Here is a 115,343-nt window from a genome sequence, read left to right as displayed (position 1 = left end):
GAGACCCACTGGCCGTCGCGCATGACGGTGATCCGGTCGCAGAGGTCGAACACCTCGTCGAACCGGTGGGAGATGAACAGCACCGCCGCACCGGAGTCGCGCAGCGACCGGGCGACGGCGAACAGCCGCTCCACCTCCACGCCCGACAGCGCCGCGGTCGGCTCGTCCATGACGAGCACCCGCGCGTCGAAGGACAGCGCCTTGGCGATCTCGACCATCTGCTGGTCGGCGATGGACAGGCCGCGCGCCGGGCGGTCGGGGTCGAGCGCGACGCCGAGGCGGTCGAACAGCTCGCGGCAGCGGCGGGCCAGCGTCCGCCGGTCGATCCGGCGCCCGGGGAGCAGCGGCTGGCGGCCCATGAAGATGTTCTCCGCGACCGAGAGGTCGGGGAACAGCGTGGGCTCCTGGTAGATGACCGCGATGCCGGCGGCTCGGGCGGCGGCCGGGTCGGCGAGGGCCACCGGCTGCCCGTCGAGCAGCACGCGCCCGGTGTCGGGGCCGTGCACCCCGGCCAGGATCTTCACCAGGGTCGACTTGCCGGCGCCGTTCTCGCCCACCAGCGCGTGGGTTTCCCCCGCGCGCAGCTCCAGCTGCGCGCCGCGCAGGGCGGCGACCGCCCCGAAGCTCTTGCCGACGTCCTCCAGGGCCAGCACGACCCGGCCGGGCGCCGACGACGACGCGTGGTCCACGGTGACCACCTCCTCTGCTGAAACGATTCACAGGCGTTGTGGCGCAGACCATAGGGCTCGTGCCGAGAAGGTGTCAACGACCACGACCGGGACGGCATCGTCCGGGTCGGCGGCGCTCCCCCGGCGGTTGACACGTTTCAGGCCGTAGGCTCACCATCGCCGCACGGCGTCCGTCCCGGGCGCCGCCCCCGGCCTGCGCGAGGAGGCGCCGTGCCCGCGAGCATCCGCGACGTCGCCGAGTCCGCCGGCGTCTCGGTCGGCACGGTCAGCAACGTGCTCAACCGGCCCGAGGTGGTCAGCGCGGCCACCCGCGAGCGGGTGCTCGGCGCCATCGCCGCGCTGGGGTTCGTGCGCAACGAGTCGGCCCGCCAGCTGCGCGCCGGCTCCAGCCGCACGGTGGGGCTGGTCGTCCTCGACATCGCCAACCCGTTCTTCACCGACGTGGCCCGGGGCGTGGAGGACGTCGTCAACCCGGCCGGGCTCGCGCTGATCCTGTGCAACTCCGACGACCGGCCCGAGAAGGAGTCCGCGCACCTCGACGTGCTGGCCGAGCAGCGGGTGCAGGGGGTGCTCATCACCCCGACCGCCGAGCTCACCCCACACCTGCGGTCGCTGCGCCGGCGCGGGGTCCCGGTGGTGCTGGTCGACCGCCGCGCGCCCGCGGCCGACCAGTGCGCGGTCGCCGTCGACGACGTGCTCGGCGGGCGGCTGGCCGCCGAGCACCTGCTCGAGCGCGGGCACCGGCGGATCGCCTTCATCGGCGGCGCCTCGGGCCTGCCGCAGGTGCAGGAGCGGCACGACGGCGTCGAGGCGGCGGTGCGCGAGGCCACCGGCGCCGTCGACGAGTTGCTCACCCTCTCCCCCGAGGCGCTCACCGTCGCGGGCGGGCGCGAGGCCGCCGCCCGCATCGTGGGCATGCCCGCGTCCCGCCGGCCCACCGCCGCCGTCTGCGCCAACGACCTGATGGCGCTGGGCGTGCTGCAGGAGATGGTGCGGCAGGGTGTGCGGGTGCCCGACGAGTTCGCCATCGTCGGCTACGACGACATCGACTTCGCCGCGGCCGCCGCGGTCCCGCTCACCTCGGTGCGCAAGCCGCGCCAGGAGCTCGGGTCCCGCGCGGCGCGACTGCTCCTCGACGAGGCCCGCGGCGAGGGGCACGTGCACGTCCAGGAGGTCTTCGAGCCGGTGCTCGTCGTCCGTGAGTCGAGCCGCGTCCGCCGCACCGGCGGACGCTGAGGAGGGGTTCCATGAGGGTCGCGCTCTTCGCCACCTGCCTGGTGGACACGGTGGTGCCGCAGGTCGCCCGGGCGACGGCGGCGCTGCTCGAGCGGCTGGGCCACGAGGTGGTCGTGCCGGCCGGGCAGGCCTGCTGCGGGCAGATGCACGTCAACACCGGGTACCGGCGCGAGGCGGTGCCGATCGTGGCCAACCACGTGCGGGCCTTCGCCGGCGCCGAGGCCGTCGTCGCGCCGTCGGGCTCGTGCGTGGCCTCGATCCACCACCAGCAGGCGATGGTGGCCCGCCGCGCCGGTGAGCACGGGCTGGCCGACGAGGCCGAGGCGCTGGCCTCGCGCACCTACGAGCTGTCGCAGTTCCTCGTCGACGTCCTCGGTGTCACCGACGTCGGCGCCTACTACCCGCACCGGGTCACCTACCACCCGACCTGCCACTCGCTGCGGCTGCTCCAGGTGGGCGACCGGCCGCTGCGGCTGCTGCGCGCGGTGCGCGGTCTGGAGCTGGTGGAGCTGCCGGGCGCGGAGTCCTGCTGCGGGTTCGGCGGCACCTTCTCGGTGAAGAACAGCGACACCTCGACCGCGATGCTCACCGACAAGATGGCCAACGTGCTCGCCACGCACGCCGAGGTGTGCACCGCCGGCGACTCCTCCTGCCTGATGCACATCGGCGGCGGGCTGTCCCGACTGCGCTCGGGCACCCGGACGGTGCACCTGGCCGAGATCCTGGCCTCGACGGAGGACGCCGTGAGCCCCCACCAGACGACCCGACCGGCGGTGACCGCGTGACGACGACCCCGCAGGACCTGCGCACCGACCAGACCCCGCTCGCCCCGGGCGCCCCCCGGTCGGGGACGACGTTCCTCGGCCTGCCCACCGCGCCGCGGGGCGTCGGCCACCTGCGCGGCGACCGGCCCTTCCCCGACGCCGCCCGCGACGCCCTGCGCGACGGCCAGCTGCGCGCCAACCTCGGCCACGCGACGCAGACGATCCGCGGCAAGCGCGCCAAGGTGGTCGCCGAGCTGCCCGACTGGCAGCAGCTGCGCGCCGCCGGCAGCGCGCTGAAGGCCGCCACGATGGCCCGCCTCGACGAGCACCTCGAGGAGCTCGAGCGGCAGGTGACCGCCCGCGGCGGCACGGTGCACTGGGCGCGCGACGCCGCGGAGGCCAACCGCATCGTCACCGACCTGGTCCGGGCCACCGGCACCGACGAGGTGGTCAAGGTCAAGTCGATGGCCACCCAGGAGATCGGCCTCAACGAGGCGCTCGAGGCCGCGGGCATCGCCGCGCACGAGACCGACCTCGCCGAGCTGATCGTGCAGCTCGGGGACGACAAGCCCAGCCACATCCTGGTGCCGGCGATCCACAAGAACCGCGCCGAGATCCGCGAGATCTTCCTGCGCACGATGCCGCGGGTCGACGCCGACCTCACCGACGAGCCGCGCCGGCTGGCGATGGCCGCCCGGTCGCACCTGCGCGAGCGGTTCCTGCGGGCCCGGGTGGCGATCAGCGGGGCGAACTTCGCCGTCGCCGAGACCGGCACGCTCGCCGTCGTCGAGAGCGAGGGCAACGGGCGGATGTGCCTGACCCTGCCCGAGACGCTGATCACCGTCATGGGCATCGAGAAGCTGGTGCCCACCTGGCGCGACCTGGAGGTGTTCCTCCAGCTGCTGCCCCGCTCCTCCACCGGCGAGCGGATGAACCCCTACACCTCGATGTGGGCCGGCGTGACGCCCGGCGACGGGCCGCAGGACTTCCACCTGGTGCTCGTCGACAACGGCCGGACGGCGGTCCTGGCCGACGAGGTGGGCCGCCAGGCGCTGCACTGCATCCGCTGCTCGGCCTGCCTCAACGTGTGCCCGGTCTACGAGCGCACCGGCGGCCACGCCTACGGCTCGGTCTACCCGGGACCGATCGGCGCGGTGCTCTCGCCGCAGCTGACCGGCGTCGAGGACAACGCCTCGCTGCCCTACGCCTCCTCGCTGTGCGGCGCCTGCTACGACGTCTGCCCGGTGGCCATCGACATCCCGTCGATCCTGGTGCACCTGCGCGCCGAGCACGTCGAGGCGCAGGAGAAGCCGACCGCCGAGTCGGTGGCGTTCAAGGCGCTCGGGCGGGCGATGAGCAACCCGCGGCTGTGGCGGCTGGCGCAGCGGGCGGCCGGCCTGGGCCGGCTCGTGGCCCGGGGCCGGCCCACCATGCCGGCCGCGCTGCCCTTCCCCGCCTCGGCGTGGACCCGCAGCCGCGACCTGCCCACCCCGCCGGCGGAGAGCTTCACCGCCCAGTGGGCGCGTGAGCACGGGGGCCGGTCGTGAGCGCCCGGGAGGAGGTGCTCGGCCGCGTCCGCACCGCGCTCGGCGAGACCCGCGCGCCGGTCCCGGAGGTGGTGCGCGACTACCGCACCACCGACGACCGCCCGGCCGCCGAGCTGCTCGACGTCCTCGTCGACCGGCTCGAGGACTACAAGGCCTCGGTGCTGCGCTGCGGACCCGACGACGTCGCGGCCACCGTGACCGCCGCGCTGGACGCCGGGCTCGGCACCGGGTGGGCGCCGGGGTCGGTGGTGGCCGCGCCGGGGCTGCCCGCCGCGTGGCGCCCCGAGGGCCTCGACACCGACGACGATCGGCCGCCGGTGCAGCTCGCCGAGCGCGCCGCCTCGGTCACCGCCGTCGCCGTGGCGATCGCCGAGACCGGCACGCTGGTGCTCGACGGGACGCCGCCGTGCGGCCGGCGGGCGCTGTCGCTGCTGCCCGACTGCCTGGTCTGCGTGGTCACCGCCGAGCAGGTGGTCGGGAGCGTGCCCGAGAGCCTGGGCCGGCTGGACCCGCTGCGCCCGCTGACGATGATCAGCGGGCCGTCGGCCACCAGCGACATCGAGCTGCAGCGGGTGGAGGGCGTGCACGGCCCCCGCACGCTGGTCGTCGTCCTGGTGGCCTGAGGCGCAGCGACGACCAGGTGGCCTGATCGTGGCGCGTCCTCCCCGACGGTGCACGGTCGGGGAGGACGGCTGCGGTGCGGGAGGACGGACGCGGGGGCGCCCGGTCAGCGCGGGTCGACGGGCTCGGGGAAGAGCGCGCGCACGGCGGGCATGTCCAGCGCTCGGACCGTGGCGACGAGCAGGTCGAGGGAGTCGCCGGGCAGGTAGCCGGGCTCGGCGTACACCGGCACGCCGTCGCGGAACACCATGAGCGTGGGCGCCGAGCGCACGCCCACGCGGGCGGCCAGCACGGTCTCGGCCTCGGTGTCGACCGAGGCGAACACCAGCCCCGGGTGCCGCTGCGCCGCGGCGTCGAACTCGCGGGTGAACGCCCGGCTCGACCCCGAGCCGGCCGCGCGGAAGTCGACCAGCACGATCCCCGGCGCGGACACCGCGGCCGCGTAGTCGGCCCCGGTCAGCACGACGGTCACCCGACCAGTGTGCTCCGGGATGCACGCACGCGGACCCCGGCCGCTCCCGGCCGGGGCCCGCTGCGCGACGCTGCTCGTCTCAGGCGCGCGTGAGGCTCTTCTCACGCGCCCCGGCCCGCGCGTGCGCGTCACCGAGCTGCGCCAGCGGCACGTGCGCGGTCTCCCGGGCGGTCAGCGCGCAGAGCCCGGCGACGGCAGCGCGCCGGCGGTCAGCAGCGCGACCGGCACCCAGCCGCCGGAGCCCTCGCCCACGATGGCGGTGGCGATGACCGGCGAGAAGCCGCCGAGCGCGAAGCCGATCTGCGTGCCGATCGCCATGCCCGAGTAGCGCACCTGGGTGGAGGACATCTCGCCGTAGAAGGACGGCCGGATGCCGTTCGCCGCGGAGTACACGACGCCGAACAGCGCGATGCCGGAGACGACGACCAGCGGGCCGTCGCCCTGCTGCAGCGCCCGGAGGAACGGGAAGGCCAGCGCGGCCGAGCCGAGCGCGCCGAGGGCGAAGACCGGACGGCGGCCGATCCGGTCGGACAGCCGGGCCCACAGCGGGGAGGGGGTGACCTGCGTGCACGCCGCGAACCGCCTGGCGGTCCACCAGTCCCTGGTCCACCCGCGCGACGCCCTCGAGCTGACCCGGGCGCTGCCGGGCACCGGGTGGCACTCCGTCGGCCTGCACGTCGGCGGCACCGCGGAGGTCGAGCCGTGGTGGCACGGCGGCGCCGGCGAGCGCAACCTCGCCCGGCTGGTGGCCCTGCTGCTGGAGACGCGGGTGACCGTGCTCGACGTCGGGCGGGTGCAGCTGGGCGCCGACCTCCCGCGCGACGACGTGCACGCCGCGCACGGGCGGGTGCTCGACCTGGGTGCCCGCTTCGGCGCCCGGTGCGTCACCGCCCGCCTCCTCACCCCGGATCCCGCCCGGCGCGCCGACGTCTTCGCCCGGCTGGCCGAGGGCCCGTCCCTACCGGCTGGTGCCGCTGCTGGCGCCGGTGCCGGCCGACCGGCCCGACCTGGTCGACGCCGCCGTCGCGGTGGTCGCGCCCAGCGGGGGCGGCGTCGTCCTCGACGTGCCGGCCGGGTCGTGCACGGCCGGGGAGGTCGAGGCGGTGGTCGACGCGCTCGGAGACCGCCTCGGCTGCGTCCGGCTCGGTGCCCGGCAGGTGGCCGCCGCCGGGGAGGACGCCGCCGGCCTGCTGGCCACGCTCCCGCCGCACGTGCCCGTCGCCCTGGGCGGGGACGACTCGGCGGGCTCCCTGGACGGCGACCTGCGGGCCCGGCTCACCGGGCTGCACGGGCGGGTCGACGCGCTGCTGGGGCACCCGCGGGCGCGCGCCCGCCGGCTGGCCGGGCGCCCGGAGGCCCGGGACGGGGAGTAGACAGGGGCGCATGGACCCGCGCGCGCCCTCGGACGGGACGGCGGCGGACGGCCGCGTGCGGCCCGGGGTGCTGCGGTGGATCGGCTACGCCATGGGCGCGGGCCTGCCACCCCGCCACCGCACGTGGGTGCTGCACGACACGACGACGCGCACCTGGGTGCTCCGGCACGTCGCCCGCAGTCTCGTGCAGCTCGCCGTCCCCGTCGCCGTGGTGCTGCTGCTGGTACCCGGACCGTTCTGGATCCGCGGGCTGGCCGCACTGGGCGGGCTGCTCCTGGGCCTGGCGTTCTCCATCGCCTACATGCCCGAGGCCACCGAGAACCGGGTGAAGAAGGCCGGCTACCCGACGGGCACCGCCCAGGCCGTCCGGGACCGCAGCTCCACCGAGCGGGAGGCCCGCGACGCCGACCGGCGGCGCGCCGCGGCCGCCCGCCGGGCGGCCCGCTACCGCGACCGCCGGTCCGGCTGACCGCGCCGGGAGGCCGGCGACCGGCCGCAGCTCCCGTAGGCTCCCCGCCCAGCGCCGGTCGCCCGACCGGCGACCGACCTGGAGCCGAGGTGACCGGACCCACCCCCGAGCAGGCCGAGCACGAGCGCGTCCGCTTCCTCGCCGGGGTGACCGAGTCGCTGGCCGAGCTGCTCGACACCGGCGAGGCCGCCGACCGGCTCGCCCGCCTGCTGGTGCCGCGGCTGGCCGACTGGGCCACGGTCACCGTCATGGCCGGCGACGGCGCCCCGGGCCGCACGTCCCGCGCGCACCGCGACCCCGAGCGGCTCGCCGACGCCGACACCTACCTCGCCGGGCGGGTCGCCGCGCCCCGCGACCAGGCCGCGCTGACCGCCGTCCTGCGGTCGGGCGAGCCGGTGCAGGTCGGCCCGGTCGACCTCGACCTCGGCCCCGAGGCGCTGCCGGAGGGCCCGGTGCGCGACGCCTGGCGGCGGCTGGACCCGAGGTCGGCCCTCCTGGTGCCGCTGCAGGCGCGCGGCTCGGCGTTCGGGGTCCTGTCGCTGGTGTGCACCGGCGACCGGCCGCCGCACACGCCCGCGGAGGTCGACCTCGCGCGGGAGGCCGGCCGCCGCGGTGCGCTGGCGCTGCACAACACCCGCCTCTACTCCCGGCAGCTGCGGGTGGCCGAGACGCTGCAGCACAGCCTGCTCACCCCGCCGCCGGAGAGCGAGGGCCTGCAGATCGCCGTCCGCTACCGCCCCGCGGGCTCGCAGGCCCTGGTCGGCGGGGACTGGTACGACGCCGTCGCCCAGCCCGACGGCGCGACGCTGCTGGTGATCGGCGACGTCACCGGGCACGGCGTCGAGGCGGCCGCGGCGATGGCCCAGCTGCGCAGCGCCGTCCGCACGCTGGCCTACGACTCCCCCGACAGCCCGGCGCGCACCCTCGACCGCGTCGACCGGGTGCTCTCCGGGCTGCACACCGGCACGCTGGCGACCGCGCTGGTCGCCCGGCTGGAGCTGCCCGAGGCCGACGGCACCCGCACGCTGCGCTGGTCGTCGGCCGGGCACCTGCCGCCGCTGCTCGTCGCGCCGGACGCCGCCGTGCGGGTGCTGTCCTCCCGCGCCGAGCGGCTGCTGGGCACCCGGGAACCCGCCCGCCGCAGCGACCAGGAGACCGTGCTCCGGCCCGGGGAGACGGTGCTGCTGGTCACCGACGGGCTGGTGGAGGTCGGCCGGCAGGACGTCGACACCGGGATGGCCCGCCTGGTCGACGCGCTGCGCGGGCTCGGCGGGCTGTCGGCCGACGCGCTGTGCGACCGGCTGCTGACCCGGGTGGTCCCCGACGGCACCGACGACGACGTCGCCGTGCTCGCCGTCCGCCTGCTGCCGGCCTGAGCGGGGCCCGACCGCCCGCGGGCAGGGCACGCGGGGAGCGGGCCGCACCGCGGTCCTAAGGTGCAGCCGTGGCAGGCGGGGACACCGACGGGACGGCGACCACGACGGGGACGACGGCGGGGACGGCGGGCGACACCGGCACGGCGGGCGGCCCTCGGGACGGCGCGACCCGCGTGTGGTCGGCGCTGCGGCGGCGGCTGTCCGACGAGGCCACCGCGGCGCTGGGGGAGGACGAGGCCGACGCCTTCCTCACCCGCGTCGACCTGGCGCTGGTCGACGTCCACGGGCCGCTGGCCGAGCTCTACGGCGACCGGGCCGACGACCTGTTCGCGCGGGTCCTGCGCACCGCGCTGGCCGCGGCGGCGGACCGGCCCCGGGCGCTGCGCCGCCTCGACCGCCGGCGGGAGCTCGACCCCGGCTGGTTCCAGCGCACCCGGGTGCAGGGCTACGTCTGCTACGTCGACCGCTTCTGCGGCACCCTCGACCGGCTGGCCGGGCAGCTCGACCACCTCGCCGAGCTGGGCACCACCTACCTGCACCTCATGCCGCTGCTCGCCCCCCGCGAGGGCGAGAACGACGGCGGCTACGCGGTGGCCGACTACCGCGCCGTGGACCCGCGGCTGGGCACGATGGCCGACCTGGAGGCGGTGGCCGGGGCGCTGCACGAGCGCGACATGGCGCTGTGCATCGACCTGGTGCTCAACCACACCGCCCGCGAGCACCCGTGGGCGCAGGGGTGGCTGGCCGGCGACCCCGCGTACGAGGGCTTCTACACCGCCTTCCCCGACCGGACGCTGCCCGACGCCTACGACGCGACCATCCCCGAGGTCTTCCCCGACCGCGCCCCCGGCTCCTTCAGCTGGGTGCCCGAGGCCCGCGGCGGCGCCGGCGGCTGGGTGTGGACGACCTTCTGGCCCTACCAGTGGGACCTCGACTACACCAACCCCGAGGTCACGCTGGCGATGCTCGGCGAGATCACCTGGCTGGCCAACCGCGGCGTCGACGTCTTCCGCATGGACGCCGTCCCGTTCATGTGGAAGCGGATGGGCACCACCTGCCAGAACCAGCCCGAGGGGCACACGCTGCTGCAGCTGCTGCACGCGGTGACCCGGCTGGCCGCGCCCGGCGTCGTGTTCAAGGCCGAGGCGATCGTCGCCCCGGACGACCTCGTGCAGTACCTCGGCGCGCACGAGCGCTTCCGCCCGGAGTGCGAGCTGGCCTACCACAACCAGCTCATGGTGCTGCTGTGGAGCAGCCTGGCCACCGGCGAGGTGCGGCTGGCCCGCCAGGCGCTGGGCCGGATGCGGGCGATCCCCCCGTCGACGTCGTGGGTCACCTACGTGCGCGGCCACGACGACATCGGCTGGGCGATCACCGACGCCGACGCCGCCGCGGTCGGCCTCGACGCCTTCGCCCACCGGCGCTTCCTCAACGACTTCTACTCCGGCCGCTTCCCCGGCTCCTTCGCCCGCGGCGCGCTGTTCCAGGAGAACGAGGTCACCGGCGACGCCCGCGTCTCCGGCTCGGCGGCGTCGCTGTGCGGCATCGAGGACGCCCTGGAGCGCGACGACGCGGCCGCGCTCGAGGCCGGCGTCCGCCGGCTGCTGCTGCTCTACTCGGTCGCCTACGCCTTCGGCGGCATCCCGCTGCTCTACATGGGTGACGAGCTGGCCCTGCGCAACGACGCCGGCTACCTCGCCGACCCCGCGCGGGCACCGGACAACCGCTGGGTGCACCGCCCGCCGATGGACTGGGCGGCCGCGGCCCGGCGCGGCGAGCCCGGCACGCTGGAGGGCCGCGTGTTCGCCGGCATCCGGGACCTCGGGCGGGTGCGCCGCTCCCTGCTGGCGCTGCGCGGCGGCACCGAGCCGGAACTGCTCGACGCCGGCAGCGACGCGGTGCTGGCCTGGCGGCGACGGCACCCGCGCAGCGGCGCCTTCGTCGGCGTCGCCAACTTCTCGCCGCGCCCGCGGGAGGTCGACGCCGACACCGTCACCGGCTTCGGCAGCTTCGTGCAGGTGCACGGCAGCGACGGCCGACTCGGCGTGCGCAGCGGCCGGCTGACCGTCCCCGGGCTCGGCTTCGCCTGGTTCGCCGAGCCCTGACCCGACCCCCGACCACCTGCACGACCCCGAGGAGGACGCGTGGCACGGATGGACCTGCGGGTGCGGTTGCTCGGCCGGGCCCTGTCCCGGCTGTCGGTCGCGACGATGGACGACGAGCGGCTGCGCCGCGTACAGAGCCAGCGCATCGGCCACAACCCGGTGACCGACCACCTCCTGGGCGGCGTGGCCCGCGGGGTCACCCTGACCGACGGGACCGCGCGCGGCGAGGTGGCCGCGCTGCCCGTCCGCACCTACCGGCCCGCGGACGCGGCCGGCACGCTCCCGCTCGTCGTCCACTTCCACGGCGGCGGCTGGACCCTGGGCAACCTCGACTCCGGCGACTGGCTGTGCAGCAACGTCGCGGCGACGGTCGGCGCCGTCGTCGTCTCGGTGGACTACCGGCTCGCGCCGGGGCACCGCTGGCCGGCCGCGGCCGAGGACTGCTACGCGGCCCTGGTCGACGTCGTCGGGCGGGCGGCGGAGTTCGGCGCCGACCCCGCGCGGGTGGCGGTCATGGGCGACAGCGCCGGCGGCAACCTGGCCGCCGTCGTCAGCCTGATGGCGCGCGAGCGGTCCGGCCCGCGCATCGCCCACCAGGGGCTGGTCTACCCGTCGGTCGACCTCACGATGAGCAGCCCGTCGATGGACGAGAACGCCTCCGCGCCGATCCTCACCAGGGCCGACTGCCTGGCCTTCCGCGACCACTACCTGGGTGGGCAGGACCCGCGGGCGCCGCACGCCTCGCCGCTGTTCGCCGCCGACCACACCGGGCTGCCGCCGGCGCTCATCCAGGTCGCCGAGCACGACCCCATCCGCGACGACGGGTACCGCTACGCCGAGGTGCTGCGCGCGGCCGGCGTGCCGGTCCGCCTGACGCAGTACGTCGGCATGCCGCACGGCTTCCTCGCCTTCCCGCGGCTGTGCCGCTCGGCACCCCAGGCACTGGCCGAGCTGTGCGCCGAGCAGGCGGCTGCGCTGGCCTGAGCCGGACGCGCCGGGGTGGCGTCGGCGGGTCGACGGCGCGACTGACAGGGTGGGGGCGTGGCAGACGTCGAGCAGGCCAGCGGATCCCGGACCCCCGCCGTGTCCAGCTACAAGGGGCACGGCATCCACGCCGCACCCGGCGTGCACGAGTACGCGCTGGAGCAGGTGCGGGCCGCGCTGCCCGACGGCGGCCGGGTGCTCGAGGTGGGCTCGGGCTGCGGCGCGCTGGCGCTGCGGCTGCGCGACGCCGGCCTCGACGTCGTCCCCACCGACCTCGACCCGCCGCACGACTGGATCGCCCGGCTCGACCTCGACCACCCCGACTGGACCGACGAGACGCGCGGGCCCTTCGACCTGGTGGTCTGCGTCGAGACCCTGGAGCACGTGGAGAACCCGCGGCAGGTGCTGCGCTCCATCCGGGCGCTGCTGCGGCCGGGGGACCAGGTGGTGCTCAGCACGCCGAACGTGACGCACCCCCACTCGCGCCTGCTCACCCTGCTGCGCGGCGCGCCCTACGTCTTCGGGCCGCGCTTCTACCACGCACCGGGGCACATCACGCTGCTGCCGGACTGGGCGCTGACCGAGCACGTCCGGCTGGCCGGCTTCGGCGACCTGCGGGTCAGCACCGGCGGTGACCACTTCTACCGGGGCCCGATGCGGCTGGCCTTCCGGCTGGAGATGGCGGTGCTGGCGCTGCTGGGCATCCGCACCCGCCGTCCCCGCTCCGGCGACGGCGTCTGCACGTTCGTCACCGCCACCGCGGTGTGAGGCGGGCCCGGCGGTCCCGCGGGACCGCCGGGCCCGCCGGGCTCAGGCGGGCTGGACGCCGAACGTCTCGGCCAGCCGGGTGATCTTGCGGGCGCGGGCCAGCCGGGGCAGGTCGCTGCCGTCGCGGACGACCTGGCCGCGGGCGTCGAAGTCGGCCAGGAAGTCCTGCGCCCAGGCGACGTCGGAGGGGGCGGGGCTGATGATCTCGTTGAGCACCGGCGCCTGGTCGGGGTCGAGACAGAGCTTGCCGGTGAGGCCCAGCGAGACCGTCACGGCGCTCTGCTCGCGCAGCACCGGGAGGCTGTGGGTGACCGTGGGCCCGTCGATGGGGCCGGGCAGCTCGCCGATGCGGCTGGCCACGACCAGCCGGGAGCGCGGGTAGGCCATCGCCAGGTCGTCGGCGCTGGTGCCGGTGTCGCGGCGGTAGTCGCCGCTGCCGAAGGCCAGCCGGAAGGTGCCACGGGCGCGGGCGGTGCTCACCGCCTCCTCGATGCCCAGCGCCGACTCCACCAGCGCGAGCACGGGCGTGGCGCCGCCGAGGCGGTCGTAGGTCTCGGTGACGTGCTCGGCGGCCTCGGTCTTGGCCAGCACCACGCCGAGCAGCCCGGGGACGCCGGCCAGGGTGGCGACGTCGTCCTCCCAGTACGGGGTGGAGTGGTCGTTGATCCGCACCCACGCCGACCGCTCGCCGTCGGACAGCCACTGCGCCACCCCGGCGCGCGCCTCGTCCTTGCGCGCGGGGTCGACGGCGTCCTCGATGTCGAGCACGACCTGGTCGGCGCGCGACCCGTGCGCGGGGTCGAACAGCTCGGGGCGGGCGCCGTTGACCAGCAGCCACGAACGGGCGTCCTCGGGACCGACTCTCCTGCGTGCCATCACGCCGACCATCCTCGCTGTGTGCGTCAGCGCACACGGGGTCAGGGGCCCGGCGTCCCCGTCCCGAGCGTCGAGGCGCGCGCCATCAGTTCCGGTCGCAGCCGCTCCGACTCCACGGCCCGCCCGGCCAGCCGGTCCATGAGCAGCTCGACGGCCCGCACGCCCATCCGGTGCATCGGCGACCGGACCGTGGTGAGGGCGACCGGCAGGGCGGCGGCCAGCGGGACGTCGTTGAAACCGACGACGGCGACGTCGCTGCCCACGCGCAGGCCGGCGTCGCGTGCCGCGCCCATGGCCCCGATCGCCGCGAAGTCGTTGACCACGAACACCGCGGTCGGCGGCTCGTCGAGCGCCAGCAGCCGCTCCATGCCCGACCGGCCCCCCTCGGTGTCGAAGCGGGTGTGCACCACGGCCGCGGCCGGGACGTCCACGCCGGCCTCGCGGCAGGCCGCGACGAAGCCCGCGGTGCGGTCGATGCCGGTGCTGGCGTAGGGCTCGCCGGCGACGACGCCGAGCCGGGTGTGCCCCAGGCCGAGCAGGTGCTCGGCGGCCAGCCGCCCGCCGAGCAGGTCGTCGCAGGTCACCGAGGGGTGCCTGCCGGCCCGGCGGGACACGAGCACGAAGGGCACGCCGCGCCGGGCGACCTCGTCGAGGAACCGGCCGTCCTCGTAGGCGTCGCCGAAGACCATGCCGTCGACCCGCCGGGACAGCACCATCTCGGTGCGCGACCGCTGCACGGCCGGGTCGTCGCCGGTGTTGGCCACGAAGGTCGAGTAGCCGAAGGACGCCGAGGCCTCCTCGACGCCCTCGTAGATGGTGGCCAGGACGATGTCCACCAGGCGCGGCACGAGCACCCCGACCAGGTGGCTGCGCTGGGTCCGCAGGCCCGTCGCGTGCGGGTTCGGGCGGTAGCCGACCTCCTCGGCGATCCGCCGGATCCGGTCGCTGGTCTGCTCCCCGGCGGTGCGCACGCCGGTGCCCTGGCTGCCGTTGAGCACCCGCGAGGCGGTCGACACGTGGACGCCGGCCAGCGCGGCGACCGTCCGCAGCGTCGGTCGTCCGCTCGCGTCCCTGTGCGGGTGCGTCGGCTGCTCGCGCACGTCGCGTTCCATGGCCTCCCCCATCGCCGTCCGTGACCCATCCTGCCCGGACGTCCCGACGGCGGTGACCGGCCGGGCGGGTCAGGCCTCGGCGGGGGACGCCGTCACCAGCGCGTGCTCGGGCAGCACGCCGGTGCGGTGCCGCTGGCGCAGCAGGTAGTACGCCAGGCCCACGGCCGCGATGGCGCCGATGAACACGAACGCGCCCCACTGCAGGTACCAGCGGTGGGGCTCCGTGGCGTTGTAGACCTCGCGCCGGGGCCAGGCGAGGTTGAGCGCCATGCCCGCCCCCCAGAGCACGGCCAGGGCGTTGACCGGCAGGCCCCAGCGGCCGAGGGAGAACCACCGCCGGTCGCCGGCCGCCTCCGGCCCCGGCCAGCGCCCCCGCAGCCGGGCCAGCAGCATCGGCACGGTGACCAGCAGGTAGGCCAGGTACACCATGATGATCGCGATGCTGGTGAGCACCGTGAAGATCTGCGGCTGCCGGATGTTGACCAGCAGGATCGACACCGCGAGCACCCCGGTGACCACGGCGGGCACCACCGGCGTCTTGCGCTTCGGGTCCACCCGCGCCAGCCGGCTGCTGAAGGGCAGGTTGTTGTCGCGGGCCATGGCGAAGGCCATGCGGATCGTGGCGGTGTGCACCGCCAGGCAGCACACGGTGATGGCGACGACGATGCAGGCGAGTGCCGCCTTGCCCAGGGCCGGGCCCGCCGCCTGCAGCAGCACGTACTGCAGGCCGCCGGTGCTCGAGGACAGCGCCGGGTCGCCCAGGTCGCGCACCGCCATGAGGCCGAAGAGCAGGATCAGGCCGCCCAGGACGAACGACGCGGTGACCGCGCGGAGGATCGCCCGCGGCGCGGTGCGGCGCGGCTCGATCGTCTCCTCGCCCAGCGAGCTGGCGGTGTCGAAGCCGTACATGACGTAGGCCGAGGCCAGCGCCGCGACGAGGAAGGCGCCGAGGTAGCCGCCGTCCTCCCCTGCCCCGCGGCCGCCGGTGTCGGTGAGCACGTCGAGCGGGCTCCGGGTCACCGCGAGCGCGAGGATGACGACGATCAGCACCGCGGCGACCAGCTCGATGAACACCCCGGCGCTGTTGATCCGCGCCATGAGCCGCACGCCGAAGGCGTTGACCAGCGTGGTGAACAGGATGAGGGCGCTGCCCAGGATCACCGCGTTGACCGCGAAGTCGTAGGTGCCGGTGCCGTCGCCGACGACCTGGAAGCCCGACCACAGCTGCGGCAGCGTGATCTGGTAGGCGAGCACCGTCGCCGACAGGGTGACGACGGACGCGGTGAGCATCATCCAGCCGGTCATCCACGCCGTCGTCCGGCTGCCCAGCCGCTTGGTCCAGTTGTAGAGCGAGCCGGCCACCGGGTAGCGGGCGGCCAGCTCGGCGAAGCACAGCGCGACCGTGAGCTGGCCGACGAAGACCATGGGCCAGGACCAGACGTAGGCCGCGCCACCGGCACCGAAGCCGAAGTAGAACAGCTGGAAGGTGCCGGTCAGGATGGAGATGTAGCTGACGCCGGCGGCGAAGCTGGAGAAGCCGCCGATGCTGCGGTCGAGGCGCTGCTGGTAGCCCAGCTGGGCGAGGTGGGAGTCGGCGTCCTGCGGGGGCTGCGCGCTCATGGCCGTCCGTCCGGTCGTGCGGTGCGGACGCCGTCGCCGGACGGGCCCCTGGTCGGCGGGACGGTAACCCAGACGCCGACGGACGGCAGCCGGCTCAGCCCGGCTCGGCGAGCAGATCGGCGGCGATCACCATCGTCGTCGCGCCGAGGTGCTCGGCGACGGCCCCGGCCATCATCCGCTCCCCCTCGGCCTCCCCGTGCCGGCAGCGGTCGCGGGTGGCGGCGTCCGGCCAGCGGGCGTAGGCGACCCAGGTCCCGTCGTCCGCGCGGTGCAGCCGGGAGCCGTAGCTGCCGCAGGTGGCGTGGATGGCGCGGGTGACCCGCTGCCAGCCCTCGACGAAGGAGTCCTCGGCGCCGGGGTGCAGGCGCCAGCGGTAGACGACGGCGAACACGCCTCTCCTCCTGGGGACACGCGAGGACCGGGTGGCCCGACCCGCGGGGCGGGCCACCCGGTCCTCGCACTGCCCGTCAGCTCACTCGTCGAACACCAGCGACGGCGTGTCCACCCGCAGCGTCCGCCCGCGGAAGAAGTCCGGGTGCCGCGCCCGCCAGGCGAACATCAGCACCACGCCGAGCAGCAGCAGCCCGATGCCGATGACGAACACGCTGCCGATCCCGAACACCGACGAGCCGCTGCCGTAGGCGGGGTCGAGGGTGTCGACGGCGGTCTGCACGAACACCGCGGTGAGCATCAGCGCGCCCAGCAGCGGCAGCACGCCCTTGAACACCAGGTCGCGGGGGCTGCGGAACAGTTCGCGGCGGAAGTACCAGACGCAGGCGTAGGCGGTCAGGCCGTAGTAGAAGCAGATCATCAGGCCGAGCGCGTAGATCGTGTCGATGAGGACGTTCTCGCTGATGATCGTCATCCCCACGTAGAACGCGGCGGTCGCGGCGCCGGCGACCAGGGTCGCGGTCGAGGGCACCCGGTGGCGGGGGTGCACCTCGGCCAGCCGCTGCGGCAGCGCGCCGTAGGTGCCCATGGCCAGCATGGTCCGGGTGGTCGGCAGGAACGTGGTCTGCAGCGACGAGGCGGAGCTCGCGACGACGGCGAGGAAGAGCAGGAACGCCAGCCCCGGGCCGAGGACCGGTCCGGCCAGCGCGGCGAAGACGTTGTCGCTGGTGTCGGGGTTGCCCAGGCCCGTGCCCTCGGTACCGACGCCGGCGTACATCTGCACGACGATCGCGACGCCGACGTAGGTCACGATGATCACCAGCATGGTGAGCAGGGCGGCGCGGCCCGGGGTGCGGGCGCTGCCGGCGGTCTCCTCGTTGACCGTCAGGCAGGTGTCCCAGCCCCAGTAGATGAACAGCGACAGCGACAGGCCTGCGGTGAACGCGCTGAACGAGGTGATCGCGGTCGGGTCGAGCCAGGAGAACTCGAAGGCGATCCCGCGCGGGGCCGAGCCGGCCTTGGCCAGCGCCAGGACGGCGAAGACCAGCAGCACGGCCATCTGGAAGCCGACCAGCACGTACTGCACGCGCTTGGTGGCCTCCACCCCGCGGTAGGTGACCCAGGTGGCGAGGGCGACGAACGCCACGCACGTGAGCGCGTTGACGACCGCGTCGTCACCCAGCGTCGCCAGCGACTCCGACCCGGTGATCTCCCCGAGCAGGAGGTAGAAGAAGGAGACGGCGACGCCGGCCAGGTTGGACAGCACGATGACCGTGGCCAGCAGCGCGCCCCAGCCGCACAGCCAGCCGACGTAGGGGTTGAACGCCTTGGTCGTCCAGGTGAACGACGTGCCGCAGTCCGGCGCCACCCGGTTGAGCTCCCGGTAGGCGTAGGCCACCAGCAGCATCGGCAGGAAGCCGGCCAGGAAGACCGCGGGCATCTGCAGGCCCACCTCGGTCACCGTCGGGCCGAGCGTGGCCGTGAGCGCGTAGACCGGCGCGATGCTCGAGATCCCCAGGACCACGCTCGCCAGCAGCCCCACCGAGCCGCCCGCCAGCCCCTTGGTCCGCAGATCGGTCTGTCGCCCGGTCCCCCGGTCCTGTCCCACCGCCATGCGGCCCTCCTCTCGTCGCACCGCCGTCAGCGGCGGGTTCCCGGCGCGGCGGGTGTGCCGCGCCTCACACGGGACAGGAGGCCACTCCCCCGCCCGGCGGGGAAGAGGCCACGATGTACACCGTGCCCGGGCCACGTCGACAGTCCGGCATGGACGTCGGCACGGATCCGAGCGCCGGGAGCATGCACCACCACTGTTTCGTGCGCGTGTCGACGCACCGCTGACTCATTCCGTCGAGGTAGCCGACCCCTGGGGGTGACCGGTCCCGTCGACACCGGCGACGACACTTGGCAACACGGAAACCGTCGCCTAACGTGTCCTGCGACACGGATTCCGTCGTCCCGACGGCTCGGGAGTGCCTCGACCCGCCGTCCTCCACCGCACATCGATCGGACCTCGACGTCATGACCCGCTACGGCGCCCAGTTCGGGCCCGACATCACCTACCTGGGTGTCGACCGCTGCGACCTCGACGACCCGGCCTCCTTCGCCGGCGCCGACGTCGTCGTCCTCGGCGCCCCCTTCGACGGCGGCACCTCGCACCGCCCGGGCACCCGCTTCGGCCCGCAGGCCATCCGGATGACCGACTACCTGCCGCACGACGGGTCGCGCCCCAGCCTGGCGCTGCGCACCGACGGGCTGCGCGACCTGCGCGTGCTCGACGCCGGCGACGTCGAGATGTACTCCGGCGACATCGAGACCGCGCTGCCCGCGCTCGAGGCCGCGGTGGAGACCGTCACCCGGTCCGGCGCGATCCCGGTCGTGCTGGGCGGGGACCACTCGATCGCCTTCGCCGACGCCAAGGGCGTGGCCAACGTGCTCGGCCACGGGCGGGTGTCGATGATCCACTTCGACGCGCACGCCGACACCGGCGACATCGAGTTCGGTTCGCTGTGGGGCCACGGCCAGCCGATGCGCCGGCTCATCGAGTCCGGCGCGCTGCGCGGCGACCGCTTCCTGCAGGTGGGCCTGCGCGGCTACTGGCCACCGCCGGAGACGCTGGACTGGATGGCCGCGCAGCGCATGCGGTCCTACGAGATGACCGAGATCGGCCACCGCGGGCTCGACGCCTGCCTCACCGAGGCCTCGGCGATCGCCACCGACGAGTGCGAGGGCGTCTTCCTGTCCGTCGACATCGACGTCTGCGACCCCGGGCACGCGCCGGGCACCGGGACGCCGGAGCCGGGCGGGCTGACGGCCCGCCAGCTGCTCGACGCCGTCCGCCGGCTGTGCCTGGAGCTGCCGGTGGTCGGCATCGACGTCGTCGAGGTCAGCCCGCCCTACGACCACGCCGACATCACCGCGGCGCTGGCCAACCGCGTCGTCCTCGAGGCGCTCTCGGCGCTGGCCCGCCGCCGCCGTGACGCCCGCGACGGCACCCGCTGGGACCCCTCGGTCCCCCTGCTCGCGAACCGCCCCGACACCACCCCCCGGGAGAACCCCTCATGACCGAGCTCGCGACGTCCTGCCACGCCTCCGGCTCGGCCGGCGCCCGCGCGGCCGCCGGCACCCCGCACCCGCTCGACCCGCTGACGCCCGAGGAGTTCCGCGCCGCGGCGGCGGTCCTGCGGCGGGACAGGGGGGTCGACGAGCGCTGGCGGTTCGCCTCCATCGAGCTGCGCGAGCCGGCCAAGGACGTCGTCCGCGCCTTCTCCCCCGGCGACCCGATCCGCCGCGAGGCCCGGGTGACGGTGTGGAGCCGCGACGAGGGCACGCCGTACAAGGCGGTCGTCTCGCTCACCGACGACGCCGTCCTCTCCTGGGAGGCGGTGCCCGGCCAGCAGGCCAACATGACCCTCGACGAGTGGCACGAGGCCCACGAGGTGCTCATCGCGCACCCCGACGTCGTCGCGGCGCTGGCGAAGCGCGGGATCACCGACCTCGACCTCGTGCTCATCGACACCTGGGCCTACGGCCACTCGCTCGTCCCGCAGGGCCTGCAGGACCGCCGGGTCGGCTGGACCGACGTGTGGCGGCGCTCGGTCCCCCACGGCAACCCCTACGCCAACCCGGTGATGGGCCTGCACTTCGTCGTCGACCTCAACACGATGGAGCTGCTGCACACCGAGGACACCGCCCCGCCCCAGCAGCCCGCCGTCATGGGCGAGTACCTGCCCGCGCTGGTGCCCGGCCTGCAGCAGCGCACCGACGTCAGGCCGCTGGAGATCACCCAGCCCGAGGGCGTCTCCTTCGAGCTCGACGGCCACGAACTGCGCTGGCAGAACTGGTCGATGCGGCTGGGCTTCAACCACCGCGAGGGCCTGGTGATCCACCGGGTGTCCTACGACGGCCGCCCCGTGGCGCACCGGATGTCGTTCGCCGAGATGGTCGTGCCCTACCGCGACCCGAGCCCCGACCACCACCGGCGCACCGCCTTCGACATCGGCGAGTGGGGCCTGGGGTTCATGACCACCTCGCTCAAGCTCGGCTGCGACTGCCTCGGCGACATCACCTACGTCGACGCCGTCCTGCACGACACCCGCGGCGAGCCGTACACCATCGAGAACGCCATCTGCCTGCACGAGGAGGACGACGGCGTGCTGTGGAAGCACGTCGACGAGAAGGCCGGCTCGGAGGTGCGCCGGTCGCGGCGGATGGTCGTCTCGTTCCACGCCACGGTGGCCAACTACGAGTACCTGACCTACTGGCGCTTCTACCAGGACGGCACGATCCAGTGCGAGGTCCGCGCCACCGGGATCATGGTGACCAGCGCCTTCGAGGACACCCCGCCGGCCTACGGCACCGTCGTCGACGAGCGCACCTACGCGCCGATCCACCAGCACTTCGTCGTCGCGCGGCTCGACATGGAGGTCGACGGCCCGGAGAACACCGTCGTCGTCACCGAGAGCGAGGCGCTGCCGGTGTCCGACGACAACCCCTACGGGCTGGCCGTCGTCACGAGGAGCCGGCCGGTGGAGCGCGAGTCCGAGGGGCGCCTCGACCTCGACTTCGCCACGCAGCGGTCGTTCAAGGTGGTCAACCGGACCAGGCCCAACCGGCTGGGGACCGCACCGGGCTACAAGCTGTACCCGAACTCGGCGCTGCCCTCGATGGCGCACGCGGACGCGCCGTTCCGGCAGCGGGCGCAGGTCATCGACCACCCGGTGTGGGTGAGCCGCTTCGACGAGGAGCAGCGCTGGCCCGCGGGCGAGTTCTGCAACCAGAGCCGCCGCGACGCGGGCCTGCCGGTGTGGCAGGAGGCCGACCGCCCGCTGGTGGACACCGAGCTGGTGCTCTGGCACGTGTTCGGCATCCACCACGTGCCGCGGCCGGAGGACTGGCCGGTCATGCCGGTCGACGTCGTGAGCTTCGAGCTCAAGCCGGTGGGCTTCTTCGACCGCAACCCCGCGCTCGACGTCCCGCCGGCCCCGGGCACGTGTCACTGAGAGAGGACCCCCCTGCCCCCCGCCACTCGCGAGCTCGCGGCGGGACCCTGCACGGGGGCCGAGGATGATGCCGCTCGGCGCGGCGGCCCTGCCGCGGTTCCTCGCGCACAGCGCGGCGGGGGCCGCGGCGGGCTGCGCCGCCGTGCACGGCCTGGCGCTGCTCGCCGTACCGCACGCCCCGATGGCACTGCTGTCGGCGGCCTGCCTGCTGTGCGCGGTGCACCTGTGGCGGCGGCCGGGCCGGGCGGCGTGGGTGGCGCACGTCGTGCTGACGACGGCGATGCTGCTCGCCCACCCGCCGGTCGCCGGCGGTCACGTGCACTCCGCCGCGACCGGACTGGCTGCGTGGGCCGCGCCGGTCGCGGGCCTGCTCGCGGTCGTCGCGCTGCTGCTGGCCGCCGTCCGCGGCTTGGGTGTCGTGGGCTCGCACCTCTGCCGGATCTAGCGGAGCAGGTGGACGCGGATCGGCAGGTCGAGGTCGGACCAGGCCCGGTCGGCGGTGGGGACCTCGGGTGGGTCGCTCCGCACCGTCAGGGCCAGGCAGCACCGGTCGCCCAGGGACAGCGAACGTCCACTCGGCAGCGCGCGCAGCGCACCGGCCAGCTCGGCGTCGGCCTCGGTCACCGGCTCGACGCGTACGCCCGCGGCTGCCAGCAACTGGCGCAGGCGCGTGCTGCCGGCGCCGGCGTCGACGAGCTCCCCGACCACCTCGGCGAGGTTGGCCGTCCCGAGCACGGATCCGGCCAGTGCGGGAACGACCAGGTCGGCGCCGGGTTCGTCGTGGAGCAAGGCGAGGACCGCCGAGGCGTCGAGGACGGTCACTCGCCGGACGCGGCGGCCGCCCGGCGCTCGGCCAGCAGCTCGTCGACCAGGGACCGCGACGCGGACACGGCCGCCTGCACCGCTGTCTGCTCAGGTCACCCCGCCGGTCGGTTCCGCGCCCTCCCGGCTGGCCGGACCTGGAGGGTGCGGAACGAGCCGGCGAGGTGGGCGGTCGCCCGCACCGCGGGGGCGGACGCCACGCCGCCGGTGCGCCGACCGCTTCCCTGCGAGACGGCCACGCGGGACCCTCACCGCGTCCCTGCCCTCGCGAGGGAGTGCGGCATGGCCGATCGGCGCCCCGGCCGGTACCTCATGGCGGTCATCGACGGCGGCGGCACGCTCCCGCCGGCGCTCGGGCTCGCCCGCGAGCTGGTCCGGCGGGGGCACACCGTCGACGTCGTCGCGGACCCGACCGCGGAGGGGTCCGCCCGGGCCGCCGGGTGCGGGTTCCGCCCCTGGCAGCGGGCACCGCACCTCGACACGGTGGCCGACCAGACCGCGCTCATCGCCGAGCTGGAGACCGGCGGTCCCCTCCACCAGCTGGCCGTCGCGCGGGACCGGCTGCTGGTCGGGCCCGCCGCCGCCTACGCCGACGACGTGGTCGCCGCCGTCGCCGACCGCTCCCCCGACGCCGTGCTCGCGGAGGGCGCCGTCCCGGGCATCCTCGTCGGGGCGATCGCGAGCGGCCTGCCCACCGCCGCCCTGATGCCCAACGTGTACCTGCGGCCGACCCGGGGGCTGCCGCTGCCGCTGTCGGGGTGGCTGCCCGGGACCGGACCGCTGGGCCGGGCCAGGGACGTGCTGGCGCCCGCCGCCCTGCGGCTGGCCACTCGCCGGATGGCGCGGGGGCTGGGCGCGGCGCTGGCCGCGCACGGGCAGCCGCCGGTCCCCGACCTCTTCGCGCTGCTGGACCGCTGCGCGGAGGTGCTGGTGATGACCAGCCCGAGCTTCGACTTCCGGTCGCCGCACGTCCCGGCGAACGTGCACCACGTCGGCCCCCAGCTCGACGACCCCGACTGGGCCGCCGGCGACGACTGGCGGCCTCCCGGGAACGACCCGCTCGTCCTGGTCGCGACCAGCTCGGTGTTCCAGGACCAGGTCGACGTGCTGCGCCGGGTGTCCGCCGCGCTGGGCCAGTTGCCGGTGCGCGGGCTGGTCACGACCGGGCGGGCGGTGTCCCCCGACGACGTCCCGGCACCGCCGAACGTGCGGGTCGTCCGCGCGGCGCCGCACCGCGCCGTGCTCGCGGAGGCCGCCGCCGTCGTCACCCACGCCGGGCACGGCACCGTGCTCAAGACGCTCGCCGCCGGGGTGCCGCTGGTCTGCCTGCCGATGGGCCGCGACCAGAGGGCCAACACCGTCCGCGTGCTGCGCCTCGGCGCGGGGGTGCGGGAGTCCCCTGCCGCACCCCCGGAGCGCATCGCCGCAGCGGTGCGGCTGCTCCTCGAGGACCCCTCCTGCGCCGAGGCGGCCCGCCGGTTCGCCGGCACGCTGGCCGAGGAGGCGCGGACCCGCCCGAGTGCCGCCGACCGCGCCGAGGGCCTGCTCCCCGGCTGAGCGGCGGTCCCGGACGGCGGGGGTCAGTCCTCGGGCAGCCGCACGGGTGCGAGCTCGTCGAACACGTCGCCGGGGCCCGGGTTGTCCGGGTGGCTGCGCCCGCCGAGGTGGTGCACCACGCCCCACACCGCGTTGAGCGCCGTCTGCACCGCGCCCTCGGCCCAGCCGGCGGTCCAGGAGATGTCGTCACCGGCGAGGAACAGGCCGCGGTACCGCTCGGGCAGCTCGTCCTGCTTGAAGTGGGTGAACAGCCGCCGCTGGTAGCGGTAGTGGCCGGGCAGGTTGGCCTTGAACGCGCCCATGAAGTCGCGCTCGGACTCCCACGACACCGTCACCGGCGAGGCGATGACGTGCCGGCGCAGGTCGACGTCGGGGTAGATCTCGCGCAGCGACGCGAGCATGACCTCCATGCGCTCGGTCGCCGACAGCGGCAGCCACTTCAGCGAGTCGTCGGCCCAGGTGTAGCTCAGGCAGATCAGCCCGGGCTCCCCCTCGCCCTGGTCGAGCAGGTACGTGCCGCGGGTCATCCGGTCCGACAGCGTCATGCTCATCCGGTGCCGGCCCGTCCGCGGGTCGACGTCCTTCCAGAACGGCCGGTCGACCAGGCAGAACAGCTTCGTCGACCCCATGTAGTGCGTGCGTTCGATCGCCGTCCAGTGGTCGATCGGGAACAGGCTCTCGTCGCAGACGATCCGGGAGAGCAGGTTCCAGCTCTGCGCGGTGAACACCGCCGCCCGGAACGTGCGGATCCCGCCGGCGGAGTCGGTGACGGTGAGGCAGTTGGGCGCGGTCCGGTGCAGCCGGGTCACCCCGGGCAGCGGCCGCCCGCCGGCGTGCAGCGAGGCCAGGCTGGTGCCGGCCGGCCAGTGCACCGGCGCCTCGACCGCGCGCCGCCACAGCCCCACCGGGATCTGCTGGCTGCCGCCCACGATCGAGAGGTGGTCGTCGTCGGCGGCGGTGTAGACCACCCGCAGGATCTCCAGCATCGAGTTCGGGTAGTCGGTGTCCCACCCGCCGGTGCCGAAGCCGACCTGGCCGAACACCTCGCGGTGCCGGAAGGAGCGGAAGGCCGGCGCGGCGGACAGGAAGCCGTAGAAGGTGGTGTCGTCGAGCTGCTCGACCAGTTCGTCCCAGATCGCCTTGATCGTCTTGACGTCGCGGTCGCGGATCGCGGCCTGCATCTCCGCCAGCCGCGCCCCGTGCGCCAGCGTGTCGTGCCAGGCGTCGGCGACCTCGCGGTAGAGCGGCGGCAGGTCGTCGAGGGACTGCGCGTAGTGCGTCTCGCCCTTGAGGTCGACCACCGTGCTCGGGGTGGACACGTCGAGCGGGTTGGGGAAGCGCGTCGTCCGCAGGCCAAGCTGCCGCACGTAGGAGAACAGGGACGTCGACGACGGCGGGAAGCGCATCGCGCCCATCTCGGCGACCACGCCGGGGTGGCCCTCGAACGGCGTGGAGCGCAGCCGGCCGCCGATCTCGTGGGCCTCGTACACGACCGGCCGCAGGCCCAGCCGCATCAGCTCGTAGGCCGTCACGATGCCCGAGAGGCCACCGCCGATGACGGCGACCTCGGTGCCGTGCTCGCCCGCGGGCACCTCGCCGAGCCCGGCCGGGTGGGCCAGCCAGTCGTCGTAGGCGAAGGGGAAGTCCGGGCCGAACATCGTCAGCGGCCGGGCGGGGCGCTCCTCGCCCGGCTCGTGGGCGTTGACGGGGATGGCGGAGGTCATGCGCGGGTCTCCGTGGGGTAGAGCTCGGGACGGCGGTCGGTCAGGTGGGTGTTGAGCCGGCGGGACCCCGCGAGGACGGCGGGGTCGACGTCGGCCAGCAGCAGCTCCTCGCCGCGGCCGGCGCGGGCGAGCTCGGTGCCCTCGGGCGAGATCACGCAGCTGGCGCCGCAGTACACGAACTCGCCCTCGGTGCCGGTGCGGTTGGCGTAGGCGACGTACACCTGGCTCTCGTAGGCGCGCGCGGGCACCAGCACCGTGCCGACGTGGCCGTAGGGGTCCATCAGCCCGGTGGGGACGACGAGCAGCTCGGTGCCGGCCAGCGCGTGGGCGCGCACCGCCTCGGGGAACTCGACGTCGTAGCAGACCAGCAGGCCGACGGTGAGGTCGTCGAGCCGGACCTGCACCACGCCGACGTCGCCGGGCACGAACGCGTCGCGGTCGACGTCGCCGTAGAGGTGCGCCTTGGCGTAGGTGGCCAGCAGGCTGCCGTCCCGCTCGAGGACGGCGACGGTGTTGGCCACCCCGCCCGCGGTGCGCGCCGGGAGCCCGACGGCGATCGCCAGCCCGTGCTCGGCGGCGATCGCGGCCACCCGGTCGGTGAGCGGGCCGGGCACCGGCTCGGCCAGCTCGGCCACCCGGTCGGCGCCGATGGCGTAACCGGTCAGCGACATCTCCGGGGTGACCAGCAGCCGGGCACCGGCCGCGGCCGCGCGGGCCGCGGCGTCGGCGACCGCCGCCAGCCCGGCCCCGGTGTCCGGCGTCCGCGCCGGGCCCTGCAGCAGCGCGATCCGCACGGTCAGACGCCCGTCCGCAGGGCCGAGCGGCGGTACCCGTAGCCGAGGTAGACGGCCAGGCCCAGCAGCATCCAGCCGACGAACACCACCCAGGTCGAGGTGCCCAGGCCGAACACGAGCAGGACGCAGCACAGCACGCCCAGCACCGGGGTGACCGGGTAGAGCGGCGTGCGGAAGGAGCGCGGCAGGTCGGGGCGGGTGCGGCGCAGGATGACGACACCGACGTTGACCAGCGCGAAGGCGAACAGCGTGCCGATGCTGGTGGCGTTGGCCAGCTCGCCCAGCGGGACCAGGCCGGCCAGCAGCGCGATGAGCACGCTGACGATGACGGTGTTGGCCACCGGGATCCGCCGGCGCGCGCTCACCCGGGAGAACACCGGGGGCACCAGGCCGTCGCGCGACATCGCGTAGAGGATGCGGGTCTGCCCGTAGAGCACGGTGAGCACCACGCTGGCGATGGCGATCACCGCGCCGATCGAGAGCAGCACCGCCGTCCAGGTCTGGCCGGTGGCGAGGCTCAGCACGTCGGCGAGCGCGGCCTCCGAGCCGCTGATCTGCTGCCACGGCACCGCGCCGACGGCCGACAGCGCGACCAGGCAGTAGACGACGGTGACCACCAGCAGCGACAGGATGATGGCGCGCGGCAGGTCGCGGCGGGCGTCGCGGGCCTCGTCGCCGGCGGTGGAGGCGGCGTCGAAGCCGATGTAGGAGAAGAAGGCCTGCGAGGCCGCGGCGGTCACGCCGGCGATGCCCATCGGCACGAACGGCGCGAGGTTGCCGGCGCGGAAGGCGGTGAAGGCGACCACGCAGAAGAACAGCAGGACGCCGACCTTGAGCACGACCATCGCGGCGTTGACGCGGGCGCTCTCGCTGGTGCCGCGCAGCAGCAGCGCCATCGCGAGCAGGACGACCACGATCGCCGGGACGTTGACCACCCCGCCGTCACCGGGCGGCGCCGACAGCGCGGCGGGCAGGACCGCGCCGACCGTGTTCGAGGCGAGGTCGTCGATGTAGGCGCCCCAGCCGACGGCGACCGCGGCCACCGAGACGCCGTACTCGAGCATCAGACACCAGCCGCAGACCCAGGCGACGAGCTCGCCCATGGTGGCGTAGGTGTAGGAGTACGAGGAGCCCGAGACCGGGATGCTGCCGGCGAGCTCGGCGTAGGACAGCGCGGAGAACAGCGCGGTCACCGCGGCGAGCACGAAGCCGAGGACGACGGCCGGGCCGGCCAGCGGCACCGCCTCGCCGAGGATGACGAAGATGCCGGTGCCCAGCGTGGCGCCGATGCTCAGCGCGGTGAGCTGCCACAGGCTCATCGACCGGCGCAGCCCGTGCCCGCCGTCCTCCTCGTGCTGGGCGACGATGGCGTCGACCGGCTTGAGCCGGAACAGCTGGCTGCGGCGGGCCGGGGCCACGGTGCCCGTCCCGCTCCTGGTGGTGTGCACGTGCGCTCCTCTGCGGCCGTGTCCGGCGTCGTCCACCCAGGGTCCTCCGACGGACTCCTGTGGCGTGGGTCGCAGCGAGCATCACCATCGGTTGCCCACTTGTCAACAACGGTTTCCTAGGATGGCGGCGGCACGGCCGCCCTCCCCTCGGAGAGCGCGGGCGCGAACACCCACAGCACGCGGGTGGGCCCGTCGGCGCGCAGCGAGCGGAAGCCGTGCTCGGCGCCCGGCGAGAAGGTGAACGCGTCCCCGGTCCCCAGCGCGGTCACCTCGCCGGCGACGGTCACCTCGAGGTCGCCCTCCAGGACGAAGACGAACTCCACCTCCGCCGGCAGCGCGTAGGTCTCCTCGCCGCTGCCGCCGCCCGGCGCCACCTCGGAGAGCAGCGCCTGGAGCCGGCGCTCGCCGGAGGGCGTGAGGAGGTACTCGGTCAGCCCCCGGCCGCCGAAGGAGATCGGCGGGTAGCTGCCCGCCCGCACGACCTCCCCGGCCGGCGCCGCCTCGAACAGGCTGCCCGGCGAGATCCCCAGCGCGGCGCAGACGCGGACCAGCGCGGCCACCGAGGCGCTCGCCTGGTCGCGCTCGAGCTTGCTGAGGAACCCCTTGGTCAGCCCGCAGGCCTCGGCCACGTCGGTCAGGGTGAGCCGACGTGCCTGCCGGACGGCCTTGAGCCGCGCCCCGATCCGCGGTACGCCGTCGTCGAGCGCTGCCTCCACCGCCACCTCCCCGGTCGCCCGTGACCCTAGTTCGCCACGCCAGGGAGTTGACAAGAGGGAAACACGAGTTGACAGTGACCGGCGACCCGGACGGGGGAGCCCGTCACCCGCACCGTCCCGGAGGAGCACCCGTGCAGGAGCAGACCCCGATCGGCCCCGTCGACGCCACCCGCGTGCCGCGCTACGCCGGCCCGGCCACCTTCGCCCGCCTGCCGCGCCTCGACGAGGTGTCCCGCGCCGACGTCGCCGTCCTCGGGGTGCCCTTCGACTCCGGCGTGAGCTACCGCCCCGGCGCCCGCTTCGGCCCGGGCCACGTGCGGGCGGGCTCGAAGCTGCTGCGGCCCTACAACCCGGCGCTCGACGCCACGCCGTTCGGCACCCAGCAGGTGGCCGACGCCGGCGACGTCGGCGTCAACCCCTTCGACCTCGGTGAGGCGATCGAGACCATCGACCGCGAGGTGACCGCGCTGCGCGCCGACGGCACCCAGTTGCTCACCATCGGCGGCGACCACACCATCGCGCTGCCGATCCTGCGGTCGCTGGCGCGCGACCACGGGCCGGTCGCCGTGCTGCACTTCGACGCCCACCTCGACACCTGGGACACCTACTTCGGCGCCCCCTACACCCACGGCACGCCCTTCCGCCGCGCCAGCGAGGAGGGGCTCATCGACATGGAGCGCTCGCTGCACATGGGCATCCGCGGCCCGCTGTACAGCAAGCAGGACCTCGAGGACGACGCCGTCCTGGGCTTCCAGGTGATCCGCTCCGACGACTACGAGGTCGACGGCGTGCGCAGCATCGTCGAGCGCATGACGCGGCGGCTGGCGGGCGGGCCGGTGTACGTCTCGGTCGACATCGACGTGCTCGACCCCGCGCACGCCCCGGGCACGGGGACGCCGGAGGCCGGCGGCCTTACCAGCCGGGAGCTGCTCAACACGCTGCGCGGGCTGGTCGGCCTCGACGTGGTGGGCGCCGACATCGTCGAGGTGTCCCCGCCCTACGACCACGCCGAGCTCACCGGGATCGCCGCGGCCCACGTGGGCTACGAGCTGCTGTCGGTGCTGGCGCTCAACCGCGCCGGGGCCTGATCCCCCTCCTGCGGCAGGTCGTGCTCTGACCACGGGTGTGGTCAGAGCACGACGACGCTCCGGAGGACGTCCGGCCTGCGGCTCAGAGGCCGGCGGCGGGCGCGGGGCCCTGCGGGCCGCGGGTGCCCCACGCGTAGGTCTGCTTGGCCAGGCCCAGGTAGAGGTGGGTCTCGGTGGACTCCACGCCCTCCACCCCGCGGATGCGGGCGACGACGTCGAGCAGCTGGTCGTCGTCCTCGCAGACCACCTCGACGAGCACGTCCACCGACCCGGCGGTGATGACGACGTAGTCGACCTCGGGGAAGGCGGCGATCCGCTCGGCCGCGGTGCGGGCGTCGCCGCTGGTGCGCACGCCGACCATCGCCTGCCGCGAGAAGCCGACCTGCAGCGGGTCGGTGACGCCGACGATCTGCATCACGCCGGCGTCGAGCAGCCGCTGCACCCGCTGCCGGACGGCGGCCTCCGACAGTCCGACCGCCGTGGCGATGCGCGCGTAGGGACGGCGGCCGTCCTCCTGCAGCTGCTCGATGATCGCCCGCGAGACGTCGTCCAGCACGAACTGCCGACGGATGGTCACCCGGGAGCCCTCCCGCCTCGGTCGCCTCGACCCGGCGGTCCCGGGCCCCCGGATGGTAGCGACCACCCGGGAGCCCGGCGCCCTCCCGCCGGGAGAGGTCAGGCCACGGCCTCCACCAGCCGGCGCAGCTCCGCGACCACCACGCAGGCCCGGCCCAGCACGTCGTCGCGGGCGGACGCGGCCCGGTCGCGGACGGCGGCGAAGCGGGCCAGCGCCGCCCCGTGCCGCCCGGTGAGCACCTCGGGGTCCCGCAGCACCGCGGCCACCAGCGCCCAGTGCATCCGGTCGACCTCCTCGCGCAGTGCCGCGCGGGCGGCGACCACCCAGTGCGAGTCGCCGGCCTGCTCCACCGTCCAGGCGTGCACCCGCGGCAGGCCGAGCAGCCGCTCCACCTCGGCGTCGGCGGCCGGCACCCGCCCGACGTCGGCGGTGCCGGCCACGCGGGCGAGGTCGACGACGTCGGCCTGGCAGCCCAGGACCGCCACCCGCTCGGCCAGCTCCGGGCCCGCGCCCGCGGCGGTGAGCTCCGCGGCCAGTGCCCGCGCCCGCTCCCCCGCCGCGCCCGGCCGGGCCAGCCACCCGGCCGGCTCCAGCCCGGCGACGACGGCCCTCAGCGCCGGTGCGGCGGCCGTGAGCGCCGCCGGGTCCCGGTGGGCGGCCAGCAGCCGGTCGGCCACCCGCTCGGTGGCCGCCTGCAGCTCCGGCAGCGCCAGCCGCTCCACGGCCAGCGGCACCTCGCTGCCGACCAGGCCGTCGACCAGGGCCCACACCGGGTCGAGGTCGAGCACCCGGGTGGCCACCGTGTACGCGCGGGCGGCCACCGCGGTGGGCACGGCGTGCCGCTCCTCCAGCCGCAGCAGGAACCCCGGGCCCACCCGGTTGACCAGGTCGTTGGCCAGCTGGGTGGCGGTGATCTCGCGGGCCAGCGGGTGGGCCGCCACCCGGTCGGGCCAGCGCTCGCGCACCGCTCGCGGGAAGTAGGCCGCCAGCACGCCGGCCACCGACGGGTCGTCGGGCAGGTCGCCGGCCAGCAGCTCCTCGCGCACCAGGTTCTTCGAGTGCGCCAGCAACACCGCGGCCTCGGGCCGGGTCAGGCCGGCACCGGCCTGGCGCAGCCGCTCGACGCCCGCCTCCGACGGCAGCCCCTCGAGGTCGCGGTCGAGGCCGTGCCGCTCGAGGTCGCCGATGAGCTGGGCGTGCCGGTCGAGCAGGAACGGTGCCTGCGCGGCGCACACCGACAGCGCCCGGGCCTGCAGCGCGTTGTCGGCCAGCACCGCGGCGGCCACCTCGTCCTCGACCGCGCGCAGCACCGCGTCCCGCTCGGCGCGGGGCACCCCCGACAGCGCGATCTTGAGGTTCACCTCGCGGTCGGAGGTGTCCACGCCGGCGGAGTTGTCGATGAAGTCGGTGTTGAGCGCGACGCCGGCCCGCGCGGCGGCGACGCGGGCGCGCTGGGTCAGCCCCAGGTTGCCGCCCTCCCCCACCACGCGGCAGCGCAGCTCGTCGGCGGTCACCCGCACCGCGTCGTTGGCCCGGTCGCCCACCTGCGCGTCGGTCTCGTCGGCCGCGCGCACGTAGGTGCCGATGCCGCCGTTCCACAGCAGGTCCACCGGCGCCCGCAGCACCGCCCGCACCAGCTCGGCCGGCGACAGCTGCTCGGCGTCCACCCCGAGCCGCGCCCGCACCGGCGGGGACAGCGGCACGCTCTTGGCGTCGCGGCGGTACACGCCGCCGCCGGCCGACAGCGCGGTGCGGTCGTAGTCGTCCCACGAGGAGCCGGGCAGGGCGAACAGCCGCCGCCGCTCGGCCGACGAGCGCGCCGGGTCCGGGTCGGGGTCGAGGAACACGTGCCGGTGGTCGAAGGCGGCCACCAGCCGCAACCGGTCCGACAGCAGCATCCCGTTGCCGAACACGTCGCCGGACATGTCGCCGACGCCGACCGCGGTCAGCTCCCCGTCGGGGTCGACGCCGAGCTCGCGCAGGTGCCGGCGCACCGACACCCAGGCGCCGCGGGCGGTGATGCCCATGGCCTTGTGGTCGTAGCCGCTGGACCCGCCGGAGGCGAACGCGTCGCCCAGCCAGAAGCCGCGGCTCTCGGCGACCTCGTTGGCCAGGTCGGAGAACGTCGCCGTCCCCTTGTCGGCGGCCACCACCAGGTAGGGGTCCTCGCCGTCGTGCACCACGGTGCGCGGCGGGGACACCACCAGGTCGCCGTCCCGGCCGTCGGTGACCCGGTCGTCGGTGACGTCGAGCAGCGCGCCGACGAAGGTGCGGTAGGCGGCGGCCACCCGCTGCTGCACCGCGGCCCGTTCGAGGCCGCGCAGGTCCTCGCGGACGACGAACGCGCCCTTCGCGCCGGCCGGCACGATGACGGCGTTCTTCACCATCTGGGCCTTGACCAGGCCGAGCACCTCGGTGCGGAAGTCCTCGGGGCGCTCGGACCAGCGCAGCCCGCCGCGGGCCACCCGCGCGCCGCGCAGGTGCAGGCCCTCCACGACCGGCGAGCAGACGAAGGTCTCCACCGCCGGCCGCGGCGCGGGCAGCAGGTCCAGCTGCGCCGAGGCGATCTTCAGCGCCAAGGCCGGGCGCGGCGCCCCGGCGGCGTCGGTCTGGTAGCGGTTGGTGCGCACCACGGCGGCCAGCACGTCGCGCAGGCCGCGCAGGATGCGGTCCTGGTCGAGGCTGGTCGTCCGGGTGAGCAGGTCGGCCAGGTGGTCGGCGGCCGACGCCGCAGCCGCGGGGTCGGCGGCGTCGGGGTCGTGCCGGGCCGCGAAGTGCGCCAGCAGCGCCCGGGCGAACTCCGGCGCGGCGAGCACCGTCTCCTCGACGTACCCGCGGGACAGGCCCAGCCCGACCTGCGCGAGGTAGCGGCAGGCGGCCCGCAGCACGGCGACGTCGCGCACCGGCAGGCCCGCGCCGACGGTCAGCCGGGACAGCCCGTCGAGCTCGGTCTCCCCCGCCCAGGCCGCGGCCAGGGCCTGCTCGAGACGGGGCAGCGCGGTCGCCGGCGCCGTCCCGGCCGGCAGCAGCAGCTCCAGCCGGGTGGCCGGCGCGTCACCGTCCCCGGGGACGGCGACGGCGTCGGCCACCCGCACGCCGAGCCGGTCGAGGACCGGCACGACGTCGGCCAGCAGCGGACGGTCGGCCGGCCAGGTGACCACGCCGCCCACCACGCCGCCCACCAGGCCCCCGACCCGGCCGCCGGCGGCCGGGCCCTCCGGTCGCAGGGTCAGCCGGCGGCGCGCGCCGGCGGCCGGGGCGCTCACTTCCCGGCGTGCGCGTCGAAGGCGGCGTCGAGGACGTCGAGGCCCTCGGTGAGCAGGTCCTGCCCGATGACCAGCGGCGGCAGGAAGCGCAGCACGTTGCTGTGCGTGCCGGCGGTCAGCGTGATGACGCCCTCGGCGTGGCAGGCCTTGGAGATCGCGTTGGTCAGCGCGGAGTCGGGCTCGGTGGTGCCCGGCTCGACCAGCTCGACGGCGAGCATCGCACCGCGGCCGCGGACGTCGCCGACCACGCCGGTGCGCTCCGCGATCGCGTGCAGCCGCGGCAGCATGGTGGCCTCGATGGCGCGGGCCGCGGCGTTGAGGTCCTGCTCGCGCATCGTGCGGATGGTGGCCAGCGCGGCGGCGCAGGCCACCGGGTTGCCGCCGTAGGTGCCGCCCAGGCCGCCGGTGTGGACGGCGTCCATCAGCTCGGCGCGGCCGGTCACGCCGGCCAGCGGCATGCCGCCGGCGATGCCCTTGGCGGTGGCCACCAGGTCGGGGACGACGCCCTCGTGCTCGGAGGCGAACCAGGCGCCGGTGCGGCAGAAGCCCGTCTGCACCTCGTCGGCGATGAACACCGCGCCCGAGCGGCGGCACCACTCGCTCAGGGCGGCCAGGAAGCCCGGCGCCGGGACGACGAAGCCGCCCTCGCCCTGGATGGGCTCGATGAGCACCGCGGCCACGTTGCGCGCGCCGATCTGGGTCTCGATCAGGTCGAACGCCCGCGCGGCGGCCTGCTCGCCGGTCGTGCCGGGCGCGTCGCGGTACGGGTAGGACATGGGCACCCGGTAGACCTCGCCGGCGAAGGGCCCGAAGCCGTTCTTGTACGGCATGTTCTTCGCCGTCAGCGCCATCGTGAGGTTGGTGCGGCCGTGGTAGGCGTGGTCGAAGACGACGACGGCGGAGCGGCCGGTGGCCACCCGGGCCACCTTGACGGCGTTCTCCACGGCCTCGGCGCCGGTGTTGAACAGCGCCGAGCGCTTCTCGTGGTCGCCGGGGGTGAGCCGGTCGAGCTCCTCGGCGACGGCGACGTAGCCCTCGTAGGGCCCGACCATGAAGCAGGTGTGGCTGAACGCCGCGACCTGCGCCTGGACGGCGGCGACCACCTCGGGGGCGGCGTGGCCGACGTTGGTGACGGCGATGCCCGAGCCGAGGTCGATGAAGGAGTTGCCGTCGACGTCGACGACCACGCCGCCGCTGGCGCGCTCGACGTAGACGGGCAGGACGCTGCCCACGGCGGAGGTCACCGCGGCCGAGCGGCGGGCGGCGAGCTCGCGCGAGCGGGGGCCGGGGAGCTCGGTGACCAGGCGCCGCTCCTGGGCGACGGTGTCCGGTCCGGGAAGCAGGGTGGTCATGGCTCTCTCCTCGCAGGTCGGTCTCCCCCGACGGGGGACGTCCTCGCCTCCAGGGTGGGTGAGGCACGTCTCTCCCGGTACCGTCCGGACCGGCACCCCACGGGCCTCCGGGTGTCCACTTCGTCGAGAGGACCCGTCCGTGCCGGTCACCGTCGCGACCCTGCTGGGGACCGCGTCGCTGGAGCTGGCGCTGCACACCCGCAGCGCGCCGGTGGACCGCGCCGTCTCGTGGGTGCACGTCAGCGAGCTGACCGACCCGACGCCGTTCCTCGAGGGCGGCGAGCTGCTGCTCACCACCGGCCTGGCGCTGACGCCCGGGGACGCCCCCGCCTACGTGCGGCGGCTGGCCGGCGCGGGCGTGGTGGGCCTGGGCCTGGGCACCGGGCTCAGCCACGAGCGGGTGCCGGGCGAGCTGGTGGCCGCGGCCGACGAGTCCGGGCTGGCGGTGCTCGAGGTGCCCCGGCAGACGCCGTTCATCGCGCTGTCGCGGACGGTCTCCACCGCGCTGGCCGCCGAGGAGTACGCGGCGGTGTCCCGCACGTCCACGGTGCAGCGGGAGCTGACCCGCGCCGCGGTCGGGCCCGGCGCCCCGGGCACCGTCGTCGACCGGCTGGCCCGCCACCTCGGCGGCTGGGCGCTGCTGCTCGACGCCGCCGGGACGCCGCTGGAGGCCGCCCCGGCCGGGGCGCGCCCGCGCGCCGGGGCGCTGGCCGGCGCGGTCGACCGGCTGCGCACCACCCGCCCGCCGGCCGGCGCCGCGCTCACCCAGCCCGGGGAGACGGTGCTGCTGCAGTCGCTGGGCACCGGGTCGCGGGTGCGCGGCTTCCTCGCCGTCGGCCGGCCCGGGCCCTTCCCGGCCGGCGACCGGCACGTCGTCAACGCCGCCGCGCTGCTGCTGACCCTGCGGCTGGAGCAGTCCCGCGCGCTGGACTCCGGCACCGCGGCGCTGCGCGCGGCGATCCTGCAGCTGCTGCTGGCCGGGCAGACCGCCGCCGCCGAGCCCGTGGTGGCGGCGCTGGGCGAGCGGCTGCCGGGCGAGCCGGTGCTGACCGTCGCCGTGCTGGGCAGCGCCGAGCAGCGCGCCGCCGCCGTCGACGTCGCCGCCGACGCGGCCGCCGCCACCCGCGAGCCGGTGCTGTCGGCCGAGGTCGACGACGCCCTCGTCGTGCTGGTGCCCGCCGGCGGGGCGCTGGCCGGCCGGCTGGCCGACCTCCCGGAGCGGGTGCCCGGCGCGGTCCTGGGCACCGCCGCGCCGGTGCCGTGGGAGCGGCTGGGCGACGGCGTCCGGCAGGCCCGCCAGGCCGCCGGGCACGGCCGCGCCGCCGGGCGGCCGGTGACCGCCTTCGCCGACCTGGCCGGCCGCGGGCTGACCGCCCTGCTCGACCCGGCGGCCACCACCGCCTTCGCCGAGGCCGCCCTCGCGCCGCTGGCCGCCGCCGACCGCGCCGGCCCCGGCGACCTGGTCGAGTCGCTGCGCGTCTGGCTGGCCGCGCACGGGCAGTGGGAGCCGGCCGCGGCCCGCCTGGGCGTGCACCGGCACACGCTGCGCAAGCGCATCCGCCGGGCCGAGGAGCTGCTGGGCCGCGACCTGGACTCCCCCGGCGTCCGGGCCGAGCTCTGGCTGGCGCTGCACCCGCCGACCCAGTGACGTCTGGAACGGCCTCGGTGCAGGGGCCCGCGCCGAGCGGAGCGAGGCGTCGGGGGCACCGAGGTCCTTTCAGAAGGCGGGCATCACCTCGTCGTGGATCAGCTGCAGCTGCTCCTCGACCGACGCCACCCCGGGCAGCTCGCGCCCGGTGAAGGTCCGGACGATCGAGGCGTCGGTGATCGCGGCGATCAGGTGGTTGACACCGGTCGGCTCGATCTCCTTGATCTTCGCCGTCACCTCCTCCGGCGTGCCGGCGAACGACAGCTTCTCCGTGAGCTCCGGGGAGGTCAGCTCGATGCCCTTCGCGAGGTCACCGCCGGCGATGGCGTCGACGATCGGCTTCAGCTCCGCCGCGTCGACCCCGTGCCGCTCCAGCTGCTCGGCCGGCATGGAGGAGGCGTAGATGCCCACCATGCTGCGCGCGGCGTCCTTCGCGGCCGCGGAGTCCCGGCCCACCGCGACGACCACCCAGGCACCGAAGTCCAGCGTCGTCCAGTCCTTGCCGGCCCGCTCGGCGCCGATCCGCAGGTGCTCGGCGGCGTACTCGTAGGCCTCGCGGCTGTAGCTCAGCGCGTGGTGGCAGCCGTCCGAGTGCTCCGCGGCGGCCTGGAACGACTTCGGCCCGCGCATCGCGCCCATCTTCACCGGCAGCCGCTCCTGCACCGGCCGGGCGAAGGTGAACAGGCCGTCGTAGCGGAAGAACTCGCCGTCGTAGGTGATCGCGCCGTCGTCCAGGAGGGTGCGGACGACGTGCACCGCCTCGACGACTCGCGACAGCGGCTTGGTCTTCGTCCAGTCCAGCTTGTACTGCGCCAGCAGGCCGAAGTTGCCGCTGGACAGCACGACCTCCGCCCGTCCCCCGGTGAGCTCGTCGAGCGTCGCCGCGGCCTGCGCGATCAGCGTGGGCTCCCGGAGGGTCACCGGCGACACGCTCGGCCCCATCCGGATCCGCGAGGTCTGGGCGGCCGCGGCGGCGAACAGCAGCCACAGGTCCTTGTGCCAGGTCTCGTCGGCGGCGTACACGGCGTGGAAGCCGAGCTCGTCGGCCAGCCTGATCGCCCGCAGGCACTCCTCCAGGGAGTAGTCGGGCAGCATCGCGTAGCTGAACTTCATCGGATCTCCTCACTCACCCGGACACCGGCACCCCGCCGGATCTGCTGGAGCTGTGCTGCGACCTCGCGGGCGTCGCCCTCGGGGACGTGCGCGGAGTGGCGGTCCGGCCGGGCGAGGAACAGGTACAGCAGCCCGCTCCCCGCGACGACGGCCAGGCCGATGGCCACGACCCAGCGGTCGAGGAAGGTCTCGGTGCCCGGCGCCGGCTTGAGCAGCAGCACGATGGCGAACACGCCGTAGGCCAGCGCGAGGACGTTGACCACCAGGCCGGCCGCGCCGAGGTTCCACAGGCCCGCCGGCCGCCAGCCCCGCAGCCGCTGCCGGAGCGCCGCCAGCACGACCGCCTGGAAGGCGATGTAGATGCCGAGCACGGCGAACGCGGTCACCCGCGCCAGGGAGTCGGGCTGCCAGAAGACGAACAGGCAGATCAGCACCGGCACCACGCACACGACGAGCAGCGCGTTGGTCGGGACGGAGTGCCGTGCGGAGACGTGGGACAGCCACCCGCTGGCCGGCAGCATCCGGTCCCGGGCGAAGGCGTAGAGCAGCCGGCTGCCGGCGGCCTGCAGGGACAGCACGCAGGAGACGAACGCGACGACGGTGACGACGAGGAACACCTTCGACCCGACGGTGCCCAGCGAGCTCTCCAGGATGCTCGGGATCGGGTCGACGTCCTCGCCGGCCATGATCGCCTGCAGCTGGGCGTCCGGGGCGGCCAGCACGTAGCCGGCGTAGGAGAGGAAGCCCGACACCCCGCCGACGAGGATGGTCAGGATCATCGCGCGCGGGATCCGCCGGGTCGGGTCGGCGACCTCCTCGGCGACGTCGCCGCAGGCCTCGAAGCCGTAGAAGAGGAACAGCCCCGACAGCGCCGCGGCGAGGAACGTGCCCAGGTAGCCCTCGCCGCCGCCGGCACCGAGGGTGTCGAAGAAGATCGAGAACGGCTGCTCGCGGCGGAACAGCAGCAGGTAGAGGCCCAGCGCGACGACGCCGATCAGCTCGGCGGCCAGGCCGATCCTGGCGATGCGGGCCAGGGTGCGGGTGCCGCTGTAGTTGATGACGAAGGCGAGGACGAGCAGCCCCACCGCGGTCGCCAGCGCCACGCCCGGGCCGGCCTCGATGCCGAACAGCGCGGCGACGAAGCCCCCGCCGAACTCGGCCACCGCGGTGACGGTGACGATGATCGCCCAGATGTAGACCCACGAGACGATCCAGGCGTAGCGCCGGTTCCACAGCCGCCGCGTCCACGGGTAGATGCCGCCGGCCAGCGGGTACTGGGAGACCACCTCCCCGAAGACCAGGGCCACCAGCAGCTGGCCGAGCCCGACGACGACGATCCACCAGATCGCCGGGGGCCCGCCGATGGAGAGGCTGTAGGCGAACAGCGAGTACACGCCCACCAGCGGGGACAGGTACGTGAAGCCCAGGGCCATGTTGGCCCACAGGCCCATGCTGCGCTCGAACTGGCCGGTGTAGCCGAGAGCGGCGAGCTGGGCGTCGTCGTCGGCGGTGCTGCCGGCGTGCGTTCCGGGTGGTGTCACCGGGTCTCCTCGGCTCGGTGGAGGGGTGCCGGCGAACGCCGGTGTACCCCAGGCCACAAGGTCGGCGGAAAACCTATAGAGCCAGAGTTCACAGGACAAGACGTCCGGCGTCGTTTCCTCCTCCGGGGCTCGTGACCGGGGCCCCGGCGCCGTCAGCCGGCGAGCAGGCGCCCGTGGCGGACGGGCAGCAGCCGCCAGGGGACGCCGGCGATCGGGGCCCCCTGCCCGGCGGCCCCGGCGTCCGGGGTCAGCAGGCTCCCCACCAGGAACCGGGGGGCGGTCGAGAGGACCACCCGCCCCTCGTCGTTGAGCAGCACGAACGGCGCGGGCAGCGGCCCGAGGGCCTCGAGCAGGGAGGTCTCGAAGCGGCGCACCGGGACGTCCGCACCCGCCACGCCGACGAAGCCGCTCCCGGCGACGACCGGCTCGGTCAGCGTCAGCACGTAGCGCCCGGTGCCGTGGACGTCGACGTGCGGACCGAAGGCGTGCCGGCGCCCGGTCCGGCGGGGGACGTCGTACCACTCGGTGGTGGTGTAGTCGTAGTAGCCCAGGCTCGCCGGCCGCAGGTCCGGCTCGAGGGTGTGCAGCCGGCCGCCGTCCGGCTCGGCCTGCCACCACTCCAGCCGCTGCCGCAGGCCCTCCTCCGGCCGGGGCGCCACGACCAGGCCCAGCCCGACGGCGAGCTGCCCGGGCTCGCGCAGCAGCTGCGCGACGCCGTCGGGCAGGACCCACCTGCCCGCCGGCAGCCCGTCCCGCTCGACCGCGTGCAACACCGCGTCCCGGACGCGGGCGACCGTGACGAACACCCGCTCGACGAGGCCGGACACCGCGGCGGCGGCCTGCGCGACCTCCGCCCCTCCCCCGCCGGTCACGAGACCTCCCGGTGGTCGGCGACCGCGCCCACCCCGCCCAGGCGCTGCAGCCGCAGCTCGATCGCCCAGACCGTGCGGGTCTCGACGTGCGCCTCGGTGAGGGCGCGGGCGCGGGCGGCGTCCCGGTCCTCGATCGCGTCGATCACGGCCCGGTGGCCGGCGACCATGACGTCGAGCAGCCCCGGGGCGTGCGCCGGCGGCCACGGCAGCTGGCCCAGCTCCAGGTGCAGGTCCATCTCCTGCATGGTCAGGCGCACCGACTGGGCACAGGCGGCCAGCTCGATGTAGTACCGGCCGTCGGTGCGCCGCTGGCCGGTCACCGACCCGGCCGAGGCCAGCCGGTCGACGATGTCGCGCAGGCGGGCGATCTCCGTCCGGGAGGCACGCGAGGCCGCGAGGCGGGCCGCGGCCGCCGCGACCGCACTGTGCACGTCGCCGAGCTCGCGCAGGTCCGTGGTCCCCAGCTCGGCCAGCCGCGCGTCGGCGAGCTCGGCGAGGACGTCGTCGCGCGAGCGCACGAAGCTGCCGCCCCCGCGCCCCCGGCGGGTCTCGACCAGCCCGAGCTTGCGCAGCTCGGCCAGCGCCTCCCGCAGGGTGACCGTCGAGACGTTGAGCATCGTGGCCAGGTCGGCCTCGGTGGGCAGCTGCTCGCCGTCGGCCAGCAGGCCCAGCGCGACGGCGCTGCCGACCCGCCGGACGACCGCCTCGCTGCGCAGCGCACCGTCGTCGAGCGGGGCGAAGACGGCGCGCCGGGCGTCACCGCTGAGCAGTTGCACCGTCGCCTCCTGTGACCGGGGGTGACCACAGTGTCGCACCGATGATCCACCGGCTTAACCGTTGATTCCATAGGTTTTAGCGGATAGCGTGTCCCGGACCCCAGCCACCCTGTGACGAGGAGCACGCAGTGACACAGGTCCAGCCCGAGCGGGCGCCCGGGGCAGACGCCCTCTCGGAGCCGTTCACCCCGGGCGCTCCGTCCAACGCGCCGGAGCTCGCGGACTACCCGGAGACCCTCGCCGGGCCGATCCCCGCGCCGGTCAGCGACCCGAAGACCGCCGCCTTCGTCGAGCAGTGGCGCAACACGTCGTACAACTGCTTCTCCTCGGGCCACAAGTTCTGCCGCGAGGTCTGCCCGGTCACCCAGGTGGAGCGCAACGAGTCGTGGACCCCGACGGCGTTCCACGCCAACGTCGTCGCCATGGAGCGCGGCGAGCTCGAGATCGCCGACATCGCCGCCGACTACGTCAACTGCACGCAGTGCGGCGCCTGCGAGCTCCGGTGTCCCAACACGCTGTTCACCGGCGACTTCTACCGGTTCCGCACCCGCACGGTCGACGTCGTCAAGGCGGTGCGCTCGCTCGCGGTCGAGAGCGGTGTGCACCAGCCGAGCTGGCAGATCTGGAACGAGCGCACCGACCTGCGCACGCACGAGCCGGTGCTGGGCGAGACGCCGGTCAGCCAGGAGAAGGTGCGCGACTGGGCCGAGGGCCTGGACATCCCCATCGGCGGGGAGACCGTCCTGTTCGTCGACTGCGAGGCCGCCTTCTACCGGACCTCCGTGCCGCGCGCGGTGGCGCAGATGCTGCAGATGGCCGGCTACGAGTTCGGCCTGATGGGCGAGCAGTGGTGCTGCGGCGGCCCGGCCGCCGAGATGGGCTACGCCGAGCAGGCCCAGCGCTTCGCCCGGCACAACCTGGACAACTGGCGGGCCACGGGCACCAAGCGGCTGCTCGTGCTCGACCCGCACGACTACATCAGCTTCACCGAGGACTACCCCAAGTACTTCGGCGAGGAGTTCGACATCGAGGTCGTCCTCGTCATCGAGGTGCTGGCCCAGCTGCTGCGCGAGGGGAAGCTCACCCCGTCGGTGCCGGTGGACCGGGCGATCACGTACCACGACCCGTGCCGGCTCAACAAGCGCAAGGGCATCTGGCAGGAGCCGCGCGAGCTGCTGCGGGCCATCCCCGGCCTGCACTTCCAGGACGTCGACCGGGTCACCCAGTGGTCCTACTGCTCCGGCGGCGGGGGCGGCCTGCCCATCGAGAAGCCCGAGCTCACCGCCAAGATCAGCGCGATGCGCCTGGAGCGGGCCGCCGAGCTCGACGTCGACACGCTGGTCAGCGCCTGCCCGTGGTCGGAGCGGCCGCTGTCGGAGGCCGGCGACGCGCAGGACATCGACGTCGTCGACCTGCACGAGCTGTTCGCCCAGTCGCTCGGCATCACGGTCGGTGGCTCCCGCGGCGACGTCGGCGACCGCCGGCTGGCCCAGGAGCGCACCGGCGTCCCCGGCCGCGCCCGGCGGGCCCACGGCAGCTCCCGCGGTGGCTGCGGCGGTGGCGGTGGCGGCTGCGGCGGCGGGTGCGGCAACGGTTCCGGCGGCTGCGGGTGCGGGGGGCACTGACCATGACCCTGATCGAGAACTCGACCGGACCGACGGCGGAGGTGCTGGGCACCGCACCGTTCACGCGCGAGCCGCTGGGTGAGTCGGAGCTCGCCACCCTCGTGGCGGCACTCCGGCCGGTGCTGGGCGACGACCAGATCCTGCTGGCCAAGACCGACCGCTACAACCGCGCCCGGGTGCCCGCGCCGTTCCCCGTGCACCGCTGGTCGGAGCGGGTGCCCGACGTGGTCGTCATGCCCACCTCCACCGAGCAGGTGGCCGCGGTGGTCAAGATCGCCAACGACCTGCGGATCCCCGTCGTCCCGCGCGACGGCGGCACCGGCCTGACCGACGGCGCGGTGCCCATGCGGCGCGGCATCGTCGTCGACGTCAAGAAGATGAACCAGATCCACGAGCTGGACCTGGTCAACCGCACCGTCACCGTCGGCACGGGCATCAGCATGATGAAGCTCAACGAGCGGCTGGCCCAGCACGGCCTGTTCTACCCCGACGACCCGGCGTCCTACCCGTGCTCGCTGGTCGGCGGGCGGATCGGCACCAGCGGCTGGTCGCTGATCGGCTCGCGGTACGGGCACACCCGCGACCTGGTGCTGAGCTTCGACCACGTGCTGCCCACCGGCGAGGTGCTGCACGTCGGCGACGGCATCGGCCAGAAGATCAGCAAGAGCTCCAGCGGCTACCAGCTCAAGCACCTGTTCATGGGGCACCAGGGCACCCTCGGCATCGCGACGAAGGCGACGCTGAAGCTGTTCCCCAAGCCGGAGGCCGAGCTCTCGCCGTTCTGGGCGTTCGACAACTACGAGGACGCCCACGCCTGCACCGGCGCGCTCGCGCGGGCCGGCGTGGCCACCTTCGCCGGCGCGGTGCTCTTCGACGAGCACAAGGTCGCCTACCTGCGCCGCGACGACGAGGCCTACATCCCCCAGCCCACCGACGTGCGGGCCCTCGTCTGCTCGGTCATGTACGGCTACGAGGACGAGGTCCGGGCGGGCGGCAAGCGGCTGTTCCGGATCGCGAAGGAGCACGGCGCCCGCTACCTGGGCGACGAGATCTCCGAGGGCGACTGGGCCGCGCGGCACGACCGCTACGCCACCCCCCTGCACGGCCGCACCAAGGACGGCCAGGTCATCCCGATGTCCTGGCACTGCGAGGACGCCGCGGTCAACTTCTCCAACGTGCCGGCGGTGAGCCGGGCGTGGCACGAGATCCTGGCCGACCTGCGCCGCAAGACCGACGTCTTCGACGACTGGGGGATGTTCGCCTACACCTCGGCCAGCACCGGGGTCGACTACCTCACCGAGATCGACGTCGGCATCTGGGAGCAGCGCCTCGACGACGCCGCCTGGGCGGCCTGGGTGCAGGCCAAGCGGGACATCGCCGCGGTCGCGATCGCGCACGGCGGCTCGATGAGCGCCTGCCACGGGTCGTGCCGCGAGGGCGAGGTCGACCTGGTGCCGCAGGAGCTGGGCAAGGGCTTCGACGTGATGCTCGAGGTGAAGCGGGCGCTGGACCCCAACAACGTGATGAACCCGGGCAAGTACCTGCTCGACCGGGCCTACGGGAGGGACACGACCGATGAGAACCGATGACCAGCCCACCGGCCCGGCGGCCACGGCCCCGTACCGCTTCGCCGAGCAGCACACCCCCCCGGCCCCGCTGCGGGCCAGCGAGGTGGCGCAGACGACCTTCGAGCACGTCTACGAGGTCGACCCGCGGCTGATGCAGGAGCACGTGCTGCAGCAGGTGTTCCCCAACTGGGACACGCTGCGGATCATGCGCAGCCGGCACGACCACCTGGCGTGGATGCACCGGCACTTCGCGGAGAGGGTGGTGACCGGGTCCGAGCTCCTGGCGGAGGTCGAGGCGGAGGCCGCGCTGCGGGATCCGCAGTCCGGCACCCCCGCTACTGGATCGATCAGTGGCGACGGTGCACGATGACGACGGGATCAGCACCACTGTCGAACGAGAGGGACCTGCGGTGAGCGAGAAGCTCGAGCTGCGCAACTTCGTCGGCGGCGAGCACGTCGAGGTCACCGACGGCCGCCGGATGGACCTGGTGGACCCCTCCACCGGAGAGGTGTTCGCCTCCGCGCCGGTGTCGGGCGCCGAGGACGTCGACCGCGCCTACCGGGTCGCCGCCGACGCCTTCGAGACCTGGCGGGACACCACCCCGTCGGAGCGGCAGCGGGCGCTGCTGCGGCTGGCCGACCTCGTCGAGGAGCACGGCGACGAGCTGGTGGCGCTGGAGAGCCGCAACACCGGCAAGCCGATCGGGCTGACCGCCTCGGAGGAGATCCCCCCGATGGTCGACCAGATCCGCTTCTTCGCCGGCGCCGCCCGGACCCTCGAGGGCAAGGCGGCGACCGAGTACCTGGCCGGGCACACGTCCTGGATCCGGCGCGAGCCGATCGGCGTCGTCGGGCAGGTCACGCCGTGGAACTACCCGATGATGATGGCGGTCTGGAAGATCGCCCCGGCCCTCGCCGCGGGCAACACCGTCGTCCTCAAGCCGTCGGACACCACCCCGGTGAGCACGCTGCGGCTGGCCGAGCTGGCCGCGGAGGCCTTCCCGGCCGGCGTGCTCAACGTCGTCTGCGGCGACCGCGACACCGGCCGCGCCCTGGTCGAGCACCCGACGCCGCAGCTGGTGGCCATCACCGGGTCGGTGCGGGCCGGCATGGAGGTCGCCGGCGCCGCGGCCAAGGACGTCAAGCGGGTGCACCTCGAGCTCGGCGGCAAGGCGCCGGTCGTCGTCTTCGACGACGCCGACCTCGAGGCCGCCGCCGAGGCGATCGCCGTCGCCGGCTACTTCAACGCCGGGCAGGACTGCACCGCCGCCTCCCGCGTGCTGGCCGGCCCGGGCATCCACGACGACTTCGTCGCCGCGCTGTCCGAGCAGGCCCGCGCCACGGCCACCACCTTCGAGAAGGGCGCCGAGGACGCCGACGCCCTGGTGCCGCCGGTGAACAACGCCAACCAGCTGGCGCACGTCACCGGCTTCCTCGACCGGCTGCCCGGCCACGCCGAGGTCACCGCGGGCGGCCGCCGCCAGGGCGACCGCGGCTTCTTCGTCGAGCCGACCGTCGTCGCGGGCCTGCGGCAGGACGACGAGATCGTGCAGCGGGAGGTCTTCGGCCCGGTCATCTCCGTGCAGCGCTTCACCGACGAGGACGAGGCGGTGCGCTGGGCCAACGGCGTGGACCTGGGGCTGGCGTCCAGCGTGTGGACGAAGGACTTCGGCCGCGCGATGCGGATGAGCAAGCGGCTGGACTTCGGCTGCGTGTGGATCAACACCCACATCCCGCTGGTCGCCGAGATGCCGCACGGCGGGTTCAAGCACTCCGGCTACGGCAAGGACCTCTCGCTCTACGGCCTGGAGGACTACACCCGCGTCAAGCACGTCATGGCCAACATCGACAGCTGACCTCCGCCCGCCCGAGAACGCGCCGAGCGCCCCCTCCCCGCGCGGGAGGGGGCGCTCAGCGCGTCCCGGGAGCGACCAGGCGGACGGCGTCCAGCGCGGCGAGGGCCCCGAGCTCGTCGGCGACCATCCAGATGTCGCTGATCCGGCCGTCGGTCAGCGTCAGCACGTCGATGACGCGCAGCTGCAGCTCCCGGCCGGTCGGCGGCAGTGGTCCGGCCGACGTCTCGTACGCGCCGACCTGCCGGCCGCCCATCCGGAAGGCGACGGCCACGCGGTCACCGTCCTCGACGACGGCGACCACCTCCCGCCCGACCGTCTCGAAGGTCCCCTGGACCGCACGGGCGCGGGCGACCAGGTCGGCGGCGGACAGCTCCCGGCCGTTGACGGTGACCGGGTCGGTGTAGACCGCGCGGAAGGCCGCCTCCGCAGCGGGCCCGTCCGGCAGCGGCTCACTCCACAGCCGCAGGAGGCGCTCGACGTCGAAGGTGGCGGCAGCAGCCATCGCCCCAGCGTGGCCCTCCGGGGGCACCGCCACCAGGAGGTGGGGAACGCAGAGCGGGGCCCCGGTCCGGTCGGACCGGGGCCCCGCCGCCTCCCGTCCGCCCCGAGGTCGTCAGGGGCGGCCGGGGATCCCGGGCGGCCCTAGACCGCGATGCCGGTGAGGACGAGGACGCGCTCCTCGGTGAGGTCCTCCATCGCCGCGTGCACGCCCTCGCGTCCGGTGCCGGAGTCCTTCACGCCGCCGTAGGGCATCTGGTCGGCGCGGAAGCTCGGCACGTCGCCCACGACCACGCCGCCGACCTCGAGCACCTGCGCGGCGCGGAAGGCCACCTGCAGGTCGCGGGTGAACACGCCGGCCTGCAGCCCGAAGCGGCTGTCGTTGACCCGCGCGAACGCCTCGTCCACCGAGTCCACGGTGTCCAGGACGACGACCGGCCCGAACACCTCCTCGCAGGACACCTTCGCCCCGGCCGGGACGTCGGTGAGCACGGTCGGCGCGTAGGAGGCGCCCTCGCGGCTGCCACCGGTGAGCACGCGGGCGCCGGCGGCCACGGCCTCCTGCACCCACTCCTCGACCCGGCGGGCGGCGCGCTCGTCGATCAGCGGGCCGACGTCGGTGGCGTCGTCGGTCGGGTCGCCGGTGACGAGCTTGCCGACGGCCTCGACCACCCGTGCGGTCAGCGCCCCGGCGACGGCGCGGTGGGCGAACACCCGCTGCACCGAGATGCACGACTGCCCGGCCTGGTACATCGCGAACGTGGCGATGCGCGAGGCGGCCCAGTCCAGCGCCGCGTCGTCCTGGTCGGGGGCGACGACGGCCGCGGCGTTGCCCCCCAGCTCGAGGGTGACGTGCTTGCGCGGCGCCGACTCGCGGATCGACCAGCCCACCGGCACCGAGCCGGTGAAGGAGACGACCGGCAGCCGGGGGTCCTGCACCAGCGCGGCGGCGACCTCGTTGGGCACCGGCAGCACCGACCAGGCCCCGGCCGGCAGGTCGGTCTCGGCCAACAGCTCGCCGAGCAGCAGCGCCGTCAGCGGCGTGGCCGGCGCGGGCTTGAGCACGATCGGCGCACCGACGGCGATCGCGGGGGCCACCTTGTGGGCGACCAGGTTGAGCGGGAAGTTGAACGGTGCGATGCCCAGCACCGGGCCGCGCGGCACCCGCCGGACCAGGGCCAGCCGGCCGGAGGCGGCCGGGTCGGTGTCCAGCCGCTGCAGGCTCCCCGACCAGCGCCGCGCCTCCTCGGCGCCCCAGCGGAACGTCGAGACCGCGCGGGCCACCTCGAGCCGCGCCCACTTCAGCGGCTTGCCCGACTCGGCGGTGATCAGCGCCGCGACCTCCTCGCTGCGCTCGACCAGCCGGCGGGAGACGGAGTCGAGGGCGGCGGCGCGCACGTGCGCCGGGGTCGCGGCGAGCTCCGCGCGCACCCGGTCGGCGGCGGCCACGGCGGCCTCGACGTCCTCGGCGGTCGCGGTGGTCGTCGCGCCGGCGAGGGCGCCGTCGTGGGGCGAGCGGACCTCGAGCACCTCGGTGCCGGTGGCCGGCCGGCCGGCGACCCAGTAGGGGGTGGACATGCGCGCCTCCTCGGGAGTGGGAACCGGTCCCGAGCGTGGTGGACGGCGCGGCCGGAGACGAGGCTCCGCTCCGTCCACCCCAGGCCCGCCGGGACGCCGTCCCGGCACGCCGCCGGTGCGCCGGCCCCCCGGCGCCACGGACCGGCGCTACGGAGACGTGCTCCACCGCGGCGGTCCAGCAGGGGAGGAGTCCTCCCTGCCGGGTCCGGGCGCGACCTCCCTACCGTGGCGTGGGCCACACGCCGGCCCACCGCGCACGGACGTCGTCGTCAGGAGGAGCCGTGGCCCACCCCGTTGCCGACCCGGTCGGGAGGAGCGCGCTGCGCAAGGTCGCGTGGCGGCTGGTCCCCTTCCTCGGGCTGCTGTACTTCGTCAACTACCTCGACCGCACCAACATCGGCTTCGCCAAGCTGACGATGAGCGAGGACCTCGGGCTCACCGAGACGATGTTCGGCCTGGCCTCGGGGCTGTTCTTCATCGGCTACCTGTTCTTCGAGGTGCCGAGCAACCTGGCACTGCACCGCTTCGGCGCCCGCCGCTGGATCGCCCGGATCATGGTCAGCTGGGGCGTCGTCGCCAGCGCTATGGCCTTCGTGCAGTCGGCCGGCTGGCTGTACGCGCTGCGGGTGCTGCTCGGCATCGCCGAGGCGGGCTTCTTCCCGGGCGTCCTGCTCTACCTGACCTGGTGGCTGCCGCGCGCCCAGCGGGTGCAGCTGATCGGCGCCTTCCTGGTCGCGGTGCCGCTGTCCTCGGCGCTGGGCGCCCCGCTGTCGGGCGCGATCATCCAGTACGCCGACGGGCTGTTCGGCCTGGAGGGCTGGCGGGTGATGTTCCTCGTCGAGGGCCTGCCCGCGGTGCTGCTCGGCGTGGCCTGCTGGTTCTACCTGGCCGACCGCCCCGCGGACGCCCGCTGGCTGACCCCCGAGGAGCGCGGCTGGCTGGACCGGACCATCGCCGCCGAGGGCGAGGCCGGGCACCGCGAGGCCTCCCCGTGGCGGGCGATGGCCAGCCCGCGGGTGGTCGCTCTCGGCTTCGTCTACTTCGGCGTCGTCTACGGGCTCTACGCGGTGTCGTTCTTCCTGCCGACCGTGGTGGCCGGCTTCGCCGAGCGCTTCGACGCCACCTACTCGATCTTCGAGACCGGCGCGATCGTGGCCGTCCCGTTCCTGGCCGGCGCCGTCACGATGGTGCTGTGGAGCCGGCACTCCGACCGGACCGGCGAGCGCCGCTGGCACCTGGCGCTGCCCGCGGCCCTGGGCGGGGTCACCATCCCGGTGGCGCTCCACCTCGACTCGCCCTTCACCGTCATGGCCGTCATCACGCTGACGGCGGTCGGCATCTGCTGTGCGCTGCCGGTCTTCTGGCACTTCCCGCCGCTGCTGCTCACCGGCGCGGGCGCCGCCGCGGGCATCGCGCTGATCAACTCCCTCGGCAACACCGCCGGCTTCGCCGCGCCCTACATCACCGGCTGGATCTCCGACGCCACCGGCAGCATCCGGCCGGCGCTGTGGCTGGTGGGCCTCGCCATGCTGCTGTCGGCCGTCGGCATCCTCCTGCTCTCCCGCTCCCGGGCCGGCGCGGACGGCGGGCCGGCCGGGGTCAGTCGGGAGGCAGTGCGCCCAGCAGGTCGTTGAGCCGGAAGGCGAGCTGCAGGTCGAGCACCCGGCCGGGGTCGCGCCAGCCCTCGCCGAGGAGCTCGGTCGCCCGGTCCAGCCGCTGGTAGAGCGTGTTGGCGTGCACGTGCAGCGCCGCGCAGGTGCGGGCGTGGTGCTGTGCCTGCGCCAGGTAGACCTGCACCGTCCGCGCCAGGTCGCGGCCGCGCTGCTCGTCGTGGCGCAGCAGCGGCCCGAGCGTGGCACCGACGAACGCCCGCACGTCGCCCCGGCCGGCGTGGCTGAACAGCCCCCGGTACACCCCGACCTCCTCCGCGGAGGCCACCGCGGTGGACCGGCCGAGGGCCACCAGCAGGCGGGCGGTCTGGCGGGCGGCCCGGTGCGCGGAGCGGACGGCGGCCACGCCGCCGGCGCACGGTGCGATCCCGACCGCGGCCGGCAGCGCGTCCGGGGGCAGCTCGCGCAGCCGGTCGCGGACCTCCGACGCCGGGGTCGCGGCCACCAGGACGACGACCTCGCCCCCGTGCTCGGCGGTCCAGCCCCCGACCGCGGCCGTGACCCGGGCGGCCAGCGCCCGCGGCGTCCGCTCGCCGCCGTCCCCGGGCACGAGCACCAGCACCGCGGTGACCGCACCGACGTCGAGGCGCGCCGCCGTCGCCGAGCGCCGCAGGCCCGCCTCGTCGCCGTCGGAGGTGAGCAGGGCGTGCACGAGCTCGCCGCGCGCCCGCAGCTCCGCCTCGGCGAGCAGCCGCTGCTGGGTCACCACGAGCGCCACCGAGACCGCGCCGGTGCGCAGCAGCGCGGCGTCCTCCTCGTCGGGCGGCCGCGGCCCGGCGGTGCCCAGGCAGCCGGCGGGCCCGTCGCGCAGGACCACCGGGGCCATGGTGACCCAGCCCGCGCCCGCCGGCCGGCTGCCGGGCCGGTCGCCGTCCGGGCCACCCGGCAGTTCCGTGGCCGCGGCCGCCAGCTCCGGCGGCGCCGCGGGCAGCGCCGGGTCCAGCGGGCGGCCGTCCGGGCCGAGGACGTGCACCGGGCGGCCGACGGCCCGCGCGATGCGCTCCCCGACCTCGCGCAGCCCGGCACCCCGCACGACCAGCCGGCCGAGGTCCTCGCGCAGCTCGGCCTCGCGGGCCCGCGAGCCGACGGCCCGGCGCAGCGTCGCGTTGGCCGCCTGCAGCTCCTCCCGCGCCCGGCGCTGCTCGTCGAACAGCTGGGCGTTGCGCAGCGCGGCGGCGGCGTGCGCGGCCAGGCCGGCGAGCAGCTCGACGTCGGAGGGCCCGAACCGCCGCGGTCGCCGGTCGGCGGCCAGCAGCACGCCGAGGGTGTCCTCCCCCACCTGCAGCGGCACGCCGAGGATGCCGCCCAGCTGCTCGCTCACCGCGGCGCCGTCCACCGTGCCGACGTGGCCGAGGCCGGTGTCCTCGAGGTAGGACTCGCTCCACCGCGGCCGCCCGGTGCGCAGCACCTCCCCGCCGAGCCCCTGCCCCTCGTGCAGCTCGATGCCCCGCAGCGCCGAGCCCATCGACCCGTCGACCACCTCGATGCGCAGGGTCGCGCTGCCGCCCTCGCGCACCATGATGTAGGCGAGGTCGACGCCGAGCAGCTGCCGCGACTGGGCCGCCACCTCGTGCAGCAGGCCGGCGGTGTCCCGCAGCGAGGCCAGCCGGCGGGCGAGGTCGTTGAGCACCCGCAGCTCGCGGGCGTGCCGGCGCTGCTCGGCCAGCCGCTGGTGCAGCACGGCCGCCAGTGCGGCGTCCCGCTCGACGGTGCCGCGCCCGGCGGCGGGCACCAGCCCGGCGAGCGCGCGGCGGTGGGCGTCGAGCGCGGCGCGCGAGGCGTCGTCGACCAGCAGCCGCAGCCAGCCGGTCTCGGGGGTCTCGACGTCGGCCACCCCGCCATCGTGGACCGGCGGGTGGAGGACGGCACCCGGTCCCGGGCCCCGGTGTGGACACCTCCTCCATGGGCACCGGCCGGGCGCCGACGCTTCACTGTGGGGTGTGACACAGGCTCCCGAGAGGACGTCGGCCGTCGTGACGGCGCTGCTCGACGCACTGCCCGCCGACCGCGTCCTGGCCGACGGCGACGTCGTCGGCTCCTACGTGCACGACGAGGCCGAGTGGGCGCCGCACGGGACGCCCGCGGCCGTCGTCCGGCCCCGCTCCACCGCCGAGGTGCAGGCCGTGGTCCGCGCCTGCCTGGCACACCGGACGCCGGTGGTGCCGCGCGGCGCGGGCACGGGGCTGTCCGGTGGGGCCAACGCCGTCGACGGGTGCGTGGTGCTCTCCACCGAGCACCTGCGCGACGTCGTGGCGATCGACCCGGTCGAGCGCTACGCGGTGGTGCAGCCCGGCGTGGTCAACGACGACCTGAGGGCCGCCTGCGCCGAGCAGGGCCTGTGGTACCCGCCGGACCCGGCGAGTTCCCCGTGGTCGACCATCGGCGGCAACGTGGCCACCAACGCCGGCGGCGTGTGCTGCGTGAAGTACGGCGTCACCCGCGACTACGTGCTCGAGCTCGAGGTGGTCAACGGCCTGGGCGAGGTGGTGCGGCTGGGCCGGCGGACGGCGAAGGGCGTCGTCGGCTACGACATGGTCGGGCTGCTGGTCGGTTCCGAGGGCACCCTCGGCGTGGTCACCGAGGTGACCGTGCGGCTGCGGCCGGCGCGGGCGCCGGAGCGCACCGTCGTCGGCTACTTCGACTCCGTCGTCGCCGCCGGCCGCGCGGTGGAGGCGGTCGGTGCGGCGGGGGTGACGCCCTCGGCGCTGGAACTGGTCGACCGCCACTGCCTGGCCGCCGTCGACGAGTGGAAGAACACGGGCGTGTCGGTCGACGCCGCGGTGGTGCTGCTCGGCCGCACCGACGCCCCCGGCCCGGCCGGCGACGCCGAGGCCGAGGCGATGCTGCGCTGCTTCGAGCTCGGCGGCGCCACCTGGGCCGCGGCGTCCACCGACCCGGCCGAGGCCGAGGCGCTGTTCGCCGCCCGCCGCCTGGCCTACCCGGCGCTGGAGCGGCTGGGCCCGCTGCTGACCGAGGACGTGTGCGTGCCCAAGGCCGCCGTCCCGGAGATGCTGGCCCGCATCGAGGCCGCCGCCGTCCGCAACGACGTGCTCATCGCCAACATCGCGCACGCGGGCGACGGCAACCTGCACCCGCTGCTCATCACCCCGCCCGGCGACGCCGCGGCGCGGGCGCGGGCGCAGGTCGCGTTCGGCGAGATCATGCGCGACGCGGTGGCGCTGGGCGGGACGGTGACCGGCGAGCACGGCGTCGGCCTGCTCAAGCGCGACGGGCTGGCCCTCGAGCTGGCCCCCGAGGTGGTGGCCATGCAGCGCGCGGTCAAGGCCGCCCTCGACCCGCACGGGATCCTCAACCCACGGAAGGTGTTCCCGGAGCCGGCGGCCTGAGCCCGGCGGTCAGCCGACCTCGTCGCCGGACGCGGCGGGCGGCGAGGCCGGCAGGTCGAGGGGGGCGGCGAGCAGGCGGCGCAGGCCGGCCGCCCGCTCCCCCAGCCCGGCCTCCAGGGCGGCCAGGACGGCGCCCGCGTCGGCGGCCAGGTCGCGGCCGGTGGAGGTGCGGCGCACCAGCCGGCCCCGGCGGCGCGCGGGGTCGGCGACCACCTCGAGCAGCCCCAGGCGGGTCAGCCCGGCGACGAGGTCCTGGGCGGCCTGCCGCGTGCTGCCCAGCCGGCGGGCGAGCTCGGCCGGCGGGGTGCCGTCAGGGTCGAGGAAGGCGAAGACCAGCGACTGCGCCCCCGACAGCCGCGGCCAGCCGCGGGCGGCGAGCTCCTCGCGCAGCGCGGCGTCGAGCTGGCGGCTGGCCATCAGCAGCAGCGCGGCCAGGGGCGGTGCTCCGCTCGACACGGCGTCAGGTTACCTGACACTCTGGTGTCAGGGAACCTGACAATCGGGAGGAGCGGATGATGCGCGTGGTGGTGCTCGGTGCGGCCGGCGGGGTGGGCCGCGCGGCGGTCCGGCTGGCCGGTGAGCGCGGGCACGCGGTGCTCGCGGTGGCCCGCACCCCCGTCGGCGACGGCACGGCGGAGGAGCTGGCCGGCGACGTCCGGGACGCCGGGCTGCTGGCGCGGGCGGTGGCCGGGGCGGACGCCGTGCTGTGGTGCGTGGGCGTGACCCGCCGGTCGGGCGGCGACGTCGGGCGGACGGCGCTGCCACTGCTGGTGTCCGCGATGACCGGGGCGGGGGTGCACCGGTTCGTCGGTGTCTCCGGCGCCGGCGCGGACCTGCCCGGCGACCGCAAGGGCCCGGGCCCGCCTCGTCTCCGGGCTCACCCACCGGCTGGCCCGCGACCTGGTCGCGGACAAGGAGGGTGAGCACGCCGTCCTCGCCACCTCCCCGCTGGACTGGACCCAGGTGCGCCCGCCCCGGCTCGTCGACCGGCCCGGCACCGGGCGCTACCGGCTCACCGACGCCGCGCCGGGCCTGCGCGCGGCGCCGGTGGCGAAGGCCGACGTCGCGCTGGCGGTGGTCGAGCTCGCCGAGGGCCGGGAGTGGCTGCACGCGGCCCCCTTCGTCGTCGCGGCGGGCCGGTGACCGTCCTCGTCGCCGGCGCCACGGGCACGGTCGGCAGCGAGGTGGTGCGCCGGCTGGCCGCGGCCGGCGCCGGTCTGCGTGCCGGCGCGCGGGACCCGCACCGGGCGGCCGCGCTGCTCCCCGCCGGGAGGCCGGTGACCCGCCTGGACCTGGAGGACGGCGCGACCTGGCCCGCGGCCCTCGCCGGCGTCCGGCGGCTGTTCCTGCTGCGCCCGCCCGACGTGGCGCGGGCCCCCGGCTGCAGCCGTTCCTGGACGCCGTCGTGGCCGCCGGGGTGGAGCACGTCGTGGTGCTCTCGGTGCAGGCGCTGACCGGGCCCGGTCACGAGCGCCGGGCCTACGAGCTGACCGGGTCGGAGGCACCCACGTGGTCGGAGGTCGCGGCCACGCTCTCGGCCGTGCTCGGCCGCCCGGTCGTCCACCGGCACCCCGGCGCCCTGGCCTTCCGCCGGCGGGCACGGCGCACCGGCACCCCGGGCGGGCTGGCCGTCGTCATGACCGTCCTGTACACGGTCACCCGGCTGGGGCTGGCCGACCGGACCACCGGCGACCTGGGCCACCTGCTCGGCCGCTCGCCGACGACGCTGCGCCGGTTCGCCGAGGAGCACGCCGACGCCTGGCGGTGAGCGGCTGGCCCTGCACACCGGGCGCCCGCAGTGGTAGCCATGGCCCATGGACGTGCACGTGCGCGACCTCCGCTACTTCCTGGCCGTCGCCGACGAGCTGCACTTCACGCGCGCCGCGCAGCGCCTGTTCGTCTCACAGCCGGCGCTGAGCCGCCAGATCCGGGCGCTGGAGCAGAGCCTGCGGACCCCGCTGTTCGTGCGCGGCCCGGGCGGGGTGGCGCTGACGGCAGCGGGCCGGCTGCTGCAGGACCACGCGCTGCGCGTCGTGGCCGCCTGGGACGAGGCGCAGGCGGCCGTCGCCGAGGCCGTGGCCGCGCGGTCCACCGTCCTGGTCGCCGGGCTGACGATCAGCGTCGGGCGCGGCCTGCTGCCGGTGGCGACCCGCGCCTTCCAGGAGCGCCACCCCGCCGTGCGGGTGGAGCTGCGCCAGGTCGGCTTCGGCGACGCCACGGTGGGCCTGGCCGACGGCGACGCCGACGTCGCGTTCTGCTGGCTGCCCCTGCCCGGCGACGCGGGCGTGCGGCACCGGGTGCTGTTCACCGAGCCGCGGCTGGTCGCCCTCCCCGTCGGCCACCGGCTCACCACGCGCACCGAGGTGACCGTCGAGGACCTGCTCGACGAGCCGTTCCTCGCCATCCCGGAGTCGGCCGGGCCGCTGCGGTCCTTCTGGCTCGGCGAGGACGCGCGCGGCGGGCGACCGGCGCGCGTCGCCGCCGTGGTGCACGGCCCCGAGGAGGTGGTCGAGGCACTCGGCCGCGGCCTGGGGGTGGCGCTGATCAGCGGGGGCAACGCGGAGATCTACCGCCGCCCGGAGTTCGTCGTCCGGCCGGTGCGGGGCCTGGCCCCGGCCCACCTGGCCGTCGCCTGGCGGGAGGGCGACGGCCGCGCGCAGGTGCACGACTTCGTGCGCAGCTGCACGGCGGCCGCGGCGTCGGCGGCCGGCCCGGGCGCCGCCTGACCGGACGGTCACCCCGCCCTGCCGGACAGGGGCAGGCGCACCTGGAAGCGGGTGTCCCCCGGCTGCGAGCGGACCGTGATCACCCCGCCGTGCCGGACGGTGACCACGCGCCAGGCGACGTCGAGGCCCAGCCCGGTGCCCTCCCCCACCGGCTTGGTGGTGAAGAACGGCTCGAACACCCGCCGCCGCAGCTCCTCCGGGATGCCGGGGCCGGTGTCGGCCACCTCGACCAGCGCCGAGGAGCCGTCGACGGCGGTGCGCAGGGTCAGCGTGCCGCGGCCCGCCATGGCCGCCAGCGCGTTGTCGATGAGGTTGGTCCAGACCTGGTTGAGCTCGGCGGCGTGGGCCGGCACCCGCGGCAGGTCCCGGTCGTAGTCCTTGACCACCCGGATCCCGGGGCCGATCTTCGCGCCGAGGACGACGAGGGTCGCGTCGAGGCCCTCGTGCAGGTCGGCGGGCTGGTGCGGGGTGCGGTCGAGCTGGGAGTACTGCTTGGCGGCGTCGACCAGGTGCGAGATGCGCCGGGTGCTCTCGGCGACCTCGCGCAGCAGCGTCTCGGTCTCCACGGTGTAGGCCAGCCAGCGCAGCGCCGGCTCGAGGAAGTCCTCCCCGACGGTCCCGGCCACCTCCTCCAGGCAGGCGGGGTCCAGCCCGGCCGGCACGAACACCGCCGCCAGGTCCCACGGCCGGGCGATGCCGCGGTCGTCGAGCCAGTCGCCGAGCTCGTCCTCCCGGTCGGCCCGCTCGAGCGCGTCGAGCTCGCCGGTGGTGCCGATGCGGGCGACGAAGCGCTCCTGCAGGTCGGTCAGCCGGCGCAGCTGCTCGCCGTCGACCCGGCCCTCGGCGAGCAGGGCCAGCTTGTGCCGCATCCCGGCGACCCGCTCGCCCAGCGCCGCCGTGGCCCGGGACGCCGCGGCCGCGGGGTTGTTCAGCTCGTGGGTCAGCCCGGCGGTCAGCTTGCCCAGGGCCAGCAGCCGCTCGCGCTGGCCGACCAGCTCCTCGGAGTTGCGGGTGCCCAGGAAGAGCCCCTGGAGCAGGTGCACCGCCATCGGGTACCAGCGGCGGAACACCGCGGCGAACTCGGCCGCGGGCAGCGCCAGGAAGGTGCAGTCGGTGACCGCCCGGACCGTGGCCGGGTACACCTGGTCGACCTGGTCGCCCAGGTAGAACTGCACCGCCCCGCTGTAGACCCCCGGCGTGTCCGACCGCACGGTCTCGACCTCGTCGCGACCGACCCGGCGCACCATGCTCAGCGTCCCCGACAGCAGCACGTGGAAGCACTCCGCCGGCTCGCCCTCCACCGAGACGTCGCTGCCCGCGGGGAAGGACTCGACCCGGCCGGCCCGTGCCACCCAGTCCAGCTGGTCCTCGTCGAGGTCGGTGAACAGGAACAGCTCCCGCAGCCGGTCCGGTGCCAGGCGGGCGGGGGCGTCGGGGGGTGTCGCGGTCACCGCTCCTCCAGGTACCGGTGCACGAGGGTGACGGCCATGGCGCCCTCGCCGACGGCCGAGGCGACCCGCTTGACCGACTGGGCGCGCACGTCACCGGCGACGAACACCCCGGGGACGCTGGACTCCAGGAAGTAGGGGTCGCGCTGCAGCGGCCAGCCGGCGGGCCGCTGGCCGTCGACGAGCAGGTCCGGGCCGGTGGCCACGAAGCCGCGCCCGTCGCGGGCGAGCACGCCGTCGAGCCAGTCGGTGCGCGGCGCGGCGCCGATGAAGACGAACAGGTGGCCGGCCGCGACGGTGTCCACCCGGCCGGTGCGGTCGCGCAGCTCCAGCTCCTCGAGGTGCTCACCGCCCCGCGTGGCCACGACCGTGGTGCCGGTGCGGACGACGACGTTGGGCAACTGCGCCAGCTGCTCGATCAGGTAGTGCGACATCGACGCCTCCAGCGACGGCCCGCGCACCAGCAGGGTCACGCAGCTGGCGTGCCGGGAGAAGAAGACGGCGGACTGGCCGGCGGAGTTGGCGCCCCCGACGACGTACACGTGCTGCCCGGCGCAGGCGGCGGCCTCGGTGAGCGCCGAGCCGTAGTAGACGCCGCGGCCGGTGAGCGCGCCCGCGCCCTCGGCGTCGAGCTGCCGGTAGGAGACGCCGGTGGCGAGCACGACCGCGTGCGCGGCGATGCTGCCGCCGTCGGCGAAGTGCACCACCCGCGCCGAGCCCCGGGCCTCCAGCGCGCTGACGTCCCGGGTGGTGAGCACCTCGGCGCCGAAGCGGGTGGCCTGGCGGCGGGCCCGGTCGGCGAGCTGGCCGCCGGAGACGCCGTCGGGGAAGCCGAGGTAGTTCTCGATCCGGCTGCTCTGCCCGGCCTGGCCGCCGGTGGCCTGCCGCTCGACGAGCACGGTGCGCAGCCCCTCGGAGGCGCCGTAGACCGCCGCACCCAGCCCGGCCGGGCCGCCGCCGACCACGACGAGGTCGTAGAAGTCGGTGCTGGGCTCGACGGTGAGCCCGACGGCGGCGGCGAGCTGCGCCTCGGTCGGGGAGAGCACCGGCTGCCCGTCGGGCGGGACCACCACCGGGACGTCGTCCGGGCCGGCGCCGGCCGCGGCCAGCAGCCGCCGCCCCTCGGGCTCGTCGACGCTGTACCAGCGGTAGGGCACGGCGTTGCGGGCGAGGAAGTCACGGGCGGCGAACGACGGCGCCGACCACCGGTGCCCCACCAGGCGCACGTCCTGGACGGCGGTGTCGGGGCTGGCCCGCCAGGTCTCGACCATGGCGTCGACGACCGGGTAGAGCTTCTCCTCCGGCGGGTCCCAGGGCTTGAGCAGGTAGTGGTCGACGTCGACGAGGTTGATCGCCTGGATCGCGGCGTCGGTGTCGGCGTAGGCGGTGAGCAGCGCGCGCCGGGCGCGGGGCACGAGGTCCATCGCCTGCTCGAGGAACTCGATGCCGTTCATCTGCGGCATCCGGTAGTCGGCCAGCAGCACCGCGACCGGCTCGCCGCGCAGCGTCAGCTCGCGCAGCGCGGCCAGCCCCTCCTCGCCGGAGGAGGCCCGGACGACGCGGTGGTCCCCGCCGTAGCGGCGGCGCAGGTCGCGGGCGACGGCGCGGGAGACGTTGGGGTCGTCGTCCACGGTGAGCAGCACCGGCCGGGCCGGGCGGCCGGGCCGGGCGGGGACGTCGGGGGTCTCGGTCACGGGCCCTCCTGGACGGCCGGCTCGGGCGGGGCGCCGGCCGGCGCGTCGGCGAGCGCGGCCAGCTCGGCGGGGGTCGGGCGGCGCAGCACCCGCTCGGAGCGCCACACGACCACGGGCAGGTCCTCCTCAGTGACGTCGAGGTCGGCGAGCAGCGCGGCGACGTCGTCCTCCGTCTCCACGTCGACGACGACGGCGCTGAGGCCCCGCTCCTCCGCGGAGCGCCGCAGCAGGTCGGTCTCCGGGGACGCGCCGCTGGTCACGATCCGGACGTCGGCGGCCAGCGCCAGCAGCATCGAGCGGCGGATGAGGAAGGCGCGCAGCACGGTCTCCTTGAGCGCGCGGTCCTCGGCGAAGACCAGCCGGGCCTGCGCGTCGGGGACGGTGACGACCTCGGCCGGCTGCAGCACCACGGCGGTGAGGAAGACCGGGCGGTCGCTGAAGAGGTCCAGCTCGCCGAGGAAGCGCCGCGCGCCGTGCACCGAGACGACCCGCTGGTCGGGGTGGCCGTGGTGCTCGACCACGGCGACCAGGCCCGACAGCACGACCTGCAGGTCGTAGCCGGGGTCGCCCTCGCGGAACAGCGTCTCCCCGGGCGCCCACGTGCGGCGGGTGCCGTACCGCTCCAGGAGCGCCAGCTGCTCGTCGGGCAGGCGCGGGAAGGCGCCGTGCCGGTCGGGCGTCTCCTCGAGGTCGGCCGGCAGCGGGACCGGCGTGGTCCCCGGCCCGGCCTCCGGGTCGCGCCGCCGGGGACCCAGCGCCGGCAGCACCGGGCTCGCGGCTCCCCCGCGGGGCTCCGGGAGCGCGCCGTCCCAGCCCGCGTCCGCCAGCAGCGCGGCGGCCAGCGAGTCGGCGTCGTAGGGCCCGGTGTGCCGGCGCCCGCCGACGAAGAAGGTGGGCGTGCCCTCGACTCCGCTGGCCTCGGCCGACTCGACGTCCTGCTGCACCCGCCGGGCGTACCGGCCCGAGCCGAGGTCGCGGGAGAAGCGCACGACGTCGAGGCCGACGGCGGCGGCGTGCTCGAGCAGGTCGCCGGCGGTGAGCCGGTCCTGCTCGGCGAAGAGCCGGTCGTGCAGCTCCCAGAAGCGGCCCTGGGCGGCGGCGGCCTCGGCCGCCTCCGCGGCCAGCCGGGCGTGGGGGTGGACGTCGGCCAGCGGCACGTGCCGGAACACGTAGCGCAGCCGGTCGCCGAACCGCTCCCGCAGCTCCTCGACCGCGCCGGTGGCCCGGCCGCAGAACGGGCACTCGAAGTCGCCGTACTCGACGAGGGTGAGCGGCGCGTCGACCGGTCCCCGCACGTGGTCGCGGTCGGGGTCGACGGGCGGCTCGAGCAGCACCGGCCGGCCGGTGCCGGCGGGGCGGCGGCGGTCGGCGAGGCGGAACAGCGCCCAGCCGAGCAGCGCAGCCAGCACCGAGGCGGCCAGGACGCCGACCCGCGCCTGGTCGGCGGCCCGCTGGTCGGCGTCGTCGAAGGCGAGGTCGACGATGAACAGCGAGATGGTGAAGCCGATGCCCGACAGCGCGGCGCCGCCGGCCAGCTGCGCCGCGGTGAGCCCCGGGGCGAGCCGGCCGAGGCCCAGCCGGACCGCCAGGCCGGTGCCGAGCAGGATGCCGGCGAGCTTGCCGAGCACCAGCCCGGCCACCACGCCGAGCGTCACCGGCGAGGACGCCGCGGCGCGCAGGGTCTCCCCCGTGAGCGGCACGCCCGCGTTGGCCAGGGCGAACACCGGGACGATCACGAAGCTGGTCCACGGCTGCCACAGCTGCTGCAGCCGCTCGCTCGCCGACACCGACCGGTCGATCGACAGCCGCGCCGCCCGGGCGAACTGCGGGTTGGGCGACTGCTGGTAGGCCCGCACCAGGCGCGCGGCGTCGGCGACCTCGTCGCGCCGGGCCGCGTAGGCGGGGGTGAACAGCGCGATGACGACCCCGGCGAGGGTCGGGTGCACCCCTGACTCGTGCATCGCCACCCACACGCCGAGACCGAGCACCAGGTAGGCCGGGCCCCGCCACACGTTGAGGTAGCGCAGGCCGATCATCAGCGCCAGGCCCAGGACGGCCAGGCCCAGGGGCGTCAGCCGCAGGTCCTCGGTGTAGAACAGCGCGATCACGGTGAGCGCGCCGACGTCGTCGGCGATGGCGAGGGTCAGCAGGAACAGCCGCAGCTGCGCCGGGCAGGCCGGCCCCACCAGGGCGAGGACACCGAGCAGGAACGCGGTGTCGGTGGAGATGACCACCCCCCACGCCGACGCCGCCTCGTCGCCGAGGTTGAAGGCCACGTAGACCAGCGCCGGGACCACCAGGCCGGTGACGGCGGCCAGCGCCGGCACCGCGGCCCGGCGCCGGTCGGTGAGCTCGCCGATGACCAGCTCGCGCTTGATCTCCAGCCCGACGACGAAGAAGAAGAACACCATCAGGCCGTCGTTGACCCAGTGCTGCAGGTCCAGGGCCAACTCGGTGCCGCCGAACCGGACGGCGAACTCCGTGTGCCAGAAGGCCGTGTACCCCTCGCCCATCGGCGAGTTGGCCCAGACCAGCGCGAGGACGGTGGCCGCCAGCAGCAGCCCGGCGCCGCCGGCCTCGGTGCGCAGCGAGCGGCGCAGCGGCGACAGGCGCCCGAGCACCCCGCCCCGGTCGTCGGACCGGCTTGCGCCGGCCGGCTGGTCCGTGCCGGTGCTCACCGCGGACCCCCTCCGGTGCCGGGACGCGACGGGTGCAGCTGCGGCCCGGTGACGCCGCAGTGCGGGCACTCCTCGACGCGCAACCGCGCCTCCTCCGGCGGGGTCGGCGCGGGGACGTCGTCGAGCGGCCGGCGCAGCGTCGTCGCGGCCACGGCGGCCCCGGCGAGCAGCAGGCCGACGCAGATGAGCAGCGCGACCCGGAACCCGCCGGCGAAGGCCCCGGGATCGGTGTGGTCGTCGCCGCCGATCCCGGCCGCGGCGGGCACGGCGGCGACGGCGAGCAGCCCGGCGGCCCGGGCGACGGCGTTGTTCACGCCGGAGGCGGCGCCGGCGAAGCGGGCCTCCGCGGCGTCGAGCACGGTCGCGGTGAGCGGCGCGACCAGCAGGGTCAGCCCGGCGCCGAAGAGCACCGCGCCGGGCAGCACGTCGGCCCCGTAGGACGCCCCGGGCCCGATGCGCAGCATGAGCAGCAGCCCGGCGGCGGCCACCAGCGGGCCGCCGGTCAGCAGCGGCCGCGGGCCGATGCGCTGCGCGAGGGCGCCCACCCGGGCGGAGAACAGCAGCATCAGCACGGTGACCGGCAGGAGCGCGGTCCCGGCGGCGAGCGGGCTGAACCCGGACACGACCTGCAGCTGCAGGACGAGCAGCACGAACAGCACGCCGAGGGCGGCGTAGACGAGGAAGGTCACCGCGTTGGCGGCGGTGAACCGGGGGCTGGCGAACAGCGCCGGGGGCACCAGCGGGTGCGCCGACCGGCGCTGCACCGCCACGAACGCCGCGAGCGCCAGCACCCCTCCCACGGCACCGGCGGCGACGACGGCGCCCTGCCCGGGCCGGCCCGCCGTCGTCAGCGCGTAGGTCAGGGCCGCCAGGCCGGCCGCGGCCAGCACGGTCCCCGCCCAGTCCAGCCGGGGCGCGGCATCGGGGTCGCGCGTCTCGGGCACGTGCCGGGCGGCGACGAGCACGATCACCACGGCCAGCGGCAGGTTGAGCAGGAAGACCGCCCGCCAGTTCCACTCCACCAGCCAGCCGCCGAGGAAGGGCCCCACCGCGCCGGCGACCCCGCCCAGGCCCGACCACGCGCCGACCGCCGCCGCCCGGTCCTCCCCGGAGAAGGACGCCGAGATGATCGCCAGGCTGCCCGGGGTGAGCAGCGCCGCGCCGACGCCCTGCAGTGCGCGCGCGGCGACCAGCGTCCCGACGTCGGGGGCCAGCCCGCACAGCAGGGAGGCCGCGGCGAACCAGGTCACCCCGACGACGAAGACGCGGCGCCGGCCGAAGCGGTCGCTCAGCGACCCGCCGAGCAGGATCAGCGAGGCCAGGGTCAGCGTGTAGGCGTTGACCGTCCACTGCAGCCCGGTGAAGCCGGCGCCGAGGTCGGTGCCGATGCGCTCCAGGGCGACGTTGACGACCGTCGCGTCGAGCATGGCCAGGCCCGAGCCCAGGACGGTGGTGAGCAGCACCCAGCGGGCCTGTGGCGTGTGCATCCGCAGGCCCGCGGAGTCCGTCGTCGTCACCGGACCCCCTCCCACGCGACCGGTCCCCGGGCAGCCTCGTCCTCCCGGAGCGGTGCTGTCCAATAGCCCGCCCGATGACCCGTGCGCATGGCCGGTGCGCAGGGGCCGGTGCGCGGTGAGCTGCGCTGTTACGGTCCGCCGCGTGGCCGACCTCTCCCGCACCGCCCGCGTCGACGTCCTCGTCGAGGGCTACGCCCGACTGCCGAACGTGGCCGGGACGGTGAGCCTGGTCCGCGACGCCGACCGGGTGGTCGTCGTGGACCCGGGCATGGTCGCCGACCGCGAGCTGATCCTGCGGCCGCTGCGCGCGCTCGGGGTCGAGCCTGGCGACGTCACCGACGTCGTCGTCAGCCACCACCACCTCGACCACACGCTCAACGTGGCACTGTTCCCGGTGGTCCCGGTGCACGACTTCCAGTCGGTGATCGAGGGCGACGTGTTCACCCGCCGCCCCGCCGACGGCGTCGAGCTCACCCCCTCGGTGCGGCTGCTGGCCACCCCGGGGCACACCCCGCAGGACGTCACGACCCTGGTGGGCACGGCCGACGACGTGGTCGCGCTGACCCACCTGTGGTGGACCGGCGAGGGCCCGGCCGACGACCCCTACTCCCCCGACCGCGACGAGCTGCGGCGCCAGCGCGAGCGCGTGCTGGACCTGGCCACCCTCGTCGTCCCCGGTCACGGCGCGCCGTTCCGCCCGAGCGGGGCCACCCCGCGCTGAGCCGGCCGGCCGGACCCGACCCGACGCAGACACGAGGAGGAGGACAGTCGTGGACGTCGCCGTCGTCGGCCTCTACCTGGCCGCCATGATCGCCTTCGGCTTCTGGGGCAAGCGCCGGGCGACCACCCAGTCGGACTTCCTGGTCGCCGGCCGGCGGCTGGGCCCGCTGCTCTACTCCGGGACGATGGCCGCCATCGTGCTCGGCGGCGCCTCGACGATCGGCGGCGTCGGGCTGGGCTACGAGTACGGGCTGTCGGGGATGTGGCTGGTGGTCGCCATCGGCACCGGCATCCTGGCGCTCTCGCTGCTGATCGCCGGCCGCATCCAGCGGCTGGGCGTCTACACCGTCAGCCAGATGCTCGAGCTGCGCTACGGCCCCGGGTCGAGCGTGCTCTCCGGTGTGGTGATGTTCGGCTACACGCTGATGCTGTCGGTCACCTCGACGATCGCCTACGCGACCATCTTCGGGGCCCTGCTCGACCTGGGGCGGGTGCCCTCGATCGTCGTCGGCGGGGCCGTCGTCGTCCTGTACTCGACGCTCGGCGGGATGTGGTCGATCACCCTGACCGACTTCGTGCAGTTCGTGATCAAGACCGTCGGCATCTTCTTCGTCCTGCTGCCGGTCGTCGTCCTGGAGGCCGGCGGGTTCGGCGGGCTGGCCGACGGCCTGCCCGCCGACGCCCTGTCGCTGACCACCATCGGCGGCGGCACGATCGTCACCTACTTCGTCGTCTACACCTTCGGCCTGCTCATCGGGCAGGACATCTGGCAGCGGGTGTTCACCGCGCGCAGCCCCGGGGTGGCCCGCTGGGCCGGGACGGCCGCCGGCGTCTACTGCCTGCTCTACGGCGTGGCCGGCGCCGTGATCGGGATGGCCGCGCGGGTGGTCCTGCCGGCGCTCGACGCCCGCGACGACGCGTTCGCCGCGGTCGTGGAGGCCACCATGCCGGCGCTGCTGGCCGGGCTCGTGCTCGCCGCCGCCCTGGCCGCGGTGATGTCCACCTCCAGCGGCGCGCTCATCGCCACCGCCACGGTGTTCAGCCAGGACATCGTCGCGCGGCTGCGCGGTCGCGACCCGGAGGCCGGCAGCGAGCACGAGCACGTCCGCAGCAACCGGCTCTACGTCGCCGGCTTCGGCGTGGTGATGATCGCGATCGCGTGCGTGCTGCAGGACGTCGTCGCCGCGCTCACCATCGCCTACGACATCCTGGTCGGCGGCCTGCTGGTGGCCATCCTCGGCGGCCTGGTGTGGCGGCGCGGGACGAACGTCGGCGCGCTGGTGTCGATGGCCGCCGGCACGCTGGCCACGCTCGTGACCATGGTCGTCGTCGGCGACATCTACGCCAACGAGCCCATCTACTACGGCCTCGCCGCGGCGCTCGCCGGCTACCTGGCCGGCAGCCTCGCCTCGCGGCCGACCGACCCGCAGGTGCTGGCCACCTGGGACCGCCGCCTCACCGGCGGGCCGGCCGCCCGGACGCCGTCCGCGACCCCCTGACAGCGCTCGGTCCGCGGTGCGTGCACACACCGCGGACGCGACGGCCCGGCGTCCGCGGCACGTGCACACACCGCGAGACGCCGGGCCGGTCCTCAGTGGATGTGCGAGCCGCCGTTGACGTCGTAGGTGGCGCCGGTGACGTACCCGGTCTCCTCGCGGCAGAGGTAGGTGATCAGGTCGGCGACGTCCTCGACCCGGCCGTTGCGGCCGACCGGGATGCCGGCGACCAGCGCGGTCTTGCGCTCGCCCTCCAGCGCGCCGCCGGTGATGTCGGTGTCGATGAGCCCCGGGGCGACGGCGTTGACCGTGATGCCGTGCGGCCCCAGCTCGCGGGCCAGCGCGCGGGTGAACCCGAGCTCGGCGGCCTTGGCGGCGGAGTAGGCCACCCCGCCGAAGACGCCGCCGCCGCGCTCGGCCGACACCGAGGACAGGAAGACGATGCGGCCGAACCCGCGCTCGGCCATGCCGGGCGCGAGGCGGCGGGTCACGTTGAACGACCCGCGGACGTTGACGGCGAAGATGCGGTCCCACTCCTGGCCGCTGACCTCGAGGAAGGGCGTCGGCGAGGTGATGCCGGCGTTGTTGACCAGCGCGCCGACCGGGGGCAGGGCGGCGTCGAGGACGGCGAGGGCGGTCTCGACCGACGCCTCGTCGGTGACGTCGCAGGCGGTGCCGACGGCCTGCACGCCGTGCCGGTCGGCGATCTCGTGGGCGGCCTCCTTGGCGCCGGCCTCGTCGAGGTCGAGGACGGCGACGTGCCAGCCGGCGGCGGCGAGGGCGTGGGCGGTGGCGCGGCCGATGCCGCGGGTGGACGCGGCGCCGGTGACGACGGCGGTCCTGTCGGTGGTGGGCACGGTGTTCCTCCGGGGGTCTTCGGGGTGGGTGGTCAGGCGGTGGCGGGGGCGGGCTCGGGGACCCAGCGCGGCGCGGTCCCGCCGCCGAGCTCGCCGCGCACGCGGGCGACGACGGCGTCGGTGGACAGGCCGTAGCGGTCGTGCAGGGTGGGCAGGGCGCCGGCGGCGAGGAACTCGTCGGGCAGCGCGATCGGCACCACCCGGGTGGTGGCCCCGGCGAAGGCGAGCGTCGAGGCGACCGCCTCGGCCAGGCCGCCGACGACCGTGTGGTTCTCCAGGGTGACGACGAGCCGGTCGGTGCGGGCCGCGCGCAGGACCGCCTCGGTGTCCAGCGGCTTGATCGTCGGCACGTGCAGGACGGCGACGTCGACGTGGTCGGCCTCGAGCCGGGCCGCCGCCTGCAGCGCCCGCATCGTCATCAGCCCGGTCGAGATCAGCACGACGTCGCGGCCGGTGCGCAGCTCGGCGGCCTTCCCGAGCTCGAACCGGTAGTCGTACTCGTCGAGCACTGTCGGCACCGCGCCGCGCAGCAGCCGCAGGTAGGTCGGGCCGGGGTGGTCGGCCAACGCCGGGACGGCCTGCTCGATGTCGACGGAGTCGCAGGGGTCGACGACGGTCAGGCCGGGGCAGCCGCGCAGGATCGCGAGGTCCTCGGTGGCCTGGTGGCTGGGCCCGTAGCCGGTGGTGAGTCCGGGCAGCGCGCCGACCACGTTGACGTTGAGGCCCGGCTCGGCGATGTCCAGGCAGAGGAAGTCGTAGGCCCGGCGGGTGGCGAACACCGAGTAGGTGGAGGCGAAGGGCACCAGCCCGACCTCCGCCATCCCGGCGGCCGTCCCGAGCAGCGACTGCTCGGCCATGCCCATCTGGAAGAAGCGGTCCGGGTGGGCGTCGCGGAAGACGTGCATGTCGGTGTACTTGGCGAGGTCGGCCGACAGGCCGACGACCTCGGGCCGCTGCTCGGCCAGCCGGTTGAGCGCGTGCCCGAAGGGGGCGCTCGTGGTCCGCTGACCGGGGTCGGCGAACGAGGCGATCATCGCCGACGTGGTGAGCCGCTTCTCCGGTGTCGTGCTGGTCATCGGGCCAGTCCTTCCTCGAGCTGGTCGCGGGCGATCTGCCACTCGTGCTCCTCGACGCGCATGAAGTGGGCCTTCTCCCGGCTCTCCAGCAGCGGCACGCCGCGGCCGATGCGGGTGTCGCAGACGAGGACCGAGGGCGAGCCGCGGTGGCCGCGCAGCTCGTCGAAGGCGTCGACGAGCGCGCCGACGTCGTTGCCGTCCACCCGCAGGGCGTGCCAGCCGAAGGCGCGCCACTTGTCGGTCACCGGCTCGGTGCGCAGCACGCCGGCCGTGGGGCCGTCGGCCTGCAGGGCGTTGACGTCGACGATCGCCGTCACGTTGTCCAGGCCGTGGTGGGCGCAGGCCAGGGCCGCCTCCCAGGTCGAGCCCTCGTCCAGCTCGCCGTCGGAGAGCAGGTCCAGCACCCGCGCACCGTTGCCCTGGTGGCGCAGGGCGAGCGCCATCCCGGTCGCCACGGGCAGCCCGTGGCCCAGCGAGCCGCCGGAGATCTCCACGCCCGGGGTGTAGGAGGCCATGGCCGACATCGGCAGCCGCGACCCGTCCGAGCCGTAGGTCTCCAGCTCCTCGAGCGGGATGGTCCCGGCCTCGGCCAGCGCCGCGTACAGGGCGATGGCGTAGTGGCCGATGGAGAGCAGGAAGCGGTCCCGGCCGGGCCAGTGCGGGTCCTCGGGGCGGAACCGGAGCTGGTCGGTGTAGACGGTGGCGAGCACGTCGGCCACGCCCAGCGCCTGGCCGATGTAGCCCTGCCCCTGCACCTCCCCCATGTCGAGGGCGTTGCGGCGGATCCGGTGGGCGGCCCGGCGGATCCGCTCGACCCGCTCGGCCCGGTCCCCGGTGCCGGGCGCGGCCCCTGGTGCGGTCGGCGCGGTCGGTGTGGACGGTGTGGTCAGCGAGGTCATGGTGTCCTCCTCGTCGTCGGGGGGTCAGTCGGTCGCCGAGGCGGCCGGGGTGCGGCGCTCGGGCGTCCCGGAGCGCGGGGCGGGGACGGACGAGCGGGTGGCGAGGGCACGCTCCAGTGCGGCGACGTCGTCGCGCTGGGCCCGGCCCCAGGTCTCCCGGGTGAGCAGGGCGGCGACCAGGCCGAGCAGGCCGTAGGCGCTGAAGAGCAGCGCCGGGCCGATCCAGCCGAAGCCGGCGTAGAGCGCGGTGGTGACCAGCGGGGTGAAGCCGGAGACGACGGCCGACAGCTGGTAGGCCAGCGAGGCGCCCGTGGTGCGGGTCTTGGTCGCGAACAGCTCGGAGAACCAGGCGCCCTGCACCCCGGCCAGGCAGTTCTGCAGGACCGCGTAGCTGACGACGAAGGCGACGACGATCGCCACCGCGGCGCCGGTGTTGACGACGAGGAACAGCGGGATGCCCCACAGCAGGTGCAGCGCGGTGCCCAGCAGGTAGACCGGCCGCCGGCCCACCCGGTCGGTGAGGGCGCCCCAGGCCGTGGTCGCGGCGATGCCGATCCCCGCGGCGATCATGGTCGCGGTCAGGGTGACCGACCGGTCGGCCAGCCCCTCGGCAGCGACGTAGGACAGCATGAAGGTGACCGACACCGCGTAGCCGGCGGTCTCGGTGATCCGCAGGCAGAAGGCCCGCAGGATGTTGCGCCAGTCGTCGCGGAGCACCTCGAGCAGCGGGTTCTTCGAGAGCTCGCCCTCCTCCTTGAGCTCCTCGAACTCCGGGGACTCCTCGACCTTGAGCCGGATGACGATGCCGACGACGATCAGCACGGCCGACAGCAGGAACGGCACCCGCCACGCCCACGTGCCGCCCAGCGGGACGCTGATCAGGAAGGCGAGGTTGGCCAGCAGCAGCCCCACCGGGAAGCCGGCCTGGGTGATGCCGGTGTAGAGGCCCTTCTTGCGCCAGGGGGCGTGCTCGAAGCACATGAGGATGGCGCCGCCCCACTCCGCGCCGAACGCCAGCCCCTGCACCACACGGACGAGGACCAGCAGGATCCCGGCCCAGATGCCGACCTGCTCGTAGGTGGGCAGGGCGCCGATGAGCACCGTCGCGACGCCCATGAGCAGCAGGGAGCCGACGAGGACCGGCTTGCGGCCGATCCGGTCACCGAGGTAGCCGCCGATGATCCCGCCGAGCGGGCGCACCGCGAAGCCGATGCCGAGCGTGGCGAAGGACAGCAGGGTGCCGGACAGCGGGTCGTCCGCGGGGAAGAAGGCGGTGTTGAAGTACAGCGCCGCGGCGATGCCGAAGCCGATGAAGTCGTAGGTCTCGATGGTCGCCCCGACGGAGCAGCCGATGGCGACCTTCCTCTTCTCCGGTGTCCCCTCGATGGGGTGCCAGGCGGCGACCTCCTCGAGGTGGCCGTCGTGGACGGGTGGGTGCCGCTCGGTCACGGTGACCTCCAGTGGGCGGTGGGCGTCGAGTCCCCGTTGTCCGTTGACTGTTGACAGTCAACTGGCGACCAGAGTGGGTGGCCCGGGTCACGGTGTCAAGGGTCACCGGGGCAGCACCTGCGTCCGCGCAGGTCAGGTCGTCGTCCGGACGACACTGCGACGCCCCTCAGGGCACGTCGGAGGAGCATGTCCCCCGGGCGTGCGCCCCGCCGGGGGAGTCAGGCCGGACGCGAGGGCGCGGCGAAGTGCTCCGCGGCGTCGGACATGTGCGCGTCGACGACGCGGACGGCGGCCTCGGCGTCCCCGCGCTCGATCGCCTCGACGATGGGCACGTGCCGCTCGCGGGCCATCATCGGCGCCTGCCGGTCGGCCCCGTCCAGGATCGCGACCCGCATGCGCCCCTCGAGGCGCTGCCAGGCCTCGACCAGCATGGAGTTGCCCGACAGCCGGCACAGCTGCAGGTGGAAGGCCAGGTCGGCCTCCATGCGCGCCGCCGGCTCGGCCTCGTCGGTCAGCTGCTCGACGGCCGCGCGCAGCGCGGCGGCGGCCGCCTCGCGCCGCGGGGAGGCGACGACCTCCCGGACGGCCAGCGCCTCGAGGGCGGCGCGGACGCGGAAGAGCTCGTGGACCTCCGCGGGGGTCAGGCTGTTGACCCGCAACATGCCGCGGGTGCCGGCGGTGACCAGGCCCTCCTGCTGCAGGTGGCGCAGGGCCTCGCGGACCGTGCCCCGGCTGACCCCGAGCGACCCCGCCAGCTCCACCTCGCCGAGGTGGTCCCCGGGGCGGTAGCGCCCGGAGAGGATCGCCGCCCGCAGTGCCTCGAGGGAGCGCTCCCGCAGGGTGCTGCGGTCCAGGGCGGACAGGGACTCAACGCTCACGGACCAGCCTCCTCGTCGTACCTCATCCTAGCCGCGGCACCCTGGTGTGGACTGGCGACAGTCGACAGCGGCTCACCCCGGCGGGTCGGCCCCCGAGAGGACCCGGCGCCTCCGGTCCGCGGCAGGTGCACACACCGCGGACCGGGCGGACGGCGCCGCCGGTCAGCCCGCGGCGCGGCGCTCGCGGAGCAGCCAGGCGAACGGGTCGCCGTCCCCGGGCAGGTGCTCGAGCGCGACCCAGCCGGCGTAGCCGCCCTCCTCCAGCCGGCGCAGGTGCCGCTCGAGGCCGAGGCCGCCGGAGCCCGGCGGACCGCGCCCCGGCGCGTCGGCGACCTGCACGTGCGCGGCCCTCCGGCCGTGGACGGCGACCTCCCGGTCGAGGTCCCCGCCGTTGACCGCCAGGTGGTACAGGTCCAGCAGCAGGCCGAGGTCGCGCACGCCGGCCTCCCCCGCCACCCGGTCGACGACGGCGAGCGCGTCCTCCGCCGTCCGCAGCGGGTAGCGCGGCGCGGCGCTGAGCGGCTCGAGGAGCACCGTGCCGCCGATCCGCGCCACCGCCCGCCCGGCGAGGGCCAGGTGCTCGACGGCTAGGGCGTCCTGCGCGGCCGGGTCGGCACCCTCGACCCGGTTGCCGTAGAGCGCGTTGAACAGCCGCACCCCCAGCCGCTCGCCCACGCCGACGGTGGCCGCGACCGCGTCGCGCCACTGCGCCTCCCGGCCCGGCACCGACACCAGCCCGCGCTCGCCGTCGGCCATCGCCCCGGCAGGGAAGTTGAGCGCGACCAGCCGCACCCCGGCGTCCTCGACCGACCGGGCGAACGCCTCGACCTCCCGGTCGCCCGGGTCGACGGCGTCGAAGGGCCACCACGACTCCACCGCGGTGAACCCGGCCTCCCGCGCGGCGGCCGGGCGGCGCTCCAGCGGCAGGTCGCCGAACAGGATCGAGGTGTTGACGGCGAAGCGCACGGGCGTCCCTCAGCCGCGCCCGAGGTAGGGCATGCCGGTGGCGAGGATCGTGGTGAACGGGACGCTGACCTCCAGGGGCAGCCGGGCCGTCTGCACCACGGTGTCGGCGACGTGCGCGGGGTCGAAGGTCGGCTCGGGCCGCACCGAGCCGTCGGCCTGGCGGGCGCCGGTGGCGATGCCCGCCGTCATCTCGGTGGCGGCGTTGCCGACGTCGACCTGCCCGCAGGCGATGCGGTGCGCGCGGCCGTCGAGCGCGATGGCCTTGGTCAGGCCGGTGACGGCGTGCTTGGTGGCGGTGTAGGCGACGCTGGCCGGCCGCGGCACGTGCGCGGAGATCGAGCCGTTGTTGACGATCCGCCCACCGGGCGGGTCCTGCGCCTTCATCAGCCGCACCGCCGCGCGGGCGCAGAGGAAGACGCCGGTGACGTTGACCTCGACGGTCGCCCGCCAGTCGGCGACGTCGACCTCGTCCACCTCGCCGGACGGGCCGAAGGAGCCGGCGTTGTTGACCAACAGGTCGAGGCGATCCCAGGTGTCGCGGACGGCGGCGAACGCGGCGTCGACCTGGTGCTCGTCGGTGACGTCGGTGGGCAGCACCAGGGTGTGCGCGGCGCCGTCGGCCGTCTCCTCCAGCGCCTCCCGGCGCCGACCGAGCAGGGCCACGGCCCACCCGTCGGCCAGCAGTGCCCGGGCGATGGCCCGGCCCAGCCCGGTGCCGGCACCGGTCACCACCGCGGTGCGCGGGGCGGCGGCCGGGGGTGCGACGTCGTCCACGGGCCCATCGTGGCGGGCACCCGGCCCGCCGACCACCGGGCCGGACCGGCCACGTCCGACACTCCCGGCCCCGGGGTGCCGTGCGGTGGCGTGCCCCGGAGCGGCGCACCGGGATGCTGCCCGGCCGGACACCGGCCGTTCGCCTCCCCGAGCCCGCACGGCGGCAGCGACCGTCGCGCTGCTCGTGCAGATCGCGGTCGCGACGACAGCCGGTCGCAGCTGCTGCTGAGCCTGCCCGCCTGGGCGCTGGTGCTCGTCGCCCACCTCGTCCGGCGCCGGGCCGCGGGCCCGGGGACCCCGGCCGGGCGGGACGTCGCCGGGGGCGCCACGTGGCGCCGAGGGCGCTCAGCCCGCGTCGGGGACGACGTCGATGCAGGCCCACACGTGCTTGCGGCCGTCGTGACTGTCCCAGCCGTGCGCCACCGCCAGCCGCGCGACGAGGTGCAGGCCCAGGCCGCCGGCGGCGGGGTCGCGGTCGACCGCCGGGGTCGGCTGCCGCCCCGGTGCGCCGTCGCTGACGTCCAGCACCCAGGTGCCCGACGACAGCGTCACGGTGATCTCGACCGGCGGGGAGCCGTGCCGCAGCGCGTTGGAGCCCAGCTCCTCGAAGGCCAGCAGCAGCTGGTCGAGGCACTCCTCGGCGGGCGCGGCGGGTCCGCCGTCGGCCAGCCGGCCGCGCAGCCGGGCGCGGGAGTCGGTCAGCTCCGACGTCGTGGCCGGGGCGCACTGCCAGAGGACGGCCCCGGCCGGACCGGCCGCGGGTGTCGGCCGGTGTGACCAGATCTCGTCGTGCACGTCATCCCTCCGGGTCCCCGGCCTGCGCCGAGCAGGCTGGCTCGGCGGCCCGGGTCGCCCCGCGGGGAGGGTCCGGCCGGCCCCGTCCTGCTACAGGCCCGCCCACGGGCCGTTACCCGCGGTCCCGCCGCTCAACCGGGCGCGCCCGGCCGGCCTGGCATGATCGGTTCGTGCGCGACGGATCGGGCGGGGACCCGGGTGGGGTCCGCGCCGGTGCCCGCTCCCCCGCCCGGCCGGAGGGCCTCGCACGGCGGCACGACGACGACGGGTCGAGCCGGGACCGGCTGACGGCACTGGTCCGGCTGCTGACCGGTGCGCCGATCGCGTCGGTGACGGTCGCCGGCGCGGGGCCCCACGGCACGGCTCCGGAGTCCCTCTGCCGCACCGTCCTCGGCTCGGGCCGCCCGCTGGTGCTCGACGACGTCCGGGGCGACGAGCGGACGCGCGAGGACCCCTCCGTGGCGGGCGCGGGGGTGCTCGCGTGGGCGGGGTTCCCGGTGCACGCCGCCGACGGCCGGGTGGCCGGCGTGCTGTCCGCCGCCGACACGGCGGTGCGCGCCTGGACCGCGCGGGACGTCGAGGTGCTCGGCCGGCTCGCCGACGTCGCGTCGCAGGAGCTGGCCCTGCGGGCGCTGGCGGTCGACGCCGAGGCGGCCCGCGCGCGCTCGCAGTTCCTGTCCCGCATCGGCGACGCGCTGCCGATCGGCGCGGGACTGGCCGACAGCTGGGCCACGATCGCCCGCGTCGCCCTGCCCGTGCTCGCCGACCTCGCCGTCGTGTCGTCCGTGGAGGAGAGCGGGCTGCTGCGCGTGCAGGCCCTGGAGCACCGCAGCCGCGACCGGCAGCCCCGGCTCGCGGACCTGGCGGGGGTGCTCACCCGCCGGCGCGGCGACCGGCACGGGGCCGGCCGGGTCCTCGCCACCGGCGCCACCGAGCTGCTGCCCGACCTGGCCGGCCTGGACGGGCTGTCCGAGGGCCAGCGCGAGCTGCGGGCCCGGTTCGACGCGGCCAGCGAGATCAGCGTGGCGCTGCGGGCCCGCGGGGAGCTGCTCGGCGTCCTCACCCTGGTCCGGACGTCGGGGCGGGCGCCCTTCGGCCCCGACGACGTCGAGGTGGCCGAGGCGGTGGCCGAGCGGGCGGCGCTCGCGCTGGACCGCGCCCTGTCCTACGACCACGAGCGCAGCCTGTCCACCCACCTGCAGCGGGCCCTGCTGCCGACCGCACTCCCCCGCTTCCCCGGCCTGGAGCTCGTCGCCCGCTACGTGCCCGCCGGCAACGCGCAGGTCGTGGGCGGCGACTGGTACGACGCCTACCGCGACCGGTCGGGCACCACCCGGCTGGTCATCGGCGACGTCGCGGGGCACGACATCCACGCAGCGACGCTCATGGGCCAGCTGCGCACCATGGTCCGGGTGGCCGGCCACGACGGGTCCCGTTCGCCGGCCGCCGTCCTCGACGCCGTCGACACGGCCACCGGCGCGCTCGACGCCCCCGTCTTCGCCACCGCGCTCGTCGCCCAGGTGTCCGACGACGGCCGGCAGCTCGTCTGGTCCTCGGCCGGGCACCTGCCGCCGCTCCTGCTCGGCCCCACCGGCGCGGTGTCCTCCCTCGAGACCCGCCCCGACCCGGTCCTCGGGCTCGACCTGGGGAGCGCCGGCCGGGCCCGGCGGGACCACACCGCCGTCCTGCCGCCGGGCACGACCGTGCTCCTCTACACCGACGGGCTGGTCGAGCGGCGCGGCGAGGACCTCGACGCGGGCCTGGACCGCCTGGCGGACGTGGCCGCCGAGCTGGCGCCCGGCGAGCGGCCCCTCGCCGAGGTGTGCGACCTGCTCCTCGAGCGGCTCGGCGCCCGGGCCGACGACGACATCGCCGTGCTCGCCGTGCGCACCTCGCCGGCGCGCGGGGACACCGATGAGTCCGCCGTCCGGTACCGGTCCCAGCAGGACCAGCGGCACGACTGACGAGGAGACCCGCGATGAGCACCCCGCCCCCGGCCGAGGCCACCTTCCGCACCACGCTGTGGGCCGCCGGCGGCAACAACGTCGGCATCGTCGTCCCCGAGGACGTGGTGCTCGGGTTCGGCCGCGGCAAGCGTGTCCCGGTGGAGGTGACCGTCGACGGCGCACACACCTACCGGACGACGATCGCCTCCATGGGCGGCCGGTACCTCGTGTCCTTCAACGCCGCGACCCGGGCGGCCACGGGCCGGGGCGCCGGTGACGAGGTCGAGGTCCGGCTCCGGGTCGACGACGCCCCGCGCACGGTGGAGGTGCCGCCCGACCTGGCCGCCGCGCTCGCCGCCGACCCCGCGGCCACCGCGGCGTGGGGCGCGCTCTCCCCGAGCCGGCAGCGGGCGCACGCGGAGTCGGTCGCCGGCGCGAGGACCGCCGAGACGCGGGCCCGCCGCGTCGAGAAGGTGCTCGCCGCCCTGGCCTGAGCGACCCGGTCCGGCGGGCCGGCCCCGGCGTATCGTGTCGCGAGGTACCAGCGGGTGGCGCACGGGAAGGGGAGCACGCGCATGAGCGGGGCCGTCGAGGTCGAACCGCAGGGCGACCACGAGTCCGTCGTCCGCCTTCCGGGCGACGGCGCGGCCGACGAGGAGGCCGGCGACCTCCCGGACGTCGTCGAGCTCGAGGACGTCGCCGCGAGCCACGACGGCCACCTCGACGCCGTCCGCCCCGCCGCCCGGCCGTGACCCCGGGGCCCGCGCGCGACGACGGGCGGGACCCCTCCGGGACGGCCTCCGAGGAGCCCCTGACCAAGGAGGACTTCGAGGCGCTGGCCCGGTTCCGCTCCGCCATCCGGCGCTACCTGCGCTTCAGCGAGGAGACCGTGCGGCAGCACGACGTCACGCCGCAGCAGTACCAGCTGCTGCTCGCCCTAAAGGGCTTCCCCGGGCGCGAGTGGGCCACCGTCCGCGAGCTGGCCGAGCGGCTGCAGCTGCGGCACCACAGCGTGGTGGAGCTGGTCACCCGCGCGCAGGGTCAGGACCTCGTCGCGCGGGCACCCGACCCCGACGACCGCCGGGCCGTGCGGGTCACCCTCACCGCGCGGGGCGACGCCCTCCTCGGCCGGCTCGCCGCGCTGCACCGCGACGAGCTGCGGCGGATGGACGCCGCCCTCACCCTCCCGGCCTGGCACGAGTCCGCCTGAGGACCTGCCGGCGAGCGCCCGGCGCGGGCGGGACGCGGTACTCGACGCGGTCGGCGCCCACGACGGCCACCGGGGCGGGTGCGCGCAGGACGACCTCGCGGCTGACCGACCGGGCCAGCCTCCGGCGCAGCGGCCCGAGCCTGCGGGACCCGACGACGACGAGCGCGGCGCCGGACGAGGCGGCGACCACCGCCGCCGCGGGGTCGGTGCAGGGCACCCGCCGGTGCACCGGGACGTCGGGGAAGCGGCGGCGCAGGGGGGCCAGCGCCCGCTCGAGGACCTCCCGGGCCTCCGCCTCGGCGACCGCGGGGGCGCCGCAGGCGCCCTCCAGGTCGGCGGGGACGTCCGCGCCCCAGGCGTGCACCGCGGTCACCGGGACGCCGCGCTGCGTCGCGGCCGCGAACGCGAACCCGAGCGCCGGGGCGCAGGACCCGGTCGCCTCGACCCCGACCACCACCGACGGCCGGGACGGCCCGGCGGGCACCCGGGGCCGGTCGCGCACCACGACGACGGGACAGCACGCCCGCGCGGCGACCCGGGCCCAGACCCGGCCGGCCGGGTGTCGCGACCGCCCGCCGAGCACCAGCAGCCCCGCCTCCCGGCTCTCCGAGAGCAGGAGCGGCACCGGTGCGCCGGCCAGCACGCACCCGGACAGCGACAGCTCCGACGCCACGGACCGGACCCGGGCGAGGGCGGCCTCGACCACCTCGGCCGCCGCGGCGGTGACCCCGGGCAGGCCGTCGACCGACAGGAGGACGCCGCACGGGTCGAGGACGAACCGGTGCGGGACGACGTGCACGATCCGCAGCGGCACCTGCCGCACCGCGGCCTCGGCGGCCGCCCAGACCAGCGCGTCGCCGTCGGCGGCGCCGGGGCCCAGCCCCACCACCACCGGCCGCCGCCCTCCGCTGCCGGGGAAGGCCCCGGTGGACCGTCCGTCGTCGTCGAGCACGATCGACCTCCTCGGCAGGAGCCCCGCCGCGGCTCCCGTCGCGACAGGTGCATCGTAACGCGATACGACCTCCGAACGGGCCCGTCCAGCGCGCCCGACCAGGGGTGCACCGGTCGGCGCCCTGCTTGCCGGTCGTCGGCAAGGGAGCGGCGTCCGGGTTCACCGGCGGGCACCCTGTCGCCGGCCGCGCGGCGGGGAGAGGGTCGGGTCCCGGTCCCTGGTCCGGCGGGAGGGGGAGCAGTGGTGCACGACCGCACGCGGGCCCCCGGCCCGCGCGACGCGGACCTGCCGCGACCCGTCCGGGACCGGGCGCCACCGGCGGGGTCCCGACCCCCGGCGCCCGGTCCTCGCACGCGCGCCCCGCTCCCGCGGGGCGCGTTTCTCGTCTCCCAGGAGGAGAGCATGTCGACACTCACTCCCCCCGCTCCCGACCGGGCGCCGTTCCGCGCGCTGCTGGAGGCGCAGCGGGCCGACTGCGTCCGGCAGCGCGAGCTCGCCCTGGCCGAGGCGGCCACCTCGGTGCCGGACCCGGTCGCGGTCGACCGCGCGGCCGCCCTGCTGCGCACGATCGGCGAGATCGACGCCGCGCTCGACCGCGTCACCGCCGGCACCTACGGCGTGTGCACCTCCTGCGGGAGCGCCGTCCCCGCCGAGCGCCTGGAGTCCCGGCCGTTCGCGGCGACCTGCGTCTCCTGCCAGCAGCGCTGAGCCGTCCCGGACACCCACCCGCCGGTGCCCGCCCTCCCCTCGCGGTCGCCGGCGGGTGGGCCCTCCCACCAGGAGCCCCCGTGCCGCACACCTCCGCCGAACGGTCGACGACCGTGCCCGGTGAGCTGCTGTCGGTCACCACCGTGCGCGACCTCCGCCCCGGCCGCGTGGTCGTCGAGGTCGTCGGCGAGGTCGACACCTGCACCGCCCCGCTGCTGGCGGCCTGCCTGGACGCGCCGGCGGACCGGGCCGGCGTCCGCGAGCTCGTCGTCCGGCTGGAGCGGGTGACCTTCCTCGGCGTCGCCGGGCTCGGCGTGCTGGCGCGGGCGCACCGCCGCTGCCGCTCGCGCGGTGCCCGGCTGGTCGTCCGCACCGGCGGACGCCGGTGCGTGCTCCGCCCGCTGCACCTGGTGGGGCTGGCCGGGCCGGTGGCCGTGGACCCGGCCCGCGCCGACGGCCTGCCCACGGGTCCGCGGACGCGTGGGCGACCGCGGGCGGCCCCGCGCCGCTCGCCGGAGCGGCGCGCCCGGGGCGAACCGGTGGGCGGGGGCGGCGCGGCCGCCCACCGGTGACGCGGCGGCCGCGTGCGGCAGGCTGTTGCCGCCCACCGGCAACAGCGGCGCGGCCGGTGGTCGCACCCGACGTGCCAGGACGGGAGGTGCGCCCATGACCCGGGACGTCGCGGGTCCGCCGGCCGGCGCGTCGGAGGAGTGGCTCGTCTCGGTGGGGACCTCCGCCGCGGCCGCCGTCCGGGCGCCGGCGGAGCTGCTCGGCGGGTACCTGCCCCTGCTCGCAGACGCCGCGATCAACGGTCGCCGTCCGGACGCCCGGGAGCTCGACGCGGTCCGCGAGCTCGGTCGCCGGGCCGCGGCGCAGGGCGTCGACGCCCGCCGCGCGGTGGACCTGTACCTGTCCGCGGCCTGGCGGCTGTGGCGGCAGCTGCCCGTCGTCGTGCGCTCGTCCGACCCGGAGAAGGTCCGCCGGGCGGCCGAGGCGGTCCTGCGGGTGCTCGACGACGCGGTCGGCGTGCTCGTCGACGGCCACCAGTCCGAGCGCCGCGAGATGATCCGCCGGGAGGAGGCGATGCGCGCGGAGTTCGTCGACGACCTGCTGCGGGGCGACGCCGACGTGTCGCGGATGGTGGAGCGCGCCGAGCCCTTCGGCATCGACCTGGGCACGCCGCACCACGTCGCCCTGGTGGCGCCGCGGGACGGAGGGGTGGCGCTCGACCGCGCGGCCACCGTCCTCGAGCGCGCCGTCGTCGGCCGGTTCGGCGACCGGGAGGTGCTGGTGGCCACCAAGGACGGCCGCGTCGTGGTGGTCGTCCCCGGCGGGGCGGCACCGGCCGGGGCGAGGGAGCCGGCCGGCGACGTCGGCGGCGTGCTGCACCAGGAGCTCCGGCGGCTGCGGGTCCCCGGCCGGTGGCGGGTCGCGACCGGCCGGGCCTTCCCCGGTGCCTTCGGGGTGGCCCGCAGCTACGAGGAGGCCCTGGAGGCCGTCGTGTTCGCCGACCGGCTCGCCCTGACCGGCGACGTCGTGGACGCCCGGGACCTGCTCGTCCACCGGGTGCTGGGCCGCGACCAGGCCGCCATCGCCGACCTGGTCCGCGACGTCCTCACGCCGCTGACCCGGGTGCGCGGCGGCCCGGGGGTGCTGCTGGAGACCCTGCAGGCGTACTTCGACGCCGGTGAGGTCGCGACGGAGGCCGCCCGCCGGCTGCACGTCTCGGTCCGCACCGTCACCTACCGCCTGGCCCGGGTCGCCCAGCTGACCGGGTACAGCGTCTCCCGGCCCGACCAGCGGTTCTCCCTGCACACCGCGGTGCTCGGCGCGCGCCTGCTCGAGTGGCCCGCGACCCCGCTGCCCGCCGACCCGTGACCCGACGACGGCGAGCGGCGCCGACCGGCGCTCAGGCGTCGACGGCCGCGTACAGCCCGGCGGACGGGCTGCCGCCGGCGACGACGAGGTCGGCCACCACGCGGGAGGCCACCCACGCCTGCACGTGGCCCGTGCCGTTGTAGCCGCCGAGGGCGAGCACCCGCCCGTCGGTGCCGGGCACCGGCCCGCACCGCGGCAGGGGGTCCTCGGCGAAGCCCACGACACCGGCCCACCGGTGCGTCACCGGCGCGTCGACCCCGAGCTCCTCGGCCAGCCACCGGTCCAGGCGATCCTGGACGGCGGTGGAGGCCTCGGCCCGGTCGGTCCAGCTCGCGTCGCCGTCGAGGTCGGAGAAGCCGCCGAGCGCGATCCGGCCGTCGGCCGTCTGGTGCACGTACTCGTGACCGAAGCGCGCGTAGACGGGGAACGGCAGGACCGTCCGGCGCAGCGGTGCCGTGGCGAGCATGTTGAGCCGCCGCGGGCGCACGGCCCCCGCCGACGGCACCAGCGCGGCGAGGTCGCCGTCCACGGCCACCACGGCCCGGTCGCAGCGCACCACGCCCGACGCGGTCCGCACGCAGACGCCGTCGCCGTCGGCGGCCGGCGGCGCGACCACCGGCGAGTGCTCGAGGACCCGCGCCCCGCGCGACTCCAGGGCGGCGGCGAGCGCCCGGAGCCAGCGGACGGGGTGCACCGACCCGTCGTGGGGGAAGAAGAGCCCGGCCCGGCCGGGCCGGGCGAGCGGGTCCGGCAGGTCGCCGCCGGCCACCAGCTCCCCGGGGAAGCCGTCCTCGGCGAGCGCCGCGGCGTTGGCCCGGACGTCGTCGGCCTCGGCCGCGTCGACGGCGAGCCGGAGCAGCCCGCCGACGCGGAAGTGCGAGCGGGCACCGACGGCGTCGGCCACCTCGAGCACCTCGCGCTGGGTGGCCAGGGTCGCCGCGTGCACGGCGACCGCCCGCTCGCGGCCCCAGAGGTCGCGGGTCTCGTGGTACATCGGGGCGGCGCCGGCGATGAAGAAGCCGCCGTTGCGGCCGCTCGCGCCGGAGGCCACCTCGTGCCGGTCGAGCACGACCACCGACAGCCCGGCGTCGAGCAGCCGCCGGGCGGTCGCCAGCCCGCCCACGCCGGCGCCCACCACGCAGACGTCCGCCCGGACCTCGCCCTCCAGCGGCGGTCGCGGGGAGTACGGCTCGTCCTGCCACAGCGGGACCGGGCTCCCGGTCACGTGCGCCTCCTGCTCCTGGTCGGTGCTCCTGTCAGGAGGTGTGTACCGCAGCACCCCGCCCGCCGGGCCCCGGGCGGACGACCAGGACCCACCGCAGTCCGGCGAACCGGGCGAGCCCCACCACGCCGCTGACGGTCCACACCGCGAGCACCGGGACGAGCGGCCCGGCCGGGCCCGTCCAGGTCTCCAGGGCGGCCAGGGTGAGACGGGAGGTCACCAGCCCGGCGACCGCCAGTCCCCCACCGGCCCACTGGGCCGCCGCCCAGCCGGCCCGGTCGCCGGCGCGGAAGGTCAGCCGGCGGTGCAGCTCGTTGGCCAGCGCGGTGGACGCCATCACGCCGGCGACGTTGGCCGCCTGGTCCCCGAGCGGGGCCAGCACCAGGAACAGGCCGGCGTAGACCACGTTCGCCGAGCCGCCGACGAGGACGAAGCGGGCGAACTGGGCCGGGGTCGAGTCGCCGGCGAACCGGTGCACCGCGGGCAGCGGCACGGAGGCGCCCGCCGAGGCTCGGCCGGGGGCGGTTGCTGGCATGCGTCCAGGCTGCTGACCCGGCCGCGTGCGGCACATCCGGGAGGACCCGGGGCACCCCCCGGTTCCCGGACGCCGGCCGGCTCCGGGACCTCCCGGGGAGGCCCGTGGCGGGGCGCCGGAGCCGGACCCTTTCTTGACTCGTTCCAGGCTGGACGTCAAGATGCCGCTGTGCCCGACGCAGCAGCCCTCGAGCGCGCCCTGCGCGCGGCCGGGCTGCGGGTCACCCGCCCGCGCCTGGCGGTGCTCGACGCCGTCCACGCCCACCCGCACGTCGACACCGAGACGCTGATCGGCGCCGCCCGCGACCGCGTGGGTGCGGTGTCGCACCAGGCCGTCTACGACGTGCTGCGCGTCCTCACCGACACCGGGCTGGTGCGGCGCATCCAGCCCCAGGGGTCGGTCGCGCGGTACGAGGCGCGCGTCGGCGACAACCACCACCACCTGGTCTGCCGGTCCTGCGGCTCGATCGTCGACGTCGACTGCGCCACCGGCGTCGCGCCCTGCCTGACCCCCTCGGACGAGGGCGGCTTCGTGATCGACGAGGCCGAGGTCGTCTACTGGGGACGCTGCCCGTCCTGCGCGGCCGGTCCGCTCCCCGACTCGCCCGCCCACCCCCCAGCAGAGAGAGGGAGACCGTGACCAACGAGGTCGACAAGGTCCACAGCGAGAGCACCAGCGAGAGCGAGAACCCGGCGATCAAGTCGCCGACCCCGGTCACCGACCGGCGGCCGCAGAGCAACCGGGACTGGTGGCCCAACCAGGTCGACCTGTCGGTCCTGAACAGGCCGGCGAAGAGCTCCGACCCGCTCGGCGAGGACTTCGACTACCGGGCCGAGTTCGCGCAGCTCGACGTCGAGGCGGTCAAGCGCGACCTCGTGGAGGTCATGCGCACCTCGCAGGACTGGTGGCCGGCCGACTGGGGTCACTACGGCCCGCTGTTCATCCGGATGTCGTGGCACGCGGCCGGCACGTACCGCATCGCCGACGGCCGCGGCAGCGGCAACACCGGCGCGCAGCGCTTCGCCCCGCTCAACAGCTGGCCGGACAACGCCAACCTCGACAAGGCCCGCCGCCTGCTGCTGCCGGTCAAGCAGAAGTACGGCCGCAAGCTCTCCTGGGCCGACCTGCTGCTGCTCGCCGGCAACGTCGCGCACGACGACATGGGCCTGAAGACGTTCGGCTTCGCCTTCGGCCGCGAGGACAGCTGGCAGCCCGAGGAGGTCTTCTGGGGGCCGGAGGACACCTGGCTCGGCGACGAGCGCTACGCCGACGACGCCCCGCTCGACCTCGAGGAGGGCCACCTCGCCGCGGTCACCATGGGCCTGATCTACGTCAACCCGGAGGGCCCGAAGGGCCAGCCCGACCCGGTCGCCTCCGCCCACGACATCCGGGTCACCTTCAGCCGGATGGGGATGACCGACGAGGAGACCGTCGCGCTCATCGCCGGTGGTCACACGTTCGGCAAGACGCACGGTGCCGGCAACCCCGAGCTCGTCGGCCCGGAGCCCGAGGGCTGCCCGGTGCACGGCAACGGCCTGGGCTGGATCAGCCAGCACGGCACCGGCAAGGGGGCCGACACCATCACCAGCGGCCTCGAGGGCGCCTGGACCCCGACGCCGACGACGTGGGACAACACCTACTTCGAGATGCTCTTCCGCTACGAGTGGGAGCTCACCGAGAGCCCCGCCGGCGCCAAGCAGTGGAAGCCGAAGGACGCCGAGGCGCAGGAGCTCGTGCCCGACGCGCACATCGAGGGCAGGAAGAACCCGCCGATGATGGCGACGACCGACCTCGCGCTGATCATGGACCCCGGGTTCCGCGAGATCTCGGAGCGCTTCTACCGCGACCCCGAGTACTTCGCCGACCAGTACGCGCGCGCCTGGTTCAAGCTGCTGCACCGCGACATGGGCCCCCGGAGCCGCTACCTCGGCCCGGACGTCCCGGCCGAGGAGCTCATCTGGCAGGACCCGGTGCCCGCCGTCGCCCACGAGCTCGTGGGCGAGGCGGAGGTCGCCGACCTCAAGCAGCGGCTGCTGTCGTCGGGCCTGACCGTCCCGCAGCTGGTGCACACGGCGTGGTCCTCGGCCGCGTCGTTCCGCAGCACCGACATGCGCGGTGGCGCCAACGGCGCCCGGATCCGCCTGGAGCCGCAGCTCGGCTGGGCGGTCAACGAGGGCGTCCGGGACGTGCTGCCGGTGCTCGAGCGGGTGAGGGCGGAGTTCGAGCAGCAGACCGGCAAGCGGGTCTCGCTGGCCGACCTCATCGTGCTCGGCGGCACCGCGGCGGTGGAGAAGGCCGCGGCGGACGCCGGCGTGCCGGTGACCGTGCCGTTCTCCCCGGGCCGCACCGACGCCTCGCAGGAGCAGACCGACGTCGAGAACTTCCGCTGGCTCGAGCCGCGGGCCGACGGCTTCCGCAACTGGATCGCGCCGGGCAGCAAGCTCCAGCCGGAGACGCTGCTGGTGGACCGGGCCTACATGCTCAGCCTGACCGCCAAGGAGATGACGCTCCTCGTCGGCGGCCTGCGGGTGCTCGGCGCGAACACCGGCGGCGTGCGCCACGGCGTCTTCACCGACCGCCCGGGCGTGCTGTCGCAGGACTTCTTCCGCAACCTGCTCGACCTGGGCACCTCGTGGCGCACCTCGGTCGACACCGAGGGCGTCTACGAGGGGCTGGACGCCGACGGCCACGTCGTGCGCACCGCCACCGCCGCCGACCTGGTGTTCGGCTCGAACTCGATCCTGCGCGGCATCGTCGAGGTCTACTCGGCCGACGACGCGAAGGAGAGGTTCGTGCGGGACTTCGCCGAGGCGTGGGTGAAGGTCATGGAGCTCGACCGCTTCGACCTGCGGTAGACCCTCCCCTCCGGACGCCCCGGCCCGCACCCGCGGGCCGGGGCGTCCGCGCGTCCGGCCGCGGTCCCCGGGGTTCAGTCCTGGCGGCCGGTGATGATCCGGCGCAGCCGCTCGATCGGCAGCTTGGGCTGCCGCTGCTCGTCGAGCAGGCCGTTGGCCTCCTGCATGGTGTCGGTGAGCTGGGTGTAGCAGAACCCGGCCAGCACCGGCGAGGCGTGCACGGCCGACAGCAGGTCCTCCAGCCGCGCGGCGAAGTCCTCGGCGTCCTCGGCGCTGGAGTACCCCCAGGTGCGCTCCACGGGCACCTCCTCGGGCGGCCGCGGGGTGTACCGGACGCCGCCGAACTCCGTGAGCATCACCGGCTGCCCCCGGTCGACGGCGCCGGGCAGCAGGACGCGGCGCCCGGCGGGCCAGAAGTCCTCCAGCGTCGCCCGCACCTCGGGGGACCCGTACCGCTGCGCGAGGACCGCCCCGGTGTCGGCGTAGTCGTGCACGGTCCACAGGTCGCTGTCGGTGTGCTCCCAGCCGTCGTTGCTCACCACCGGCCGGCTGGGGTCCACCGCCCGGGTCAGGGCGGCCAGCGCGACGGTGTAGGCGTGCTGGGCCGGGTCGGTGGCGACGTCGTGCACGCCCCAGCTCTCGTTCATCGGCACCCAGGTGACGATGCAGGGGTGGCTGACGTCGCGGTGCACGACTTCGAGCCACTCGGCGGTGAGTCGCCGCACGGCCTCCGGTGAGAAGGCGAACGCGTTGGCCGTCTCCCCCCACACGAGCAGGCCCAGCCGGTCGGCCCAGTACAGGAACCGGGGGTCCTCGACCTTCTGGTGGACCCGGACGGCGTTGAAGCCGAGCCCCTTGATGAGCTCCACCTCGCGGCGCAGCGCCCCGGCGTCCGGGGCGGTCAGGTGCGAGTCCGGCCAGTACCCCTGCTCCAGCACCGACCGCACGTAGTACGGCAGGCCGTTGAGCAGGAACGCCCGGCCGCCGACGCCGGCGGTGCGCAGGCCGAGGTAGCTGCCGACCTCGTCGACCACCCGTTCCCCGCCGTCGCCGTCGTCGGCGAGCACCTGCACGGTGGCGTCGACCAGGCGCGGGGTCTCGGGGGACCACGTCAGGTCCTGGCGCGCCTGTCCGTTGAGCAGCGCGGGGACTGCCACCGTGGTCTGCGTCCGCTGCTCGTGCACGCGGACGCGGTGCTCGGCCAGCAGCGTGCCCTCCAGCTCCAGCCGCACCGCCACCGTCACCGGCCGGGACGGCACCTCGCGCAGGGTGAGGCCCAGGTGCACGGCGGAGGCGGCGACGTCCGGCGTCCAGGCCAGGTGCTCCACCGCCACGGCCGGCACGACCTCGCACCACACCGGCTGCCAGATGCCACTGGTGCGCGAGTACCAGATGACGTGCGGCTCGTCGAGCCAGTCCTGCTTGCCGCGGGGCTGGGTCACGTCCCGCGGATCGTCCTCCGCCCGCACCACCAGGACGTGCTCGTCCGCGTCCCCGGCCGTCAGCAGGTCCGTCACCTCGAAGGAGAACGGCGTCTGGCCGCCCTCGTGCGAGCCCAGCAGCGTGCCGTCCAGCCAGACCTGCGCGCGGTAGTCGACCGCGGCGAAGCGCAGGACGACGCGGTGCCCGTGCCCGCGGACGGCGTCGGCGTCCGCGACGTCGGCCAGCCGCAGGGCACGCCGGTACCACAGGACCGGGTGGGGACCGTTGTCGCCGATGCCCGACGCCTCGGACTCCGGCGGGAAGGGCACGGTGACGTCGCGGTCGAAGACGCCGCGGTCGGCGAGGTCGGCCAGCGCGGCCCAGCGCCCGTCGAGTCCCTCGCGGGCGTCGTCGTAGGCCAGTTGCCAGGTGCCGCACAGGTCGGTCCACCCCTCCCGCACCAGTTGCGGGCGGGGGTGGGTGCCGTCCTGCCGGCTGGCGCGTACGGGCATGGTCACTCCTCGGTCTTGGGGTCGACGAGCGGGCCACCCGGGCCGGGCGTCCGGTCGTCGGTGCCCACGTCGTCGATGCCCACTCGTCGATGCTGGCAGGTGCCCCGGATCCCGCCGGACACCGGCGTGTCCGGTCGGGGTCGTCGAGCCCACCGGCGGCCGGCGCCGCGGGGGTCGGGCCGGGCAGGCCCGTCGGCTCGTGCCCCGCGGGTGGGGTCGACCGCGCCCGGCCGGTCCCGTGGCCCTGGAACGGACCCCCGAGGCTCCTGCGACGGAGTCACCAGCACGAACGCCGTCGATCGAGCTCTCGCGGTGGCGCGACCTCCGGAATCCGTCCGGCCACGCCCCCCTCCACGGCGAAGATCCTGCTGTTGCCCTCCCCGAGGAAGCCGTGCAGAGTCCTCGGCACCGGCAACTCGGGCTAGGACTGGACGTCTCCCATGACTGGAATCTCACGTCGTCAGTTCCTCGCCGCGGGGGGTGGTCTCTCGCTCGCCGTCGCGATGTCGGGGTGCGCGTCACCGCTCGCCACCAGCTTCACCGGAGGGCAGCCGAGGACCGCCGACGTCATCTTCTGGCACCTGTTCGGTGGTGGTGACGGCGAGAACATGGCGACCATGCTGGAGACCTTCCGCGAGTCGTCCGGCACGTCGGTCGAGGCCTCGCTGCTCTCCTGGGGCAACCCCTTCTACACCAAGCTGGCGCTGTCGACCTCGAGCGGCCGCCCGCCCGACGTGACCGTCGCGCACCTGTCCCGGGTGCCCCTCCTGGCGCAGGCCGGACTGCTCGAGCCCGTCGCCGACCAGTTCGCCGCCGCGGGGATCACCGAGGACCAGTTCACGCCCGCCGCCTGGGAGAAGGCCACGGTGGACGGCACCACGTACGCGGTCCCGATCGACACCCACCCGTTCGTGCTCTACTACAACAGCGCACTGGCGGAGCAGGCCGGCCTGCTCGACGAGACCGGCGAGAACCTCAAGCCCATGAGGAACAGCGACGACTTCATCGCCACCCTCCAGGCGATGAAGGACTCGACCGGCAACGAGTACGCGGCGGTCGCGTCGATCACGGTGGACCCCTCGACCTGCTGGCGCCTCTTCCTGATGACCTACTCCGGTCTGGCCGGACCGATCGTCGAGGACCTCGGCACCAGGGTCACGATCGACCGCGCCGCCATGGAGGAGTCGTTCACCTTCCTGCAGAGCCTCACCGGGGAGCTGGGGCTGCTGCCGCGCACCGCCACGTCGACGACGTCGTCGACCCTCTTCAGCAACGGCGAGGTCGGGTTCCTGTTCGACGGCGTGTGGCAGATCCCGACGTACCGCGATGTCGAGGGCCTCGACTTCAACGTCGTGCCCTTCCCCGCCCTCCTCGGCCCCGAGCCGGTCGCCTACGCCGACTCCCACGCACTGGTCATACCGGCGAGTCCCGGACGCGACGCCACGCGGACCGGGAACGCCGTGCGCTTCGTCAGGGGCCTGCTGGACCAGAGCTCGACCTGGGCGGACGGCGGACACGTCCCCGCCTGGCTGCCGGTGCAGGAGAGCGAGGAGTTCCTCGCGCTCCAGCCGCAGAGCAACTACACGGAGGCGGCCTTCAACGCGGTCTACGACCCGCCCGGCTGGTACACCGGAGCGGGCTCGGACTTCCAGACCGCCATGGGCTCCGTCGTCGCCAGCGTGCTGACCGGGGCCACCGATCCCGCAGGTGGCGTCGGCGCCCTGACCAGCAGCCTGCAGACGTTCTCCACCGCCCGGCCACCCGTGTAGGACGGAGACCGACATGACCGCCACCGCGCTGCCCGCGCCCACGACCGGGATCGAGGCCACGACCCGGCACGCGAGCGCGGGGAGGGCCCCCCGCTCCGAGAACCGGGCGGGCTGGCTGTTCGCCACGCCGTTCCTGGCCCTCTACCTCGCCTTCCTCATCGGCCCGGTGGTCATCGGCCTGGTCATCAGCCTGTTCAACACCACCACGGTGCGATCCGGCATCGGCAGCTGGGTCGGCTTCTCGAACTACGCCGACGTCCTGACCAACGCCGACTTCTGGGCCTCGATGTGGCACTCGGCGCTGTTCACGCTGCTGACCACGCCGATCCTGGTGCTGCTGCCGCTGCTCTTCGCCGTCCTCGTCTCGCGTCTGGGCCGCGGCCAGTGGTTCTACCGGCTCGCCTTCTTCGCCCCGTACGTCGTCCCCTCGGCCGCCGTGTGCCTCATCTTCGCCTTCATGTACACGCCCGAGACCGGGCTCATCACCAACGCCTTCGGCTGGTTCGGGCTCACCGCCCCCGACTTCTTCGGCAGCACCTCGGGTGCCTGGTTCGCCGTCGTCCTGCTCACCGTGTGGTGGACGTTCGGCTTCAACTTCATCCTCTACACCGCGGCCCTCCAGGAGATCTCGGAGGAGGTCTACGAAGCGGCGACGCTCGACGGCGCCGGGCCGTGGCAACAGATCCGGATGATCACGATCCCCCTGCTGCGCCCGACCATCGGCCTCGTGCTGATCCTCCAGGTCCTCTCGTCGCTGAAGGTGTTCGACCAGATCTACATCCTGCTGACCGGCGGTCCGAACTACACGACGCGCCCGGTCATCCAGTACATCTTCGACACCGGGTTCTCCGCCTACCGGGGCGGCTACGCGGCCGCCGCGACGATGGTCTACTTCGTGGTCCTGGTCCTCGTCAGCGTCGCCTGGTTCCTGGTCCGGCGGCGCAGCAACTCCGCGGACGCCTGAGGGGAGACCGACGATGTCGACCGTGGTGGCCGCGCCTGCGGCCGGCGCCGATCGCTCCGGCGCCGGGCGTTCGCGCCGGCGGGGCGAGCAGGAGCAGAGCGGGAAGCTGTTCAACCGGCTCGCCGCCACCTGTGTGACGCTCTTCGCCCTGATCTGGCTGGTCCCGTTCCTGTGGGCGCTGATCACGTCGCTGCGGCCCAACGACGAGATCGCGGCGAACCCCACGACCCCGTGGTCGAACAACTGGAACCTCGACGCGTACAGCTACGCGTGGAACTCGAGCCCGCTGGGCTGGTGGTACGTCAACAGCTTCGTCATCTCCACCCTCACGGTCGTCTTCACCGTGGTGGTCTCCTCGATGGCCGCCTTCGCCCTGGTCAACCTCGACTTCCGCGGGAAGTACATCGTGTTCGGGCTCATCCTGGCCGGCCTGATGGTGCCCGTGGAGGCGCTCGTCCTGCCGCAGTTCCTCGAGTTCCGGGCACTCGGCCTGCTGGGGACCTACTGGGCGGTCGTCCTGCCCTCGGTCGCCCTCCCCGTGGCCCTCTTCGTCTTCCACTCCTTCATGAAGGCCATCCCGGTGGCCCTCATCGAGGCCGCCCGGCTCGACGGTGCCAGCTGGTGGCGGATCTACTCCGGGATCGCCATGCCGCTGTCCCGGCCGGCGATCTCCGCGGTGGCGATCCTGACGTTCATCACGTCGTGGAACGCCTTCCTCTGGCCGCTGCTGGTCCTCACCCAGACCAAGTCGCAGACCATCCCGGTCGGTCTCAGCAGCCTGGTCGGCGGTTCCGCGATCCAGTACGCCGAGACCATGGCCTCCGCCGTCCTCGGCATCCTGCCCCTGCTCGCGGTCTTCCTGGTCCTCCAGCGCCAGATCGCCCAGGGCGTCGCGAACACCGGCATCAAGTAGCACCCGGAGCAGCGTCCTCCCCGAGGCGTTCCACCGACGACTCCGCGCGCACGCGGAGGTGCGACACGCAGGCCCTGGCCGGCCCCGGGCGCGGCCGGCGCGACGCCCGGCCTTGTGCGGGCGTCCTCCGCTCGCTTGGCTGTCCCGGCACGCCGCCGAGGGTTCGGGAGCGCTCATGTCTCAGGCATCGGCGACCCAGAGGGCCGCCGCACCCCGGAAGTCGTCCCCGCCGAGGCGCGCCCAGACCGCACCCTCCGCAGACTCCGCCGGCTCGGCGGCCGCTCCCCCGGACCAGGCCGACGGAGAGGCGGCCCGACGCCCGGACGCGGCGCACCGGGAACCGGTCCCCGGCGGAGCGACGGATCGCCCACCGTCCACCGACCTGCTGGCGGCCAGGGACCGCGGGCGCCGGGCCCTCGAGGCGCACGACGCCCAGCGCCTCCTGGCGACCAGGCGGCGCGCGCTCCAGCAGGTCGACGCGGAGCTCGCCGCGGTCGACGACCGGATCGTGCTCGACGAGCTCGTCACAGCCGGACGCGAACTGCTCCGATCGCTGGAGACGCTGAACGATGACGAGGAGTTCTGGGACGACCTGACAGCGGTCGAGCGCCGCGTGGACAGGTCCAGCAGGGCCGACCTCCTGCGCCTCCGAGAGGTGCTCGACCACGACCTCCTGGGGATCCTGCCGGCCCTGGGGTACCGCCCCCCGCCGAGCGAGCTCGAGTTCGCTGACGCTGTCCAGGACACCCTGGCCGCCCTGCTGGGGCCGCCCCGCCCCGAGCGGGGTGACGCCCGACGGGTGGAGCGGGCCCACCAGGAGCTCAGCTGGTTCCTCATCCGGTTCCGCCGCCTGCTCGACGACCGGGCCTGCTCCGCCTCGGCGCGGACGGCGGGACCCGAGGAGCGTGCGTCAGCCCGGGTCCGCGTCGCAGCCTGGCTGCGGCGAGCGGTCTCTGCCGCCGTCCCGGCCGCCGTGGCGGCCGGGACCCTGGGGGCGATCATGGGGCCGCAGGCCGGTGTCGCCGCGGGCCTCGCGGCCGGCAGCTCCGAGGCCCTCAAGCAACTGGTCCAGGTGGGCGCAGCGGACGCGATGGGGCGCGTCCTCGGTGCGGAGGGGCTGCCCCAGCCCGAGGGGCTCGCCGCCGATCTCGAGTCCGCCGTCGACACGGCCGTGCAGCGGGTGGCCGGCGTCGCGCACCGCCCCCCGGGGGATCCGGTCCGCGAGGGCGCCGTGTTCCTCCTGCGTCGTGCGCTCTACCGCGTCCTGCAGGCCGGACCCGAGGTCGACGGTGTGGCGCCTCTGCAGGGCTGGTGCGAGGAGGCGGTGCGCCTGCTCAGGAGCGCACCGCTCGAGCAGGTCGTGGGCTACTGGCGTCACGGTGACCAGGCCGTCCCACCACCGTCCCCTGCGGCGGTCCCTCCCCGGCCGACCGGGACCTTCGTGTGGTGAGGGTCCTCGTGGGTGCCGGTCGCAGGACGCGCAGGACACCGGAGCGCCGTCGCGTGCGGCCCGGCGCCTGACGGCCGCCCGGCAGGCCACACCCACCACGGCCGGGTGACCACCGCTGCGGACCAGACGGTCCGCGGCCCTCCGGTGACGCGTCGGTGACGTGCCGGTGATGCGCCGTCGGGAGACTCGCGCTGCTCACCACGACGCGCGGGAGTGGGGACCGCTTCCCGGACGACGCCACACCTGGGCCGAAGGGCGGATCGATGACCTCCGCATCGACGACTGCGTCGACGTCACTGTTCAAGGGCGGCCCGACGCTGCTCGACCTCCTCGTCGACGTCGGCGAACTGCGGATCGCCGTGACCGGCCCGCGGATGCTGTTCGAGAAGCTCACGTTGGTGACGACGCTGTCGGCGTTCGACGGCTGCACGGTGGGGCGCCTGCGGGAACTGGCCGACTCACTCGAGGGCACCGTCCACTGCGGCCTGGTCGGTGTGCAGCGCGCGGAGATCGCGGTGACGGCGGTCCGGTCCGGTGGGCACCTCGAGATCGGGCTGGGACCACCGAGCATGTACCAGAGCGAGCTCGTGCTGCGCACCCGGACCGGGGAGACCTTCCGCGAGCTGCTGTCGCGCGTGCTCGCCGGCGACGCGCCCGGGCCGTTCACCGCCGGCCTGCACCCGGTGACCGCCAGCGGCCACCTCGAGCACCACTTCGGCCCCGACCCGGACGGCGGGAACGGCGGCGGGCACGACCACGGCGGGGAGCACCGCGATGGACGTCCGTAGGAGAGCCACCGACCTGGCCGACGCCGAGCGGGACCGGTTCCTCGAGGCCGTCGTCAGGCTCAAGCACCACCCCGCTCCGGGTGGCCCTGCCGGCGTCAGCGTGTACGACCAGTACGTCGCCCTGCACGGCGCGGTGATGGCGGTGATCGCACCAGGGCTACCGCCCGGTGAGACCGTGAACTACGGACACTGGAACATCGGGTTCTGCGCGTGGCACCGCCAGTACCTGCGGTCCTTCGAGAGGGAGCTGCAGGCCCAGATCCCCGGCGTCACCATCCCCTACTGGGACTGGACCGACCACGTGGCCGCGACGACCGGACTCTTCACCCCCGAGTTCCTCGGATCGCTCCGCTCGGGTGGACCCGGACCCGTCACCGATGGCGTGTTCCGCGACCCGGTGCCGCCGACGGAGCGGCCCCCGTGGTGGCCGCCCGGGGCCACCGGCTTCCCGGTCCACCCGCTGCTGCGCGAGGGGCTCGGCGCCCGGCTCTCGCGCGGGAGCGCAGGAGTCGGCTGGCCACCGACGGCGGCGGGGGTGGACCGACTCGAACGGCTGGTGGTCGACCAACCCGGCGTCCACCCGCTGTGGTACTTCTGGCTCGTCCTCGAACAGGGCCACCAGCAGGTGACCAGTCGTACCCACAACCGCGGCCACAACGTCATCGGCGGCCACATGTCGGGGGCCTTCTCGCCCAACGACCCGGTGTTCTGGCTGCACCACGCCAACGTCGACAGGCTGTGGGCCAACTGGCAGGCCCGCCGGCTCGCAGCGGTGCCCGGGTCCAAGCCCGAGGACCACTACCCCCCTGCGGACGAGATCTCGCCCTTCGACGGCGACCTCGCACCGCTCGGGCACCGCCTCGACGACACGATGTGGCCCTGGGTGGGCGCCGCACCCGGTTTCGGCGTCGCCATCCCCCCTGCCGTGGCAGCACTCCTGCCGGACTTCTCCGGCGCACCCACCGTCTCCGTCCGACAGGTCCTGGACAGCACCACCATCGACGCGACCGGGTACCGGTACGCGCCACCACCGGGACCGTGACCGGCCTCCGAGCCGACGGCGGCCGTGCCGCCCGACACCTCGCTCCGCACACCAGCCGCAAGGTGATCCGGGCCGGCCGGCCCGGGTTCGCCGGCGGCCAGTGCCTGGCTCGCGCCTGACGATCACCGCGTGAGCCGTGCGCGGGCACTCGAGCGCCACGACGACGGCCCCGAGGGCGAACTCGGCCCGCAGGACAGACGACCCGCTGCTGCACCGGCAGCTGCACCCGCCGTACCGCGCCACGTAGCCGGTGGTCACCAGTGGCGCCACCACGGCAGTGCTGGAGGCACGGAGTGCCCGCTCGGTACTGCACTTCGTCGGCGGCCGCCGGGCCGACGAGACCAGGGCAGGACGACGGCGCCGCAGGGCTCACCCGCGCCATCGCCGCGACAACGGCCCTGGTCGGCGGCGCGGCGTGGACCACGACGTCCCTCGACTCGTGGTCGCGCCCGGTCCCGGGCGGAAGGCTCCTCCGCGTCCGGTCCGCCGGCGCCCGGGCGGGGCCGGGCACCGCCCTCGTGCGGCCCCCTCGAGAGCCCCCGAGGAGTTCTGCTGCGGCGACGTCGTCCTGCTTCCCACGCTCGCCTTCGCCACGCGCGCCGACCGCCGCCTGGAGGTCCGGGGCTCCTGTGACGGCCGGTGAACGGCGACCCCGGTCCATGCTGGTGGCCGCGGGAGGACGGCAGCGGGAGGTGAGCCGTGTTCGCCCAGGTGGTGCACGGCAGGACGACCCGGCCCGAGGCCCTGGAGGCGGCTGTCGGCCGGTGGATGGAGGAGCTGGCGGCGGGGCCGTCGGCTGGCTCGGCACCTCCGGTGGGGTGACCGAGGACAGTCGCGCGATCGCCCTCATCCCGGTTCGACTCCGCGGCGGCGGCGGACCGCCACGGGCAACGGCCGGAGCAGCGCGCCCGGTGGTCCACGGCGACCTCCACGTCGGCGCTCAGGGCCCGGCCGAAGGTGGCACTGCCCGATCTCGAGCGGTCCCTGCGAGGAACCGGCCGTGGTCGACGCCACGGACGGCGACCGTCTCCGGCTGCCCGACGGGCCGGTGCTCGTCCGGGTCCCCTCTGGGTCCGCTCCCCGGGTCGTCGTGGTCAGCGACGGCGCGGACGCCGTGCGACCACCTCCTCAGGGCCTCGCCATGCCGGACGGCGACGGCGAGAGCCCCGCGGGCCGGGAACCAGACGACGCACAGCGGCGACTCTGCCGGATTGACTGAGGGCAGCCTCACCTAATAGAACAGCAGCCTCCAGTCTCCCAGTCCGACCGCCGGATGTGGCTGAGCTCCACCGGATCGACGCGGCCGCCCCGTGCCGCCTGCTGAGAGGACGTGCACCTCGTGCGCCTGCGCTCACTCACCACCGCCGTCGTCGCCGCGATGGCCCTCAGCGCGTGCGGCGCCTCCGCCGCAGACGACACCGAGGAGACCTCCGCGCAGGAGGGCTCCGCGCCGGCGGGGACCCGGTCGGTCGACCACGTCCTGGGGACCACGGAGGTGCCGGCCGACCCGCAGCGGGTCGTCACGCTCGACACTCCACACCTCGACACTGCGCTGTCCCTGGACGTCACCCCGATCGGCTCGGTGCAGTCCGACGTCGCCACGGGCTTCCCCGAGTACCTCGGTGACCGGACGGAGGGGATCGAGACCGTCGGGACGATCGAGGAACCCGACCTGGAGGCGATCGCGGCCCTGGAGCCCGACCTGATCCTGTCCTCGAGCGTCCGGCACGAGGCGATCTACGACCAGCTCGGCCAGATCGCCCCCACCGTCTTGACGGACTACGAGGAGGGCTGGCGGGCGGTGTTCACGACGACCGCAGAGGCCCTGAACAGGTCCCAGGAGGCCACCGAGGCGCTGGACGGGTACGACGCGCGGGTCGAGGAGGTCGGCCAGGCCGTCGGCGCGGACGGCGCCACCGCCTCGATCGTGCGCTTCCTGCCCGAGGAGACGCGGATCTACGGACCCGACACCTTCTCCGGCAGCGTCCTGACCGACGTCGGGTTCACCCTGCCGCAGCTCTCCTACGACGAGTACTCCATGGCCTACGTCAGCGCCGAGCAGATCGACCAGGCCGACGCCGACGTCGTCTTCTCCACCACCTACGGCGACCCCGCTGCGACCACCAAGGGCGGCGTCACCGCCGTCTGGGACTTCCTGCAGGCCGTGCCCGACTGCGCCTTCGAGGTCGACGACGACGAGTGGATGCTCGGCATCGGGCTGCTCGGTGCCGAGGTCGTGCTCGAGGACGTCGAGACCGCCCTGGCCGGATCCGGCTGCCTCTGACCGCAACGCCCCGACGCCACCCGCTCCGGCCCGCTCCGGTCGACCGGAGCGGGTGGCGTCGCAGTGCCCGCGCCACGGACCTGTGCGGCCCCGCCCACGGCACCTCCCGCGCCCTGCCGGCCACCGTCCTCCCGACCGGGATCCGTGCGCCGGCGACGACGTCGGACGACCCGAGAGCTGGGGGTTCAGATCGAAACAGCGCAATCGATGGTCCGGGGTTCGCCGAATCCCCGTGACGCTCACCAGGAGCTCTGCTCCCCAATTGGACTCGAACCGGTGACCCGGCGAGTTGATCTCGAGGTCGTTGGCGTGGGTCGGTCGACGACGAACCTCCAGGTCAGACCCTGTTCACGTGATCGGCCGACGTTGGCTGGCGTCGGACACCGAAGGTGGTTTGTCGGTCGTGAGTTGGTCGCGTCGTTGACGCGGACCAACCCGACCCGGCCCCACCACCCGCTTGGTGCCGGCTGGACCGCCACCGCCGTTGTGGTCATACTTCTGACCATGACGACGTTGTCCCTGGCGGACGCGAAGGCTCACCTGTCCAGGTTGATCGCCCGCGTCAGCGGGCAGCACGAGCGCGTCTACGTGACCGTGCACGGCAAGCCCTCCGCGGTCCTGCTCGCCACCGAGGACCTCGAGTCGCTCGAGGAGACCATCGAGATCCTCGCCGACGCCGACGCCATGCGGCGGCTGCACGCCTCCGAGGCCGAGCTCGCCCGCGGGGAGGTCGAGAGCCGCGAGGACCTGGAGGCGGCCATGGCCCGCCGACGCAGCCAGCAGCGGTGAGCGACGACCAGGACGCCTACCTCCTGGCCATCACCCCCACCGCCCGCCGCCAGCTCACCGACCACCTGCCCGAAGCCGTCGCCGCGGCCGCCTACGAGTTCATCGTCGGCCCACTGCTGGACGACCCCCACCGCCTCGGCAAGCGGCTGCGCCCACCGCTCAGCGACCGGCACAGCGCCCGCCGCGGCACCTACCGGATCGTCTACCGCATCGACGACGACACCCGAACCGTCACCGTCCTCGACGTCGCCCATCGCCGCGACGCCTACCGAACCGGCCGCTGACCACACTGTCCGGGGCAGCGGTTCGGGCCTTCAGCGCATCGATCGTGATGCTCTGCCGTGCGGGCCGGACGGACTCGCGCACCGCGCGATGGCTCGCGGACAGACCAGGCTGCTCCCGCGGGCAGCCGGCGCGGAGCAGGAGTACCGCCCTCCTGAAGTCCGCCACAGGGTCACACGGTGACCACGACCTTGCCGGTCGCCCGGCCGTCGATCAGGTACTCGACGGCGGCCGCCGTCTCGGCGAGCGGAAAGACGCGGTCGACCAACGGTGTGACCGAGCCGGCCTCGATCAGCCCGGTGAGCGCGCGCAGGTCCGCGCCCCGCTCCTTGCTGACGAAGAAGCCCAGCGTCTGGCCGACGAACGGGGAGAGCAGCGCGGCCCGGAACTGCCGGCCGAGCCCGTCGCACAGCCGGCCGCCGGTCTCACCGCCCACGATGACCAGCCGCCCGTGCGGGGTGAGCACCCGCCGGAGTTGCGCGAGCGGGCGGCGGCCGGCGATGTCGATGACCGCGTCGAAGCGGCCCTGCGGGATCTCGTCCCGGCGGTGGTCGAGGACGCCGTCGGCGCCCAGCGCGCGGACGGCGTCGAGCTTGGCACCGCTCGCCAGGCCGGTCACCCGGGCCCCCAGGGCGTGGGCGATCTGGACGGCGAAGGTCCCCACGCCGCCCGAGGCCCCGATGACCAGCACCTCCTCCCCCGGCTGCACCCGGGCGTGGTCGCGCACCGCCTCCAGAGCGGTGCCGGCGGACACGGGCACGGCCGCCGCCTGCTCGAAGGAGACGTTCGTCGGCTTGCGGTCGAGCTTCTCCTGCTTCGCCACGGCGTACTCGGCGAAGGTGCCGTTGCCGGAGGCGATGCCGTACACCTCGTCGCCCGGCCGGAAGTCGGTCACTCCCTGACCGACTTCCTCGACCACCCCCGCGAGGTTGCGGCCGGGGTTGAGGAAGCTCGGCCGGCGCAGGCCGAAGACCAGCCGCACGGGGTACGGGCGGCCCGCCATCAGGTGCCAGGTGCCGCGGTCCACACTCGCCGCCCGCACCCGGACGAGCACCTGGCCCTCCCTCGGGGCCGGCCGGTCGGTCCGGCCCATCCCGAGGACGTGCCGAGGAGCGGTGCCGTACCGCGTCTGCTCCACCGCACTCATCGTCTCGGCGCCGCTGCTCCGCGCGGCTCGCGCCGAACCCGTGGCGTCCATCGCCTCCGCCTCTCGCCCATGAGACTTACGGCGTAAGGGTGAGCCTTACGCCGTAAGGTGTCAAGGGTCGTTCGACTGGAGGTGCCGATGACCGGGTCCGCTCGCGAGCCGCGACGACCGCTCACGCGCCGGCGGGTGCTCGAGGTCGCCGTTGACCTCGCCGACCGCAAGGGGCTGGAGGCGCTGAGCATGCGCAAGCTCGGGGAGGCGCTCGAGGTCGAGGCGATGTCGCTGTACGGCCACGTCGCCAACAAGGACGACCTGCTCGATGGCATGATCGATGCGGTCTTCACCGAGATCGACCTGCCCTCGGCCGACGACGGATGGCGTGCGGCCATGCGGCAGCGAGCACTCTCGGTACGGGCGGTCCTGCGCCGCCACCGGTGGGCCATAGGTTTGATGGAGTCGCGCACCTATCCGGGCCCGGCGACCTTGGCCCACCATGACGCGGTGATCGGCGCGCTGCGGGCCGGTGGGTTCAGCGTGCCGCAGACCGCGCACGCCTTCTCGGTCCTGGACAGCTACATCTACGGCTTCGCGCTGCAGGAGAAGGGCCTGCCGTTCCAGACCGCCGATGAGGCTGCCGAGGTGGCGCAGGCGATGTTCGCCCAGATCCCCGTCGATCGGTATCCCCACTTCGTCGAGCTGGCAACGCAGCACGCCCTGCAACCCGGCTACGACTACGGCGAGGAGTTCGAGTTCGGGCTGGACCTGATCCTCGACGGCCTCGAGCGGCTGCATCGGCCATAGGAGACGTTGTGCAAGTAGGTGCTCGGGCTCTGTCGGGCTGAGGGAGGTCGGCGCAGGTTCTGGCCATGTCGTTGCCGGCGCCTCCCCCGCCGCCGCAGCCGATCAGTGACGAGCTGTGGGCGTCGGTCGAGCCGCTCGTCCCACCGCGCGAGCCGGCGGTGCACGGCCGCGCCGGCAGGCCACGAACCTCCGATCGGGGATGTCCTCGACGACATCGCGTGCACGCTCTCCACGGGGGTCACCTTGGCCGAGCAGCGGCGGCGGTGACGCTCAGCCGCCGGACGACCACCGTCCCCGGCCGGACAGCTGGGGACCGACGTCGTGATCCATCGTCGTGGACGCTGTGGCCCACGGAGAGCTACCGTCGGTCCGTGCCCGGACGCGCGACCTCCTTTCCCTGCCCCCGGCTGCCGAGCAGCCGTGCGGGCTCCGAGGTCTGCCGGTAGTCCCGTTCACGGAGCCGTCGGCCGGGGGGTCCACCACCCGACCGACACCCCGAGGGGGACTCCGTGACCACCCTGCTCTCCGCCCACGACCTGGAGGTCGCGCTCGAACTGCGCGACCTGTCCGACCCCGCCGGTGGGCCGCACGCGATGCAGCTGCTGCTCGAGGACGTGCTGACGGCCCTGACCGACGCCTGGGGCTGCACCCTCGACCTGCAGCGGCGCCGGCCCCTGGTGAGCGTCGAGGACAACTACGACCGCCTCGGCTACGCCACCGAGGACGTCACCCGCGACACCCGGTACAGCCGCTACGCCGCCGAGACGGTCATGCTTCGCAGCCACACCAGCGCCGGCGTCCCGCCCGCCCTGCGGGCCCTCGCCGCGAGCACCCCCGGAAGCGCCGCGGCGGCCGACGTCCTGCTGGCGCTGCCCGGCCTGTGCTACCGCCGGGACAGCATCGACCGGCTGCACGTGGGCACCCCGCACCAGGTCGACCTGTGGCGCATCACCGCCGGCGGCCCCGACGGGCGACTGGACGAGGACGACCTGCAGCGGATGATCGAGCTGGTCGTCCACGCCGTCCTCCCCGGGGCACCCTGGCGCACCCATCCGGCCCGGCACCCCTACACCCGCTGCGGCCTGCAGATCGACGTGCACACGCCGACCGGCTGGATGGAGCTGGCCGAGTGCGGACTGGCCGCCGACCGGGTGTTGGCGAGGGCCGGCCTGGACCCCGCCCAGTGGAGCGGGCTGGCTCTCGGCATGGGCCTGGACCGGGCGCTCATGCTGCGCAAGGGCATCGACGACATCCGCCTGCTGCGCTCGACCGAGCCCCGCATCGCCGCGCAACTGCTCGACCTGCGCCCGTGGCGGCCGGTGTCGGCGCAGCCGCCGGTGCGCCGGGACCTGTCGATCGTCGCCGACCCTCCGGTCGACGCCGAACTGCTCGGCGATGCCGTCCGCGCGGCGCTCGGCCCCGCCGCCGAGGATCTGGAGTCCGTGACCCTCGTGGCCAGCACCGGCTACGCCGACCTGCCGTCCGCCGCCCGCACCCGGCTGGGCCTGCGCCCGGATCAGGTCAACGTGCTGCTGCGCCTGGTGCTGCGCCCGCTCGCGGGCACCCTGACCGACCGGCGGGCCAACGAACTCCGCGACGAGGTCTACGCCGCCGTCCATCGCGGACCTCACCGGGAATGGGCCGCCTGACCGTCGCTCCGGGTCGACCGGGCCGAACCGGGTCGGTGGCTGGCGGCCGGTGGCACGAATGCGCGTGGGCGACCGCGGGGCGGTGACGATGCCAGCAGTCCTCCAGGTAGGACCTCACCGCCTCGCGTCCTCGATCTTGAGCGCGCCGCAGGGGCATGACCAGGGCAGCCCTTGAGGAGCGGGCTTGATCTAGTGACATCCGCGAGGATCGTCGGGTTGGCGGTGCTCGACCACCTGCTGGCGTGTCGCTGTGCGGAGGCGCTGGCGCTGTGCGGCGGACACCCAGTTGAGATGGCATGCGGCGCAGGGCGGCCATCCGCCGGCATGCGTCGCTGGGCCAGCTGCGGCACGTGCCCTCGGGGTGAGGTGCTGCCTCGAACGCTCGGCCTGTCGACGTCTCGGTGACGCGTATCAGGCCGGGAGGCTGGGCGCTTCTCTCGATCGGCGGACTGCAGCGGGCCGGGGGCAGGGTCCCGATCCCGCCGTGATCTGAGCACAGGTCCTCTGGAGGTCCGGTGGTGTCCGACGAGCCACGACAGGGCAACGGGCCGTAGGCCGGGTCTGGGTCACTCATGTCCGCCGAGAGGTCGCCGCAGAGTCCGTCGGGTGCTGCCCGGCCGACGGGGCACTCCGGACGGAGCAGGTCGGATCCGCGTCGTCGATGCGGCGATGCCGTCTTGGTCGAAGCCGGCTGCCCTCGCCGCATCGAGGGCTTCTCGGGCAGGGCGGCGGGCGCCGGGGTCGGCGGCGAGGACACGGTCGAGGTGGACCATCAGCTCAGGGAGGACAGCATGGCCAGGCAGCAGCCGGACACCAGGGTGCACGGAGTGATCGCGGCTCTCGACGAACTGCGCCGGCAGGCGGTGCGCCGTGCACGGGTGCACCTGAAGATGCCGCAGGGCAACGCCATCGTGCTGGCCGTGTTGCGGTCGCGCGCGCACCGTCTGCTGAGCGGCTCTGCGATCGAGTTGCGCTACGTCGGGCGGCGTAGTGGGCGGCAGTACGTGTTGCCGGTGCAGTACGCCAGCGCCGGTGACCACCTCGTCGTGTGGCCCCAGCACTGGCAGCGCGCCACGTGGTGGCGCAACTTCCGTACACCGCAGCCGGCGACCGTGCGCCTCACCGGTCGACCGCACGAGGGCGTGGCGCGAGTAGTAGATCCTGGCGACCCGCAATGGCACGCAGCCCGGCAGACCTACGCCATGCGCTGGCCGCGGATGGCGCCGCACGTGACCGGACCGCTGGTGCTGATCAGCCTGCGGCCGTGACCACGGTCAGCGGCCGACATCCGGTGCCGGGATGAACCGCCCCGGGTTCACGGAGGCTCGGTCGTGCCAGGTGGTCCTCGGTGGGGCCGGCGAACGAACGGTATGCGAGGTCCTCGTACTCGACCGGCGGGGGATGTCGCTGCATGCCCGGGCAACCAGCGGCGGTCGAACCAGTCGACGCACTGCAGGGTCGTCAGCTCGACGTCGTCGAGGCCGCGCCAGGAGCCGCGCCGGGGCTACGCGGCGCGCTGCTGGCCGCCTGCGCCGCCGGCAACGCACGTCCAATCGACATCGCGGTGACGAGACGGTCGAGTGGCCCGAGTGGAGAAGGTCGAACAGTGGGCCCGAAGACCGTCTCACCGTCAGGCCGTGGCGGTCACTTCATAGATCATCGGTGGTTTGAGGCGGATGCCCGCCTGTATGGCCTCGGAGATGATGCTGCCGAGTGCGTCTCGGTTGAAGTTGGCCGAGTCTGCGTCCTGCCAGGTGCTGATCGCCACCAGGTTGCCGGCCTGCCGATCCAGCCCACTCTGGTAGGAGACGAAGCCAGGTCGGGTCTTCACTGCCGCGGCGACACCCTCGGTGAAAGTCGTCAGCTGCTCGTCGCTCATCGCGTTCGGGTCGTACTGTCCCCGACTGACTCGTACGTACATCCCGTTCCTCCCCCTTTCGGAGTCCGGCGCTCGATGCGCATGAATATCCCGCCGGTCGCCGCTGCCTCGCCAGAGGTCAGCGCCTGGGACAGCAGGTTCTGTGGGACCCCACGGCGAGGCGCTCGCCGTGGGGTTGACCGCGTCACCACGCCTACGGGCCGACTTGCTCCACCGCTAGCGTCACACGCGTCTTAGCAGTGCCGAGAAGCTCGAGTAGGAGCCAAGCGGTGGTGCGGACGCCACGGCCGGTGGTCACCCAGGGAACGAGCGGTTCGGGTCGAGCTCGGTCACGACAAGTACTCGGCGGGAGATCCGGGGCTGCTCCACCCGGACCCGGGACGCTACAGCGAGCGGTTCATCGTCGAAGCGTCGAACCGAGGTCACCGTCGGCGCCGACTCCGGCCACCGCTCGGCCTCGCCCAGCGCCTCCCAGATCCGTTCGACCGAGGCCTCCACGTCGATCCTGGTGCTCCGCTCCGCCGGACCATCCTGCTCCCCATCGCTACCAGTCCCAAGACGGTGGCAAGGCGGGAAGCGGACACGGGCACGGGGCACCTCCGGAAGCGCGGGATCCGGACGCCAGCGTCTACGCAGCGCACAGATGTGTCACCACCTTCCTGTGCGTCCGCCCGGCCTGTCCGAGACTCCGCCGCGTCAGTCCGCCGGCCCGACCCACCACGCGTAGCGCGTGCGCCCTCCCGCTCGCGCCATCAGCGGACTTCCCGCCAAGCACTCTCACCGCTCGAAGGTCTCATCATCGGCCTGGCACCGCCGCGCCGATCGATCCCTCGATCGCTGCTGCAGAAGACCGGTACCAGGGGAAGAGCCTCTCGCCGGCCAGTCACATCGGCGATGGAGCCTGTCGGACAGCGCTGCGAGTCCGGACGACGTCTGGCTCAGTAGCCGCGGTGGAGGAGTACTGGAGAAGGACTGCAGCAGGCTCGCCACGGTCGGAGCCGGACGGCTCCGTCGTCATCCACAGAGCTCTGCGCTGTCCCCAGGATCCCACGCCGTCGCCGCGAGGGGTCCACCTCATCGCCGAGCCCGCCTCAGCCGGTACTCCCCCACCACCGGCGAGGATCGGGGAAGCCGTCATGGGAAGGCCACCGCTGCCGGTGGGGACCCTCGGCAGGATCGACTACCTCGTGGTCGGCAAGGGCCGGGTGCGCGCCCGGGCCGGCTTCCGCGACTTCGGCGGCCGGCGCCGCTTCGTCACCCGCTACGGCACCACCCGCGCCCACGCCGAACGCCGCCTGCGTGAGGCCCTGCGCGACCGCGGCGGAGCAACAGCCCCGGCGGCGACCGCCGACAGCCGGCTGGCCGCCGCCGCGCAGCTGTGGCTGGCGGAGGTCGAGGCCAGCGAGCTGGCCGCCGGCACCAAGCGGCTGTACCGCTTCGTCGTCGACTCCTACGTCCTGCCCGGCCTGGGCGAGCTGCGGCTGCGCGAGGTAACCGTCCCCGCCGTCGACCGGCTGCTGACCGCCGTCCGCGCCAGCCACGGCGCCGGCGCGGCGAAGTCCACCCGCAGCGTCCTGTCCGGCATCCTCGCCCTCGCCGTCCGCCACGGCGCCCTGGCCACCAACCCGGTCCGCGAGACCTCCCTGCGGCGCACCGCCCGGCCGGCGAAGACCCCGCGGGCGCTGACCGTCGCCGAGGCCCAGCGGTTGCGAGAGGCCCAGCGGTTGCGAGAGAAGCTCGCCACCGACCCCGACGCGGTGCGCCTGGACCTGCCCGACTTCGTCGACCTCATGCTCGGCACCGGCGTGCGCATCGGCGAGGCCTGCGCGGTCCGCCCGACCACAATCGACCTGGACGCCGCCACCTTGGCGATCACCGCGACCGTCGTCCGGGTGCCCGGCCGCGGGCTGGTCATCCAGGAGGTGCCCAAGTCCGAAGCCGGGCGGCGGACCATCGCCCTGCCGCCCTTCGTCGTCCACCTGCTCCGCCGCCGCTGCGCCGCTGTCCCCCCAGACGCCGAACCGCCGGTGCTCTTCCGCAGCCCGCAGGGCCGGCTGCGGGATCCGAACAACACCAGCGGTGACCTGCGGGCAGCGCTTGATCGGGCCGGCTTCGACTGGGTCACTTCGCACGTCTTCCGCAAGACCGTCGCCACCCGGCTCGACGAGGCCGGGGTGTCCGCCTGGCAGATCGCCGACCACCTCGGCCACACCCGGCCCACCTCACCCAGGACGTCTACACGGGCCGCCGGCTGGCCAGCCCCGAAGCGGCCACCGCACTGCAGCGCACGCTGTAACGGCGAACCGCGCCCCGTGCCGCCCGGCTCCGCCCGCGGCGACTCCCCCGCCGGCGCGCCGTCTCAAAATATGCCTCGACAGCGGTCGCACTGGGGTGTGCGGGAGGGGGTTCGCTGGTCGTCCGTTGGTCCTTGGTAGATCAACCACCGACCGAACAAGCCGCTGACCTGCGGCTTTGCTCCCCCGATTGGACTCGAACCAATAACCCTGCGATTAACAGTCGCATGCTCTGCCAATTGAGCTACGGGGGACGGGCGGCTGCGAGCCGCGCGCCCGTCGAGAGTACCCCACGGCTCCCGGCGGGCCGCGGAGGCTCTGCGATCGCGGACGGTCCGGTGCCGCCGTAGCGTGATCAACCGGTCGGTGTCCGCTCCAACAACCCCCGGAGGTCCCCCGTGGCCAAGTTCTCCTTCCTCGTCGGCTTCGGCGCCGGCTACGTGCTCGGCGCGCGGGCCGGCCGCGAGCGTTACGAGCAGATCCTCGGGCTGTGGTCCGACGCCAAGGACAACCCGCAGCTGCAGGGCCTGGCCGGCATGGCGCAGGCACGCGCCGACGACGTCGTCAGCTCGGTGAAGGCCAGGATGGGCCGCGACGCCGAGCCCACCGCCAGTGCCGCCGGGCGCAGCACCGGCACCACGACGACGCCCCCGGCCACCGCCACCAGCTCCCCCGACGTCACCGCGCTGCCGGTCGACCCGCCGCCGGTGGTCTGACCGCCTGACCGCAGCCGGACCGGGGCCCAGGGGGCGGCCTCAGTCCGGCTGGTCGGCCGCGACCGCCTCGGCGAGCTTGCGGCGGGCGATCTCGCGCATCTCCGGGTCGCCGCGGTGGGCGTCGTCGTCGAAGACCACCGTCCACTCCCGCGCCGCCTGGCCGGGCACCCGCCGCGCCACGAGCAGCACGCCGCCGCCGTTGGGCAGCGGCGAGCGCTGGCTGGCGACCACCGTGTCGTCGACCCGGCGGCGCACCACGGCCGGCAGGTCGCCGGCGTCGGCGAGCGCGTGCCGCTGCGCGGGCTCGCGCGCCTGCACGCCCGGCTCGACCTCGGTCAGCGCGGTCACCGCGAAGCTGCCGCCGCCGTCGTTGGTCGCCGTCCAGCGCGCCGACCCGACCTCGTGCCAGCGCAGCACGCCGACCTCACCGGCCCCGGACAGCGGCAGGTCCGCGGGCACCAATCGCAGCCCGCGGCTGGTGGCCACCAACCAGCCCTGGCCCCGCACCAGCTCACCCCACGCCAGCACCCGCTCGTCGGGGTCGGGAGAGGCGGCGACGACGGCGCGCACGGGCTCCGGCGGGCGGGTGAACCGACGGCGCAGCGCCGAGGCGAGGCTCACTCGCCCAGCCCGCCGATCGCCCGCTTGCGCAGCGAGATGGCCTTCTGCTCCAGCTCCATCAGCCGGGTGAACTGGCGCATGTACTCGTCGCCCTGCTCGACCGGGTTCATCCGCTGCAGCTTGCCCTTGATGGCCGCCACCTGCCGGTTGGTGTGCATCTCCTCCAGCCGGGCCAGCACCGCTGTCACGTAGCCGGCGTCGGCCTCCCCCACCGAGCGCAGCGGCTCGACGGCGAGCGCGGTCAGCATCGCGCGCGCCGTCTCCCGGTCGCAGTGCGCGGCCACCTGGTCGAGCCACTCCGGCCCGGTCACGGTCGCGGCCGCCGCTCCCCCGGCGCCGGCCACGGCCGCGGCGACGGCGGCGTGGTCGGGGTCGGTGTAGGCCTCCGGCGGGACGGCGTCGAACGACGGCCCGGCGACCTCGGGCACCTGCAGCGCGGCCTTCACCGCCTCGCGCTCGACGGCCACCGCGGCGTCGTCCGGCGTCCGCTTCGGCACCCGTGGCCGCGAGCGGGAGGAGGCCACCTCGCCGCCGGTGATCCGCCGGATCCGCTCGAGCACCTCGCCCTCGTCGGTGTCGCCGATCAGGCCGGCCAGCCGGCGGGCGTAGGCCGGGACCAGCGCGTGGTCCTTGACCTGCGCCAGCAGCGGCGCGGTCTTGTCGAGCGCGGCGACCCGGCCCTCGACGGTGTCCAGGTCGTAGTCGGCCAGCGTGGTGCGCAGGACGAACTCGATCAGCGGCGTCCGCCGGGCCACCAGGTCGCGGACGGCGGCGTCGCCGTGCGCCTGCCGCAGCTCGCAGGGGTCGCGGCCGTCGGGCTCCACGGCGACGAACGTCTGTGCGACGAAGCGCTGGTCCTCCTTGAACGTCTTCATCGCGGCGGCCTGGCCCGCGGCGTCGCCGTCGAAGGTGTAGACGACCTCCCCGCGGAACTCGTCCTGGTCCATGAGCAGCCGGCGCAGCACGCCGATGTGCTCGGGGCCGAACGCGGTGCCGCAGGAGGCGACCGCCGTGGTCACCCCGGCGAGGTGGCAGGCCATGACGTCGGTGTAGCCCTCGACGACGACGGCCTGGTGCCGCCGGGCGATGTCGCGCTTGGCCCGCTCGATGCCGTAGAGGACGCTGCTCTTCTTGTACAGCGGCGTCTCGGGGGTGTTGAGGTACTTCGGGCCGGGGTCGTCGTCCATCAGCTTGCGGGCGCCGAAGCCGATGACGTCGCCGGTGATGTCGCGGATGGGCCAGACCAGCCGGCGGTGGAAGCGGTCGATGAGCGTGCCGCGCGAGGACTCCTTGGCCAGCCCCGCGGTCACCAGCTCCTGCTGGCTGTAGCCCCTGCCGCGCAGGTGCCGGGTCAGCGCGTCCCAGCCGGCGGGGGCAAAGCCGCAGGCGAAGTCGACGGCGACCTGCCGGTCGAAGCCGCGGTCGGCGAGGAACTGCCGGGCCGGCGCCGCCTCGGGGCTGCGCAGCTGCTCGGCGTAGAACTCAGCCGCCGCGGTGTTGGCCGCCACCAGCCGGGCCCGCTGCCCGGCCTGCGCGCGGTCGGGCGCCCCGGTGGGCCGGCCGCCGTCGTCCTCGTACTTCAGGTCGACGTTCGCCCGCGCCGCCAGTCGCTCGACCGCCTCGGTGAAGCTCAGGTGGTCGATCTGCTGCACGAACCCGATGACGTCGCCGCCGGCCCCGCAGCCGAAGCAGTGCCACAGGTTCCTCGACGGCGTGACGTGGAACGACGGCGACTTCTCGTCGTGGAACGGGCACAGGCCCTTGAGGCTGCCGCCCCCGGCCCGCTTGAGCTGCAGGTGCTCGCCGACCACCTCGTCGATCCGGCTGCGCTCGCGCACCAGCGCGATGTCCGCCGCTCGGATGCGTCCCCGGCCGGCCATGAGCCCCCTCCGTCGTGCTGCTGCGCGGGGCGCCGGTGCGCGTCCCGCCCCGATCATCCCCCGTCGCGACGACGGCAGCGGCGGCCGTCCCCCACCGGTCGCCGGGCCGCCGTCGACCTCGCGCCGTGGTGCCCGACCGCGCGCTGCGGGGTGCGGTCGGGCACCACACCGCGAGGTCCGCGCGGCCTCCTCAGCCGATCCCGGGCGCTCCGGCGACGCTCTCGCCGGTCGCCCGGTAGAGGAGGTAGGCCGCGGTCTCCCGCAGGATGTAGCGGAACTGCGTGGTGCGCGTCTGCACCGCCGGCCCCTGGCGGGTGGGCGAGCTGGTGACCGCCATCCCGGCGTCCTCGGCCATCCGCTCGGCCCGCATGGCGTGCCAGGGGTCGGTGACCAGGACGGCGGTCGACCAGCCGCGCTCGGCGTAGGCCGCGCCCACCGCCCGCATGCTCTCCAGGGTGTCCACGCCCTCGGGCACCGCCAGCAGCGAGCCGGCCGGGATGCCGGCGTCCTGGAGGTAGGCGCGGCCGGCGTCGGCCTCGGTGAACTGGTCACCGGCCGCCTTGCCGCCGACGGTCACCACCACCGGGGCGACGCCGTCCTCCCACAGCGACAGCGCGTGCTCCAGCCGCGCCGCGAAGATCGACGACGGGACGCCGTTGTACTGCGCCGACCCGAGCACCACGATCGCGTCGGACGACGGCCGGGCGTCCTGCCGCGCGGTCCACCAGATGCCCCCGGCGGTGGAGGCCACCAGCAGCAGCACGGCGAGGACGACGGCGGCGAACACCCGACCCACCAGCGCCCCGGCCCACGTCACCGATCGAGGATGACACGGGCCCCCTGTCGTCCGTGGTTGCTGTGACGGGCGTGGCGCGAGGGGTTCCCCGGCGACCCGGGGATCCCCCGGTCAGGAGCCGGCGCGGTCCGCGCCGAGCGCCGCCCGGCCGGCCTCGAGGCGGGCCACCGGCACGCGGAACGGCGAGCAGGACACGTAGTCCAGCCCCACCTCGTGGAAGAAGTGCACCGACTCGGGGTCGCCGCCGTGCTCGCCGCAGACGCCGAGCTTGAGGTCCGGCCGTGCCGACCGGCCCTCCTCGGTGGCGACCTCCACCAGCCGCCCGACGCCGGGCCGGTCCAGCGACTCGAACGGCGAGACGCCGAAGATGCCCTTGTCCAGGTAGGCGTGGAAGAACGCGGCCTCGACGTCGTCGCGGGAGAAGCCCCAGGTCATCTGGGTGAGGTCGTTGGTGCCGAAGGAGAAGAACTCGGCCGACTGCGCGATCTCGGCGGCGGTGAGCGCGGCGCGCGGCACCTCGATCATCGTGCCGATCAGCACGTCGAGCTCGACGCCGCACTCCTCGAACACCGCCGCGAGCACCTGCTCGGACTCCTCACGGATGGCCTCGAGCTCCTGCACCGCCCCGACCAGCGGGATCATGATCTCCGGTCGCGGGTCGCCGCCGGCGCTCTTGCGCGCGCAGGCGGCCTGCGCGATGGCCCGCACCTGCATGGCGAACAGGCCCTTGACCACCAGGCCGAGGCGCACGCCGCGCAGCCCGAGCATCGGGTTCTGCTCGTGCAGCCGGCGGACGGCGGCCAGCAGCCGCAGGTTGGCCTCGTCGGGGTGCCCCTGCGCCTCGGCGACGGCCACCCGCACCGACAGGTCGGTGAGGTCGGGCAGGAACTCGTGCAGCGGCGGGTCGAGCAGCCGCACGGTCACCGGCAGCCCGTCCATCGCCTCGAAGATCTCCCGGAAGTCCTGCTCCTGCAGCGGCGCGAGCCCGTCGAGCGCGGCCTGCTTGTCCTCGTCGGTCTCGGCGAGGATCAGCTTCTCCACCAGCTGCCGCCGGTCGCCGAGGAACATGTGCTCGGTGCGGCACAGGCCGATGCCGCGGGCGCCGAAGCGCCGGGCGCGGGCGGAGTCCTCGGGGGTGTCGGCGTTGGTGCGCACGTCCAGCCGCCGCGCGCCGTCGGCGTGGGTCAGGACCCGGTGCACGCTGCGCACCAGGTCGTCGGCGGCCTCGTCGTCGCTGCCGGACTCCGGGTCGATCTCGCCCTCGAAGTAGCGGACGACGGCCGACGGCTCCACCGGCACCTCGCCGAGCCACACCCGGCCGGTGGACCCGTCGATGGAGATGACGTCGCCCTCCTCGACGGTGACGCCCCCGGGCGCGGTGAAGCGCCGGTGCTTGGTGTCGACCTGCAGCTCCTCCGCGCCGCAGACGCAGGTCTTGCCCATGCCCCGGGCGACGACGGCGGCGTGCGAGGTCTTGCCGCCGCGGCTGGTGAGCACGCCCTGGGCGGCGATCATCCCGGACAGGTCGTCGGGGTTGGTCTCCCGGCGGACCAGGACCACCTTCTCCCCCCGGTCGGCCCACTGGACGGCGGTCTCCGAGCTGAACACCGCCCTGCCGACGGCGGCGCCGGGTGAGGCGTTCATGCCCTGGGTGAGCTGGGTGGCGTCCCCGCCGGAGACGAAGCGCGGGAACATCAGCTGGCCCAGTTGCTCACCGGTGACCCGCCGGACCGCCTCGTCGAGGTCGATGAGGCCCTCGTCGACGAGCTGGGTGGCGATGCGGAAGGCGGCGGCCGCCGTCCGCTTGCCCACGCGGGTCTGCAGCATCCACAGCTTGCCGCGCTCGACGGTGAACTCGATGTCGCACAGGTCGCGGTAGTGCGACTCCAGCGTGCTCATGATCTGCCGGAGCTCGCCGTAGGCCCCGGCGTCGATGCGCTCGAGCTCGGTCAGCGGCACGGTGTTGCGGATGCCGGCGACGACGTCCTCGCCCTGCGCGTTCTGCAGGTAGTCGCCGTACACGCCCTGCTCGCCGCTGCCCGGGTCGCGGGTGAACGCCACGCCGGTGCCGGAGTCGGGGCCGAGGTTGCCGAAGACCATCGAGCACACGTTGACCGCGGTGCCGGCGTCGCTGGGGATGCGCTCGCGGCGGCGGTAGAGGATCGCGCGCGGGGAGTTCCAGGAGTCGAAGACGGCGTTGATCGCCAGGTCCATCTGCTCGCGCGGGTCCTGCGGGAAGTCCCGGTCGGTGTGCTGGCGCACGATCGCCTTGAACCGGTCGACGACGTCGCGCAGGTGCTCGGCGTCGAGGTCGAGGTCGAGGTCGGTGCCCTGCTCGCGCTTGGCCTCCTCGAGGGCGTGCTCGAAGTGCTCGCCGTCGATGTCGAGCACCGTCTTGCCGAACATCTGGATCAGCCGGCGGTAGGAGTCCCAGGCGAAGCGGTCGCTGCCCGACTGCGCGGCCAGGCCCTGCACCGACTCGTCGTTGAGGCCGACGTTGAGGACGGTCTCCATCATCCCGGGCATCGACGCCGCGGCCCCGGAGCGGACCGACACCAGCAGCGGGTCCGACGGGTCGCCGAGGGTCTTGCCCATCGCCTTCTCCAGCGCGGTCAGGTGCTCGGTGACCTGGTCGGCGAGGTCGGGCGGGGTGCTGCCGTGCTCCAGGTAGAAGCGGCAGGCGTCGGTGGTGATGGTGAACCCGGGCGGCACCGGCAGGCCCAGGTTGGTCATCTCGGCGAGGTTCGCGCCCTTGCCGCCGAGCAGGTCCTTCTGCTCCTTGGAACCCTCGCTGAAGTCGTAGACCCAGGTCGTCCCGTTGCCCACCGTGCACCTCCGCGCTCGTCCGTCGGGGGGCTCCGATCACGACGGTGTGCGCAGACGTCTCAGACGTCCGCTCGGAGCAGGACTGTGATGGTGGACCACCGGCGGAGGACACGCCAGCCCGTCACGCGTCAGGGGCAGGGCGGACCGGGGCTCAGGGGCCGTCCGGGGAGGCGGTGCGGACCAGCGCGCGGACCTCCGCCGCGCCGGCCGCGGCCAGGCACCGCCGCGCCAGCCCGGCGCACGCGCCGGAGTCCAGCCGCCGGACGGCGGCCTTGACGCCGGCCACCGCCGACGGCGCGACGCTGAGCTCCCGCACGCCGAGGCCGACGAGCACGGGGAGGGCCGCGGGGTCGGCGGCGACCTCCCCGCACACCGACACCGACGCCCGGCCGGCCGCGCGGGACGCCGTCTCGGCGACCAGGCGCAGCACGGCCGGGTCGAGCGGGTCGGCGAGGGCGGCCAGCGCCGGGTGGCCCCGCTCGGCGGCCAGCGTGTACTGGGTGAGGTCGTTGGTGCCGATGCTCAGGAAGTCGACGTGGGGCAGGAAGGCCTCGACGTTCAGGGCGACCGCCGGCACCTCGACCATGACGCCGACCCGCAGACCGTCCGGCACCGGGCCGGGGGCGGCGGCCTCGGCGAGCAGCCGGCGCACCGCGAGGACCTCCTCGACGACGGTGACCATCGGGAACATCAGCCGCACCGGCCCGTGCCGGGCGGCCCGGCACACGGCGGCGAGCTGGGTCGCCAGGAGATCCGGCCGGGTGAGCGACAGGCGCACACCGCGGACGCCGAGGAACGGGTTGGCCTCCGCCGCCTGCGGCCAGTAGCGCAGGGGCTTGTCCCCGCCGACGTCGAGCGTGCGGATGGTCACCGGGCGCCCGGCGAGCGCGTCGAGCACCGCCCGGTACTCCTGCTCCTGCTCCTCGGCCGTGGGGGGCCGGTCGCGGTCGAGGAAGAGGACCTCGGTGCGCAGCAGGCCCACGCCGTCGGCGCCGGCCGCCGCGGCGGCCCGGGCGTCGGCCACCGACCCGACGTTCGCGCCGACCTCCACGCGCCGGCCGTCCCGGGTGACCGCGTCGCGGGGAGCCTCGGCGGCGTCCCGCGCGTGCTCGCCGGCGAGCTCGCGCCGGCGGGCCTGGTACTCCTCGACGACGGCCGCCGGTGGGTCGACGAGCAGGCGTCCCGCGGTGCCGTCGACCACCAGCGGCGTGCCGTCGGGGACGTCGAGCAGGCCGGACCCGGCGGCGACGACGGCCGGGATGCCGAGGGAGCGCACCAGGATGGCCGCGTGCGACGTCGGGCTGCCCCCGGCCAGCGCGACGCCGAGGACCCGCCGCGGGTCGAGGGCGCCGGCCCGGACGGGGGTGAGGTCGTCGGCGACGAGGACGCCGTCGACGTCGACGCCGCGGTCGGGGGCCTCCCCGGCCAGCGCCCGCAGCACCTGGTCGCCCACCGCGCGCACGTCGGCGGCGCGTGCCCGCAGGTAGGGGTCGGGCAGGGCCGCCCACTGCGACTCGAGCGCCGCCACCGCCCGCGCCCAGGCGCCGGGCGCCGACGTCCCGGCGTCGATCCCCGCCCGCGCCGCGCCGGTCAGCTCGTCGTCGTCGAGCAGGAGCAGGTGCGCCTCGAAGACGCCGGCCTGCGCCGGGCCGGTGCGGTCGCGGGCGCGCGCCACGTCCTGCCGCACGGCGGCGAGGGCGTCGGCGAGCCGGCGCTGCTCCTGCTCCGGCGGCCCGGCGGGGCGCTCGTCGACCGGGACGGAGGCGGCGCGGAGGTGGGCGGCGGGGCCGATCGCGATGCCGGGCGAGGCCGCCACCGGTCCGGCCGACGGCGCCGTGCCCGCGGGTTCCTCCGCGGGATCGGGCGCCTCGTCGAAGGAGCGGGCCGCCAGCGCCAGCACCCGGTCCACGGCCTCGCGGGCCTCGCGGCCGACCGCGGCGACCTCGACCTCGTGGCCGTGCAGTGCGCCGAGGGTGGCCACCCGGCTGAGGCTGCCGGCCGGCACGGGTCCGGCGCCGGTGGTCAGGTTGCGCACCGTGACGTCGGCGTCGAGCCGGCGCACCTCGCCGACCAGGCGGGCGGCGGGGCGGGCGTGCAGGCCGTGCCGGTTGGCGACCACGAAGGTGCCGGTGAGGTGGCCCCCGGCCGCAGGCCCGGGCTCCGGGACCGGCGCCTCGTCCAGGTGCGTGTCCTTCGCGAGCAGCGCGGCCCGGGCCTCCGCGGCGACCTCCGCCCGGTCGGCGCCGCCGGCCGCGACGACCGAGGCCACCAGCAGCCCCTCCACCAGCGGCGCCGGGGAGAGGACGACGCGCTCGCGCACGTCGTCGGCGAGCATCTCCAGCGCCATCTCGGCACTGAGCAGTGCGCTGCCCAGGTCCATGAGCACCACGACGCCGTCGCCGTCGTCCACCTCCTCGACCGCGGCGGCGATCCGGACGGCGTCGGTGCCGAACGTGGTCTCGTCCAGCCCGGCGGCGACCGCGATGCGCACCGCCTGCCCGGAGAGCATCTCCGCGGCCAGGCCGACCGCGGCCTCGGCCAGCGCGCGGCTGTGCGACACCACGACGATCCCGACGCGGGACCCGCCGGGCCCGCCCGGTGCGCTCACCGGCTGTCCGGTGCCCCGGCTCCGCGGCCGCCGAGGGTCTCGGCGGCCGCGGCCAGCAGCAGGGCCGCGCTGGTGGCGCCCGGGTCCTGGTGCCCGGCGCTGCGCTCGCCGAGGTAGCTGGCCCGGCCCTTGCGGGCGACCAGGGGCGTGGTGGCGTCCCGGCCGGCCGCGGCCGCGTCGGCGGCGGCCGCGAGGGCCTCCTCCCAGGTGCGGCCGGCGGCCAGCGCCTCCTCGCAGGCGGCGACCGCCGGTGCCAGGGCGTCGACCATCGTCTTGTCCCCGGCCTCGGCGCGCCCGCGGGTGACGACGCCCTCCACGCCGGCGCGCAGGGCGGCGGCCACGTCGGCGGGGGCCGCGGTCGCCGCGTCCCCGAGGGCGGTGCCGAGGCGCAGGAAGAAGGTGCCGTACAGCGGTCCGCTGGCGCCGCCGACCGTGGACACCAGCGTCGTGCCGACCTTCTTGGCCAGCGCCCCGGGCGAGGCGGGGACCGCACCGTCGACGGCGGCGAGGGCCGCCGTCGTCCCGCGGTGCATGTTGGCGCCGTGGTCGGCGTCGCCGATGGCGGCGTCGAGCTCGGTGAGTGCGTCCCGGTGCTCCGCCACCAGGCGCGCGAAGGCCCGGACCCAGGCGAGGAGGTCGTCGGTCGACACCTGCCCCACCGCTCAGACCCCCCACCGCAGCGCGGGGGTGCGCACGGGGGCGTCCCACAGCGACAGGAGCTCGTCGTCGACCCGCAGGAGGGTGACGGAGCTGCCGGCCATGTCCAGTGAGGTGATGTAGGGCCCCACCAGGGACCGGGCGACGTCGATGCCGGAGCCGGTGAGGATGCGGTGGACCTCGTTGTAGAGCACGTACAGCTCGATGAGCGGGGTGCCGCCGAGCCCGTTGAGGAAGCAGAGCACCCGGTCCCCTCGGCCGAACGGCAGGTCGGCCAGGACCGGCTCGACGAGCATGGCCGCGATGTCGCGCGCCGGCGCGAGCGGCACCCGCTCGCGTCCGGGCTCGCCGTGGATGCCGACGCCGAGCTCCATCTCGTCCTCGCCCAGCTCGAACGTCGGGTGGCCCACGGCCGGCACCGTGCAGCTGGTCAGCGCCACGCCCATGCTCCGACCGTTCGCCTCGACCCGGCGGGCCACCTCGGCGACCTCGTCGAGGGACCGGCCCTGCTCGGCCGCCGCGCCGGCGATCTTCTCCAGCAGCACCGTCACGCCGACCCCGCGACGGCCGGCCGTCCAGGTGCTGTCCTGGACGGCGACGTCGTCGTCGGTCACGACCGACACCACGCGCGAGCCGGTCTCGGACTCCGCGAGCTCGGCGGCCATCTCGAAGTTCATGACGTCGCCGGTGTAGTTCTTCACCACGTGCAGGACGCCGGCTCCGCTGTCGGCGAGCTTGGTCGCGGCCAGCACCTGGTCGGGCACGGGCGAGGTGAACACCTCGCCGGCGCACGCCGCGTCGAGCATGCCGAGCCCGACGAAGCCGCCGTGCAGCGGCTCGTGCCCCGAGCCGCCGCCGGACACCAGGCCGACCTTGCCCGGGCGCGGCAGGTCCGCCCGGTGGACGACCTTGTTGGCGTGGTCCACCCGCAGGTCGGGGTGCGCGGCCTCGATGCCGGCGAGCGCCTCGGGGACGACGTCCGCGGGGTCGTTGATCAGCTTCTTCATGACCGGGGCTCCTCGTCGGGTCGCGGATCAGGACGTGCTGGGGGCAGTGGACACCAACCAGACGTCCCCCCGCACCCGTCCCGACGCCGCCACCGGCGCCGGGGCCCCGTCAGGCGACGAGGGCGAACCC

103 protein-coding genes, 1 tRNA gene and 1 pseudogene (2 of these 105 cut by a window edge) are annotated in these 115,343 nt (G+C 75.2%); 53 read left to right on the top strand and 52 right to left on the bottom strand.

Going from position 1 to position 115,343, the window contains the following annotated elements; all coding sequences use genetic code 11:
• Positions 1-689: the beginning of a sugar ABC transporter ATP-binding protein gene (locus BMZ33_RS18460; protein ID WP_169064541.1), read on the bottom strand. Its footprint begins 850 nt before the window's first position; only the first 689 of its 1,539 coding nucleotides appear in the window; its start codon is at positions 687-689; the stop codon falls past the left edge of the window.
• A 210-nt stretch (positions 690-899) separates the two neighbouring features.
• Between BMZ33_RS18460 and BMZ33_RS18455 the strand changes: the two genes are divergently transcribed.
• The 4 genes from BMZ33_RS18455 to BMZ33_RS18440 are packed head-to-tail and all read left to right on the top strand — an operon-like array spanning position 900 to position 4,859.
• On the top strand, positions 900-1,925 hold the full coding sequence (locus tag BMZ33_RS18455) for a LacI family DNA-binding transcriptional regulator (protein WP_169064540.1): 1,026 nt from the start codon (positions 900-902) through the stop codon (positions 1,923-1,925).
• Positions 1,926-1,936: 11 nt separating this feature from the next.
• Complete coding sequence (locus BMZ33_RS18450) at positions 1,937-2,710, top strand: (Fe-S)-binding protein (protein ID WP_091114273.1); 774 nt, start codon at positions 1,937-1,939, stop codon at positions 2,708-2,710.
• Complete coding sequence (locus BMZ33_RS18445; protein WP_169064539.1) at positions 2,707-4,236, top strand: LutB/LldF family L-lactate oxidation iron-sulfur protein; 1,530 nt, start codon at positions 2,707-2,709, stop codon at positions 4,234-4,236. The genes BMZ33_RS18450 and BMZ33_RS18445 overlap by 4 nt, the downstream gene beginning before the upstream one ends.
• Complete coding sequence (locus BMZ33_RS18440) at positions 4,233-4,859, top strand: LutC/YkgG family protein (protein ID WP_091114270.1); 627 nt, start codon at positions 4,233-4,235, stop codon at positions 4,857-4,859. The genes BMZ33_RS18445 and BMZ33_RS18440 overlap by 4 nt, the downstream gene beginning before the upstream one ends.
• Positions 4,860-4,963: 104 nt before the next feature.
• Here the strand turns inward: BMZ33_RS18440 and BMZ33_RS18435 are convergent, their stop codons facing one another.
• Together BMZ33_RS18435 and BMZ33_RS23505 are read right to left on the bottom strand one after the other, a co-directional pair.
• Positions 4,964-5,329: a thioredoxin family protein gene (locus BMZ33_RS18435; protein ID WP_091114266.1), complete on the bottom strand. Its 366-nt coding sequence runs from the start codon at positions 5,327-5,329 to the stop codon at positions 4,964-4,966.
• 171 nt (positions 5,330-5,500) lie between these two features.
• A complete protein-coding gene (locus BMZ33_RS23505) occupies positions 5,501-5,980 on the bottom strand; it encodes an MFS transporter (protein WP_169064538.1) in 480 nt (159 codons plus the stop codon).
• A 317-nt stretch (positions 5,981-6,297) separates the two neighbouring features.
• Between BMZ33_RS23505 and BMZ33_RS18425 the strand changes: the two genes are divergently transcribed.
• The 6 genes from BMZ33_RS18425 to BMZ33_RS18400 all read left to right on the top strand — a co-directional run bounded on the left by BMZ33_RS18425 (position 6,298) and on the right by BMZ33_RS18400 (position 12,404).
• Complete coding sequence (locus BMZ33_RS18425) at positions 6,298-6,702, top strand: hypothetical protein (protein WP_091114263.1); 405 nt, start codon at positions 6,298-6,300, stop codon at positions 6,700-6,702.
• A 10-nt stretch (positions 6,703-6,712) separates the two neighbouring features.
• Positions 6,713-7,171, top strand: a complete 459-nt coding sequence (locus BMZ33_RS18420; protein ID WP_091114259.1) for a DUF5313 family protein — start codon at positions 6,713-6,715, stop codon at positions 7,169-7,171.
• 89 nt (positions 7,172-7,260) lie between these two features.
• Complete coding sequence (locus tag BMZ33_RS18415) at positions 7,261-8,547, top strand: PP2C family protein-serine/threonine phosphatase (RefSeq protein WP_169064537.1); 1,287 nt, start codon at positions 7,261-7,263, stop codon at positions 8,545-8,547.
• Positions 8,548-8,615: 68 nt separating this feature from the next.
• Positions 8,616-10,652 (top strand): alpha-amylase family protein, encoded by a 2,037-nt coding sequence (locus BMZ33_RS18410; protein WP_091114256.1) that lies wholly within the window; start codon positions 8,616-8,618, stop codon positions 10,650-10,652.
• Between the two features lie 48 nt (positions 10,653-10,700).
• Complete coding sequence (locus BMZ33_RS18405) at positions 10,701-11,636, top strand: alpha/beta hydrolase (protein WP_091114252.1); 936 nt, start codon at positions 10,701-10,703, stop codon at positions 11,634-11,636.
• 57 nt (positions 11,637-11,693) lie between these two features.
• Positions 11,694-12,404, top strand: a complete 711-nt coding sequence (locus BMZ33_RS18400; RefSeq protein WP_091114249.1) for a class I SAM-dependent methyltransferase — start codon at positions 11,694-11,696, stop codon at positions 12,402-12,404.
• A gap of 42 nt (positions 12,405-12,446) precedes the next feature.
• On the opposite strand, the gene BMZ33_RS18395 is transcribed toward BMZ33_RS18400, so the two are convergent.
• From BMZ33_RS18395 to BMZ33_RS18375, 5 genes are all read right to left on the bottom strand, one after another.
• Complete coding sequence (locus tag BMZ33_RS18395) at positions 12,447-13,280, bottom strand: HpcH/HpaI aldolase/citrate lyase family protein (RefSeq protein WP_091114528.1); 834 nt, start codon at positions 13,278-13,280, stop codon at positions 12,447-12,449.
• Between the two features lie 41 nt (positions 13,281-13,321).
• A complete protein-coding gene (locus BMZ33_RS18390; protein ID WP_091114524.1) occupies positions 13,322-14,392 on the bottom strand; it encodes a LacI family DNA-binding transcriptional regulator in 1,071 nt (356 codons plus the stop codon).
• A 69-nt stretch (positions 14,393-14,461) separates the two neighbouring features.
• Positions 14,462-16,012, bottom strand: coding sequence for an APC family permease (locus tag BMZ33_RS18385; protein ID WP_091114246.1), 1,551 nt, complete (start codon positions 16,010-16,012; stop codon positions 14,462-14,464).
• A 94-nt stretch (positions 16,013-16,106) separates the two neighbouring features.
• Complete coding sequence (locus BMZ33_RS18380) at positions 16,107-16,403, bottom strand: antibiotic biosynthesis monooxygenase (protein WP_091114243.1); 297 nt, start codon at positions 16,401-16,403, stop codon at positions 16,107-16,109.
• An 81-nt stretch (positions 16,404-16,484) separates the two neighbouring features.
• A complete protein-coding gene (locus tag BMZ33_RS18375; RefSeq protein WP_091114240.1) occupies positions 16,485-18,017 on the bottom strand; it encodes an APC family permease in 1,533 nt (510 codons plus the stop codon).
• Between the two features lie 404 nt (positions 18,018-18,421).
• Between BMZ33_RS18375 and speB (BMZ33_RS18370) the strand changes: the two genes are divergently transcribed.
• The 3 genes from speB (BMZ33_RS18370) to BMZ33_RS18360 all read left to right on the top strand — a co-directional run bounded on the left by speB (BMZ33_RS18370) (position 18,422) and on the right by BMZ33_RS18360 (position 21,847).
• Positions 18,422-19,465, top strand: a complete 1,044-nt coding sequence (speB, locus tag BMZ33_RS18370) for an agmatinase (protein WP_091114237.1) — start codon at positions 18,422-18,424, stop codon at positions 19,463-19,465.
• Entirely contained in the window at positions 19,462-21,402 is a 1,941-nt protein-coding gene (locus BMZ33_RS18365; RefSeq protein ID WP_091114234.1) for a primary-amine oxidase, read from the top strand. The genes speB (BMZ33_RS18370) and BMZ33_RS18365 overlap by 4 nt, the downstream gene beginning before the upstream one ends.
• A 64-nt stretch (positions 21,403-21,466) precedes the next feature.
• The gene (locus BMZ33_RS18360; protein ID WP_136697345.1) at positions 21,467-21,847 is read left to right on the top strand and encodes a hypothetical protein; all 381 of its coding nucleotides are present in this window, start codon (positions 21,467-21,469) and stop codon (positions 21,845-21,847) included.
• Here BMZ33_RS18360 and BMZ33_RS18355 read toward each other — a convergent pair.
• A complete protein-coding gene (locus BMZ33_RS18355) occupies positions 21,844-22,224 on the bottom strand; it encodes a type II toxin-antitoxin system VapC family toxin (RefSeq protein WP_091114230.1) in 381 nt (126 codons plus the stop codon). The two genes, BMZ33_RS18360 and BMZ33_RS18355, sit on opposite strands and share 4 nt — an antisense overlap.
• A 282-nt stretch (positions 22,225-22,506) precedes the next feature.
• On the opposite strand from BMZ33_RS18355, the gene BMZ33_RS18350 reads away from it, so the two are divergent.
• On the top strand, positions 22,507-23,781 hold the full coding sequence (locus tag BMZ33_RS18350; protein ID WP_091114229.1) for a glycosyltransferase: 1,275 nt from the start codon (positions 22,507-22,509) through the stop codon (positions 23,779-23,781).
• A gap of 23 nt (positions 23,782-23,804) precedes the next feature.
• On the opposite strand, the gene BMZ33_RS18345 is transcribed toward BMZ33_RS18350, so the two are convergent.
• The 4 genes from BMZ33_RS18345 to BMZ33_RS18330 all read right to left on the bottom strand — a co-directional run bounded on the left by BMZ33_RS18345 (position 23,805) and on the right by BMZ33_RS18330 (position 28,463).
• Entirely contained in the window at positions 23,805-25,505 is a 1,701-nt protein-coding gene (locus BMZ33_RS18345; RefSeq protein WP_091114227.1) for a flavin monoamine oxidase family protein, read from the bottom strand.
• Positions 25,502-26,299, bottom strand: coding sequence for a carbon-nitrogen hydrolase family protein (locus BMZ33_RS18340; RefSeq protein WP_091114224.1), 798 nt, complete (start codon positions 26,297-26,299; stop codon positions 25,502-25,504). Before BMZ33_RS18340 ends, BMZ33_RS18345 begins: the two co-directional genes overlap by 4 nt.
• Positions 26,300-26,301: 2 nt before the next feature.
• Positions 26,302-27,747 carry an amino acid permease gene (locus BMZ33_RS18335; RefSeq protein ID WP_169064536.1) on the bottom strand — a complete coding sequence of 482 codons (1,446 nt, stop codon included), beginning with the start codon at positions 27,745-27,747 and terminating at the stop codon, positions 26,302-26,304.
• Positions 27,748-27,863: 116 nt separating this feature from the next.
• Positions 27,864-28,463 (bottom strand): helix-turn-helix domain-containing protein, encoded by a 600-nt coding sequence (locus BMZ33_RS18330; RefSeq protein WP_091114222.1) that lies wholly within the window; start codon positions 28,461-28,463, stop codon positions 27,864-27,866.
• Between the two features lie 131 nt (positions 28,464-28,594).
• On the opposite strand from BMZ33_RS18330, the gene speB (BMZ33_RS18325) reads away from it, so the two are divergent.
• A complete protein-coding gene (speB, locus tag BMZ33_RS18325) occupies positions 28,595-29,551 on the top strand; it encodes an agmatinase (protein WP_091114220.1) in 957 nt (318 codons plus the stop codon).
• A gap of 82 nt (positions 29,552-29,633) precedes the next feature.
• Here the strand turns inward: speB (BMZ33_RS18325) and BMZ33_RS18320 are convergent, their stop codons facing one another.
• The 3 genes from BMZ33_RS18320 to gabT form a co-directional block, all read right to left on the bottom strand.
• Positions 29,634-30,128 (bottom strand): Lrp/AsnC family transcriptional regulator, encoded by a 495-nt coding sequence (locus BMZ33_RS18320; protein ID WP_169064535.1) that lies wholly within the window; start codon positions 30,126-30,128, stop codon positions 29,634-29,636.
• A 98-nt stretch (positions 30,129-30,226) separates the two neighbouring features.
• On the bottom strand, positions 30,227-33,394 hold the full coding sequence (locus BMZ33_RS18315) for an NAD-glutamate dehydrogenase domain-containing protein (RefSeq protein WP_136697344.1): 3,168 nt from the start codon (positions 33,392-33,394) through the stop codon (positions 30,227-30,229).
• On the bottom strand, positions 33,391-34,746 hold the full coding sequence (gabT, locus tag BMZ33_RS18310; RefSeq protein ID WP_091114206.1) for a 4-aminobutyrate--2-oxoglutarate transaminase: 1,356 nt from the start codon (positions 34,744-34,746) through the stop codon (positions 33,391-33,393). Before gabT ends, BMZ33_RS18315 begins: the two co-directional genes overlap by 4 nt.
• A 139-nt stretch (positions 34,747-34,885) precedes the next feature.
• Between gabT and BMZ33_RS18305 the strand changes: the two genes are divergently transcribed.
• Positions 34,886-36,394, top strand: a complete 1,509-nt coding sequence (locus BMZ33_RS18305) for a helix-turn-helix domain-containing protein (RefSeq protein ID WP_091114197.1) — start codon at positions 34,886-34,888, stop codon at positions 36,392-36,394.
• Between the two features lie 69 nt (positions 36,395-36,463).
• Here BMZ33_RS18305 and BMZ33_RS18300 read toward each other — a convergent pair whose 3' ends face one another.
• The 4 genes from BMZ33_RS18300 to BMZ33_RS18285 all read right to left on the bottom strand — a co-directional run bounded on the left by BMZ33_RS18300 (position 36,464) and on the right by BMZ33_RS18285 (position 40,696).
• Complete coding sequence (locus tag BMZ33_RS18300; RefSeq protein WP_091114195.1) at positions 36,464-37,507, bottom strand: LLM class flavin-dependent oxidoreductase; 1,044 nt, start codon at positions 37,505-37,507, stop codon at positions 36,464-36,466.
• Complete coding sequence (locus BMZ33_RS18295; protein WP_169064534.1) at positions 37,504-39,048, bottom strand: APC family permease; 1,545 nt, start codon at positions 39,046-39,048, stop codon at positions 37,504-37,506. The genes BMZ33_RS18300 and BMZ33_RS18295 overlap by 4 nt, the downstream gene beginning before the upstream one ends.
• A 152-nt stretch (positions 39,049-39,200) precedes the next feature.
• Positions 39,201-39,920: a cache domain-containing protein gene (locus BMZ33_RS18290; RefSeq protein ID WP_091114193.1), complete on the bottom strand. Its 720-nt coding sequence runs from the start codon at positions 39,918-39,920 to the stop codon at positions 39,201-39,203.
• Positions 39,917-40,696 carry a FadR/GntR family transcriptional regulator gene (locus BMZ33_RS18285; protein ID WP_091114189.1) on the bottom strand — a complete coding sequence of 260 codons (780 nt, stop codon included), beginning with the start codon at positions 40,694-40,696 and terminating at the stop codon, positions 39,917-39,919. The genes BMZ33_RS18290 and BMZ33_RS18285 overlap by 4 nt, the downstream gene beginning before the upstream one ends.
• Positions 40,697-40,824: 128 nt before the next feature.
• On the opposite strand from BMZ33_RS18285, the gene BMZ33_RS18280 reads away from it, so the two are divergent.
• From BMZ33_RS18280 to BMZ33_RS18265, 4 genes are read left to right on the top strand one after another with little or no spacing between them, the layout of a single operon-like run.
• A complete protein-coding gene (locus BMZ33_RS18280; RefSeq protein WP_169064533.1) occupies positions 40,825-42,321 on the top strand; it encodes a (Fe-S)-binding protein in 1,497 nt (498 codons plus the stop codon).
• Between the two features lie 2 nt (positions 42,322-42,323).
• Positions 42,324-43,910, top strand: coding sequence for an FAD-binding oxidoreductase (locus BMZ33_RS18275; protein ID WP_091114509.1), 1,587 nt, complete (start codon positions 42,324-42,326; stop codon positions 43,908-43,910).
• Positions 43,897-44,259, top strand: coding sequence for a hypothetical protein (locus tag BMZ33_RS18270; RefSeq protein ID WP_169064532.1), 363 nt, complete (start codon positions 43,897-43,899; stop codon positions 44,257-44,259). The genes BMZ33_RS18275 and BMZ33_RS18270 overlap by 14 nt, the downstream gene beginning before the upstream one ends.
• A gap of 40 nt (positions 44,260-44,299) precedes the next feature.
• Entirely contained in the window at positions 44,300-45,745 is a 1,446-nt protein-coding gene (locus BMZ33_RS18265; protein ID WP_091114185.1) for a gamma-aminobutyraldehyde dehydrogenase, read from the top strand.
• Positions 45,746-45,800: 55 nt separating this feature from the next.
• On the opposite strand, the gene BMZ33_RS18260 is transcribed toward BMZ33_RS18265, so the two are convergent.
• On the bottom strand, positions 45,801-46,247 hold the full coding sequence (locus BMZ33_RS18260; RefSeq protein ID WP_091114181.1) for an ester cyclase: 447 nt from the start codon (positions 46,245-46,247) through the stop codon (positions 45,801-45,803).
• A gap of 140 nt (positions 46,248-46,387) precedes the next feature.
• Positions 46,388-47,821, bottom strand: a complete 1,434-nt coding sequence (locus BMZ33_RS18255; protein WP_091114179.1) for an aldehyde dehydrogenase family protein — start codon at positions 47,819-47,821, stop codon at positions 46,388-46,390.
• A 281-nt stretch (positions 47,822-48,102) separates the two neighbouring features.
• Between BMZ33_RS18255 and BMZ33_RS18250 the strand changes: the two genes are divergently transcribed.
• A complete protein-coding gene (locus tag BMZ33_RS18250; protein WP_091114176.1) occupies positions 48,103-49,455 on the top strand; it encodes an MFS transporter in 1,353 nt (450 codons plus the stop codon).
• Here the strand turns inward: BMZ33_RS18250 and BMZ33_RS18245 are convergent.
• A complete protein-coding gene (locus BMZ33_RS18245) occupies positions 49,421-51,325 on the bottom strand; it encodes a helix-turn-helix domain-containing protein (protein WP_091114172.1) in 1,905 nt (634 codons plus the stop codon). The genes BMZ33_RS18250 and BMZ33_RS18245 overlap by 35 nt on opposite strands.
• A 106-nt stretch (positions 51,326-51,431) precedes the next feature.
• Here BMZ33_RS18245 and BMZ33_RS18240 point away from each other — a divergent pair, with 106 nt between their 5' ends.
• On the top strand, positions 51,432-52,838 hold the full coding sequence (locus BMZ33_RS18240) for an FAD-binding oxidoreductase (protein ID WP_091114169.1): 1,407 nt from the start codon (positions 51,432-51,434) through the stop codon (positions 52,836-52,838).
• A gap of 9 nt (positions 52,839-52,847) precedes the next feature.
• Here BMZ33_RS18240 and BMZ33_RS23500 read toward each other — a convergent pair whose 3' ends face one another.
• Positions 52,848-53,294, bottom strand: coding sequence for a MarR family transcriptional regulator (locus BMZ33_RS23500; protein WP_169064531.1), 447 nt, complete (start codon positions 53,292-53,294; stop codon positions 52,848-52,850).
• 56 nt (positions 53,295-53,350) lie between these two features.
• Here BMZ33_RS23500 and BMZ33_RS24545 point away from each other — a divergent pair, with 56 nt between their 5' ends.
• The 5 genes from BMZ33_RS24545 to BMZ33_RS18210 are packed head-to-tail and all read left to right on the top strand — an operon-like array spanning position 53,351 to position 55,564.
• Entirely contained in the window at positions 53,351-53,761 is a 411-nt protein-coding gene (locus BMZ33_RS24545) for an NAD(P)H-binding protein (RefSeq protein WP_091114166.1), read from the top strand.
• Positions 53,649-53,981, top strand: a complete 333-nt coding sequence (locus BMZ33_RS24540; protein WP_091114164.1) for an NAD(P)H-binding protein — start codon at positions 53,649-53,651, stop codon at positions 53,979-53,981. Before BMZ33_RS24545 ends, BMZ33_RS24540 begins: the two co-directional genes overlap by 113 nt.
• Positions 53,978-54,292 carry an NAD(P)H-binding protein gene (locus tag BMZ33_RS18220; protein ID WP_091114160.1) on the top strand — a complete coding sequence of 105 codons (315 nt, stop codon included), beginning with the start codon at positions 53,978-53,980 and terminating at the stop codon, positions 54,290-54,292. The genes BMZ33_RS24540 and BMZ33_RS18220 overlap by 4 nt, the downstream gene beginning before the upstream one ends.
• Positions 54,244-54,606, top strand: a complete 363-nt coding sequence (locus BMZ33_RS18215) for a Rossmann-fold NAD(P)-binding domain-containing protein (RefSeq protein WP_091114156.1) — start codon at positions 54,244-54,246, stop codon at positions 54,604-54,606. Before BMZ33_RS18220 ends, BMZ33_RS18215 begins: the two co-directional genes overlap by 49 nt.
• 46 nt (positions 54,607-54,652) lie before the next feature.
• Positions 54,653-55,564, top strand: a complete 912-nt coding sequence (locus BMZ33_RS18210; protein WP_091114152.1) for a LysR family transcriptional regulator — start codon at positions 54,653-54,655, stop codon at positions 55,562-55,564.
• A gap of 8 nt (positions 55,565-55,572) precedes the next feature.
• On the opposite strand, the gene BMZ33_RS18205 is transcribed toward BMZ33_RS18210, so the two are convergent.
• From BMZ33_RS18205 to BMZ33_RS18190, 4 genes are read right to left on the bottom strand one after another with little or no spacing between them, the layout of a single operon-like run.
• Positions 55,573-57,015 carry an ATP-binding protein gene (locus tag BMZ33_RS18205; protein WP_169064530.1) on the bottom strand — a complete coding sequence of 481 codons (1,443 nt, stop codon included), beginning with the start codon at positions 57,013-57,015 and terminating at the stop codon, positions 55,573-55,575.
• Positions 57,012-58,706: an NAD(P)/FAD-dependent oxidoreductase gene (locus BMZ33_RS18200; RefSeq protein WP_091114148.1), complete on the bottom strand. Its 1,695-nt coding sequence runs from the start codon at positions 58,704-58,706 to the stop codon at positions 57,012-57,014. The genes BMZ33_RS18205 and BMZ33_RS18200 overlap by 4 nt, the downstream gene beginning before the upstream one ends.
• Entirely contained in the window at positions 58,703-61,384 is a 2,682-nt protein-coding gene (gene nhaA / locus BMZ33_RS18195; protein WP_169064529.1) for a Na+/H+ antiporter NhaA, read from the bottom strand. Before nhaA ends, BMZ33_RS18200 begins: the two co-directional genes overlap by 4 nt.
• Complete coding sequence (locus BMZ33_RS18190) at positions 61,381-62,901, bottom strand: MFS transporter (protein WP_169064528.1); 1,521 nt, start codon at positions 62,899-62,901, stop codon at positions 61,381-61,383. The genes nhaA and BMZ33_RS18190 overlap by 4 nt, the downstream gene beginning before the upstream one ends.
• A 142-nt stretch (positions 62,902-63,043) precedes the next feature.
• Between BMZ33_RS18190 and BMZ33_RS18185 the strand changes: the two genes are divergently transcribed.
• Together BMZ33_RS18185 and BMZ33_RS18180 are read left to right on the top strand one after the other, a co-directional pair.
• Positions 63,044-63,622, top strand: a complete 579-nt coding sequence (locus BMZ33_RS18185) for an MBL fold metallo-hydrolase (RefSeq protein WP_091114144.1) — start codon at positions 63,044-63,046, stop codon at positions 63,620-63,622.
• Between the two features lie 49 nt (positions 63,623-63,671).
• Positions 63,672-65,120, top strand: a complete 1,449-nt coding sequence (locus BMZ33_RS18180) for a sodium:solute symporter family protein (protein ID WP_091114139.1) — start codon at positions 63,672-63,674, stop codon at positions 65,118-65,120.
• A 92-nt stretch (positions 65,121-65,212) separates the two neighbouring features.
• On the opposite strand, the gene BMZ33_RS18175 is transcribed toward BMZ33_RS18180, so the two are convergent.
• The 8 genes from BMZ33_RS18175 to BMZ33_RS18140 form a co-directional block, all read right to left on the bottom strand.
• Positions 65,213-65,974, bottom strand: coding sequence for an SDR family NAD(P)-dependent oxidoreductase (locus BMZ33_RS18175; RefSeq protein ID WP_091114135.1), 762 nt, complete (start codon positions 65,972-65,974; stop codon positions 65,213-65,215).
• Positions 65,975-66,006: 32 nt separating this feature from the next.
• Positions 66,007-67,050, bottom strand: a complete 1,044-nt coding sequence (locus tag BMZ33_RS18170; protein ID WP_091114132.1) for a transketolase family protein — start codon at positions 67,048-67,050, stop codon at positions 66,007-66,009.
• Complete coding sequence (locus BMZ33_RS18165) at positions 67,047-67,949, bottom strand: transketolase (RefSeq protein ID WP_169064527.1); 903 nt, start codon at positions 67,947-67,949, stop codon at positions 67,047-67,049. Before BMZ33_RS18165 ends, BMZ33_RS18170 begins: the two co-directional genes overlap by 4 nt.
• A 24-nt stretch (positions 67,950-67,973) precedes the next feature.
• The gene (locus BMZ33_RS18160) at positions 67,974-69,398 is read right to left on the bottom strand and encodes an MFS transporter (protein WP_091114128.1); all 1,425 of its coding nucleotides are present in this window, start codon (positions 69,396-69,398) and stop codon (positions 67,974-67,976) included.
• Positions 69,399-69,616: 218 nt separating this feature from the next.
• Positions 69,617-70,276 (bottom strand): GntR family transcriptional regulator, encoded by a 660-nt coding sequence (locus tag BMZ33_RS18155; protein WP_169064526.1) that lies wholly within the window; start codon positions 70,274-70,276, stop codon positions 69,617-69,619.
• 162 nt (positions 70,277-70,438) lie between these two features.
• Positions 70,439-71,242 (bottom strand): TIM barrel protein, encoded by an 804-nt coding sequence (locus BMZ33_RS18150; RefSeq protein WP_091114125.1) that lies wholly within the window; start codon positions 71,240-71,242, stop codon positions 70,439-70,441.
• A 9-nt stretch (positions 71,243-71,251) separates the two neighbouring features.
• Positions 71,252-72,016, bottom strand: coding sequence for an SDR family oxidoreductase (locus BMZ33_RS18145; protein WP_091114121.1), 765 nt, complete (start codon positions 72,014-72,016; stop codon positions 71,252-71,254).
• 345 nt (positions 72,017-72,361) lie between these two features.
• Complete coding sequence (locus tag BMZ33_RS18140; RefSeq protein ID WP_169064525.1) at positions 72,362-72,811, bottom strand: ATP-binding protein; 450 nt, start codon at positions 72,809-72,811, stop codon at positions 72,362-72,364.
• Positions 72,812-72,981: 170 nt separating this feature from the next.
• Between BMZ33_RS18140 and BMZ33_RS18135 the strand changes: the two genes are divergently transcribed.
• The 4 genes from BMZ33_RS18135 to BMZ33_RS18125 all read left to right on the top strand — a co-directional run bounded on the left by BMZ33_RS18135 (position 72,982) and on the right by BMZ33_RS18125 (position 75,967).
• Positions 72,982-74,775 (top strand): GAF domain-containing SpoIIE family protein phosphatase, encoded by a 1,794-nt coding sequence (locus BMZ33_RS18135; RefSeq protein ID WP_169064524.1) that lies wholly within the window; start codon positions 72,982-72,984, stop codon positions 74,773-74,775.
• A gap of 14 nt (positions 74,776-74,789) precedes the next feature.
• Positions 74,790-75,251 (top strand): DUF1905 domain-containing protein, encoded by a 462-nt coding sequence (locus tag BMZ33_RS18130; protein WP_091114114.1) that lies wholly within the window; start codon positions 74,790-74,792, stop codon positions 75,249-75,251.
• Between the two features lie 81 nt (positions 75,252-75,332).
• A complete protein-coding gene (locus BMZ33_RS23495) occupies positions 75,333-75,509 on the top strand; it encodes a hypothetical protein (protein ID WP_169064523.1) in 177 nt (58 codons plus the stop codon).
• The gene (locus BMZ33_RS18125; protein WP_091114110.1) at positions 75,506-75,967 is read left to right on the top strand and encodes a MarR family winged helix-turn-helix transcriptional regulator; all 462 of its coding nucleotides are present in this window, start codon (positions 75,506-75,508) and stop codon (positions 75,965-75,967) included. Before BMZ33_RS23495 ends, BMZ33_RS18125 begins: the two co-directional genes overlap by 4 nt.
• On the opposite strand, the gene BMZ33_RS18120 is transcribed toward BMZ33_RS18125, so the two are convergent.
• Entirely contained in the window at positions 75,936-76,919 is a 984-nt protein-coding gene (locus tag BMZ33_RS18120) for a universal stress protein (protein WP_091114105.1), read from the bottom strand. The two genes, BMZ33_RS18125 and BMZ33_RS18120, sit on opposite strands and share 32 nt — an antisense overlap.
• 402 nt (positions 76,920-77,321) lie before the next feature.
• Here BMZ33_RS18120 and BMZ33_RS18115 point away from each other — a divergent pair, with 402 nt between their 5' ends.
• The 3 genes from BMZ33_RS18115 to BMZ33_RS18105 all read left to right on the top strand — a co-directional run bounded on the left by BMZ33_RS18115 (position 77,322) and on the right by BMZ33_RS18105 (position 79,505).
• Positions 77,322-77,627, top strand: a complete 306-nt coding sequence (locus BMZ33_RS18115) for a TraR/DksA family transcriptional regulator (RefSeq protein WP_091114102.1) — start codon at positions 77,322-77,324, stop codon at positions 77,625-77,627.
• Between the two features lie 80 nt (positions 77,628-77,707).
• A complete protein-coding gene (locus tag BMZ33_RS18110; protein WP_169064522.1) occupies positions 77,708-78,199 on the top strand; it encodes an STAS domain-containing protein in 492 nt (163 codons plus the stop codon).
• A 94-nt stretch (positions 78,200-78,293) separates the two neighbouring features.
• Positions 78,294-79,505, top strand: coding sequence for a PucR family transcriptional regulator (locus BMZ33_RS18105; RefSeq protein WP_091114094.1), 1,212 nt, complete (start codon positions 78,294-78,296; stop codon positions 79,503-79,505).
• Between the two features lie 31 nt (positions 79,506-79,536).
• Here BMZ33_RS18105 and BMZ33_RS18100 read toward each other — a convergent pair whose 3' ends face one another.
• Positions 79,537-80,730, bottom strand: a complete 1,194-nt coding sequence (locus tag BMZ33_RS18100) for an NAD(P)/FAD-dependent oxidoreductase (protein ID WP_169064521.1) — start codon at positions 80,728-80,730, stop codon at positions 79,537-79,539.
• 31 nt (positions 80,731-80,761) lie between these two features.
• Positions 80,762-81,262, bottom strand: coding sequence for a GtrA family protein (locus tag BMZ33_RS18095; protein WP_091114088.1), 501 nt, complete (start codon positions 81,260-81,262; stop codon positions 80,762-80,764).
• A gap of 168 nt (positions 81,263-81,430) precedes the next feature.
• Here BMZ33_RS18095 and BMZ33_RS18090 point away from each other — a divergent pair, with 168 nt between their 5' ends.
• A complete protein-coding gene (locus tag BMZ33_RS18090; RefSeq protein ID WP_091114084.1) occupies positions 81,431-81,901 on the top strand; it encodes a Fur family transcriptional regulator in 471 nt (156 codons plus the stop codon).
• On the top strand, positions 81,898-84,117 hold the full coding sequence (gene katG / locus BMZ33_RS18085) for a catalase/peroxidase HPI (protein WP_169064520.1): 2,220 nt from the start codon (positions 81,898-81,900) through the stop codon (positions 84,115-84,117). The genes BMZ33_RS18090 and katG overlap by 4 nt, the downstream gene beginning before the upstream one ends.
• A 74-nt stretch (positions 84,118-84,191) precedes the next feature.
• Here katG and BMZ33_RS18080 read toward each other — a convergent pair whose 3' ends face one another.
• Positions 84,192-86,051 (bottom strand): glycoside hydrolase family 2 protein, encoded by a 1,860-nt coding sequence (locus BMZ33_RS18080; RefSeq protein ID WP_091114079.1) that lies wholly within the window; start codon positions 86,049-86,051, stop codon positions 84,192-84,194.
• Positions 86,052-86,491: 440 nt separating this feature from the next.
• Here BMZ33_RS18080 and BMZ33_RS18075 point away from each other — a divergent pair, with 440 nt between their 5' ends.
• The 9 genes from BMZ33_RS18075 to BMZ33_RS18030 all read left to right on the top strand — a co-directional run bounded on the left by BMZ33_RS18075 (position 86,492) and on the right by BMZ33_RS18030 (position 96,334).
• On the top strand, positions 86,492-87,820 hold the full coding sequence (locus tag BMZ33_RS18075; RefSeq protein WP_169064550.1) for a substrate-binding domain-containing protein: 1,329 nt from the start codon (positions 86,492-86,494) through the stop codon (positions 87,818-87,820).
• Positions 87,821-87,833: 13 nt separating this feature from the next.
• Complete coding sequence (locus BMZ33_RS18070; protein ID WP_091114076.1) at positions 87,834-88,784, top strand: carbohydrate ABC transporter permease; 951 nt, start codon at positions 87,834-87,836, stop codon at positions 88,782-88,784.
• Positions 88,785-88,797: 13 nt separating this feature from the next.
• Entirely contained in the window at positions 88,798-89,697 is a 900-nt protein-coding gene (locus BMZ33_RS18065) for a carbohydrate ABC transporter permease (protein ID WP_091114073.1), read from the top strand.
• Positions 89,698-90,205: 508 nt separating this feature from the next.
• Positions 90,206-91,147 carry a hypothetical protein gene (locus BMZ33_RS18060; protein WP_136697342.1) on the top strand — a complete coding sequence of 314 codons (942 nt, stop codon included), beginning with the start codon at positions 90,206-90,208 and terminating at the stop codon, positions 91,145-91,147.
• Between the two features lie 263 nt (positions 91,148-91,410).
• Positions 91,411-91,935, top strand: a complete 525-nt coding sequence (locus BMZ33_RS18055; RefSeq protein ID WP_091114066.1) for an amidohydrolase family protein — start codon at positions 91,411-91,413, stop codon at positions 91,933-91,935.
• Positions 91,922-92,977, top strand: a complete 1,056-nt coding sequence (locus BMZ33_RS18050) for a tyrosinase family protein (protein WP_091114062.1) — start codon at positions 91,922-91,924, stop codon at positions 92,975-92,977. Before BMZ33_RS18055 ends, BMZ33_RS18050 begins: the two co-directional genes overlap by 14 nt.
• A gap of 1,339 nt (positions 92,978-94,316) precedes the next feature.
• The gene (locus BMZ33_RS18040) at positions 94,317-95,261 is read left to right on the top strand and encodes an ABC transporter substrate-binding protein (protein ID WP_091114480.1); all 945 of its coding nucleotides are present in this window, start codon (positions 94,317-94,319) and stop codon (positions 95,259-95,261) included.
• Positions 95,262-95,765: 504 nt separating this feature from the next.
• Complete coding sequence (locus BMZ33_RS18035) at positions 95,766-96,050, top strand: type II toxin-antitoxin system Phd/YefM family antitoxin (protein ID WP_091114477.1); 285 nt, start codon at positions 95,766-95,768, stop codon at positions 96,048-96,050.
• A complete protein-coding gene (locus BMZ33_RS18030; protein WP_091114054.1) occupies positions 96,047-96,334 on the top strand; it encodes a type II toxin-antitoxin system RelE family toxin in 288 nt (95 codons plus the stop codon). The genes BMZ33_RS18035 and BMZ33_RS18030 overlap by 4 nt, the downstream gene beginning before the upstream one ends.
• A 170-nt stretch (positions 96,335-96,504) precedes the next feature.
• Here BMZ33_RS18030 and BMZ33_RS18025 read toward each other — a convergent pair whose 3' ends face one another.
• Positions 96,505-97,479 (bottom strand): NAD(P)-dependent alcohol dehydrogenase, encoded by a 975-nt coding sequence (locus BMZ33_RS18025; RefSeq protein WP_091114473.1) that lies wholly within the window; start codon positions 97,477-97,479, stop codon positions 96,505-96,507.
• Positions 97,480-97,617: 138 nt separating this feature from the next.
• On the opposite strand from BMZ33_RS18025, the gene BMZ33_RS18020 reads away from it, so the two are divergent.
• The 4 genes and pseudogenes from BMZ33_RS18020 (at position 97,618) to BMZ33_RS18005 (ending at position 101,197) form a co-directional block, all read left to right on the top strand.
• Entirely contained in the window at positions 97,618-98,280 is a 663-nt protein-coding gene (locus BMZ33_RS18020) for a TetR/AcrR family transcriptional regulator (RefSeq protein ID WP_091114050.1), read from the top strand.
• A 65-nt stretch (positions 98,281-98,345) separates the two neighbouring features.
• Positions 98,346-98,520, top strand: a pseudogene (locus BMZ33_RS23795) (IS5/IS1182 family transposase); the annotation flags it as partial.
• A gap of 269 nt (positions 98,521-98,789) precedes the next feature.
• The gene (srmL, locus tag BMZ33_RS18010; RefSeq protein WP_091114046.1) at positions 98,790-99,929 is read left to right on the top strand and encodes a PheS-related mystery ligase SrmL; all 1,140 of its coding nucleotides are present in this window, start codon (positions 98,790-98,792) and stop codon (positions 99,927-99,929) included.
• 677 nt (positions 99,930-100,606) lie between these two features.
• Positions 100,607-101,197 (top strand): PNPOx family protein, encoded by a 591-nt coding sequence (locus BMZ33_RS18005; protein ID WP_091114044.1) that lies wholly within the window; start codon positions 100,607-100,609, stop codon positions 101,195-101,197.
• Between the two features lie 362 nt (positions 101,198-101,559).
• Here BMZ33_RS18005 and BMZ33_RS18000 read toward each other — a convergent pair whose 3' ends face one another.
• Positions 101,560-101,808 (bottom strand): hypothetical protein, encoded by a 249-nt coding sequence (locus BMZ33_RS18000; protein WP_136697341.1) that lies wholly within the window; start codon positions 101,806-101,808, stop codon positions 101,560-101,562.
• Positions 101,809-102,102: 294 nt separating this feature from the next.
• Positions 102,103-102,306, bottom strand: a complete 204-nt coding sequence (locus BMZ33_RS24720) for an SRPBCC family protein (protein ID WP_091114039.1) — start codon at positions 102,304-102,306, stop codon at positions 102,103-102,105.
• A 638-nt stretch (positions 102,307-102,944) separates the two neighbouring features.
• On the opposite strand from BMZ33_RS24720, the gene BMZ33_RS17990 reads away from it, so the two are divergent.
• Complete coding sequence (locus BMZ33_RS17990) at positions 102,945-104,243, top strand: site-specific integrase (RefSeq protein ID WP_169064518.1); 1,299 nt, start codon at positions 102,945-102,947, stop codon at positions 104,241-104,243.
• Between the two features lie 40 nt (positions 104,244-104,283).
• Here the strand turns inward: BMZ33_RS17990 and BMZ33_RS17985 are convergent.
• A tRNA-Asn gene (locus tag BMZ33_RS17985) sits at positions 104,284-104,356 on the bottom strand.
• A gap of 144 nt (positions 104,357-104,500) precedes the next feature.
• Between BMZ33_RS17985 and BMZ33_RS24260 the strand changes: the two genes are divergently transcribed.
• Complete coding sequence (locus BMZ33_RS24260) at positions 104,501-104,818, top strand: hypothetical protein (RefSeq protein ID WP_091114036.1); 318 nt, start codon at positions 104,501-104,503, stop codon at positions 104,816-104,818.
• A gap of 39 nt (positions 104,819-104,857) precedes the next feature.
• On the opposite strand, the gene BMZ33_RS17975 is transcribed toward BMZ33_RS24260, so the two are convergent.
• The 8 genes from BMZ33_RS17975 to BMZ33_RS17940 all read right to left on the bottom strand — a co-directional run.
• Positions 104,858-105,439: a hypothetical protein gene (locus BMZ33_RS17975; RefSeq protein WP_091114033.1), complete on the bottom strand. Its 582-nt coding sequence runs from the start codon at positions 105,437-105,439 to the stop codon at positions 104,858-104,860.
• Complete coding sequence (gene dnaG / locus BMZ33_RS17970; protein WP_091114030.1) at positions 105,436-107,319, bottom strand: DNA primase; 1,884 nt, start codon at positions 107,317-107,319, stop codon at positions 105,436-105,438. The genes BMZ33_RS17975 and dnaG overlap by 4 nt, the downstream gene beginning before the upstream one ends.
• Before the next feature lie 190 nt (positions 107,320-107,509).
• The gene (locus tag BMZ33_RS17965; RefSeq protein ID WP_091114026.1) at positions 107,510-108,136 is read right to left on the bottom strand and encodes a YdcF family protein; all 627 of its coding nucleotides are present in this window, start codon (positions 108,134-108,136) and stop codon (positions 107,510-107,512) included.
• Between the two features lie 90 nt (positions 108,137-108,226).
• Entirely contained in the window at positions 108,227-110,941 is a 2,715-nt protein-coding gene (ppdK, locus tag BMZ33_RS17960) for a pyruvate, phosphate dikinase (RefSeq protein WP_091114022.1), read from the bottom strand.
• Between the two features lie 151 nt (positions 110,942-111,092).
• Positions 111,093-113,549, bottom strand: a complete 2,457-nt coding sequence (gene ptsP / locus BMZ33_RS17955) for a phosphoenolpyruvate--protein phosphotransferase (protein WP_169064517.1) — start codon at positions 113,547-113,549, stop codon at positions 111,093-111,095.
• On the bottom strand, positions 113,546-114,199 hold the full coding sequence (gene dhaL, locus BMZ33_RS17950) for a dihydroxyacetone kinase subunit DhaL (protein ID WP_091114469.1): 654 nt from the start codon (positions 114,197-114,199) through the stop codon (positions 113,546-113,548). The genes ptsP and dhaL overlap by 4 nt, the downstream gene beginning before the upstream one ends.
• Before the next feature lie 12 nt (positions 114,200-114,211).
• Positions 114,212-115,213, bottom strand: coding sequence for a dihydroxyacetone kinase subunit DhaK (gene dhaK, locus BMZ33_RS17945; protein ID WP_091114019.1), 1,002 nt, complete (start codon positions 115,211-115,213; stop codon positions 114,212-114,214).
• Between the two features lie 109 nt (positions 115,214-115,322).
• Positions 115,323-115,343 carry the 3' portion of a hypothetical protein gene (locus BMZ33_RS17940; RefSeq protein WP_091114015.1) on the bottom strand. 318 nt of this gene lie beyond the right edge of the window, so 21 of the gene's 339 nt are visible here — the last part of the coding sequence; its start codon lies beyond the right edge, outside the window; its stop codon occupies positions 115,323-115,325.

Origin of the sequence: Geodermatophilus dictyosporus (assembly GCF_900115505.1) — a bacterium.
In the GTDB taxonomy this organism is placed as follows: Bacteria; Actinomycetota; Actinomycetes; order Mycobacteriales; family Geodermatophilaceae; genus Geodermatophilus; species Geodermatophilus dictyosporus.
The sequence above is the reverse complement of the archived record's forward strand: the minus strand, read 5'-3'. Positions and strand labels throughout refer to the sequence as shown.

Bases quoted from the DNA above. Each gene is read 5' to 3' on its own strand.
- BMZ33_RS18450 (WP_091114273.1), top strand. From the start codon at position 1,937: ATGAGGGTCGCGCTCTTCGCCACCTGCCTGGTGGACACGGTGGTGCCG.
- BMZ33_RS18420 (WP_091114259.1), top strand. From the start codon at position 6,713: ATGGACCCGCGCGCGCCCTCGGACGGGACGGCGGCGGACGGCCGCGTG.
- BMZ33_RS18405 (WP_091114252.1), top strand. From the start codon at position 10,701: ATGGACCTGCGGGTGCGGTTGCTCGGCCGGGCCCTGTCCCGGCTGTCG.
- BMZ33_RS18395 (WP_091114528.1), bottom strand. From the start codon at position 13,280: ATGGCACGCAGGAGAGTCGGTCCCGAGGACGCCCGTTCGTGGCTGCTG.
- BMZ33_RS18390 (WP_091114524.1), bottom strand. From the start codon at position 14,392: ATGGAACGCGACGTGCGCGAGCAGCCGACGCACCCGCACAGGGACGCG.
- BMZ33_RS18385 (WP_091114246.1), bottom strand. From the start codon at position 16,012: ATGAGCGCGCAGCCCCCGCAGGACGCCGACTCCCACCTCGCCCAGCTG.
- BMZ33_RS18375 (WP_091114240.1), bottom strand. From the start codon at position 18,017: ATGGCGGTGGGACAGGACCGGGGGACCGGGCGACAGACCGATCTGCGG.
- speB (WP_091114237.1), top strand. From the start codon at position 18,422: ATGACCCGCTACGGCGCCCAGTTCGGGCCCGACATCACCTACCTGGGT.
- BMZ33_RS18365 (WP_091114234.1), top strand. From the start codon at position 19,462: ATGACCGAGCTCGCGACGTCCTGCCACGCCTCCGGCTCGGCCGGCGCC.
- BMZ33_RS18360 (WP_136697345.1), top strand. From the start codon at position 21,467: ATGATGCCGCTCGGCGCGGCGGCCCTGCCGCGGTTCCTCGCGCACAGC.
- BMZ33_RS18350 (WP_091114229.1), top strand. From the start codon at position 22,507: ATGGCCGATCGGCGCCCCGGCCGGTACCTCATGGCGGTCATCGACGGC.
- BMZ33_RS18345 (WP_091114227.1), bottom strand. From the start codon at position 25,505: ATGACCTCCGCCATCCCCGTCAACGCCCACGAGCCGGGCGAGGAGCGC.
- gabT (WP_091114206.1), bottom strand. From the start codon at position 34,746: ATGACCACCCTGCTTCCCGGACCGGACACCGTCGCCCAGGAGCGGCGC.
- BMZ33_RS18300 (WP_091114195.1), bottom strand. From the start codon at position 37,507: ATGAAGTTCAGCTACGCGATGCTGCCCGACTACTCCCTGGAGGAGTGC.
- BMZ33_RS18275 (WP_091114509.1), top strand. From the start codon at position 42,324: ATGACCCTGATCGAGAACTCGACCGGACCGACGGCGGAGGTGCTGGGC.
- BMZ33_RS18270 (WP_169064532.1), top strand. From the start codon at position 43,897: ATGAGAACCGATGACCAGCCCACCGGCCCGGCGGCCACGGCCCCGTAC.
- BMZ33_RS18260 (WP_091114181.1), bottom strand. From the start codon at position 46,247: ATGGCTGCTGCCGCCACCTTCGACGTCGAGCGCCTCCTGCGGCTGTGG.
- BMZ33_RS18255 (WP_091114179.1), bottom strand. From the start codon at position 47,821: ATGTCCACCCCCTACTGGGTCGCCGGCCGGCCGGCCACCGGCACCGAG.
- BMZ33_RS24545 (WP_091114166.1), top strand. From the start codon at position 53,351: ATGATGCGCGTGGTGGTGCTCGGTGCGGCCGGCGGGGTGGGCCGCGCG.
- BMZ33_RS18210 (WP_091114152.1), top strand. From the start codon at position 54,653: ATGGACGTGCACGTGCGCGACCTCCGCTACTTCCTGGCCGTCGCCGAC.
- BMZ33_RS18170 (WP_091114132.1), bottom strand. From the start codon at position 67,050: ATGACCAGCACGACACCGGAGAAGCGGCTCACCACGTCGGCGATGATC.
- BMZ33_RS18165 (WP_169064527.1), bottom strand. From the start codon at position 67,949: ATGACCTCGCTGACCACACCGTCCACACCGACCGCGCCGACCGCACCA.
- BMZ33_RS18130 (WP_091114114.1), top strand. From the start codon at position 74,790: ATGAGCACCCCGCCCCCGGCCGAGGCCACCTTCCGCACCACGCTGTGG.
- BMZ33_RS23495 (WP_169064523.1), top strand. From the start codon at position 75,333: ATGAGCGGGGCCGTCGAGGTCGAACCGCAGGGCGACCACGAGTCCGTC.
- BMZ33_RS18115 (WP_091114102.1), top strand. From the start codon at position 77,322: ATGTCGACACTCACTCCCCCCGCTCCCGACCGGGCGCCGTTCCGCGCG.
- BMZ33_RS18105 (WP_091114094.1), top strand. From the start codon at position 78,294: ATGACCCGGGACGTCGCGGGTCCGCCGGCCGGCGCGTCGGAGGAGTGG.
- BMZ33_RS18095 (WP_091114088.1), bottom strand. From the start codon at position 81,262: ATGCCAGCAACCGCCCCCGGCCGAGCCTCGGCGGGCGCCTCCGTGCCG.
- BMZ33_RS18080 (WP_091114079.1), bottom strand. From the start codon at position 86,051: ATGCCCGTACGCGCCAGCCGGCAGGACGGCACCCACCCCCGCCCGCAA.
- BMZ33_RS18075 (WP_169064550.1), top strand. From the start codon at position 86,492: ATGACTGGAATCTCACGTCGTCAGTTCCTCGCCGCGGGGGGTGGTCTC.
- BMZ33_RS18070 (WP_091114076.1), top strand. From the start codon at position 87,834: ATGACCGCCACCGCGCTGCCCGCGCCCACGACCGGGATCGAGGCCACG.
- BMZ33_RS18065 (WP_091114073.1), top strand. From the start codon at position 88,798: ATGTCGACCGTGGTGGCCGCGCCTGCGGCCGGCGCCGATCGCTCCGGC.
- BMZ33_RS18055 (WP_091114066.1), top strand. From the start codon at position 91,411: ATGACCTCCGCATCGACGACTGCGTCGACGTCACTGTTCAAGGGCGGC.
- BMZ33_RS18050 (WP_091114062.1), top strand. From the start codon at position 91,922: ATGGACGTCCGTAGGAGAGCCACCGACCTGGCCGACGCCGAGCGGGAC.
- BMZ33_RS18035 (WP_091114477.1), top strand. From the start codon at position 95,766: ATGACGACGTTGTCCCTGGCGGACGCGAAGGCTCACCTGTCCAGGTTG.
- BMZ33_RS18025 (WP_091114473.1), bottom strand. From the start codon at position 97,479: ATGAGTGCGGTGGAGCAGACGCGGTACGGCACCGCTCCTCGGCACGTC.
- BMZ33_RS18020 (WP_091114050.1), top strand. From the start codon at position 97,618: ATGACCGGGTCCGCTCGCGAGCCGCGACGACCGCTCACGCGCCGGCGG.
- BMZ33_RS18000 (WP_136697341.1), bottom strand. From the start codon at position 101,808: ATGAGCGACGAGCAGCTGACGACTTTCACCGAGGGTGTCGCCGCGGCA.
- BMZ33_RS17990 (WP_169064518.1), top strand. From the start codon at position 102,945: ATGGGAAGGCCACCGCTGCCGGTGGGGACCCTCGGCAGGATCGACTAC.
- dnaG (WP_091114030.1), bottom strand. From the start codon at position 107,319: ATGGCCGGCCGGGGACGCATCCGAGCGGCGGACATCGCGCTGGTGCGC.
- dhaK (WP_091114019.1), bottom strand. From the start codon at position 115,213: ATGAAGAAGCTGATCAACGACCCCGCGGACGTCGTCCCCGAGGCGCTC.